The following is a 112818-nucleotide window of genomic DNA, read 5'->3' on the forward strand; positions in this document are numbered from 1 at the left end:
CCTACGCCACGCGTGTTGGCTCGGGTCCGTTCCCGACTGAACTCGACGACGACATCGGTGCGCATCTGGCCAAGGTCGGCAAGGAGTTCGGTTCGGTTACCGGTCGTCCGCGCCGTTGCGGCTGGTTCGACGGCGCCGCGCTGAAGCGTTCGATCCGCCTGAATGGCATTTCCGGCCTGTGCATCACCAAGCTCGACGTGCTGGATGGTCTCGAGACCATCAAGCTGGGCGTCGGCTACAAGGTGAATGGCGAGTTCCGCGACGTGCTGCCGTATGGCGCCGCCGCGGTGGCGAACAGTGAACCCGTATTGGAAGAAATGCCTGGCTGGACCGAGTCCACGGTGGGCGTGACGGAATACGACAAGCTGCCGGTCAATGCGCAGAACTACCTGAAACGTGTCAGCGAAGTCTGCGGCGTAAGCATCGACCTGGTGTCGACCGGGCCCGACCGCCTGGAAACCATTGTGCTGCGTCACCCGTTCAAGGCCTGAAGTCGCAGGTCTTGCCTGTGATGCACCATGCCCCGGGCGGGTTCCGGGGCTGTTTTTTTATCGATAAGCATCAATAACGACATGTCAGAAGATAATGACAAGCACCTGTGGGTCAGCTGGGACAAGTATCACCACCTGATCGAGCAATTGGCCCTGACGGTGCATCAGTCGGGTTGGAAGTTCGACCAGATCGTCTGTCTGGCGCGCGGCGGTGTGCGCGTCGGCGATGTCCTGTCGCGGATTTTCGATGTTCCCCTTGGCATTCTCGCTACGAGCAGCTATCGCGAGGCCGCAGGGACGGAGCAGGGCGCATTGGACATCGCCCAGTTCATCACGATCACGCGCGGCTCGCTGGGCGGCAACGTCCTGTTGGTCGACGACATGGTCGACACGGGCAACACGTTCGACAAGGTCCATCAACATCTGCTGTCGCAGTTCTCGGCCATTACCGAAATGCGCACGGCGGTGCTGTGGTTCAAGGGGCACTCGAAAGTCGTGCCCGATTACTACGTCGACAAGCTGCCTACCAATCCCTGGATCCATCAGCCGTTCGAGGACTACGACACGCTCCGTCCTTTCCAGCTGGAAGCCTGGATCCGCAAGGGCGAGGCCGGTTGACCGGTTCTCTTGCATGGGCCGGCGCGAAGGCGCCGGCACACCCCCGGGGGCATCGCACGGCGATTCCTGTCGTGTTGCCGCCCACGGCGCAGGCCCGGCTTGCCTGCGCAGCATGATACGAACGGTGTATTCTATTCAGGCCGGAAACAATGCCCGGTGGAACACCGCTCCAGGTGCGTCCCTGACGTCTTCCTTTGACTTTTTGTTCGAGCTGCCTCTGCCCCTGGCCTCTGCGTCGCTGAGCAACACGTTTGAAACTCGTGGCTTCGACACGACGTCGAATCGCTGCGGGATCACCGACACCCCGGCGATTGCAGTTGAGCTGCGTGCGGACCGCATGGGTGCGGACGCAATGCATGCGGATACCCTGCCTGCCAACGGCATGCAAGCAGACTCCACGCGTGCAGACACCACGCAAGCAGACATCATGCGCGCAGACGCAAAAAGCCCGTCATTGCGATGAACACATGTTCGTGGAACACGCGTTCAACCCAATGTACGGGCGACTTTGCCGCGCTGTCGGTCCCAAAACCACAGGGCACTGACAGTTTGCTTCATGCCGATCTGATCACTGACGATCAAACGACTGATATTCGTTGGTGCCCAGAAGAGGACTCGAACCTCCACACCTTTCGGCACACGGACCTGAACCGTGCGCGTCTACCAATTCCGCCATCTGGGCACTGTTGTGATGAACGTTCAACGCATTCGTTGGCGTCGCTCAACAACCTAGCCGCGCATTCTATAGAGATTTTTGACCTTTGACAAACCGATCGCATAACAATTCGCCCAGCGCACCTCAGGACTATGATCCAGAAGTGCCGACGCGCGAAAAGATCCTGGCCACACTGCGTGAAGCAGACGGCCCGCTGTCGCCGGATGAGCTGGCGACGACCCTGGGTGTCGACCCGCAAAGCATCGGCTTTCAACGCCGCCTGGGCGCCATGGAGCGCGACGGGCAACTGATGCCCAACCGCAAGGGCGTGCTGCTGCTGGCCGACAAACTCGACTTCATTGCCGGCCGCGTGCAAGGCCATCGGGACGGCTTCGGCTTCCTGATTCGCGACGATGGCAAGGCCGATATCTTCCTGACACCGAAGGAAATGCTGAAGGTCCTGCATGGGGACCGCGTCCTGGTGAAGCTGTCGGGCAATGATTATCGCGGCAAGCCTGACGGCATCATCGTCGAGGTCATCGAACGCCGCACCAATCGGCTGGTAGGCCGCTTCCTGAACGAACGCGGGTTGTACATCGTCGTGCCTGAAGACCAGCGTATCAAGCATGACGTGCTGATCCACGAAAGCGACATTGCCGATGCGCAACATGGCCAGGTGGTCATGGTGGAGATCGTCGAGCAGCCTACGCGTCACAGCCAGCCCATGGGCCGGGTGGTGGAAATCCTTGGCGAGATCGACGATCCGGGAATGGAAATCGAGATCGCCGTGCGCAAGTTCAACGTGCCGCATGAATTCTCGGAAGCCGCACTGGCCCAGGCCGCCAAGCTGCCGAACGAAGTGCGCCGCGGTGACCTGGCCGGTCGAATCGACCTGCGCGACGTGCCGCTGATCACGATCGACGGCGAAGACGCGCGCGACTTCGACGACGCGGTGTACTGCGAACCTGTCGAACTGGGCACCGGCACGCGCAAGCGCCCCGGCTGGCGTCTGATCGTGGCCATTGCCGACGTCGCCAACTACGTGGTGCCCGGCAACGCGCTGGACGTGGATGCGCTGGAGCGGTCGACCAGCGTGTACTTTCCGCGCCGCGTGATTCCGATGCTGCCCGAAAAGCTGTCGAACGGCCTGTGTTCCCTGAACGAGCATGTGGACCGTCTGGTGCTGGTGTGCGACATGGTCATTCCGGCCACGGGATCCAAGGCTGGCACGGTGCAGGCCTACCAGTTCTACAACGCCGTCATGCATTCCCATTCGCGCACGACCTACAACGAGGTCTGGAGCGCCTTGCAGATGCCGCATGGCCCGGCTGCGCGCAAACACGAACACGTGTTGCCGCAAATCGGCAACCTGTACCAGTTGTTCCTGGTATTCCAGGAAGCCCGCAAGGCCCGTGGCGCGATCGATTTCGACACCGTCGAAACCAAGATCGTCTGCAACGAGGTAGGCCGCATCGAAAGCATCGTTCCCTATGTGCGCAACGACGCGCACAAGGTGATCGAAGAATGCATGCTGGCCGCCAACACCTGCGCGGCCGACTTCATGGAACGCAGCAAGCATCCGGGCCTGTTCCGCATCCATGAAGGCCCGACGCCCGAAAAGCTGGCATCCCTGCGTCAGTTCCTGAAGACGCTGGGGCTGTCGCTGGGCGGCGGCGAAAAGCCGACTGCTGCCGACTATTCGGCGCTGCTGGCCAGCACCAAGGGCCGTCCCGACGCGCCGCTGCTGCAGACCATGTGCCTGCGGTCGATGCAGCAAGCCATGTACAGCCCTGACAACGCGGGCCACTTCGGCCTGTCGTATCCCGCCTACGCCCACTTCACGTCGCCGATCCGCCGCTACCCCGACCTGCTGACGCATCGCGTGATCAAGGCGCTGCTGCAGGCAAAGCGGTATGTGCCGCAGGCCCTGGACGGCGGCGCGCCGGTCGTCGCCGAAAGCATCAAGGAACACGAGCACGCCCTGTGGGAAAAGCTGGGTCTGTTCTGCTCGAGCAACGAGCGCCGCGCCGACGATGCGTCGCGCGATGTCGAAGCGTGGCTCAAGTGCTGGTTCGTCCGCGAAAAGGTGGGCGACGTCTTCAGCGGCACCGTCACCGGTGTGGCGACCTTTGGCGTGTTCGTCACCCTGGACGATCTGCATGTGGAAGGGCTGGTGCACGTGTCGGAGCTGGGCGCCGAGTACTTCCAGTTCAACGACTCGCTGCACGAGTTGCGCGGAGAACGCACCGGCATGCGCTATCGCCTGACCGACAAGGTGCAGGTCCAGGTGGCGCGTGTGGACCTGGAAGCGCGCCGCATCGAGTTCAAGCTTGTGAAGGGCGTGAGCTACGAAGGCATCCGCAAGGCGCTGGCCCGTGACGATAAGCCTGCCGAAGAGGACAGCCGTCCGCGCAAGGCGGCGGCTCCCAAGCCGGCCGGCCTGAAAGGCCAGACGCTGAAAGCGGCGCGGCGTCCTTCGGATGACGGACCCTCGTCCAAGCCCGGCAAGCGGGCGGCCGGTAACAAGCGGACGGCGCGCAAGCGGCATTGATCGCTTCGCCGGTCGGGGGTTTTTGGTTTAATAGCGGTGAACGGCGCTGCCTGAGCAGCGCCGCATGTTTTTCAGGAATCAAACTATGGCAGCCAGCCAGATACTGATCGGGTTCCATGCGGTGTCGGCGCGTTTGCGCTTTGCGCCCGAATCGATCAAGGAACTCTACGTCGAAGCCATGCGCCGGGACCGCCGCATGCTCGCCCTCATCGAACAGGCGCAGGCCGCCGGCAAGTCGGCGCGCGCCGTCGGCATGGAACGCCTCGAAGGCCTGGCCAAGGGCCAGCGCCACCAGGGCGTCGTGGCGCTGGCCGACTCGCTGGAACTGGCGATGGACATCGACGAAGTGCTCGATGACGCGACCGAACCCGCCTTCGTGCTCGTGCTGGACGGCGTGACCGACCCGCACAACCTGGGCGCCTGCCTGCGCACGGCCGACGGTGCCGGTGTGCAGGCGGTGATCGCGCCTCGCGATCGCGCCGTCGGCATCAACGCCACCGTGCAACGGGTGGCCTGCGGCGCTGCCGATACGGTGCCTTACCTGACGGTCACCAACCTGGCGCGCACGCTGCGTGCGTTGAAGGAGCGCGGTGTGTGGGTGGTCGGTACCGATGACGAGGCGGAAAAGTCGATGCATGACATCGACGCTACGCAGCCCATCGCCTGGGTGCTGGGCGCCGAAGGGGAGGGCATGCGCCGCCTGACCCGCGAAACGTGCGACGAACTCGTGAACATTCCCATGGCGGGATCCATCGAGAGTCTGAACGTCAGCGTGGCCTCGGCCGTATGCATGTATGAAACCGTGCGTCAGCGCGCGGCCAAGAAAGCGGCAAAGTAGGGTTGATGCAGTGACCCTGACACGGTGGGTCGGGGTGCTGCCGTTGGTATCGCTGCAACCGTCGCCATGTGCGGCAGGCTTCGACTGAAACGACCTCCATCCGCAGCACGGCTAATCTTCAGGAAGCGGAATATGCATTTCGGCAGCGACAACATGGCGGGGGCGTCGGCGCCCGTGCTGGAGGCCGTGATGGCCGCGAACGAAGGCGCCGTGTCGTCGTACGGGAACGACCCGTGGTGTGACGCCGCCCGTGCCCGGTTGGCCGACATCTTTGACCATGACGTCAAGGTGTTCTTTGCCAGCACCGGCACGGTGGCCAATTCGCTGGCGCTGGCGGCACTGGTGCCGCCGTGGGGCGCGGTGCTTTGCCATCGCCAGGCCCACGTCCTGATGGACGAATCCAGCGCGCCTGAATTGTTCACGGGCGGCGCCCGTCTGGTGACCTTGCCCGGTGATGCGCCCAAGGTCACCGCGGCGTCCTTGCGGCGCGGCTTGCGCGTTGCGCCGCATGCCCCGCACAACGTGGTGCCGCGCGCGCTGACGCTCACGCAGGCCAATGAAAACGGTCTGGTGTATACCCCCGACGAACTCATGGACATCGGGGCTGCCGCGCGTCAGCTTGGTTTGAAGATCCATATGGATGGCGCGCGTTTTGCGAATGCGCTGGTGGCGCTGGACTGTGCGCCTGCCGACATCACGTGGCGGGCGGGGGTTGACGTGCTGTGTCTCGGGGCATCAAAAAACGGCGCGCTGATGGCGGAAGCCATCGTGTTCTTCGATGACACGGCGGCTGTGGATTTCGACTTCCGCCTGAAGCGCGCCGGCCAGATGGCGGCCAAGGGGCGCTTCTTTGGCGCGCAATTTTCAGGATGGCTGGCCGATGACCACTGGCTGCATCTGGCCCGTCATGCCAACACCATGGCAAGGCAGCTGTCGGATGGCCTGGCTGGCGTGCCGGGCGTGGAACGGGTCTGGCCTACCGAAGCCAATGAAGTGTTCACCATCGTCCCGGCGCTGATGGCGGAACGGCTGCGGGCCGAAGGCGCCGTGTTCTATGACTGGACGCCCGACGCCTTGCCTGAAGGGCGGGAGATTGGCAGCGACGAGGCGTATGTCAGGTGGGTGTGTTCGTTCAACACGCGGCAGGAGGAAGTGGACGAACTGCTGGCCCGCGCGCGGGCGGTGTGATCCCGACCGCTGGGCCAACGTCACGCTGCACGCCGCTCTCCGAATTCGGAATGTCGAACTTCGAAGCCATACGGGTCCTGAATCGCGCGTATCGCAAGACAGGTTCGACGCATCGCCGCAGCTGGGCCGGGGAAGTCGTCAATGGGCGCTCATGCGACGAAACGCGTCATTCCCTTGGGCGGCCGGCAAAAGGAATACAGCGCCATGCCGGCCTGGGTCGCCAGTTCGATGGCCAACGCGCTGGGAGCCGAAATCGTCGTCAATGCCGGGTATCCCATTCGCGCGCACTTGCGCACCAGTTCGTAACTCGCCCGGCTGGACATGGCCACGAAGCCCTCAGGTACGGTGCCGCCATCCGCTTCCTGTGCGAGCCAGCCAATCAGTTTGTCCAGCGCGTTATGTCTACCGACATCTTCCATGACCTTATAGAGGGTGCCATCAGGCAGGGCCCAGGCCGCGGCATGCACGCCGCCGGTCAGTGCATTCAAGGGTTGTTGGTCGGGCAAGGCGGACATGGCGGACATGACCGTGTCCAGGGACAAGGCACGTGTCCAGGCCGGCCGAGCGACCGGACCGCTGTGCAAGTCCAGTGCCGCCAGGCTGTCGATGCCGCACAGGCCGCAGCCGGTGCGGCCGGCCAGCGAGCGGCGGCGGTCTTTGAGCCGGGCGAATTCGGCGGACCCGATGGTCAGGTGAACCTCGATACCCAGCGAGCTGCCGTGCAGTTCAATGTCGCGGCAGGCGTCGATGCCATCCAGAATGCCTTCCGACAAGGCAAAGCCCAATGCAAAGGCTTCCAGGTCAGCGGGGGTGGCCATCATCACGGCGTGCGAGATGCCGTTGAACACGAGTGCGATCGGCGTTTCTTCGGCAACGATGACGTCGATCGCCTTGTCGATCTCTGGCGTGGCACGCTGCGCAGCGACGGTGCGTGATGCCGGCACGGTCGTCAGGTCAGCGTAGCCATCCTCGCCCTTGGCGCTCCACCCGCAAGGGGCGGCAGTCCCGTCCCCCGCAGTAGCGCTGCTGCTACCGTTCGCGCGACCGAATGCCTGCGCGGCGCTTGAATGAGCCTGGTCGTCCGTCGTCATGGCTGCTGCAGGGCCTGACGGCCTGCCGGCGTGATCGTGATATTCCATACGCCGTCCGTCTGTTCGACGCGCACCCAGCCTGGTCCGCGTCGGTTGCCAAAGCCATCGCCCATCAAGGCCAGCGCGCGCAATACGACGCTGGCCCGTTCGCCCAGGCGTTTGGAGAGCTTGGGGAGCGACACGCCCGTGGGGTATTCCTGCAGGATGGCGAGTAAGGCTTCAGGCGAGGGTGTTTGCATCGGTGGTCGACGTCGAGTCGCTCCGGGCGTGGGCATGATGCGGCGTCAGCATGACCGGGATGGATTTCGAAGTTGGAGTGCGCGCCTGGTCCGCAAAGCTGGACAGGGGCACCAGGCCGTTCGTCTCGGGATAGTAGCTTGCGATACAGCCCCGCGGAATCGCGTATTCCACGAGGAGAAAACGGTCCGCCCGACGCTTCCTGCCCTCGGTGTCGATGCTGGTCAGGTCTACCCAGTCGCCCGCCTTCATGCCCAACGCCCGAATGTCGTCGCCGTGGATGAACACCACGCGGCGATGACCGTACACGCCGCGATAGCGGTCGTTCATGCCATAGATGGTGGTGTTGTACTGGTCGTGCGAGCGGACCGTGGCCAGGTTGAACACGAGGTCATCGGTGTGCTGGCGCGCCTGGTGGATGGGCAGGTCCCGCGGGATGGGCTGCGCGAAGAAATTCGCCTTGCCGGTAGGCGTGTTCCATACCCGTTCGGATGCCGTGTTGCGCAACCGAAAACCGCCAGGATGCCGCAGCTTGTCGTTGAAGCCGGCAAAGTCGTCGAACACCTGTTCGATGAGCCCACGAATTCGGTCATAGTCTTCGACGAGGCCCAGCCAGTCGATCCGGCTGTCGGGCAGCGTGGCCTTGGCCATGCGCGCGACGATGGCCGGTTCGGACAGCAGATGGTCCGATGCTGGCGGATTGATCCCCGAGGACAGGTGCACCATGCTCATGGAATCTTCCACGGTGACGCCCTGCGCGCCGCCGGCCTGCAGGTCGATCTCGGTGCGACCCAGGCAGGGCAGGATCAACGCGTCCTTGCCATGCACGAGGTGGCTGCGGTTGAGTTTGGTCGAAACGTGCACGGTCAATGCGCATCGACGCAGCGCGGCTTCGGTCACGGCGGTATCGGGCGTGGCGCTGGCAAAGTTGCCGCCCATGCCGATAAAGACACTGGCCTTGCCGTCACGCATTGCCTGGATGGCGGCGATCGTGTCGAAACCGGCGGTGCGCGGTGTCTGGATGCCGAACACGGCGTCAAGGCGATCCAGGAACGCCTGCGAGGGCTGTTCGTAGATCCCCATGGTACGGTCGCCTTGCACATTGCTGTGACCCCGCACAGGGCAGGCGCCCGCACCTGGCCGCCCGATGTGCCCGCGCAGCAGCAACAGGTTGGTGATCATCTGGATCGTGGCGACCGAATGTTTGTGCTGCGTAATGCCCATGCCCCAGCATGCAATCACGGCCTTGGCGGCAAGGTAGGTTTCGCCCGTGGCGCGCAGCTGGGCTTCGGGCAGTCCGGATTCGGCCTCGATCGCTTCCCAGCTTTCGGCACGGATGTCGGCCACGAAGATGTCGAAGCCATGCGTGTGTTCGGCAATGAACGCCGTATCGAGCACGCGCGGCTGACCGGCCGCCACGGCGGCGTCGTCGGCCTCGATCACATGCTTGATGATGCCCTTGATCGCCGCCAGGTCGCCGCCGATGCGCAACTGGTGATAGTCGGTGCTGATGAAGTTCGAGCCCAGGCCCAGCATGGCCATCGGGCTTTGCGGATTGGCAAACCGTTCGAGCCCGCGTTCACGCAGCGGATTGAAGGAAACGATGCGCGCGCCACGTTTGGCGGCGGCGCGCAGTTCACCCAGCATGCGCGGATGGTTGGTGCCGGGGTTCTGGCCGAAAATGAAGATGGTGTCGGCACGCTCGAAGTCGTCCAGCGTGACCGTACCTTTGCCCACGCCGATGCTGGACCGCAGGCCCGTCCCGCTCGGCTCGTGGCACATGTTCGAACAATCTGGAAAATTGTTGGTCCCGTACTCGCGCACGAACAGCTGGTACAGGAACGCAGCCTCGTTGCTGGTTCGGCCCGACGTGTAGAAGATCGCCTGATCCGGATCGGGCAGGGCGCGCAGGTGCCGGCCAATGGTGGCGAAAGCGTCGTCCCAGCTGATCGGGACATAGGTGTCCGTACCGGCGTCATAAGCCAGGGGCTCGGTCAGGCGGCCCTGGTCCTCCAGGAAGAAGTCGCTTTCCTTGAGCAAGGTCGAGACGGTGTGTGTCCTGAAGAAGTCGGCGGTCGCGCGGCGCGACGTGGCTTCGGCGGCAACCGCCTTGACACCGTTTTCACAGAATTCGAAGGTGGACGCGTGATCGCGGTCCGGCCATGCGCACCCAGGACAATCGAAACCGTCGGGCTGATTGGCCGACAGCATGGTCTTGGCGCCCTTGGCCGGAATGCCATGCCCCAGCAATTGGCTGGCGACGCTTTTGAGTGCGCCCCAGCCGCCGGCCGGGTGGCGATAGAACTCGATCTTCTGGGTTTTCATGAGAGTGCCTGTGGTTGCGCTGCGTGGCCGAGACGTCACGTACCCGGGAAGAGGCCCGGCGGCACGGCGTAGCCAGCAACCTCACATGTTAACGAATTGGCTGGCCGAACTGGCAAATACCCCTGCGGTCCTGTCATGCGGCGTCGAGCGAACGAAAAAAGCGACCCGCCGGGTCGCCCTGTACGACAGACTCGTTCAGTGGATATCAGTTCATCAAACGGCCGGCACCCGGCTTGCCTGGCACGACCGGCGTGTCGGGCGTACGGCGACGTTGCTTGAACGGCCACGGGCTGCGGGCAGGCGCGGTTGCTGAGCCGGCACCGGCGGCGTGCCCCAGGGGCTCGGCTGCGGCCAGCGAGGCCGTTGACGCGGCGGCGGCCGCAGCGGCTGACGCGGCGGATGCAGCGATATTGGCGGCGATGTGGATCAATGACGTACGCAGCGACGCGCGGGGTTCCGGTACCGGGCGGGCAGCCTTCTGGTTGGCAAGCAGGGCTTTGGCGACGCCGCTGGCTGGCGGCGTTTGCCGCGTGCGCAGGCGGACTTGCGGCACGGGCAGGCTCAGACTGATGACCGGATGGGCGTTTGGCCTGGCGTGGTCGATACGCTGCAGCTGCACCGTGTCACCAATGGGCGACCTGACCTGCAACTGCAGCGGCGCGGTCGACACCGACGAGGCGGGCAACTGGTCCTGGCTGTCGCCTGCGCTGAACAGGAAGACCGGGCAGCGGGACAGACGGCCGGCCAGTTGCAAGGTGCGAATGACGTTGGCGTCGGCCGCGGCCAAGGGGGCATCCAGACCACGACCGCGCCAAACATGGCGTCTTGCAGGTCAGCTTCGATCGACGCCATGCCTTCGAGCGGCGAGGCGCTGCGAACGATACGGACATGGTTCAGGTCGATGCCATACTGGATCAGCGTGGGGGCATAGGACAGATAGGCAGGTACGAGCAGGGCAACCGTACGCCCGGTTTGCGTCAGCTGCCGCAGGCATGGCGCCAGCAGGCGCAGTTCCCCGCGCCGTTGCGCGGGATCAGGATCTGCGTTACGCCGGCCGCGGGCCAGCCGCCGTCGGGGAGGGCGGCGTCGAGCGTTGCAAAGCCGCTGTGGATGCCAGGGCGAGTCACGGTCATGGTCAATCTCCGGTTAGTGGAGGATGCCGGCGCGGATGAGACCGACGGCAATGCCTTCCACAGCAAAGTCATCGCGGTCCCGGCTGACTTCGATAGGCTGGAAGTCGGGGTTTTCAGGCAGCAACTGCAGGCCCGCGGAGGTGTGTTTGAGGCGTTTGACGGTCACTTCGTCGCCCAGCCGGGCCACGATGATCTGGCCGTCGCGGGCCTCGGTCGTTTTCTTGACGGCGAGCAGATCGCCTTCCAGGATGCCGGCGTCACGCATGCTCAGCCCGCGCACTTTCAGGAGGTAATCCGGACGCATCGAAAAGAGGGCTTCGTCGACGCCTATGCTCTTGTCGATATGTTCGGCGGCAAGGATCGGGCTACCTGCCGCGACACGTCCCACCAGGGGCAACATCAGTTGGGCCAGCGCGGCTGGGAGCGCAAGCGGTTCCGCAACGGGTTCGTTTACCAGGCGGATGCCACGCGACGTGCCCGCAGCCAGTTCGATCACGCCTTTGCGCGCCAGGGCTTTCAGGTGTTCTTCGGCCGCGTTGGGCGAACGAAAGCCCAGCTGCTTGGCGATTTCGGCGCGGGTGGGGGAAACCGGTAAGGCGGATGGCCTGACGGATCAGGTCGAGGATTTCTTGCTGACGGGCAGTAAGCTTGGGCATGGTTGCTCCGCAAAAGCCGCTGTAGCGGTAGGGACTAGCGGTACTGATAGGCGGTACTGACTAGCGACGACGCTGGAAGACTGACGCTGCTCTGTACGTTTATCCAGTAGCTGTATTTTTATACAGTGCTCCGCTTTGCGCAAGCGAAAGCTGGACAGCGATGTCCATGGGCGTGTTGTTTGACCGTACTGCCACGCCGCTCTTGCTTTCTCCGCCCGGGTCAGCAATAATCATGGGCTAACTTTTTTGCGCGATGCTGCGCAAACGTCGGCGCCACGGTGCGCCGCTCCGATCCCGCAAAGTGTCTGCGTTATCGATGTGAAGCCAGGCGATTGAACGCCCGGCGGCCTTTTGGCCTGCTTTTTTACCGAAGCATGAAGATCGGTCAACCATGGATCGGATTTAACCCTTGTCCGCCTACAGACGCTGGCGGACTAACTCTCTTCGAAAGAAGGGCATCCACAAGGAGCTTCGATGCGTCACTACGAAGTGGTATTTATTGTTCACCCGGACCAGAGCGAACAGGTTCCGGCCATGGTCGAGCGTTACAAGACGCTGATTACCGGCCAAGAAGGCGTCATTCACCGCCTGGAAGATTGGGGCCGCCGCCAATTGGCATACCCGATCCAGAAGCTTGTGAAGGCGCACTACGTGTGCATGAACATCGAGTGCAATCAAGCCACGCTCGACGAACTTGAACACGCTTTCCGCTACAACGACGCCGTGCTGCGTCACCTGGTCGTGAAGCTGAAGAAGGCTGAAACCGCTCCGTCGCCGATGATGAAGATCGTCGAGCGCGAAGAGGCTCGCAAGGTTTCTTCCGAACCCGCCCAAGCCGAGGCTTGAGCGCAGGTTCCGCACCGGAACACAGGTCGATGTCGTATCCCTGCGCTTGGCACCAGCCTGACGTGATCGTCGGGCGCCGGGCGGCAGTGCGTTGAACCGGGTTCAACTGACGGCGGAAGTCGTCGAATGCAAGCCTCTCAGGTACACCCCCGCCGGGATTCCGGTGCTGGAACTGATGCTTGCGCATGAATCCGAAGTCATGGAAGGTGGCAGAGCACGCCGCGTGGACATGACGGTCAGCGCCCTGGCCATTGGTGATCTGGCTCGCTCGCTCGAACGCACGGCGCTCGGCAGGCGGATGCAGATCCAGGGATTTCTGGCAGCGACCCGGAAAGGGTCAAGCAGACTGAGGTTGCACATTCAGCAGGCGGTCACGGTCGCGCACGGCGCGTCGGATCCGGCTGCGGCAGCCCCGGTCTCTGGTAACGAAACGGATTGAATACCCAAGGGGTACATCATGGCCGCATTTGGCAAACGGAAAGAAAAGAAGAAGTTTGGTCAACAAAACCCGCTGTTCAAGCGTCGCAAGTTCTGCCGCTTCTCGGCAGCGGGTGTTGAACAGATCGATTACAAAGATGTCGACGTGCTGCGCGACTTCATCCAGGAAAACGGCAAGATCATTCCTGCTCGTTTGACCGGTACGAAGGCGCACTACCAGCGTCAGCTGGACACGGCCATCAAGCGTGCGCGTTTCCTTGCGCTGCTGGCCTACACCGACAACCACAACAGCTGATTGGCGGGAGCACATTATGCAAATCATCTTGCTTGAAAAAGTCATCAACCTCGGCGGTCTGGGCGATGTGGTCAAGGTCAAGAACGGCTATGCCCGTAACTTCCTGATCCCGCAAAAGAAAGCCAAGCGTGCCACGCAAGTTGCTCTGGCTGAATTCGAAGCCAAGCGCGCTGAACTGGAAAAGGCTCAGGCCGAAAAGCTGGCCGCGGCGCAGTCGGTTGGCAGCAACCTGGAAGGCCAGACCGTTCGTATCTCGCAGAAAGCCGGTGTTGACGGCCGTCTGTTCGGTTCGGTCACCAACGCTGACGTGGCGCAAGCCCTGCAGCAAAATGGCTTCCCAAGCGTGGAAAAGGGCATGGTTCGCCTGCCCAACGGCCCGCTGAAGACCATCGGCGAATTCCCGGTCGAGATCGCTCTGCACACCGACGTGGCGGCCAACGTCACTGTCATCGTGTCGGGTGAAGGCTGATCGGCCTGCCTGCTGAAGGGGGCGGCTGCGGCAGGGTCTGCTGACGTCGCCTCGCTTCATGCATTGAAAGATACCGGCTTCAGGGCCGGTATTTTTCGTCTCCCGTGTGGCCGCCCGCAACGCTGTCCACAAGGGCGTTTTCGGATTCCGGCACGGTCCAGGCCGACGCGTGCTGGCCGCCTTGCCATGCCGCCTCACGCGCATCGCATTGCTCACCCCATCAAATCAGCCAGTGTCAACGCCACCACGCAGGTCGCCTTGCGCAGATCTTCCAGGCGCAGATTCTCGTCGGTGTTGTGTCCGCGCGCCTCCATCAGCGTCCGGGGGCCGGCGCCGTACAGTACGGTCGGAATGCCCCGCGCGGCGTAATGGCGGGCATCGGTGTACAGCGGTGCGCCGTGCACGGGCACGGGCACGTTCATGATCTGCGCCGCCCGGGCCTGAAGTGCGGCGATCAGCGTTGCCGCGGCGGGCAGTTCGATCAAGGGCTCCGCCAGCAGGATGCGCGTGATCGTGACCTCGATGCCCGGCGCGGCTTCGACGGCATCCTGGATGATGCGGCGCAGTTCGCCCTCGGCATCGAACCCCGCTTCTTCGGGAATCATTCGGCGGTCGATCCGCATCGTGACGCGATCGGGCACGACGTTGGTGTTGATGCCGCCGTGGATCAGGCCCACGTTCAACGTGGCGCAGTCGATGCCGGGAACGCGCGACCGTTGCCCCGCCAGTTGGCGCCGATAGGCATACAGTGCCTGCAGCACGTGCGTTGCGCCTTCCAGCGCATCGATACCGGTGTGAGGCATGGCGGCATGCGCCTGCTTGCCGATCACGTCGACCTGCAGGTGCAGGCAGCCGTTGTGCGCGGAGGTGATCCCATAGGCGAATCCGGCTGCAATGGCGTAATCGGGCCGGGTCAGATGATGGTCCAGCAGCCACTTGGGGCCGACCTCACCCCCGGTTTCCTCGTCATACGTAAAGTGCAGTTCGATCGTGCCGTTCAGCGCCTGCCCCCGCGCTTCGGCGTCGATCAGGGCCAGCAGCGCCCAGGTGTAGGTGGCGAAGTCCGATTTGGACACCGCTACCCCGCGGCCGACCATGGCGGCGCCTTCGGGGGTGTGACGATGTCGCCACCGTAGGGGTCATGGGTCCATCCCTGGCCGGGCGGTACCACGTCGCCGTGGGCATTGAGCGCAATCGTCGGCCCGCCCTGGCCGAAGGTGCGGCGCACGATCAGGTTCACCGCCGACCGCATGCCGACCGCCTGCAGGGCATCGGCGGGCACCGGGTGGGTTTCGACCGGCAATCCAAGCGCTTCGAGCCGCGCCCGCGCTGCCTCGCCATGCGGCTGGCAATCGCCCGGTGGATTGTCGGACGGCACCTGGACAAGCGCCTTCAGAAACGCGATCTGTTCGGGATGATGGCGATCGATGAAGTCGATCAGGCCTGCGCACGTCGAATCCAGGGTAAGCGTCATGGTGAGGACCTCAGCAAGGTGAGTATTGCCGCGTTTGCCGCAAGGAAGCGCAGCGCAACGATACCCCTGCCTTTGCCCGCCGGCCTATCCGGCCTTGCCCTGCGCGGGTTTGTCCGGTCCGCCAGGGGGCGGGTACACTGTCGACCTTCAAGGCCGAATCGCAGGCCGAGTTCGATGTCAAGGTTGCGCCTCCTGAATGAACGCTCCAGATCCCCAGATTGAAAACCTTCGTATTCCCCCGCATTCCGTCGAGGCGGAACAGTCCGTCCTGGGCGGCCTGCTGCTGGACAATGCGGCGTGGGACCGTATTGCCGACGTGGTCAAAGAAGACGACTTCTATCGTTTCGACCACCGCATCATTTACCAGCACATTGCCCGGCTGATTGCGCTGGCCCGGCCGGCCGACGTGATTACCGTGTACGAATCGCTGCAGACGTCCGGCAAGGCTGAAGATGCCGGCGGCCTGGCCTACCTGAACTCCCTGGCGCAGAATACGCCGTCGGCTGCGAACATCCGCCGTTACGGCGAGATCGTTCGTGACCGGTCGGTGTTGCGCAAGCTCGTGACCGTGGCGGACGACATTTCGTCGGGCGCCTTCAACCCGCAGGGCAAAGATACCCGCCAGCTGCTGGACGAAGCCGAATCCAAGATTTTCCAGATCGCCGAAGAGGGCGCGCGCGGGGCAGGGGGCTGGCAGGAACTGCAGCCGCTGCTGACCAGGGTGGTCGAACGTATCGACGAGCTGTACCACCGCGACAGCACATCCGACGTGACTGGCGTGTCCACGGGCTTTTCGGACCTGGACAAGATGACGTCCGGCCTGCAGCCCGGCGACCTGATCATCGTGGCGGGCCGTCCTTCGATGGGCAAGACGGCGTTTTCGATCAACATCGGTGAAAACATTGCTGTCGACCAAGGCTTGCCTGTAGCCGTGTTCTCGATGGAAATGGGCGCGTCGCAGCTGGCGATGCGGGTGCTGGGGTCCATCGGGTACCTGGACCAGCACCGCCTGCGGACCGGCAAGCTGCTGGACGAGGACTGGCCGAACCTGACCCATGCCATCACCAAGATGCAGGACACCCAGCTCTACATCGACGAGACGCCCGCGCTGACGTCCATGGAAGTGCGGGCCCGGGCCCGCCGGCTGGCGCGCCAGTGCGGCACGCTGGGGCTGATCATTATCGATTACCTGCAGCTGATGTCGGGCAATACCGGTGGCGAGAACCGGGCAACCGAAATCTCGGAAATCAGCCGGTCCCTGAAGGGGCTGGCCAAGGAGCTGGGATGCCCGCTGATCGCGCTGTCCCAACTGAACCGAAGCCTGGAGCAGCGCCCCAACAAACGCCCGGTGATGAGTGACCTGCGGGAATCGGGCGCCATCGAGCAGGATGCCGACGTGATCCTGTTCATCTATCGCGACGAGGTCTACAACCCCGATACGCCGGACAAGGGCACGGCCGAGATCATCATTGGCAAGCAGCGGAACGGTCCGATCGGTACGGTGCGGCTGACCTGGCAGGGGCAGTACACCAAGTTCCAGAATTTCTCGGCCGCGCAATACTAGCCACGTCCGACGGGGACGTCCGGCCGCATTCCTTCGGCCTTGCGGGAAGAAACACGCATTTTGCTGCCAAGCCCGGCGTGAAGCTCTGCTAAACTGCGCCCGGTTTTAAACGCGTCACATATCTGTCATATGGCGCAATGAGAGGACGCGATGTTTGCACGCTTCATGCCTAAAGAGGCACGTTTTTTCGATATGTTCGTGGCCCACGCCGATCTGTGCAAACAGGGCAGCCGTGAACTCGTTGCGCTGTTGGCCAATCTGAAAGATGCCGACGTTCGCATCAAGAATATCGAAACGCTGGAAAAGAAAGCCGACAAGATCACGCATGACACGGTCGATCTGTTGCACAAGACCTTCATCACGCCGCTCGATCGTGATCAGATCCACACCCTCATCACCACCATGGACGACATCCTCGACCTGATGGAAGACGTGGGACAGTGCATCACCTTGTATGACGTTCGCAGCGTCACGCCAGACGCCTGCGCCCTTGCCGAAATCGGCGTGCAATGCTGCGACCGCATCTTCATGGTCGTGAGCCTGATGCATGACCTGACGGACACCGAAAGCATCATGAAGATCTGCGGCGAGATCGATCGCCTGGAATCGGACGCTGATCGGGTGATGCGCCGCGGCATGGGACGCCTGTTCCGCGACGAAGCCGATACCCGTCAGCTGATCAAGATGAAAGCGGTCTACGAGACGCTGGAAGAAATCACCGACCGCTGCGAAGACGTCGCGAACCTGATTGAGGGCATCGTCCTCGAGAACGCCTGAGGCGATCGAGACCATGGATACGCTCCACATCAGTCTCACCACGCTGGTATTGCTGGTCGGATTGGCGCTGATTTTCGACTTCATGAACGGGTTTCATGACGCCGCCAATTCGATCGCCACGGTGGTATCAACCGGCGTTCTGAAGCCGCACCACGCGGTGGCGTTCGCCGCGTTCTTCAACTTCCTGGCGCTGTTCATCTTTCATTTGAAGGTCGCGGCCACGGTCGGCAAGGGCATCATCGATCCTGGCCTGGTGGATCACTACGTCATCTTTGCCGCTTTGGTCGGCGCGATTGCGTGGAACGTGATCACCTGGTATTTCGGCATTCCGTCTTCGTCGTCGCATGCGCTGATCGGCGGTATCGTGGGCGCCGGCCTGGCCAGCGCCGGCCCGGCCGCGCTGGCGGGCTCGGAAATTCTGTACGTGATCGCGTTCATCGTGATCTCGCCCATGCTGGGTTTCTTCCTGGGCGGTCTGCTGATGCTGATCGTGTCGTGGATGATGGTGGGGGTCAAACCGCTGAAGGTAGACAAGTGGTTCCGCCGCCTGCAGCTCGTGTCGGCCGGGCTGTACAGCCTGGGCCACGGCGGCAACGATGCCCAGAAGACCATTGGCATCATCTGGCTGCTGCTGATCGCCGCCAACGTGCCGGGCGCGCGTGAGGAAGTACCGTCGTGGGTCGTCATCAGCTGTTATGTCGCCATCGCCCTTGGCACGATGTTTGGCGGCTGGCGTATCGTGAAGACCATGGGCCAGAAGATCACCAAGCTCAAGCCGGTGGGCGGGTTCTGCGCCGAGTCAGGCGGGGCGCTGACCCTGTTCCTGGCCGCGATCCTGGGGATCCCGGTGTCGACCACGCACACGATCACCGGCGCCATTGTCGGTGTGGGCACGACCCGCAAGTTCAGCGCCGTGCGCTGGGGTCTTGCCGGCAACATCGTGTGGGCCTGGATCCTGACGATTCCCGCATCGGCGCTGGTGGCCGCCGGGGCCTGGTGGGTCGGCAAGGCGCTGTTCTAGACGCTGGCGGGCCGCGTCCGGGGTTTGGGCGGCGCCAGGTACTGGCGCAGCAGCCCGGCGGCAACCCCGGCGTAGACCAGTACGGCTGCCGTGACCCATCCGGCGCGCAGCTGCACGCCATAGAACGCGCCAGTGATCAGCGCGCCCGCCAGCCATACGGCGCCCAGCAGCACGAAGGTGCCCATCCAGCGCCAGGCGACCCGATCGGCCGGCCGGTGGCGGCTGGCCCGGAACTGCAGCGCCGCCGCCGTCAGCAGGACCCCCATGATGGGCAAGGCCGGCACGCGGGGCACGACGCTGTCACCCGACGCCATGCCGGCCAGCCCAAGGGCCCACCATACCGCGAACGGCGCAATGATCGCCGCCAGGGTGCGCTGCCGGATCAGGGCGCCCGGGAACAGCAGCAGCACCGCCATCAGCGTGCAGCCAAAGACCGTGGTGGCGGTGTGGCTCAGGACCATGAGATGACGGAAGCTGTCGCCCGCAATGGCCAGGTCGCGCGTGCGATAGAGCGTGGCGGCCGACACCGACAGCAGGACCATGACCCCGCTCAGGCCGAACCAGCGTGCCGCCGCTGCGGCGGGCCGCACCAGCCAGACCATGACCGCCAGCATGAACGCCGCACTGGACAGACCCTGCCGCCACCACCAGGTCGAGGGCAGGGCGCTCACGGGGCGCGGGGCAGGCGTGATCACGGTTTGCGCCATGGCGCCGAAACGCGTCTTCCAACTGAGCAGCACCGGCTGTTGCAGCAGGCCGGCCAGATGAGACTGCCGGGCAAAGAAGCGCTGCTGATCTTCGACCGTGTCCAGGTGACTGGCCGTGGACGCCAGATCGTCGGCCCGGACCCGGATGGCGCCGCTGCCGGTGAATGTCGCCAGATCCAGCAGTTGGGCATCCTGCCCCAGCGCATGCGCCGGCCCATAGGGAACGGCATCCGCCAGCACGCCATGTTCCGATTCCCCAACGCGCAGTTCCAGACCCAGCCACGGTTGCTGCAAGGCGGCCCACAGGGCGATCGCGTTCACGGTCAGGCAAGCCAGCAGCGCCAGGAGGGCGATGCGGCCGGCATGCGGGTGCCTGACGACGAAGCGGGGAAAGGACATGAGCAACTGGGACATCCAGACAGGGTAGTGGGCGGATGATGCAGTAATCCTGGACGGTGTTCAATCGCGTGGGCGCACCGGTCCGTAAGGATGACGGCGGATGGCGGGAAAAGTGAGTAATCGCGTAATATCGCTGGCGTTGTGTAACGTGCAGTCGTCATCCACCCTTTGAGCGCCGCCACCATGACACCTACCCCGATCGCCCGCCTGCTCGACTCTCCTGCCGTGAACGTGTTTGCACGTGTGCTGCTGACCTTCATGTACTGGGGCAGCGGGCTGTCCAAATTGATCGATTTCCAGGGTGGCGTCGGCGAGATGGCGCACTTTGGCCTGGAGCCCGCCTGGCTGTTCAACGTGCTGACCCTGGTCGTGCAACTGGCCGGGTCGCTCATGATCATTTTCAACCGCTACGCCTGGCTCGGCGCAGGCGCACTGGCCGTGTTCACCATTGCGACCATTCCCGTTGCCCATGCCTTCTGGACCATGCCCCAGCCCGCGGCCACCCTGGAAATGTATGTGGTCATCGAACACATTACCGTGCTGGGGGGCCTGCTGATGGCGGCGATCCTGGCGCAGCGGTCGACGCGCGGCGGGGCACTGCCGGGCCGCACGGCGTAAGGCCGCCAACTTTCTTATTTCTTCAGGACCAGCATGATTCGCCATATTGTGATGTGGAAGCTCAAGGACCACGCCGAGGGCGCCAGCCGCGCCGACAATCTTGCGAAGGTGAAAGCCTCGCTCGAAAGCGTGAAGGATTGTGTGCCCGGCATCGTCGAGTTCGAAGTGGGCGTCGCGACGCCCGGCATGGAAGCGACGTTCGATGTGGTGCTCAATTCGCTGTTCGACAGCCAGGAAGCGCTCGACGCCTACCAGGGGCACCCGACCCACGTGGCGATCAAGCCTTTCATGTCGGCCATCCGCGCCGGACGGGAGTGCATGGATTACGTCGTGCCCGCGGCGCGCTGATCGATGACGCGTCCCGTAGAGGGTCCCCTGACGCCGCCGTCCATTCCCTTTCTTGACTGGCTTGGCGGCGAGTTCGTGATTGCCGAGGCCGGCCGCTGTGAAATCCGTCTGCCCATGCAGCCTCACCACCAGAACAGCTGGCATGTGGGGCATGGCGGCGTGATCATGACGCTGCTCGACGTGGCCATGGCAAACGCCGCCCGGTCCGACCACCCCGAGCGGCCCGGCGCGGCCACCGTGGAAATGAAGACCACCTTTGTGCGGCCCGGCAAGGGCGCGGTGCTGGTGGCGCATGGGCATTGTTATCACCGGTCCACCACCATGGCGTTCTGCGACGGCGAACTGCTGGATGAGGACGGCACCCTGGTTGCCAAAGGCACCGGCACGTTCAAATTCATTCGCAAGTCGCTGGCGACGCCTCAGCGATGAGCGGTGGTCACCCGATCTTGCGCGGCGCCATGAGCCCACGCGGCACTGATGCCGCGTTTCCGCCGCTGCAGCATCCGCGCCCTTTGGACCCGCAGGTGGCCGATCTGGTGTCGCGTATCCACCGCGCCAACCGGCCGCCGTATTGGCAGTACACGCCAGCCGGCGCTCGCGAGTTCCACGAGAAAGCCAGCAAAATCCTGGAAATCGCCGCCCAGCCCGTTGCCCAGGTGACCGACCTTGAGATTCCGGTGGCCAACGGGCGTATCGGAGCCCGGCTGTACACGGGACACCTGGCCGCCACCACCGCGCCGCTGGTGATCTTTACCCACGGCGGGGGCTTTACCCTCGGCAGCGTCGACAGCTACGACGCCGTGTGCCGGATGCTGGCCAATGGCGCCGCCTGCAAGGTGCTGTCGCTGGACTACCGGCTGGCGCCGGAACATCGCTTTCCCACCGCCGCGCAAGACGTGTTCGACGCGTGGGAGTGGGCATTCGGCGAGCACCGCGAACTGGGTATCGATCCCTACGCGGTGGTCGGCATGGGCGACAGCGCCGGCGGCACCCTGACGGCGCAGGCCACGTTGCGGGCGCGGGACGGCGGCCTGCCCCTGCGGGGGCAGATCCTGCTGTACCCGGGCACCTGCGCCTGGCAGGACACGCCCTCGCATGCCGCCTACGCCGAAGGCTATCTGCTGGATGCCCGGACCATCCAATGGTTCTTTGGCAATTATCTGCGCGATGACGCCGATCGCCTGGACTGGCGCTTCGCGGTGCTTGACGCCCCCGACTGGCGCGGCGTGGCGCCGACCTTCCTGCAACTGGCCGAGTGCGATCCGCTGGTGGACGAGGGGCTGGCGCTGGCCAACCGTCTGGCCGCGTCCAACTGTCATGTGACCTGCACCCTGTATCCAGGCGCCGTCCACGCCTTCTACAACATGGGCGGCGCGCTGCGCGTGGCCCGGCAAGCGCACCGGGACAGCATCGCTTACTTGCGGTCGGCCTTCGACATCACGAACGTGGCCTGACGCACCTGGGCGGGCGCCAGCGCGCCGCCTTGCTTGGCGTTGTCAAAACTGCGCTCGACCACGTCGGCCTGGTCGTCCTTGACCTGGATGACGGTCTGGGCGCGCGTGCCATACGTCGGACTGACGATGAAGGCGGCCGACAGCGTGCGTTCCCATTCTATGGGCACCCCGGTGCTTGGCAGGTCCAGGTCTTCCGCTTCGGCCGGATCGCTGAGCAGGGCCAGATAGGCCGGCACCTTCGCCTCGGTGGCCTTGAGCATGGCCAGGCTACCCGCCGTGCGGACGACTTTTGGCCAGGGCGTGTCGAGCACCGCGTTGGACAGCCCGTACACCCCGGCGTCCAGCGAGATCGGCGCCACGGCCGGATACCCGCCTGGACGATGCCCGAAATACCAGAGTGCAGGGTGATCCCCCGTCAGGATGCCGGTGACCAGATTGAATCCGTTGAACTGGCCGGCGCTGCGCGCCACCGTGTCGAGATAGGCGCCGGGCGACGCCGTGCCGGTCAGGAAGTCGGCCACCAGATGCCCTCGCGACAGCAGGTTGGCCCGGTAGGTATTGGCTTCACGGTAGTTGGTCAGCGCCGCAAAGCGGCCGGAACGCGTAATGCCCATCCAGGTGCCGCCGGCCATCAGGTCGCGGCCGGCCCACAGGTCCGGGGCATCTTCCCACCAATCGGCGGGGGCCGTGGGACGGGTATAGAACTCGTCCCGGTTGGCCACGACCACGAGGCGCTGGGGGCCGGTGGGATCCCAGGCAAAGGCAATCAGACACATGTTGCGGATTACTCGATGCTGCCGAAGTCGAGAGAAACGGGAATGTCCTCGAAGATCTCTGCGTGGCGCGGGCTGGCCAGGCGCGCACTCAGGCCGGAACTGATGGCGGCGGTGTTGATCGCCTGTTCGAGCGCGCCGATGTCCCACACGTTCTCGTAGGTTTCCATCCAGGTGCTGACGCCATCGCGCAGTTCCGGGCGGCGTTGCAGCGCGGTGCGGTCGCACCAGGGCTTTCCTGCGTCGAGCACCTGGAAGGCCAGCAGGCGAGCCGCGGCCTGGTCGGCATCGGCCAGCTTGTAATACACATAGAGATGAGAAGACACGGACATGGGACGACCCTTCAATAGAAAAAGCAGGCACCCCTGGCAAGCGGGGCGGCAGTGGGCCGGAGCGGCTGACGCGTTGTAAGGACGCCGTCAGGCGGCGTCGGGTTGTTCGGGGCAGGGCGTGGGGGTGACTTGACCGCAGGCGGCCAGGGTCAGGCGCCCTTGTCGGCCAGAGGGTAAGGAAGCGGAAGCACGTTCAGCACCGGGCCGTCGGCGGCGCCCAGGTGCACCGTGCCGCTTTCCATCGAGACGAAGGTGCTTTCGAACAGCACGGCCACCTGCGATGCGGCGGCATCGCCAGCCTGACCCGACCACGCAGCGTTGACCACCCGGCCGCAGGGTTGGGCGGGATCGGCGCTGTGAAAGATGTCGGTGCCGGGCAGGGCGCCGGGTTGCAGGTTTCCGGCCCGGACATCGCCCGCCTGAGCGGTGCCACGGAACATGCGGCGCTTGAGCTTGCCCAGGTAATGGCTGCGCGCGACCACTTCCTGGCCGGGGTAGCAGCCTTTGGTGAAGCTGACGCCGCCCACCAGTTCCAGATTCACGGTCTGCGGCACGAACACGTCTTGCGTGGCCGCGGTGATCCAGGGCAGGCCGGCAGCGATGTCATCGGCCTGCCAGGCAGACGTATCCGCCCGCAATGCGGCGGCACCGAGGGCCGCAATGGCGGCGCCCACGGCATCTTCGGTGCCCACCCACCACCAGCGCGCCTGCACACCGTCAGCCGCTTGGGCGGCGGCGGGCGCCGCGATCCAGGTGCCGCTGGGCAGGTCGACCCGATCCCACGCGCCGCGCGGCAGGTTGCCAAACACGGCGTTCAAAGCGGTAACGCCCCCAGGACCTGCCATGACGCCAATGACCTTGAGGGGAGCGGCGGCCAGCTTGACCTTGGCGCGCAGCACGAACATGGACAGGCGCTTCTGGAAAGCAGCGGCCAGATCGGACGACACCATCAGGTAGTATCCGCCGTCGGCCGCCTGGGGCTCGGTGCGTGCGTTATCCATCCACACCACGCCGCTGGCCAGGAGGCGGCCCTTGGCCGTGCAGTAGCCCGCCAGACGGGCCTGGTGGGCGTCCAGCGATTTCACGTCCTGGGTCAGTTGCCCTTGCAGGAAGGTGAGCGTGTCGGCGCCGGCGGCGTGCACGACCGACAGCATGTCGAGCGGCGTGAGGGCGACGGCGCCATCGGCCAGCCCGGCTGCGGGAACAGGGGATAATGCGTGGAGCGCATGCATAGTGGGTAAGCCCCGGAAGATGATCGAAGTATTATAGGCAGCCCATGCAAAAACCACATTTCTCCAAGAAACGACTGATCGCGATCGTGATCCTCGTGCCGCTGCTGCTGGCCGGTCTGGTCGCCGCGGGCGGACTGTACTGGCTGCGCGCGCCGCTGGCCCTGTCCGCCGACAAGGTCGATTTCGTGATCGACGAAGGATCCAGCCTGCGCAGCATCGCCCGCCAATTGCAGGAAGCCGGCATCCCGGTCTACCCCGACGCCCTGGTGGCCTTTGCCCGACTCACCGGCGCGGACCGCAAGGTCAAGGCGGGCGGGTACGAGATCGTTCGCGGTGATTCCCTGTGGACGGTGCTGAACCGGTTGACGCGCGGCGACGTGACCCAGCGCGACGTCACGTTTATCGAAGGCTGGAATTACCGGCAGATCCGCGCAGCGCTGCGGCGGCATCCGGACATCCGTCACACGCTGGACGGCGTGGACGACGCGGCCCTGCTTGCGCTGCTGGGCACCACCGCCAATCATCCGGAGGGCCTGTTCTTTCCGGACACCTACCTGTTTTCGGTGGGGTCCAGCGACATCGACATCCTGCGGCGCGCGTATCGGGCGCAGGCGCACGAGCTGGAAGAGGTATGGAACAAGCGCGCTGCCGACCTTCCGCTCAAGACGCCCTATGAGGCACTGATCCTGGCTTCCATCATCGAAAAGGAAACTGGCCATGAAGCCGAACGCGACCGCATTTCCGGCGTGTTCATCAACCGGTTGCGCATCGGCATGCCGCTGCAGACCGATCCCACGGTGATCTACGGCCTGGGCGAAAGCTTTGACGGCAACCTGCGCCGCCGTGACCTGCAGGCCGATACGGCGTGGAACACCTACACGCGCCGCGGCCTGCCGCCCACGCCGATCTCGAATCCGGGCCGGGCGTCGCTGCTGGCGGCCGTGCTGCCCGAGCCGCACAAATACCTGTACTTCGTATCGCGCGGCAACGGCACCAGTGCCTTTTCCTCGTCGCTGGATGAACACAATCGCGCCGTTGGCACCTATCAACTGGGCCGCGGGCAAAAGAAATGATGAGCACACCGACTTTGCGTAGGCCGCGAGGCCGATTCATCACCCTGGAAGGGGTGGACGGCGCCGGCAAGAGCACCCACGTGGACTGGCTGGTGGCGCAACTGCGTGAACGGGGCCTGTCCGTCATCCAGACACGGGAACCGGGCGGCACGCCGCTGGGAGAAAAGCTGCGCGACCTGCTGCTGAACGATCCGATGCGGCTGGACACCGAAACACTGCTGATGTTTGCCGGCCGATGCGAGCATCTGCACACGGTCATTCAGCCGGCGTTGGACGCAGGGCAGTGGGTCGTCTGCGACCGGTTTACCGACGCCAGTTATGCGTATCAGGGCGGAGGGCGGCAATTGGGCGCGGCACGCATTGCGGCGCTTGAGGCCTGGGTGCAGGGCGACCTGCAGCCGGACCGCACCTGGCTGTTCGACGTGCCCTTGGCCGTGGCGCGTGAGCGCCTGAACCGGTCGCGGGACCTGGACCGTTTCGAACGGGAAGGAGATGCCTTCTTCGAACGGACGCGGGCGGCTTACCATGCACGCGCGCAGACGTCGGGCGGGCGCATCCGCATTGTCGATTCCAGCCGCAGCATCGAGGCGATCCGGGAAGACCTGGCCGCCGACCTGGCCGCGCTGCTGAAAGGCGAAACGGCATGAGCGTGCCGCAGTTCTACCCGTGGCAGCTCGACACAGCGCGGGAATGGCTGGGCGCCCAGCAGCGTGAACGGTTTGCCCACGCCTGGCTGATCCACGGCCTGGCAGGCATCGGCAAGGTGGAATTTGCCCGGGCTGCGGCAGCGGCGCTGCTATGCGAGTCCCCGCAGGGTGGACTGGCCTGTGGCGTGTGCTCGGCATGTACCTGGTACGGTTCGGGCAATCACCCGGACTTCCGGCGCATCCGCCCCGAAGCCGTGGCCTTGGCCGAAGGCGTGCTGGAAGATGCACTGGATGGCGACATGGAAGAGCCGGCGGAAGCGGGCAAGGCTGCCAGCAAGCGCGCGCCATCAAAGGAAATACGGATCGAACAGATCCGGGCCATGGAATCCTGGGTCAATACCGGAACGCATCGGGGCGGGCTGCGGGTGGTCGTACTGTACCCGGCCGAAACGCTCAACACCATCTCGGCCAACGGCCTGCTGAAGGTGCTGGAGGAACCGCCGCCCCACACCGTTTTTCTGCTGGTGTCCGACGCGCCGGACCGTCTGCTGCCGACACTGGTGTCGCGGTGCCGGCGACTGCCGCTGGCGACGCCGCCCGCCGAGGTGGCCTTGCCGTGGCTGGAAGCACGCGGGGTCCAGGACGCGGCGGCGCAACTGGCGGCGGTGGGCGGCGCGCCTGTCGCGGCGGCCCGACGCATCGAGGCCGACCTACCGGTACGGGCCGACTGGCTGGAAACGCTGGCGCAAGCGCTGGCGCGCGGCCAGGCGCCGGATACCGGGGCGCTGGTCGACGCGCTGGACAAGGTGCCCGCTGCGGAGTGGATCGATGCGCTGCAGCGGTGGTGTACCGATCTGGCACTGCTGCAGGCGGGCGTGCCGGTACGCTACTTTCCGTCGTTGGCGGACCCGTTGGGCCGGGTGGCGGCTCGTGCCAGCCGCCATGGCGTAGCGGATATGGCGCGCTGGCTGACCCGCCAGCGCAGGATTGCCGCGCATCCGCTCAACGCCAAGCTGTTCGCTCATGACGCCATGCTGCGCGTGACGGCGGCTTGCCTGAAGGGCGCGTAAGGCGTCTGGACGTGCCTTACGACTGGTCAGCGCCAGGCGCCAGGCTCCAATGCATTTCCTCCTCTTTTAAGAATTCACCTTAGCCATGTTCGTCGATTCCCACTGTCACCTGAACTTCCCTGAACTGCGCAAGCAACTGCCCGAGATCCTTGAGGCCATGGACCGGAATCAGGTGGGGCACGCGCTGGTCGTAAGCGTGAACCTGCCCGACTGGCCTGAACTGATGGAAGTCGTGCATAGCCAGCCCCGTCTGTGGGCGTCCGTGGGTGTGCACCCCGACTATGAAGACACACCCGATCCGTCTGTGGACGAACTGGTGAAGCTGTCGGCTACCGACAAAGTGGTCGCGATCGGCGAGACAGGCCTGGACTACTACCGCCTGACCGGTGACCTGGAATGGCAGCGGGAGCGTTTCCGCCGGCATATCCGGGCGGCGCGCGAGGTGGCCAAGCCGCTGATCATCCATACCCGGTCGTCCTCCGAGGACACCCTGCGGCTGATGCGGGAAGAGGGCGCGGCGCAGGCAGGCGGTGTCATGCATTGTTTTACGGAGTCCCAGGCGGTCGCCGATGCGGCGATCGATATGAACTTCTACATTTCTTTTTCGGGCATCGTGACATTCAAGAACGCAAAGGAATTGCACGACGTCGCGCGGACGATTCCGCTGGACCGCCTGCTGATCGAAACCGACTCGCCCTATCTGGCCCCGGTGCCTCATCGCGGCAAGCTGAACGATCCGTCCAAGGTGATCCACGTGGCGGAACGGATAGCCGACCTGCGCGGCTTGACGGTGGCGGAAGTAGCGAGGGCGTCCACCGAGAATTTCTTCAGGCTTTTCAAAGGCATAGCGCATTGACTTGATGTTCCTGCACATTCTCAGCCTGGCAGATCGAAGTTCACACAATACCTTAAGTCAGTGTCTGCGAAGCAGCGAATAGATGCGTTAAATCAACGAGTTATGCCATCTATTGAAGGTGAATTATGTCCAGTCGTTTACCAAGTGTTGCCCGTCGCAGGGCGCTGTCTTGCGCCACGGTAGGAGCGCTTGCCCTGGGGATGCTGATGCCCATGACGGGCTATTCTCAGACTCAGCCCAACCCCCAAGCCGGCGCGACGGGCCAGCAGGGCCAGAGCACGAAGCCGGCCACTGCGCCAGTCGATTTCTGGATAGACATCGCCAACGACCGTGCGGCGAACGTCAAGAAATACTTGTCCAGGGGAGTCAGTCCGAATGCGGTCAACGGCAATTCCAACAGTTCACTCCTTGAGGCGATCAAGGTCGACGCCTGGGACACGTATGCCGTTCTGATGGCTGACAAGCGGATCGACCTGAACCAGCGAAACCTGCTGGGTGAATCGCCGCTGATGTACCTTGCGATCAAAAATGACCTGGCCCGGACCAAGGCCATGATCGACCGGGGGGCAGAGGTCAATCAACCTGGCTGGACCCCTCTGCACTATGCGGCCACGGTGGGCGCCGACGACATCGTGCGTCTGCTGATCGAGAAGTACGCGTATATCGATGCGGAATCGCCCGACAAGTCGACGCCGCTGATGATGGCGGTGCGGTATGGCCATGAGTCGACCGTCAAGTTGCTGCTGGACGAAAGCGCGGACGGGTATGCCCGCAATGAGGCCGGCAAGAACGCCGCCGACATTGGCAACGAAACTGGGAATCAGCGTATTGCGCAATACATTGTTGAGCGGCTGAACGAGGAAAAACGCCGCAAGGCCGCCTCTGGCCGATAGCGTGGAGCGCCACGACCGCGGTCTATGGTTCCATCCCACCCCCGGCGGGATGGAACCGATAGGATCAGTCACAACCGCATAAGTAGGCAGGACTCGCGCGTTGTACGGTGGCCTGTCGGTCTACCGACTATCCCTGAATGTCACCTGCCAACTATATCCATTAATCTGTGGACCGCTCATGCTGGCGCATGGCGGTGCCTGCCATTTTCCTGTCGTCCCGTGGATTGACACGGACCACCGGCCTAGCCGGCCGGCCGGGTCACCCGCCGTCCCCTGCAACATCCCCCTGTCCTGCGCGCCGATCAGAGGTTGCGCGCGTCCGATGCAAACGAGCCCCGTGGCACCTGCGGTTGCATCGCTGTACCCATGCGGCACGACGACCGCCCGTTGGCCGGCTGGAAACGCTTTGATTACAACGACTTGAGAAAGGAATGTCATGCGGATCATCACCTTTTCGCTGACGCCGGATGGTGGGCCGCGGCCGGGCTTGTGGCTGGACGACGGCGGCGTGCTGGACGTCCAACGCGCCTTCCACCTGGCTGTATCGTCAGGCACCTTGCACGCGCCGCCTGACATGGCGGATGCGTTCGCCTCGGTGCACGGCATCATCGCGCATGGGTACACCGCGCAGTGCGTGCTGTTCTGGATGGCGACCGCGGCGCGAAGCATTGCGATGGCGGCGGCACGTGTGGCGCGCGAAGACATCCGCCTGCTGGCCCCCATTCCGCGCCCGGCCAAGAACGTGTTCTGCGTCGGCCGCAATTACGTCGATCACGTCAAGGAAGGCTATGCGGCCCAGGGCCTGGCGGTGAAGCTGCCCGAACACATCCAGCTGTTCAGCAAGCCGCCGACCACCGTCATCGGGCCCGGGGCAGGCATTCCCTACGACGCCAGGGTCACCCGAAAGCTGGACTACGAGGTCGAACTGGCTGTGGTGATCGGCAAGACCGGGATCAACATTTCGGAAGCCGACGCCTACGACCATATCTTTGGCTACACGATCATCAACGATGTCAGCGCGCGCGACCTGCAGCGGCGGCATGACCAGTGGTTCAAGGGCAAAGGGCTGGACGGCACGTGTCCCATGGGGCCGTGGATCGTAACGGCGGATCAGATCCCCGATCCGCAGGATCTGGCGCTGTCCTTGTCGGTCAATGGCGAAATACGCCAGCAGGCGCGGACGTCCCAGATGATTTTCGACGTGCGGCGCATCATTGCCGACCTGTCGCGCGGCATGACGCTGGAGGCCGGAGACGTCATCGCGACCGGCACGCCGTCGGGCGTCGGCTACGCCATGGATCCGCCTGGGTTGCTGTCGCCCGGCGACATCGTCGAATGCGAGATCGAGCACATCGGTACGTTGGTCAACCCTGTCATCGCCGTCTAAGGAGTTCCCATGCCGTCTCCGCATCCTGAAGTGCCTGCTACCTGGCCCGCGCAACGCCCGCTGGCCGTTCCGATCAGCATCATGCTGGAAGGCTGGGCGGACGACACCGCGCCGGGCATTGGCCCCATGGGCAATCCGCTCAAACCCGGCGTGCTGGACCGGCAGGCAATGTCCTGGGCTGAGTATGGGGCCAAGGTAGGTGCCTGGCGCATTCTGGATCTGCTGGACCGGCACCAGGCCCGGGCCGTGTTCTACGTCAGCGGGATCGTCGCCGAACGCTATCCGGACCTGCTGTCGGCCATCGTGCAGCAGGGGCATGTGGTGGCCGGTCACAGCTGGAGCCAGCACATGATTCCGGCCTACCTGTCTGAGGCCGACGAGCGGCAGGACATCGCCCGCTGCACCGAGGTCCTCACTCAGGCCAGCGGAAGCCGGCCCACCGGGTGGATAAGCCCGCGCTGCACGCCCAGCCGGTCGACGGCGCAACTGCTGGCCGAGGCAGGCTATGCCTGGCATGCGGATACCTTCGATTCCGACGTGCCGTATGTGCTGGACACCGCGTCAGGCCCGATCACGGCCATGCCATTCACCATGGACATCAATGACATGCCACTGTCGGTGCGCTACGGCAACGAGCCGCAGGCGTATACCCGCGCGTTGGCCCGCGTGCTCGACAATTGGGGGTTGCTGGGGACACCCGCATGCCTGGACATGACGTTGCACGCCCATGTGTATGGCCGTCCGGCCGGCGCGATCGAGTTCATCCACGCCATCGATCTGGTGCGCCGCCACGAGCAGGTGGCGTGGCTGACGCACCATGCGGAACTGTCGGACATGATGGCGACCCAGGTGCGCTAGGGCTGCCAGATTTTCCGCAACGGGGCGAAAGTACGTAGAATCGATGAGCCGCCCTGCGCCACCGACGGTGCGCGGGGTGTCAAGCCGACTCACAGCCGCTGTACGCGCCCCCGCGGATCGCCTCGCGGGCCACCCTGACGGAGACGACGATCGCCATAGCCTCGCCTACGCCTGTTCCGCCCAGTGGCAGTCCGTCCGCCGGTCGCACCCCCGCGTCGTCGATCCGTAATCTGAAGCTGGTCCAAAGCCGCCATCGGCTCGCCATTCTGGTTACGCTGGCCTTGACCTTGGTCGTGCAGTGGTCGGCCACCTTGTATTGGATCGTTGCCGAGGGCAATGCCACGCGGTTGCGCGCGGAGGACGTGCTGCGGCAGATGACGATTGCGATGCGAGAGCAGTCCGAACGCCTGTTGCACGACGTCGATTCATCGGTCAAGACCGCGAAATTCTGGATGGATACCCATCCGGGGGACGATCCCCGCACCGATCCGGAATTCGGGCGCCTCGTTACCCTGCTGCGGGAGTCGTCGGGCGGACTGATCGACATCCATGTCGTGTCGACCGACGGGCTGTCGTACAGCCTGCCGGCACAGCGTGGCGTCAAGCCGCAAAGCGTGGCTGACCGGGATTTCTTCAAGGCCTACAGGCAGTCGCCGTCTTCGAACATGATGATCGGCGCGCCTGGACGCGTGCCAGGCACCGGCCAGCTGGCGGTGCCGGTCGCGTCCAAGCTGGACCGCCCGTTGCACGGCATTTCGATGGTCTACGCGTCGATCGAAATCACGCACCTGAGCGGCATGTACGAGGATATCCGCTTCAAGCCGAATGGCACGGTCGCGCTGCTGCGGGATGACGGGGTCGTGCTGGTGCGGGCGCCGTTTGTGGAACAGTACGTCGGCCGGTCGATCGCCGCGGGGTATGACTATCTGCGGCATATCCAGAATGGCCAGTCGGGCATGTATATGTCCGGGAATTCGGCGCTGGACGGGCTGGAACGCCTGGTCAGTTATATCCGGCTGACGGACTACCCGTTGACCGTGATCGTATCGGCGGGGGCGAGGACACGTTCCGCGCGTGGAAGGAGACGCGCCGCCTGACCGTCGTGACCGGATTGCTGATCTCCGCGCTGTTGATCGCGGGCGCATTGGGCGGCTTTTATGTCCTGGGGGTGGTGCAGCAGTCCGAAATCACTCTGCGACGGCTGGCCCTGTTCGACGCCCTGACGGGCTGGCTGAATCGCCACGCCTTCGACGACGCGGCCCAGCGGGAGTTCACGGTGGCAGGCCGGCAGTCGCGGCCTTTGACGGTCATGTCACTGGACATCGACCACTTCAAGCGGGTGAACGACACCTATGGGCACGCGGCGGGCGATGTGGTGCTGCGCAAGCTGAGCCGCCAGTGGGCCAAGAGCCTGCGCTCGTCCGACATCATGGGGCGCCTTGGCGGCGAGGAATTTGCGGTGATCATGCCGGACACCGGCGCGGAGCAGGCCGCCGACATTGCCCGGCGGTTGCTGGAGGAAACGCGGGCACTGGTGATTCAGGTCGACGAGGCCGTGATCCAGGTCACGCTGAGCATTGGCCTGGCGACCCTGTCACCCTTCGATTTCAGCTTTGACGACGTGCTGAGGCGATCCGACGAGGCGCTGTACAACGCCAAGCGCGAAGGGCGCGACCAGGTCGTGGTCGCGGCGTCGCAGCGCTGACTTACATCCAACCTGACTTACATCAATCGCATGCGGAAACGTTTGCCCTTGATGTTGCCCTGGCTGAGCGTGGCGCATGCCGCTTTCGCAATATGCCGGTCCAGCGCGACAAAGCTCGCGAATTCGGCGATATGGATCTTGCCGACCTGGTCCTTGGTCAGGCCGCCGTCGCCGGTCAGCGCGCCCAGGATGTCTCCCGGGCGCAATTTGTCTTTCTTACCGCCCTGAATGCATAACGTCACCATCGGTGCGCGCAGCGGGCCGCCGGGGGCGGGGGTCAGCTGCTTCAAGTCGGACCAACGGATCGGCTTACCCTGGTAATTCTCGATCAGGTTCGCCCACCGCATTTCGTAAGGCGCGACCAGATTCAGGGCCAGTCCTTTTTCCTGCCCGCGCCCGGTGCGGCCGATGCGGTGCACGTGCACTTCGGTGTCCTGCGTCACGTCCACGTTGATCACGGCGGCCAGCGATGCAATGTCCAGCCCACGCGCGGCCACGTCGGTCGCAACCAGCACCGAGCAGCTGCCGTTGGCGAACTGGATCAGCACATCGTCCCGCTCGCGCTGCTCCAGGTCCCCATGCAACGCCATGGCGCTGAAGCCCCGGGCCACCAGTTCTTCAGCCAGTTCACGCACCTGCACCTTGGTATTGCAGAAGGCAATGGTGGAGGCGGGCCGAAAGTGTTCCAGCAACTGGGCCACCGCGGCGTTGCGTTGATCCGGTTGGATTTCGAAGAAGTGCTGTTCGATCTGGCTGGCGTCCACCAGGGATTCGACCTTGACCTCGGCCGGGTTGCGCATGAAGCGCGCGCTGGCCTTGCGGATGTCGTCGGCATAGGTGGCCGAAAACAGCAGGGTCTGGCGTTTGGGCGGGCAGGCCGACACGACGCGGATCACGTCTTCCATGAAACCCATGTCGACCATGCGGTCCGCTTCGTCCAGGACCAGGGTCTGCAGCCGGGACAGGTCGATGCTGCCACGGTCGATGTGGTCGATCAGGCGGCCCGGCGTGCCCACGACGATATGCGCGCCGTGCTCCAGCGATTCCACCTGCGGTCGGATGGGCGATCCGCCGGTCAGCGTCAGGGTCTTGATGTTGCCGGCAAACCGGGCCAGGCGGCGCAGTTCCCCGGCTACCTGGTCGGCCAGCTCGCGCGTCGGGCACAGCACGAGGGCCTGCGTGCCGAAGTCGGCCGCGGCCAGTTTGTGCAGAATGCCCAGGCCAAAGGTGGCGGTCTTGCCGCTGCCGGTCTTGGCCTGGGCGATCAGGTCGCGCCCTTGCAGGATCAGCGGCAGGCTTTCGGCCTGAATCGGCGTCATGTCGGTGTATCCCAGGCTGTCAAGATTGGCCAGGATGGCGGGGGCCAGCGGCAGACTGGAAAACGAGGTGGTGGTCACGGTAGGCGCCAATAGGAGCGGAAAGGGGCAAAGTCTAGCAGGCAGCCTCGAACAGCGGGGAAAGGGAGGGGGCGACGGGAACGGATCCGCGCCGCCCGGTAGAATGAAGGTCTTCGTACCGCCGACCTGACCCTGATGACCGACTCCGTTCGCCTTGCCAAACATGTCGCCGAGATGGCAGGCTGCTCGCGCCGCGAGGCCGAACAGCTGATCGAAGGGGGCTGGGTCCGGGTAGACGGCAACGTGGTGGAAGAAGCCGGGTTTCGCCTGGCCGCCGGCCAGCAGACCGACATCGATCCCGCCGCCCGGCCCGTGCCGGTGGAGCCGGTCACCATCCTGTGGCACAAGCCGGCGGGCCTGCCCGTGAATGACCACGGCGATTCCGCGCTGCGTTCATTGACTGCCGACACACGGCTGCCGTCGGACCGGTCCAACCTGCGGTTCCTGAAAAAGCACCTGTCCAATCTCGACGTGGTCACGCCGATCGACGCGGCGGCCAGCGGGTTGGTCGTGCTGACGCAGGAATATCGCATCGCCCGAAAGTTGCGGGACGACGCGCCCCGCATCGAACATGAATATCTGGTGGAAGTGGCTGGCAATATTGTGCCGGACGGTCTGGCTCGCCTGAACGCGGGCGGCTTCTATCGAGGCAAGGCGATGCCTGCCGCCAAGATCAGCTGGCAGAACGAGACCCGGTTGCGGGTCGCCATCAAGACGCCGCCCGACGGGCTGATCGGCCACCTGTGCGCGCAGGTCGGCCTGGGGGTCAAAACGATCAAACGCCTGCGCATCGGCCGCCTTCCGCTGGCCGGGCTGGAGCCGGGCCAGTGGCGCTACCTGCTGGGCTATGAGCGGTTCTGACAAGGAGAGGTCGGGCATGAACACGTCGGGTGGTGGCGCTTCCTTGGCGCCGGGCTTCATGGTGGTCCACAGCAATCGCCTGGAAGACCTGCGCAGCCTGGCCGTGTCCTGGATGCAGCGCTATCCCCTTGCGCCGCTGGAAAACGAGGTGATCCTGGTCCAGAGCAACGGGATCGCACAGTGGCTCAAGCTGGCGCTGGCCGAGGACCCCGCGGCGGATGACGCGACGTCGGCGCCCGGCGCATCGTCGTCGTCCTTCAGCGGCGGTGGCCACGGCTGCGGCATCGCGGCAGCGATTGACGTGCAGTTGCCGGCCCGTTTCCTGTGGACGGCGTACCGCGCCGTGCTGGGTCGGGCGTCGATCCCGGAAAGCTCGCCCCTCGACAAGGCCAGTCTGACGTGGCGCCTGATGCGCCTGCTGCCTACGCTGATGGATAGGGAATCCTTTGGGCCGCTGCGCCGGTTCCTGCACGATGATGCGCAGATGCGCAAGCTGCATCAGCTGTCGGAGCGGCTGGCCGATCTGTTCGACCAGTATCAGGTGTACCGCGCCGATTGGCTGGACGACTGGGCCCATGGGCGCGACCAGGTGATCACGTCGCGCAACGGGGTGCGGGCGCTGCACGGGCAGGAATGCTGGCAGCCCGCGTTGTGGCGCGCGCTGCTGGAAGATGTCGGCGCCGAAAGCATGGCGCAGAGCCGCGCCGGGGTGCATCAACGTTTCATGTCCACCCTGCGCACGCTGACCAAGCGGCCGGCGGGGCTGCCGCGCCGGATCATGGTGTTCGGCATCTCGTCCATGCCGGCCCAGGCCCTGGAAGCGCTGGCTGCTCTGGGCAAGATGTGCCAGGTGCTGCTGTGCGTGCACAACCCGTCGCAGCATCATTGGACCGATATCGTTGCCGACCAGGATCTGCTGCGTCACCAATATCAGCGGCAACGCCGCAAGCCCGGCATGCCGGCCGTGATCGATGCGGCCGTGCTGCATCGGCATGGCCACCCGTTGCTGGCCGCGTGGGGCAAGCAGGGCCGCGACTACATCCACCTGCTCGACAGCTTCGATGCGCCCGACCAGTACCGTGAGGCCTTTGCGGACGTGAGCGATCGTCGCATCGACCTGTTTACGGAACAACCGGCCGACTCGCTGCTGACGCAGCTGCACGACGACGTGCTGCAGCTGCGCGCCATGGAAGAGACGCGCGAGACCTGGCCGCCGGTAGACCTGGAGACGGACACGTCGATCCGCTTTCATGTCGCGCATGGCCCGCAGCGTGAGGTCGAAATCCTGCATGATCAACTGCTGGCGCGGTTCAGTGCCGATCCGACCCTGCGGCCGCGTGACATCATCGTGATGGTGCCGGCGATCGACACCTACGCGCCGCACATTCAGGCCGTGTTCGGGCAGATCGACCACACCGACGACCGCTACATTCCCTTCACGCTGGCCGACCAGGGGCAGCGCGGCCGCGAGCCGCTCTTGATCGCCGTCGAGCATCTGCTGCGCCTGCCCGAAAGCCGCTTTGCCGTCAGCGACGTGCTGGACCTGCTGGACGTGCCCGCGCTGCGGCATCGTTTCGGCATCAACGAGTCGGACCTGCCCACCTTGCACCGCTGGATACAGGGCGCGGGCATCCGCTGGGGGCTGGACGCCGCGCAGCGTGCATCGCTGGACCTGCCGGGCGGCATGGAGCAGAACACCTGGCGATTCGGGCTGCGGCGGATGCTGCTGGGATACGCGGTGGGGCAGGGCGACAGTTTCGACGGCATCGAACCGTATGACGAGATCGGTGGACTGGACGCCGCGTTGATCGGGCCGCTGGTTGGGCTGCTCGACGCGCTGGATGCCACGCGCGACCAGTTGGCGGCCGATGCCGCCCCCGCCACCTGGGTCGCCCGGCTGCGCACGATGCTGGCCCGCTTCTTCCTGGCCGATGACGATCGCGACCTGGTGCAGTTGGGCCGGCTCGAACAGTTGCTGGAAGACTGGGAAACGACCTGCGAGAGCGTCGGCCTGACCGAACGGCTGCCGCTGACCGTGGTGCGCGAAGCATGGCTGCAGGCGCTGGACCAGGGGCGGCTGAACCAGCGTTTTCTGGCGGGCGCCGTCAATTTCTGCACCTTGATGCCCATGCGCGCCATTCCCTTCCGTGTGGTGTGCCTGCTCGGGATGAACGATGGCGATTACCCGCGCGCGCAGCCGCCGCTGGACTTCGACCTGATGGGCGGCGACTACCGGCCGGGCGACCGGTCGCGCCGTGAGGACGATCGCTATCTGCTGCTGGAAGCGGTGCTGTCGGCGCGCGAGCAGCTGTATGTCAGCTGGGTGGGCCGCAGCATTCGGGACAATAGCGAGCGGCCCCCGTCGGTGCTGGTGGGGCAGTTGCGGGATCACCTGGCGGCGGGTTGGCAGACCGTGGATGACAGCGACCTGCTGGACGCGCTGACGGTGGTGCATCCGCTGCAGCCGTTCAGCGCGCGTTATTTCTTGCCTGCGGCTGAAGCCACCGCCGCGGGGCTGGACGGCCGGCGTGCGGGCGCGGTGGCGTCGTCCGTGACGGGCCCCGCAGGATTGTTCAGTTATGCCCGCGAATGGGCAGTGCTGCATGGTGGGGGCGACGCTGATTCTGGATCGGCATCGGGATCCGCATCGGGATCGGCGTCGGATCCGGCGCTGACCAGCGCCAACGCGCCGGCCGCCTGGACGCCGCCCGATACCATCGACGTGGCGGAACTGCAGCAATTCCTGCGCGATCCGTTGCGGACCTTTTTCAATCAGCGCCTGAACGTGTTCTTTGATGATGACACGCCCGAGGCCATCGACGACGAACCTTTCGCCCTGGACCCGCTGCAGCGCTTTGCGCTGAGCGACAGCCTGCTGCAGGCCGGCATGGCGGCCACCTCGCACCAGGAAGCCGAAGACGCGTTGGCCCGACGGGCCACGCAACTGCGCCGCAGCGGCTTGTTGCCCATGGCCGGGTTCGGTGAAAAGCAGCAAGCCGGGTTGATGGTGCCGCTGCCCGATCTGCTGGCGCGCTATCGCGAGGCGCGCGATGCCTGGCCGGTGGAAGTCGCATCCCCTTGGCCAGTCGATTTCCATCACGCCGATCTGCGGGTGGAAGGTTGGCTGGGCGGCTTGCGCCAGGCGGACGGCGACACCGCGCGGCATGCCGTGCTGTCGGCCGTGCCCAATGGATTGCTGGCCTCGGCGCGCGCGCTCAAGTGGCATCGGCTGACGCGCCTGTGGGTGACGCACCTGGCCGGCAACGCCAGCGGGCTGGACCTGACCAGCATCGTGGTCGCGTCGGACGTGACCTTGACGTTCGAGCCTGTCCCGCCGGGGTATGCGGCCCAGGCGTTAAGCGAACTGGTGCACGGGTGGTGCGCAGGCATGGCCGAGCCCCTGCCGGTAGCGCTGCGCAGTGCGTTCGTGTGGTTGGCGAATGTCGAGACAGAACAGGCGCAGCCGGGGCAGACGGACGCCAAAGCTTTTGACGAAGCCCGCAAGGTCTATGAAGGCGGCTTAAACACCCCGGGCGAAGTGGCCCAGAACCCCTATCTGGCCCGCCACTACCCGAGCGCGGACGCGCTGTTTGCGGACGGCCGTTTTGCCCACTGGGCCGAGCGGCTGTACCGGCCATTATTCGAGGCCGGTACAGCCGCGCTGGAAACCGCCGTCAAGGCAAAGGCGCCGGCATGACGACACACACACGTAACGATGCCGACGACGAGCCGATGTTTCCGGATGACGATGCGCCCATGTTTCCCGATTCGCAGTTGGGGTCGGCAGCGGACGATGAACCGATGTTCCCGGATGACGTACCGATGTTTCCGGATGACGGCAGCGGCGGAGCGCGCGATGGCGATGACGAAGACGCGTTATGTTTCAATGAAGACGATGACCCGGACGTCGACGGTGCGGACCCTGACGACTTCGTGGAAGACGATCTGTCCGATGCCCCGCTGGCCCTGCGCTTTCCGCTGCGCGGCAGCCGGCTGATCGAAGCCAGCGCCGGGACCGGCAAGACCTTCACGATTTCGGCCCTGTATGTGCGGCTGGTGCTGGGCCACGGCGGTCCGGGCCTCGCGTTCCCCCGCGAAATGGCGCCGCCGGACATCCTGGTCATGACCTTTACCGATGCAGCCACGCAGGAACTGCGCGACCGGATTCGCGCGCGGCTGGCCCAGGCGGCACGGTTCTTTCGCGAAGACATTGCCGCGCCCGATCCGCTCATGGCGCGCCTGCGCGCGGGCTATCCGCGCTCGGCCTGGCCGGGCAACGCCACCAAGCTGGACATTGCAGCGCAGTGGATGGACGAAGCGGCCGTATCGACCATTCACGGCTGGTGCCAGCGCATGTTGCGCGAACACGCCTTCGACAGCGGCAGCCTGTTCACCCAGACCCTGGCCACCGACCACACCGATCTGCTGGCCGATGTGGTCCGCGATTACTGGCGGCAGCATTGCTATGGCCTGACAGGCGCCGCCCTGGACTGGGTCGAGGCCAACTGGAAAACGCCTGACGGGTTGCGCGCGAAGATCACCGGTCTGCTGGGCGCGACGGAGCCTTCGACCCAGTTGCCGCCTTTGGGCGATCTGATTGCCGGCACGCTGGCGGAACGGCGGCGGCAGCTGGCCGAGCTGAAGGCGCCGTGGGCCGCGTGGATGGCCGACCTGATGCCCCACATCGAGGCTGCCTGCGCGGCCAAGCAGGTGGATGGACGCAAGCTGCAAGTGGCGCGCACGCGGGGCTGGTGCGATCTGGTGACGGCCTGGGCCACGACGCCAGACATCGAGACGCTGGACATCAAGACCGGCTTTGAACGCCTGACGCCCCAAGGCATTGCCGAGGTCTGGAAAAGCGGCACGCCGCTGACCCATCCGGCGCTGGACGCCATGGCCGGACTGCAGCGCGCGCTGGCCTCGTTGCCGCAGCCCGACACGGCGCTGCTGCGGCATGCCGCGCAATGGGTGCGCCACCGCTTCGACCAGGAAAAGCGCCGTCGCGCCGAGATGGGATTCGACGACATGCTGCAACGACTGGACGACGCCCTGCACGGGGAGAACGGCGACCGGCTGGCCGACCTGATCCGGACCCAGTTTCCGGTAGCAATGGTGGACGAATTCCAGGACACCGACCCCGTGCAGTACCGGATCTTCGACAAGGTCTATCAGGTCGAGAAGAACCGCGACGATTGCGCGTTGCTGATGATCGGTGATCCCAAGCAGGCCATCTACGCCTTCCGGGGCGCCGACATCTACACCTACTTGCGCGCGCGGTCCGCCACGGAGGGCCGGCACGCGTCGCTCGATACCAACTTCCGGTCCAGCCAGGCGATGGTTGCAGCGGTCAACCGCGTGTTCGGCATGGCCGAAGACCGGCCGGCGGGACGGGGCGCTTTCCTGTTCCGGCGCGGCAGCGGCAATCCCGTGCCCTTTCTGCCGGTGGGCGCGGCAGGGCGCGGAGAACGCTTCGTGGAAGGCGCCGAGGCTTCGGCAACGCATTCCGGGGCGTCATTGACCGTCTGGCATCTGGCCAGCGACACACCGGTTGGCAGCGGGCCGTATCGTGAGCGCCTGGCGGGCGGCTGCGCAAGCGACATCGTGCGCCTGCTGAATCTGTCGTCACAAGGCGAAGCCGGCTTTGCCCGCGACAGTGCGCCACTGACACCGCTGCGTCCGGCCGACATCGCGATCCTGGTTCGTGATTTTGCCGAGGCCCGCGCCATTCGAAGCGCGTTGTCGCAGCGGGGAGTGCGCAGCGTGTACCTGTCGGACAAGGATTCCGTCTTTGACGGGCAGGAGGCCAGCGACGTGCTGGCGTGGCTCAAAGCATGTGCCGAGCCGGATCTGGACCGGCCGCTGCGCGCGGCGCTGGCCACCCGCACGCTGGCCTTGCCGCTGGCGGCGCTGGAACGCATCAACCAGGACGAACGCCATTGGGAAGACCGCGTCATGCAGTTCCGCCAGTACCGGGGATTGTGGCGCAAGCAGGGCGTGCTGCCGATGCTGCGGCGCCTGCTGCACGACTTCGGCCTGCCCCGAGCGCTGATGCAGCGGCCCGACGGCGAACGGGTGCTGACCAACCTGCTGCATCTGGCCGAACTGTTGCAGCAGGCCGCATCGGAACTGGATGGCGAGCAGGCGGTGATCCGGCATCTGGCCGAACACCTGGGCCAGCCCGGACAGACGGCCGAAGAGCAGGTGCTGCGCCTGGAAAGCGACGAACAACTGGTGCGCGTGGTGACGGTGCATAAGTCCAAGGGCCTGGAATATCCGCTGGTCTTTCTGCCCTTTGTGTGTGCCTTCAAACCCGTGGATCCGGCGCGGCCCCCGGTGCGGTTCCACGATGCGCAGGGCCGGTTGGTGGTGCGCACGGCGCCCGATGCGGACGACGTTGCGCGGGCCGATGATGAACGGCTGGCCGAAGACCTGCGGCTGTTGTACGTCGCCCTGACCCGCGCGCAGCATGCGTGCTGGATCGGCGTGGCAGATCTGAAGCGCCGTGGAGATGCGTCGGTGCTGCATCGGTCCGCCCTGGGCTATCTGTTGGGCGGAGGAGACCCGCTGCCGCATAGCGGCGCGTTGACGGAATGGTTGAATGATCTGACGAGAGACCATCCTGCCGTGCGCGTCGTGCCGGCGCCCGACGTGACACGAACCCCGGTGCATCAGCCCCCCGTGATCCAGCGTGCGCCGGACGTGCGGCGGCCGCAGCGCGGCAAGGCGGACCACTGGTGGATCGCGTCCTACAGCGCCCTGACGATCGCGGATCAGCGGGTGGGAAAACACGATGGGTGGGATGGCCTTGTGCCCGAGGTGAATGGCGACGACAGCTTTCCTGACGACAGCGTCGCCGGCGACCTATCCGCCAGCGACCTGGACACGCTCGCTTTCGGTGACCGCGATCCACACTTTGGCGATCCGCAATACGGCGATTTGAGCCCCGACACGCCCGAGGCGCAAAAGGCCTTTGACGACGACACTCCCGACACCGGCGACACGCTGGATTCCGCCTACGCTACCGGAACGCCGGGCGTGGGCCTGCACGGATTTCCCCGAGGACCCAATCCGGGGACCTTTCTGCACGGCTTGCTGGAGTGGGCCGGCGACGAAGGGTTCGGCACGGCCGCCGCCGACCGGGATGCCCTGCTCGACGCCGTGGCCCGCCGCTGCAACCGCCGCGGCTGGGAAGCGTGGATCCAGCCCCTGAGCGACTGGCTTGCTGCACTGCTGGTTTGCCCGCTGCCTGCTGGCGGCGGTGCGCCAGTGAAGCTGGCCGAACTGGCCGCCTACCAGGTCGAAATGGAATTCTGGTTCCAAAGCACCCGGGTCGACGTCACGCGCATGGATGCGCTGGTCCGACGCCATACCCTGGGTGGCGCGGCGCGTGCACCGGCCAATCCGGCGTTGCTCAATGGCATGTTCAAAGGATTCGTCGACCTGGTGTTCGAGCACGACGGCCGCTATTACGTGGCCGACTACAAGTCCAACTGGCTGGGCGATGACGACGCAGCCTATACGCAAGACACCATGCGCAAGGAAATGCTGAAGAAGCGCTACGACCTGCAATACGTGCTCTACCTGCTTGCGCTTCACCGGCAGTTGAAGGTGCGTCTGCCGGACTATGACTACGACCGTCATGTGGGCGGCGCCTTATACCTGTTCCTGCGCGGCAGCCGCGCGCCGTCCAAGGGGGCATTCCATACGCGTCCGCCGCGCGTGCTGATCGACGCGCTGGACGCGATGTTTGCCGGGCGTGGAGCGGCCGCAGACGCGCCAGGAGAGTCGGCATGACACACACGGCTCGCAGCGCACGGTCCGCACTTCCAAACAAAGGGCCGGCATGAAAAAGAAGCCTGTTGTGTCCGAGGGGCAGGGCGATCTGTTTGCGGGGATCCCCATGCCCGGCAGCGCCCCCGTTGCGCCGTCCGCGCACCTGAACGACAGCACATCGCTGCTGACCGTACTCGAGCAATGGACGCAGCGCGGCTGGCTGCGCGCGCTGGATCTGGCGTTCGTGGGCTTCCTGGACCGGCTGCGTCCAGGCGCGGATCCCCGCCTGCTGGTGGCGGCCGCGCTCGCCAGTCACCAGCTGGGCCATGGCCATGTGTGCCTGGACCTGGGCGCAACGCTGGATAGCCCGGACTTTGCGTTGTCCTTGCCGCCCGAAGGCGACACAGGACGGGGGCCGACACCTTTGCCGTCCGACGTGCTGTCCGGCCTGGATGTCGAAGGGTGGCGCGCAGCGTTGGCGACCAGCCCGCTGGTCGAGCAGGTCGATGCTACGCACCGCATCGCCAGCAACGATCCCGCCTTGGCCGACCGGCCCCTGGTGCTGCTGGGTCACCGGCTGTATCTGCGCCGGTATTGGCGCTACGAGCGGCGCGTGGGCGACGCCCTGCGCGCGCGGTTAAGTTTGCCACCGGCGCCGCCGCCTGACCTGGAAGCCAGCCTGGCCGCCTTGTTTCCGCGGCCAGCGGCGGCGGACGCGCCGTCGGGTGCGGGCTCCGGTTTCGACGCGACCCCGTCCGATGGCACGCCCTCGACCGCGGCTTCTGGTCAATCCCGTACCGACTGGCAGAAACTTGCCTGCGCGCTGGCCGCCCGGGGCGCCTTCAGCATCATCACCGGTGGCCCGGGTACCGGCAAGACCACCACCGTCATCCGCCTGCTGGCGCTGCTGCAGCGCCCGGCGGTCGAGGCCGGGCAGCCGCTGCGCATCCGCCTGGCGGCGCCTACCGGCAAGGCGGCTGCGCGCCTGTCAACGTCCATTGGCGAGCAGGTCAGCAGGCTGGACGTGGCTGACGGCGTGCGCGCGGCCATCCCCACGGACGTCACGACCTTGCATCGTTTGCTGGGCAATCGTCCCGACAGCCGCCATTTCCGCCACCACGCCGGACATCTGCTGCCCCTGGATGTGCTGGTGATCGACGAAGCGTCCATGGTCGATCTGGAAATGATGGCGGCCGTGCTCGATGCCTTGCCGCTGCATGCCCGCCTGGTGCTGCTGGGCGACAAGGATCAGCTGGCGTCGGTGGAAGCCGGCGCCGTCCTGGGCGACCTGTGCCGAGATGCCGAGGCGGGGCGCTATAGCGAGGCAACGCGTTTGTGGCTCGAGGCCGTGAGCGGCGACTTGGTGCAAGATCCGCAACTGCTGCCCGGTACCGATGACGACTACCCGCTCGCACAGCAGACGGTCATGCTTCGGCTGTCGCGTCGCTTCGGCGAAGGCAGCGGCATTGGCCGGCTGGCACGTGACGTCAACGCGGCCGATGCCGATGCGGCGCAGGCGACGCTCGAAGCCCTGTCACGCCAGCCGGGCAGCGACACGCGTTACATCGACCTGGAACGTGAAGGCGCCAAGGCGCTGGAAACGCTCGTGCTGGACGGCGACCCGACCCACCCGGCGGATCATGCCGACAGTGCGCCAATCGGCCAGGGCTACGGACATTACCTTGACGTGTTGCGCCGCGAACGTCCGCCGGCCGCCAGCGGGCCTGACGATCCGGCGTGGACGGACTGGGCCAGCGCGGTCCTTGCCGCCTTCGACGCATTTCAATTGCTATGCGCCGTGCGCAAAGGCGATTACGGCGTCGAACGCTTGAATGCCCGCATGGAAAGCGCGCTGACCGCACGCGGATGGATCGATGCCCGCCAAGCCTGGTACGAAGGGCGTCCCGTGCTGGTGACCCGCAATGACTATGGACTGGGGCTGATGAACGGCGACGTGGGCATTGCCCTGATGCTGCCCGAAGCGCCCACCCTGAACGGCGCCACGCGGGAAGCCCGGCTGCGCGTGGCGTTCCCGCGCAATGATGGCAGCGGCGGCCTGCGCTTCGTTCTGCCCAGCCGGCTGGGCGCCATCGAAACGGTGTATGCCATGACCGTGCACAAAGCGCAGGGCTCCGAATTTGCGCATACCGCACTGATCCTGCCGGAGGCGTTGAATCCGGTGTTGACGAAGGAATTGATCTACACCGGCATTACGCGGGCGAAGACGCGGTTCACGTTGATCGAGCCTCGCCGCGGCGTTTTCCGGGACGCGGTCGGCCGCCGGGTGAAGCGCCTGAGTGGCCTGGTCATGCACCTGTCGGCAACGCACGGGGCAGGGCGCTGATGACCGGCGACCTGTTCGACGCCTTGCCGGATGCACCGGGCGATCCTCAGCGCCTGGCCGACGGCGCCTGGCTGTTTCCCGGCCTTGCCCGGGACGACGCTCAAGCCTTGCTGGCCGCCATCCTGAGCGTGATCGATGCCGCACCCTTGCGCCACATGGTGACGCCGGGGGGCCATGAAATGTCGGTTGCCATGACCAACTGCGGGCCACTGGGCTGGGTGTCCGACGCCCGTGGCTACCGGTATTCCCCCACGGATCCGAACACGGGCCAGCCGTGGCCGGCCATGCCCGCGGTATTGCGCAAGCTGGCGATGCATGCAGCCGAGCGTGCCGGATATCCCGGCTATGCGCCCGATGCCTGCCTGATCAACCGCTATGTGCTGGGTGCACGCATGTCGCTGCACCAGGACAAGGACGAGCACGACGCGGCCGCGCCCATCGTCTCGCTATCATTGGGATTGCCGGCCACGTTTCTGTTCGGCGGAATGAAACGCGCCGACCGGCCGCAGCGTTATCGGCTGGCCCATGGCGACGTGGTGGTGTGGGGCGGACCATCGCGATTCGTGTTCCACGGTGTCGCGCCCCTGGCCAGGGAGATCACCGCGACGTGGGAGGTCACCGGTTCAACGTGACGTTCCGGAAGGTGACCTAAACCGGCGCCTGACTCCGCACCCATGCATCCACCGGCTCGCGCGATGCCTCGATAAAGTCAGCCGCCTCGGCCAGGAACGAGGATCCCTGGCGGAAATACTCGATCGATACCGCATGCAACGCGTTCTTGATATCGCTGGGCGACACGAAATCGGATGCCAGGAACTCCTGGTAGGCCGGCTGCGCATCCAGGCATAGCTCCACGGCCTGGCGATAGCTTTGCTGCGCGGTCGTGGCCTTGGCCTCCTGCAACATATCGTCGATCTCGGCCAGGTTCTCGCCCCGCGCGTTGTAGAACAGCTGCGCAAAGCCGCCCTGGTCCACGTTGTACTGGAAGAAACTTGCCAGATAGACCATGAACACCCGGCGGGGCGGACGCTGGGAACTGTCGGCATGCTGCAGCGTTTCCTGGATGACCCGGTTCAGCTGCGCCAACAGGTCGGTCGTATGGACAAGGGATTCGGGCGTCATGGCAATTCCGTAGGCAAAAGACTAGCCGTGACCTTACACGCTCCCGCCTTCAAGGCAGGCTACCAAGCGTGACGACACGCGGTGTCCTCCTCCTTTTGGCGCATGGCACCTCGTCCTTCCGGCAACTAGGATCACCCGGTGCGTCTGCGTCTTACTCCATCGCGTCGTACATCCCGGGGGGGACATTCACGATGCGGCAATGGGTGAAGCGTGGCGTGTGGGGCGCACTGGCGGTAACGGCGCAATTGCTGATCGTGCCGGCGGCCTGGGCGGGGAGGGCGACGTGATGGGGCCGGCGCCGAGCACCCGGGCCGCGCTGGACAGGTTCGACGATGCCGATGTCAATGCGCGCCGCGACACCATGGATGTTGCGGCGGTGACGTTCCCGCTGGAGATCCTTGAAACCCGCAGCGGGTATGTCCGGGTCAAGGATGCCGCGGGGGCCGACATGTGGCTGCGCAGCAGTCAGCTGCGGATCCGGCGCGACGCGCCAACCACCGTATGCGTCGCCAGCAACCGCCCTCAATATCAGGCGTCGACGCCGGGCATCGCCAGGAACTGCCCATGACCGCCGGCGGCGCTGCGTGTGCGGGCCTGGCGCTGACGTCGGCTTTGCTGTTGCTGACAGCGTGCGAAACCATGCCGAAGGCGATGTCCAACCTGCCGTTCGCCGACAAACTCGGGGCCGCGCCGGCCGTGCCTGCCGTGCAGGGTGCGCTGCCGCCGCCCGAAGCGCGTACCTGGCCCGATGATCAGGCCGATGTCCTCAACCAGCGGGCGCGGGGCTATGGGCTGGCGCGGATGCCGAATGCCGAAGCCTACCTGAACGCGCTGCACGCCCGCATCAAGGCCCAGGCGGGCGTGCCACAGTGGCCGGGCCGGGTGTACGTGCTGGGCAGTCCCACCCTGGACGCGTATGTCACGTCGGCCGGAAACATCTATGTTTCGCAGCTGTGGCTGGCGTCAGCCGAAAGCGAGGACGAGATCGTTGCGTTGCTCAGCCACGAATTCAGCCATGTCTATCTGCACTATCACCAGATCGACGCATCGGTCCAGGAAGGCGATCAAGCCGCCGGGCTGGCCGCCTTCACACTGGGTCTGATGGAAAAGCCGGTGCGCGGCTGGAGCCACACCGATACGCTGTCGACCAGCTACGCGCTGGGCCGCGACGTGATTGCATCGGCGTGGGGCCGGTCCCAGGAATCGGCGGCCGACCATCTGGGACTGAACGTGAGCCTGAAGCTGGGTTACGGGTACGAAGCCGGCTTCAAGACACTGCTGGAACGCATTGCAAGCTGGGAAGAACAGAACGCGGCCAGGCAGAAAACACTGAACTCCGAACTGCAGGATCCCACCGGCCAGGCAACGGCCGCACGCGTCATGCAGGATCAGGCTCGCAAGGTCGTGCCCAATGCCGGTGCACTCAACGAACCGATCAAAGAAGCATCAGCAAGCGTGGGTAGCTGGGTGGCCCAGAGCCGCGACCAGCTGAGCCAGTGGTGGAAGTCGGCCAACAGCAGTCATCCGGATATCGCGGTGCGAATGGATGCATTGGCCAAGGCGGTCGATGCCTTGCCATCGACGCGAGAGGATCCCGCCGCCCGCGTCGCGCCGTGGAAGCAGATGCAGTCCGATCCGCAGACCGCGACCATCCTGACCCACTACCGGCTGGCGGCCCAGGCCCTGGCCAACCTGGAAGATCCCAAGGCGCCCGCATTGGCGCAGCAAGCCGCAAGCGGACCGACCGCACGGCATGCCTTGCCCTTGCTCGCGCTTTACAAGGCGCGATTGGCCCAGCCCGCACGCGCGGGCGCAGCCGGCGCGAAGGATCCCGGGGCCGTGCTGGATGCCAACTTGCAGTCTGACGCGGACCGCAGTTGGGCGGTATATCTGGAACGGGCCATGCAGCTGCAGTCGTCAAGGCAGAGTCCGGCGGCCCGACGCGTCATGGATAGCGGCTTTGCCTACTTCGATGCGGCACGCGACGCCTGGCCCGAAGCGATCCGCTTTACCGGCCAGACGCAGGGGTGGCCGCAAGCAAAAACGCTGGCCGCAACCTGCGCCAAACGGTTCGCCGGCATGGCGGCTGCCTGCAACGACGCAGCCAGCAGCCCGGCCGAACAGACCGCGGCCAACGCGGACCGGCTGCGCAAGGAAAGGCAGGTCGTCGACCAGGTCATCAAGCCGCGATGAGCGCCCAGCATCCGGGGTACACGGTGCCGGGCAAGGCTGACGCCGTTCACGCGGACCCGCCGGGCGCGTCCAGTGCGCCAACGGCGGCGCGCGTGCCGGAGGGCTCAGCAACGGCAGCCGCCGACGATGTACACGCCACCTCGCACGGCATCTCTGCGGGGTCCGACCCGCCGGGCGCGCTTCCCCACGTCAGGGAAGACGGCCTTGTTTGCACGCATCTGGGACGCTGGCTGACCGCGTCGATCCCAGCGCCTAACGAACCGGCGTGCAATCTCACGCAAGCTGTGACGGCCTACGTCATGCTCGTGGTCATTTCGCTCTTGCTGCTAGCGCTGGGCAGTCAGATCAACGGCGGAAACCTGGCCGTTACGCGTTACTTTGCCCGGGCGCAAGCCCCGATCAGCGGGCTGGACTACGATCCGGCGGCACGCAGCCGTATCCTGGTGGTGCTGTACGACAGCCAGTTTCTGGCGGCCAACCGGTCGCCGTGGCCCTTGACCTATGGCGAGCACGCCGACTGGCTGGACCGCCTGGTGCCCGATGACAAGAACCTGCCCGCCGGCATCCTGGTCGACATCACCTTTGGCCAGGCAAGGGTGGACCGGACGCTGAACGAACTTGGGCAGACCTTATGCCGCATCAGGAATCAACATAAGGTGCCGATATTTCTGGCCGGCATCCCGTCCCCCACTACCGGGCAGTTGCAGGTTCGCGCGGATCTTCAGGCCATACGCGACAGGCAGGTGTCGCGTGACCGGCCGCGTGATCCGTGTTTCGAACTGGTGGGCGCGTCGATCAGTCTCGATCCGATCGACCGCCTGGTGTGGAGCTATCCGATCGCCACCTACCTGCACAATCAGGAATGGCAAGGCCAGCCCCCCAATGACCGTGCGCGGCCCGCCTTCCGCAGCGCGGCGCTGGCCCTGGCAACGGCGGTGACACGCGCGCCAGGCACCAATCCTCGCGACCCGACACGGGTGCCTGCCGTGGATGCCGACAAGCTAGGACCGGCGCCGCCCGCAATGGCGATGGTGTGGGGTTCAATGCCCGCCGAGCCCTTGACTGCCAATAATGCCTACATCGGATCCGGCGACGCCGGTCGGCATGTTCCGGACGGAGAGTGGCGCCATTGCACACTGACCCCCTCTGTCGTATCGATGTGGGTGCCGGGCTTTCTGCAGCGCCTGGCCGGACGCACGCCGCCACCGCGTCCGTGTCCCTATCATCAGACCCTGTCCATGGCAGACGTCGGCAGCATGGATCCGGCCCAGCTGGCGGCGATCGTCAGGGACCGTTATATCCTGGTTGGCGCGGCGATCCCCGGGTACAACGACCTGATCGAAACGCCGGTCCATGGCACGCTGCCCGGGATCTACCAGCATGCGATGGCGCTCGACAATCTGATGACCTACGGCGACCAGTACCGCCTGGACGAGTCCTGGAGCCTCCTGCCCTCGGCACACCTGTGGGTACCCGGTCTGGTGGTCATCTGCATCGTGTTCGCCATCCACCAGCTTTGGCGATGGGGACGCATCGGTCTGGCTGCGTGGGTCAAGAAGCGCGTCGGTGGCGCGCCCGCCAACGGTCATCACCTGACGGGGCGTCGTGTCTGGGCCTATCTGCTTACCGGCGACCCCGGCACGCTGCCAACGTCGGTCTGCGATCGGGTTGCGCATTCGCTAGTCAAGGTGCTGGGATGGGTCGTGCGCATCCTGCTGCAGGCGGCGATCGCGGCGGTCATGATCAGGATGCTGCAAGAGCACTACCGCATCGGCATGCTGCCCATCGCCGAACTGGTCGGCATGACCCTGGTGGCGGAAGGCCTGCAACATGTGCATCGGTTCGCCGGCATGCTGCGGGGCGATCCGGCGCCTGGGGGGAAACAGTGATGGGCGGGCTGGGGGACCGTCTGGCTGCGCGTCGCGCATGATACGGTCGGCCGCCTGTGTACGGCCCGCCTTATATGGTGCTCGCTGCCCGCAGCATTCACGATGGCACAGCCTGCACCGGCGGCATCGACACCTGCAAGACGGACGGCGTGTCGCCGCCGCAAGCGATCCCCAGGGTGATCACCTGCGCATCGATCGACGCCGCGCGGGTCGGATCCTCACCGGTGCCGGGGTTGACCGGATAGGCCGGAAAGGCCGATGCCGCGATCGACAGCCGCAGCGACTCGCCCGCGGCCACGGTCACGCAGGTCGACTGCATGGTGATGGTGACAACGGCGTCGGCGGGTCGCGTCCGGCAATGCCGATAGCCATCCGTCAGCGCAATCGCCTGTCCCGATGGCGTGACGCGCGACAGCACGCACGACACGTCGAACGATGGCCGGTCGCTGGTGACGGTCAGCCGTGCGACGACGTCGCCAGCAAGGGTTACAGGGGAGGGCAGGGGTGCGGTCGTAAACGTCAGCACGTCGCCGCGTGCATCGATGCCGGATCGGTCCGCCGGCCCGTTGGGCACGCCGAAGGCCCCGCCAAACGCGGGCACCGGCCGCCAGGGGTCGTGGGCGACGTAGGCGGTGATGGGTGCAGCGGCCGCGGCAGACGGGCCTGCCGCAACGACTGTTGTTACCGGCCAGTGCAGCCCGCCATCCGCCGCGTCGATCGACGCCTTGCCCGTCGTGGACAGCGTCACCTCCACCGGCGCCTCGGGCCAGGCACCGAACTCGCGCCACGACTTGCTGCCCAGGTCGAACAAATGTACGGGCGCCTCCTGATCCACGCCATTGTCCACGTCTTTCAGCCAGCGATCGAACCACCGCACCTGCAATTCATCCATGCCGCCGTCTGCGGCCGGACCGAAGTCCATGCCGCCCACCTTGCGCACCCACGGAAAATGCAGCCACGGTCCGACCACCAGCCGTGCCGGCACGCCGGCATCGGCCACGGCGCGAAAGCCTTCGATGGTGGGTTCCAGGAAGGTGTCGTACCACCCGCCGATGAACAGCATGGGCAGCTTGCGCGCAGCGATCTCCGGCAACCGGGCCGCGGCGGACAGACCGGTCCAGTACGGGTCATCGGCTGGCGTGTCGACCCACCGATGGTAATGGCTGATCTCCCGATGCCGCTCCATGTACGCCGGCCGGGCCTGCACCGTTTCGTACAGCGGCAGCCCACGCGATGCGGCCATCAATTCGGTAAAGGCCTGCGTCATCCCTTCATGCCGCGCCGTGTCGGCCGCCAATTGCGTCGCCCAGCCCAGGGATCCCTGCAGCCGCAATGCGCCATTCACATGGCTCCAGCCTTCGCGGCCCTGCCACGGCCCCATGGCCGGTGCGATGGCTTTCAACGCCGGGCAGTCATCGCCCGCCAGGATCAACTGGTTGAAGGCCTGGTACGAAAATCCATACATCCCGACGGTGCCCGTGGTCCCAGGCAGCTGCGCCGCCCAGGCAATGGTGTCGATGCCGTCTTCGCGCTCATGCTCGCCGATCCGGAAGAAGCCTTCCGACGTGCCCCGGCCACGAAAATCCTGGATCACCACGACATACCCGTGCGCGGCGTACCAGGCAGGATGGGCATAGCAGACGGTCGACGCCACGCCGCGTCCGTACGCCTGCCGCATCAACAGGACGGGATAGGGGCCCCCGGTGGCGGGCTGCCACACATCGGCGTCAAGGCGCACCCCGTCGCGGGTGGTCATGGACAGTGTGCGGGCGGGCAGAACGGGCAGCAGGGACATGGTTGGACGGTGCGATAGGTAAGTGATGAAAAAAAGGCGATCTGGACAAGCTGGGCCGCCCAATGGCAGTAGCGGGGCCTTTACAAGGTAGCCACCCATGGCTTGTGCCGGTCGCCAAGTCGCTGCCGTCGGCGGCTCGCCGACTCCATGACAGCCGCCAGGTGGCCGCTCGTCAGCACGCGCGCCGCGTCAGGCCAGCAATGTTGCCCGCTGTTCCCACGCCCGCAATTTGCCCGGGTTCAACAACCCCTGCGGATCGAAGTCGGCCTTCTTGGCGACTACGGCGGGATTCGGCTTGCCTTGCTTGCCGTCCTCTACCACATACACATGGGGATTGTTGATGTGCACCCCACGGTCGCGGTGCATCTGCATCAGCTCCTGCAGGCGTTCTTCGGTCGAAAAACGGATCAGTTGCAGCCCGCTGCAGTTGATCGCGCCTTCCTTGGTCCGCAGGAATTCCAGATGCATCAGCACTTCGCCGTCCAGTTCGCGGTGGATGTCCTTGATCTGCTGCACATACCGCGTGGGATCGAATGCGCTCTGGATGTAGGTCAGCGACTTGTCGATCTTCATGGCGTGCAGCGTGGTGTGATTCCATGTGAACTCGATCAGGGTCTTGCGCGACTCGATCACTTCGTCAGCCGACTTGCGATAGGTGATGCGGCCGCCGAATGCGTCGAGCAGGCCCAGCATGCCGGGCTCCGATGACTCGGCCAGCACCAGCAGGACGGCGTGGCAGCCATCGGGCAAGTGATCCGCCAGCGCCGTCATGTAGCCGGGAATCGGCGCGGCCAGCAGGCAGATTTCCTTCTTGACCAGCCCTGGCCCGGCCGCGACGGCGGCGGCAAAGTCCACGGCTTCATCAAAGCCGTCGAACACCGCCACGCATTCCATCCAGGACTGCACCGGGGCCAACGCGACTTCCACTTCCAGCACGATGCCATTGGTGCCATAAGCATGATGCAGCAGCATGGCGTCGGCGCCTCGCAGTTCCACAATGCGGGGTTCCGGTTCCACCGTCATCACCTTGATGCCCAGCACGTTCCCGGGCGCGGCCAGCGGGCCATAGGTAATGGACCCGGCGCCGCCGAATCCCCCGCCGAACAGACCGCCCAGCGTGGCGCTGCGAAACGTCGATGGCAGCCAGCGCAATTCCAGGCCTGCCTTGCGGGCGTAGTCGTCGAACTGGGCCAGGCGGATGCCGGCCTGGGCCCGGCCCACCCCATTGCGCGCCCAGCAAAAGCCGTTGTAGCCGCACATGTCCAGCACGACGCCGCCGTGCAGGGGAATGGCCTGGCCGTAGTTGCCCGTGCCGCTGCCACGAATCGTGATGGGGATATTGGCCGTTGCGCAGGCCGATACCAGCTTGCGCAACTCGTCTTCCGTCCTTGGCCGGACCGCAATGTCGGCGCTTTTGTCGGCAAGTTGGCGCTTCAGTACCGGGCTGAACCAGGCGAAGTCCTGCGACAGGCGAGCCACTCGAGAGGCGTCGGTCACCCAGTCCAGATCCGGAAGCAGGGCGGGCAGGGCGGCGGCGGACGCGGTAATCGATGACGGATCGAAAGCGGGCGTAGCGGAGGGCATGGCGGTTCCTGGACGGGCCGGTCATGCGTCCAACCTGGGTTGAGACGTACTGACCGATTGATTTGATCGTTCGGTCAAATTAAGCAATCGCCGTGCCACCCGACGTGACGGCGGTGCGCCCTGAAAAAGTCCCCTACGTCCCGCGCGTCGGTGTGCTACAGCGGTGCAAGGCCGCAACCCAGCAGCACCAGATCGGTGATTTCGCGCACGACCTTTTCACGCGGTAGCGGCAAATCATCGTGCGCCGCATCGGCTGCGGCGCCCTTGTCCGCACCCAGGATCACACGCACCTGCAGCGCGTAATCGGCGTAGTGCTGTGTCATGGCCCAGATATGCATCAGCAGCAGGCGCGCATCCACGGAGCGCAGCTTGCCCTCGGTCACCCAACGCTCGATCAGGTCAATCTTGGATTGCGTCGAGGCCAGCGCCACCGGCCAATAACTGCCAAGATTCGGACCGCCATCCAGCAATTCGCGGGTGAACAGCCGGGACAACATCGGATTGTCCAGTGAGTAGTCGACCTTTTCGCGGATATACCGGACCAGCACCGCGCGCGGGTCGTCCTCCTGGCCTTCCACCACGAACACGTTCGACCAGCCCGCCAGCACGTCCCGCAGCAGTTGCTGATAGAGCTCGTCCTTGCTGGCAATGTAGTAATGCAGTTGTGGCTTGGTCAGGCCGGCGCGCTGTGCGATGGCCTGGGTGGACGCGCCCTTGAACCCGTGCTGACTGAATTCGATGATGGCGGCATCGCGGATCGCGGCCAGGATGCGGGCGCGGCCCGGACGGTTCCGGGTGCGGGGTGTGACGGCGGCAGGCGATTCCATGGGCGGCGGAGTAGGGGGACGAGAGCAGGGGACGAGAGCGGGGTGCGCGGCAGGCATACCGGGAATCGCAGCAAGCGGACGGCCAGCGGCACGGTTCCAGGCACCAAATCGCCCGAAATTTAAGCATGGAAACACCGGCCGCGCGTATGCCACTCGCACACGCATCAGGCCCTATGATGTCGGACCGACGCTTACGTCCTATTCCCGCCAGGAGACCTGCCATGCCGCATTCATCCCTCGCCACCGTCCAGGCGCTCGTGTTCGACGTCTTTGGAACCGTGGTGGATTGGCGAAGCGGCGTGGCTGCCCAGGCGGCGGAGTTCCTGGCAGCCCAGGGCCAGGCATCCGCCGATCCGTACGCGTTCGCCGATGCCTGGCGCAAGCGCTACGCGCCCGCCATGGCCGACGTGCGTAACGGCAAGCGGCCCTTCGTGCGGCTGGACATCCTGCATCGCGAGAACCTGGAAGCCATCTTGCCGGACTTCGGGATCCGCCGCGACGACGTGGCGGAGGACGCGCTCGCCAAACTGAACCTGGCCTGGCATGCGCTGGCACCGTGGCCCGACTCCGTCGCTGGCCTGACTCGTCTGAAAACCCGTTTCATCATCGCACCCCTGTCCAACGGCAATATCCGGCTGATGCTGGACATGGCGAAACAGGGCGGTCTGCCGTGGGATGCCATCCTGGGCGCCGAAGTGGCCCAGGCCTACAAGCCGGCGCCCGAAGCCTACCTGCGCACGGCCGACGTGCTGGGGCTCGACCCCTCGCAAATGTGCCTGGTTGCCGCGCACAACGGCGACCTGGCCGCCGCCCGAGCCTGCGGTTATCGCACCGCCTTCGTCAAACGTCCGACCGAGCATGGCCCGAACCAGACCACAGACCTGGCGGCGACCCAGGACTGGGACGTCATCGTGGATGACTTTGGCGCACTCGCCACCGCGTTCGGGGCCTGACCATGTCCGCCGTCGTCCACGCCGTCCATCTCAGCCCGACCCACAGCTTCAGCAAAGCCACGCAATTCAGCATACGGGTGCTGGCCGGCCTTGGCGTGGAAGGGGATGCGCACATGGGCGTCACCGTCAAACACCGGTACCACGTCAAGCGGGATCCCAACGCGCCGAATCTATGCCAGGTCCACCTGATTCCGGACGAACTCCACGACACCTTGCAGGCCGCGGGCTTTCCTGTTTCCGCCGGGCAGTTGGGCGAAAACATCACCACTCGTGGCATGACCCTGGCGGATCTGCCAGTCGGCACGCAGCTCGCCATCGGCAAGGACGTCGTGCTGGAACTCACGGCCTTGCGCAACCCATGCGTGTGGATCGAGCGATTCATGCCGGGCTTGCTTGCGCAGGTGAAAACGGTGGATGACGATGGCAATGTGGTCCGCAAGGCGGGCGTCATGAGCATCGTGCTGCAAGGTGGCGAGGTCCATGCCGGTGATGCGATCGTCGTGACGCTGCCGCCGTTGCCGCACCGTGCGCTCAAGCCGATCTGAGGGCGCAAACAGATCTTCGCGAAACTCGCATAATGTATATTATGTCAACTCAACGTTATCCAGACACGCCCGATGGCCGCTATTTCGTTGTCCGCGGCCGCCTCTGGCGCAAGTCCAACGCTGCGCTACCTGAAAAAGACCGAGCCGCCCTGGTCAAGCAACTGATGGACGCCCGGCGGGCATTACGCGGCTCGCCCGCCCAGGCGCAAAGCGATGCCGCCCATGCTGCCGTGGACCAGGCCAAGACGGCGCTGGGCGAACGCGGTCCGGTCTGGTGGACGGACGGCGCGCCCGACTACAACCGGAAAATGGTCAAGAACACGCCTTACGCGGACTGGTTCGCAGGACTGACCGCCACGGCGGATTGACGCCCCGATCCGCATTTCTGCTTTGTCGTCCCGGTGCTGGGACCGCGTGCCCTGGCTTCCTATACTCGTGCCAACTCGAAAGGCGCCCTTGGCAGCCGACATAGCCGAGCACAGGAGACCGCATGACCCCACTTCGTTTCACGGCACTCGCCGTGGCCGCCACCGTCGCTACGACCGCACTTCCCGTACACACCGCCCAAGCCGCCGACACCTGGCCCAGCCGTCCGATCCGCCTGGTCGTGCCTTACGCGGCCGGTGGCCCGACCGACGTCATTGCCCGCCTGATCGCCCAGAAAATCGGCCCGTCGCTGGGCCAGGCCGTCGTGGTCGAGAACAAGCCCGGCGCAGGCGGCACGATCGGGGTCGACAACATGGTGCGCGCTGCGGGCGACGGCTACACCATTGCGCTTGCCGCCCCTGGCCCCCTGGCCGGTATGCAGACCTTGATGAAGGTGCCGTACTCCCTGGACGACATCCAGTACCTCACCCTGGTGGCGCGGATTCCGGCGGTGATCGCCGTCAACGGCAAGTCGCCCTATACGTCGTTGAACGATTTGGTGACCGCCGCCAAAGCCAAGCCCGACGCGCTCAACTACAGTTCGGCCGGTGCCGGCACCACGCCGCATATCGGCGCCGAACTCTTCAAGCAGGAAGCCGGCATCCGCATCACGCACGTGCCTTACAAAGGGGCCGCGCCCGCGGTGACCGCAGTACTGAGCAACGAAGTCCAGATGACGATGGTGGACCTGACGCCCGTGTTGCCGCAGGTCGCCACGGGCGGCATGCGGGTACTGGCCATCGCGGGCAAGCAGCGCGCAGCGCAGCTGCCGGATGTGCCGACGACGGCCGAAGCCGGTATGCCAAACGTGTTGATGGACACCAACTACGGCATCATCGCGCCGGTGTCGACGCCGCCTGAGGTGGCGACCAAGTTGCGCAATGCCATCGTGGCTGCCCTGCAGGACCCGGAACTCAAGCAAAGCTTTGCCAAGCAAGGCGCGGATGTGCAGACCTCGACTCCGGCCGAATACCGCGCGCTGATGAAGCAGGAAAACGCCAAGTGGCAAAAGGTGGTGACGCGAGGCAACATCACGCTGGAATGACAGTGCCGAGGGCCGGCTTGTACCTCGGCCCGCTCCCATTGCCCCGCCTGACCACCCAACGCCCTGCCCGCCTACACCCCCAGGATCGCCCATGCCCATCGTTTCGACCGCCATCACCCCGTGCACACAGGGTCTGCACGACGCTCAGTGGAAGTTCGCTCGCGCCAAGGTGCCTCAGCTGCAAGGCTGGATATTGAGCCTGACCGACGATGACGGCAATGTGGGACGCGCCTATGCGCATGCCATCCCGGCGATTTCGACGCATGGGGATGGCGCGCGATCGGCGCTTGAATTCATCACGCCGTCGCTGGTCGGCAGGGACGCCACGGACATCGCAAGCATCATGGAAACCGTTGACGTGCAGCTGGCTTTCCAGCCCAGCGTCAAGGCCGCCGTCGATATGGCCCTGCACGACCTCCTTGCACGCCGCCTGGGCGTGCCGATCTACGTGCTGCTGGGCGGCAAGCTGCGTGACAGCGTCCCGCAGTCACGGATTCTGCCGATCAAGACACCATCGGAAATGGCTGCCATCGCGGCGCGACTGGCCGAAGAAGGCTATGGCCAGCTGAAGTTGAAACTGGCCGGTGACACGTCACTGGATGTGCAGCGCATCGCCGCCGTGCGGGATGCCGTGGGCGATGGCGTCGTCCTGACCTTGGATCCGAATCAGTCGTATCACGCCAAGCAGATGATCAGCGCGTTCAGCAAAATGGAACGTTATGACATCGCGCTGATCGAGCAGCCCGTACCGCAACGGGATTGGGCTGGACTGAAGCTGGTGACCGACACCTTGCCGGTCGCCGTCGAGGCAGACGAAAGCGCCCAGACGCTGGACGATGTCTACCGCCTGGTCACCGACCGCGTGGCCGATGTGATCAATCTGAAAGTGACCAAGCTGGGCGGATTCCGCCGCTTCATGGACGCCGCGCGCATTTGCGATGCGGGCGGCGTCGGTTGCCGGATGGGCGCCGCTTTCGGGCCGGCGTTGATGCAGTCCGCCAGTCTTCAGGCAGCCGTGGCATTGCGCGCCCTGCCCTACGCCTGCGAACTGTCGGAGCATCAACATTTGAAAGACGATCCCTTCACGCCGTTGCCGGTCGTCAAGGGTGTGATTCACCTGCCCGACGGGCCGGGCTGCGGTGTGACCTTCGCCGGTCAGACTTCGTCGTAGTCGCCGCCTCCGTCGTCAAAGAAGCCCGACCCGAAGTCGTCATTGGACGTGTCGTCCGCCGCGACCTGGTCCTTGTTGCCGCCTCCCCAATCCCAGGTGTCGTTGCCATCGTTCGCGGTGGCATCGTTGCCGCCCGCCGCGTCGTTGCCTTGGCTGCTGTCCGCCAACGCGTCAGGCTTGGCGTGTTCCGCCGCGTTCGCGTTGGCCCCATGACTGCCGAACAACCCGCCCAGCAAGTTGCCGAGCATCATGCCGCCGGCTACACCCATGGCCGTTTGTGCGGCACCGGCCAGAAAGCCGCCTCCGCGACCTGAGGCGGGTGCGGCGGACTGCGCCGGCGCCATGCCGCTGCCCGTGGGCGGCGCGGCGCCCAACGGCTGGCCGCTGGGCGTCAGGGTCTGCGACGGTGAGCGTCCGTCGTTGAACGCACTGGCGCCGGCAGCCGATGTGGTCGTCCCGGCCGGCGGGGTGCGGCCAAAGTAGCCCCCGCTTTCTTCCAGGCGGCCGGGCGCCGCGTTAGGCGCCGCATTGGCGGCTCCCTGCCCAGGGCTGAAGCCGCCCGAACCCAGTCGTGCTTCGGCGGCCTTGAGCGCCTGTTCCTGCATCAGGACCGTCTGGGCCAGGTAGTACGCTGCACCCGGCTGCGCGTCGATACGCGCCTGGATATAGGCTTCGGCTTCGGGATCGCGCGCGGCGCCGTTGCGGGCAACGTCTTCCATGCGTGCAAACAACCCCTGGATGGCTTTACGGTCTTCAATGTTCATGACGAACACTCCTACGGTACGTCCCGTCATCCGGACGGGGCGGCATGGATGGGACCGGCCGACAAAGCGGCCGATCCGGCAAGTGATGGACGCAGGGCCAGCCCGGCGTCTCGTCGATATGACCGGCGCCGACGCGGCTTGCTCCAGCCATTTACCGCTGCTTACGCTTGACCCGAGCGACGCAGGCTGAAGGCAGGGCTGTCATCCTCGCCTTGCACCAGCAACACCGGCACGCGGCTGAGGCGCAGGACGCCTTCGGCCACGCTTCCCATCAGCAAGCGCCGGACGCCCCGGCGGCCGTGTGTCCCCATGACGATGATGTCCGCCGACGCCTCGCGCGCGGCCTGGTCGATGGTGACGGCAATGTCGGTCGGGGCGAAAGGCTCTTCGATCAGCCGTTCGCTGTGCGCGACGCCCGCCGTGGCGAGTTCTGCCGCCGCGCGCCGCAGATATTCGCGACCGGCATCCAGCAGCTTCTGGTTGACGGCGGCCGGCTCGAAGTAGCCGAGGTCATAGGCCGCGCCCGCGTCGTCCACGACGTGGACCAGATGCACTTCACACGCAAGCGCCTTGCCGAGCCGGATCGCTTCCTTCAGCGCTAGTGCGGCGGGTGTGCTGCCATCCACAGCAAGCATGATGCGTCGGTACATGGGGTTCTCCTTGCCGGAAACATCGATAGCCGGATTATGCGCGAGGCCGGCCCGGTGTGGCATCGCCATGCAGGACAGAAAGCGCCATGGGACAAACGTGTCCCAGCGCGAAAACGGATGGCTTCGGGTAAGCTCTCGCCACCCTGCTTCCTGGCACTGCCAATGACATCCCGCCCCGCCCTGCCCGCCCGATCGCCAACGTCTTCCGCGCCGCCGTCCGGCGTGACGGAACGCCTGTCGTGGTGGGATCACGCCAGACGGGAATGGCTGCTGTGTATCGCCATCATGCTCGCCCTGGTGCTGGCGGTGGCCGATCCGCAGCCCGGCGAACGGTACCTGGAATGGGTGGACGGTCCGACCCTGGCAGGCTTGTTTGCCCTGCTGGTGGCGACGCAGGCTGTCCGCCGCAGCGGGTATGTGCAGGCGGCCGCGTGGCATCTTACGGACCGGATGACGAGCGTACGCGGTCTTGCGTTGGCTTTGGCGGCGGGCGCTGCGGTGTCGTCGATGCTGCTGACCAACGATGTCAGCTTGTTCCTGCTGGTGCCGCTCACGCTGGCCATCGCCCGGACACTGGACCTGCCCGATCCGGTCCGCCGCCGGATGGTCATCGTGCTGGCATTCGGCGTAAATGCGGGTTCCATGCTGAGCCCGATCGGCAACCCGCAAAATCTCTTGATCTGGCAGTTGTCGGGGGTGGACGCCTGGCACTTCGTGCGGTGGATGCTCCCGGCCTGCGCGGTCAACCTGGCCGCCCTGGCGCTGTTCATCGTGCTGGCGTTTCCGTCAGCCGCCACGCACCAGGCCCCAACGCGTGCCGCGCGCGACGACTCGCCCCGCAAGCCCGGCCTGGCATTGACCGCCGCAGCCATGCTGCTCGCCACCATCGCCCTGCTGCAGGCCGGGCATGCCTATGTGGCCGGACTGGTGGCAGCGATTCTGTTTCTGGTCGTGGACAGGACGTCCGTCAGGCAGGTGGACTGGGCCTTGCTGGCCACCTTCGCCGCGCTGTTCATCGGCTTGGGGCACCTGGCGGATTGGGGGCCGGTCCAGGCCCTGGCACGGCAGGTGGATTGGGCGCATCGCCTCACGTTGTACGCCAGCGGCGCGGCCCTGTCTCAGGTCATCAGCAACGTGCCGGCTACGGTCTTCCTTTCACAGTTCACCAAGGAATGGCAGACCCTGCTGATCGCCGTGAACGTGGGCGGCTACGGCCTGGCCATCGGTTCCATGGCCAATCTGATCGCGCTGCGGCTTGAAGGGTCCAGGCGCATCTGGTGGGACTTCCACGTATACAGCGTGCCGTTTCTCGCGGTCGTAGCTGCCGCAACATATGGGATCGCCGCGGCGGCCTGACACCCGCTATCGCGACGTCGAGACCAGCAGCAGGATCACGCCCACCAGCACCAGGCCGACCCCCAGCCGTTCCCGCCCGGTCGCTGTCTGCGCGAACACCTTGCGCGACACCACCTGCGCGAACAGCACTTCGAGCAGTCCCAACGTGCGCACATTGACCGTGGCCGTCAGCGCAAACGCGATGTACCAGAACTGGGACGCCACCGCACCGACGCAACCTGCCAGCAGCGACGAGCGCCAGGACCGCAGGATGGCCAGCAGCACCTCGCGTTTGAAAATCAGCAGCCAGACGACGAGCATGACGGTTTGCAGGACAAGGCCCGCAACGAGTGTGGACGTGGCCCGAAGCACGAAGGATCCGCTGTCCAGCGCCAGCACCGCGCCGCGAAAACCGACTGAGGACAAAGCAAACCCCGCGCCCGAGGCCATGCCCAGCAATGCCGGCCGCCACCCCGAGCCCGCCAGGGCGGCGCCCTTGCCCTTCAAGGACATAAGCACCACGCCGGTCGTGGCCACGATCACCGCGCACGCGCCCCACACGGACAAGTGATCGCCCAGCACCATGACACCGAACACGGCCACCTGCAACGGTTCGGTCTTGATGTACACGGTCGACAGCGCAAACGAACGCAACTGCATCGTCGCCAGCATCAGCGCGGTAGCGGCAATCTGCGTGACCGCCGCGGCGGCCACGAAGGCAGCAAAGCGCCAGTTGAACGCGGGCAGGCTTTCGCCGCCCACCACCAGCACCAGCACGAGGAAGACCAGAGAAAACGGGAGGCCGTACAGAAAGCGGACCTGCGTGGCGCCAATCGTGCCGAGTGTGTCGGTCAGCCGGTGCTGCATGGTGTTGCGGGCGGTCTGCGCGGCAGCGGCAATGACCGTCGCAGGTATCCAGAGCAGGGTCAGGTCCACGGAACGACACCAGGAAAGCAGAAGGGGCCGATCATACGCGATGACCCTGAAGTCCCACCAGGGTCGGCCTGCCTTGGTACGTGCCGGATACCGTCGTCAACAAGGCGCCCAACCGACCTGCCCAGAATCAATCCTTTCCAGGCCCCGGGGGAGGCCGTTTGGGCACACCGAACAGGGTCAGGGTGTACTCGGTCAACTCGTACCCCAGTTCGGCCGCGATCGCAGCCAGCCGCTTTTCGATATCGGGATCGAAAAACTCCATGACCTCGCCCGTCGCCTGCGACACCAGATGGCCATGGTGCCGCTCGCCGTCATTCAGTTCGTACACCGCCTTGCCACTGCCCAGCTGACTGCGTTTGAGCAGCCCCGCCTGATCGAACTGGGTCAGCACGCGATAGACGGTGGCAAGCCCCAGATCGACGTGGTCCTGCGTCAGGATCCGGTAAACGTCCTCGGCGCTCAGGTGCCGGTGCGAACTGGTCCGGAACACGTCAAGGATCTTCATGCGGGGAAAGGTCACCTTCAGCCCACTGGACTGCAGGTCGATCGGATCGGTACTCATGGGCGCTCCAGACATGCAAGGAATGCTGAGAGAAAGCCAGTCATTGTGCACCCGCCGCGCGGCCCAGCGGACCGCCGTTACACCGCGTCTTTCATTTGGCGGATCCACGGCATTGCCGTTACGCCGGCAAAGACCATCAGGCCCATCACCACCGACCACAGCACCGCATCCAGCCCGCCCCCGACACTATGGACTGCCACGCTGCCGATGCCCGCCACCACGATGACGCGCAGGACGCCTGCCGCGACGGGCCAATGCATGCGGCGCGCACCCTGCGACGCGAAGTACAGCGACAGGCCAATGCCGATCAGACCGTAGAACGGCGCGACGGTTTGCAGGTAACGCACGCCGATCGCGATGGCGTCGGCATCCTGGGTGAAGAGACCTAGCCAGGCATGCGGAAACAGCGCCGCGCCCAGTCCCACGGCTTCCGTCGCGACGGCGGCCACCAGCGCGCCGGTCCACGCGACCTTGCGCGCCCGCTGCCACTGGCCCGCGCCAACGTTCATCCCGACCATCGCCACCAGACCGCTGCCCACGCCGAATACGATCGGGATCTGCAGATATTCCAGCCGGATGCCCAGCCCGAAGCCGGCAAGCGCATGCGTCCCAAGCGGACTGACCAGTGTCGTTGCCACCACTACGGCCAGGTTGGTCGTCAGGTTGTTGATCAGCGCCCAACCGCCGACGCCAAGGATGTCGGCAAAGCCGGCCCAGTGCAGGCGATGGTGCCAACCGAGCTTCAGGCCGCCGGTGCCGCGTACCAGCTTGAACAGCAGGATCGCCGTCGCCAGCACGTAGTACAGCACCAGGGCAAGACCGGCGCCGGCGATGCCCATGCCCGGGATCGGACCCACACCAAAGATCAGGACCGGCGACGTGACCAGCAACACCAGGGTGCCCAGGGTCAGCACCATGGCGGGCAACGCCATGTTGCCCGTACCCCGCAATACGCTGGCCATCAGGTTCGCCACCCACAAGAAAGTGGCGCCCAAAAAATCACGTTGGAATACGTCAGCGCCGCCTTCAGCGCCTCGCCCTGCACTCCCATTGCGGAATACAGCAATGGGCCGCCCACGATCGCCGCGATCGTGAACAGCAGGCCTGCGGCGATCGCCAGCACGAAGGCGTGCAGCGCCAGGGCCTCGGCCTGTTCGTGACGGCCCGCGCCCAATGCGCGCGCAATCGCGGAAGACACGCCACCGCCAATACCGCCCGCCGACATCATTTGCATCAGCATGACGACGGGAAACACCAAGGCCGCGCCCGCCAGGGCATCCACGCCCAGCAGGCCCACGTAATAGCTTTCAAGAAAATTGGCGGCCGCCTGCGCCAGCATCATCAACAGGTTGGGCGCGGCCAGCAGCAGGATGGTGGCGAGGACGGGCCCGTGCAGCAGGCGCTGGGCCCGCATCGCGGCTGCGCCAGGCGGCGTGCCGGTAGCGGGCGACGCACTACCCGGCGCCACCGCGCCCACGCCGGAGGACGACGTCGCCAGTGGACTACGCATGACTGTCGCCAATCAACGACCGCAATGACGCTGCCAGAATGTCGTCCGACAAGGGGCTGCCCCGCGTTGCGCGCGCAAGGGTCAAGGCGCCCACCAGGGTCGCCAGCTGCGCGAGCGCCACGTCGCGGTCGCCATGGGCCGACCGCTCGCCCGTGGCCGCCATCAGCCGCTCGATCATGCCTTCCAGACCCTTCAAGAAGGCGTCCCGCACCGGTTTGCCATCGGGTTCGCGCGCCACGTCGGCGGCCAAGGCGACAGCAGTGCACCCCTGCCCCGCCCGTTCACGGTGATCAGTCGACAAATAGGACGCTACATAACGCGCGAATTGGTCGGCTTCGGGTCCCCAATCCTGGAAGCGCGTCTGCCATTTCAACGCGGATTCTTCGAAAGCACGCTGGCAGGCGATCGTGGCCAGCTCGTCCTTGGACGCGAAGTGGCCATAAAAGCCACCGTGGGTCAGGCCCACCTCAGCCATCAGGTTCGACACGCTGATGCCATTAAGCCCACGTTCGCGGAACAGGCGGGCGGACGCGTCGGCGATGGCCTTGCGGTGGGCGGCGGCCTGTTCCCGGGACACTTTTGCCATGCGGTATCTCCAGCAAAACCCGAGTTTACATTACGACCATCATAAATGCCAGCATGCAACCGGTACAGACACTCACTCCTTCGCGAGGGACACGCGTGTAATATCCCGCCATCTCTGACCGCCCTGCCGCCCTTCCCCGGCGGCGACATTCAATGTCCATCAAAGACCAGCTTTTCGTCCTCAGCCAATATGCGGCGCCGCATGACCTGATCTCGAAAGCGTTTGGCGCCGCATCCGAATGCCGCACGCCCGCCATCAAGAACTGGATGATCACCACGTTCATCCGCAAATACGGCGTGGACATGAACGAGGCCTTTCTTCGGGATCCCCTGGCCTACGACACCTTCAACGCGTTCTTCACCCGCGCACTCAAACACGGCGCGCGGCCGCTTGATGCAACCGAAGGCGCGGTGCTGTGTCCTGCTGACGGCGCGGTCAGCCAGCTGGGCCGGATCGAACAGGGCAACATCTTTCAGGCCAAGGGCCACAGCTTTACCGCGCGCGACCTGCTGGGAGGCGATGCGGGCCGTGCCGCGCCGTTCATGAACGGCCAGTTCGCCACGGTGTATCTGTCGCCGCGGGACTATCACCGCGTGCACATGCCGCTGGCGGGCACCTTGCGCGAAACGATCTATGTGCCAGGGCGGCTGTTTTCGGTCAACCCGGTGACGGCCAGTCAGGTGCCGGGCCTGTTTGCCCGCAATGAACGCCTGGTTTGCATGTTCGACACGGACCTCGGCCCCATGGCCGTGGTGCTGGTGGGCGCGATGATCGTCGGGTCGATGGAAACGGTGTGGGGTGGACGGGTCGCTCCGCACAGCCCCGACGTGGTGGTCAAACGATATAACGTTGACGGCATGACGCCTGTCCGTCTGGACAAGGGCGCGGAGATGGGCCGCTTCCTGCTGGGGTCGACCGTGGTGCTGCTGTTCGGCGCGAACCGCGTCCGCTGGGATCCGAAATTCGCCGCGTTGGTGCCAACGCGCATGGGCGAACGGATGGCGATGCCGTATCCCTGACCGGCGGGCGTTCTGGCCCACCATCGACTCGGACTCAAGGCTTCGTTACCGCTGCCCGGGGCAGCTGCAGCAACAACAACGCCACCGTGCTTGCGCAGGGCGGCGTTGTTTTTTTCAGTGCGGCCATTCAGAACTCAACTGCTCAGGGGACGCCATGATATCCATGCAGACGGCACTGGCTCCCCCAATGATGCATTCGATTCCGCAGCTTAGTAGTACACGTGCTCGCCGCGATTGGCCTTCCATTCCTGTTCGATGAATGCGGCGTCTTCCGCATTCTTCGGACGCACGCCGATCAGGATGCCGCCCTTCTTCACGCCTTCTTCATAGTGGCGGACGCGCTCTTCCGGGATGCCCCAGCCTACCAGCGCGCCCACCAAGCCGCCTGCCGCCGCACCGGCGCCTGCGCCTGCGAATGCCGCCGCGAGCGGACCGGCAACCACGAGGCCCAGACCGGGCAGCACGAGCGATGTGCCAATCGCCGCAACGGCGGCAGCGATCGCACCAATGGTGCCGCCGATGGCGCCACCGACACCGGCGCCCTTGGCTGCCTTATTGCCCAATTCGGTCTCGGCCAGTTCGGTGTTGCCGAAATGCGTGGCGCGGGTGTCGTCGGACATCACGACGTTGATATCGTCGCTGCCGTAGCCGCGAGTGCTGACGGAGTTATAAGCGCGCTCGGCGGATTCGCGGTCGTTGAACAGACCAGTAACGGGACGGGTATCGCTAAACGTATCAGCCATGGTTTTGCCTCTTGTTGTGGGTGTTGGGTAACGGCTGAGTATCCGCAAACGTCGTTCCCGGCCTCGAGACCCCTTGCCAGCAAGCTTTTCCGGAGGACAGGCGGAAGTCCTCGGCAATAATCGCCCACCGGATTTGCAAATCTCTCCAATTCTGCCGATTCGAAGGTACGGACCGTCGCACTTCCGCACTTTGGACATTCCAGCTACAGGTAAACCCGGTATTTGAAGTAACCTCGCGGGCTGCCATCACCCCTCCCCTGCCTTTCATTAATGATCCGCTTCCAGCAAGTCACCCTCATTCGCGGTATCAAGCCGCTGCTCGACAAGGTCGACGTCCTCCTCAATCCGGGTGACAAAATCGGCCTGATCGGGGCCAATGGCGCGGGCAAGTCGAGCCTGTTCGCCCTGTTGCGAGGGGAACTGCATCCGGACCAGGGCGACCTGAGTTTTCCGCCCACCTGGCGCGTCGCCTACGTCGCGCAGGAAACGCCCGCACTGGACCGCTCCGCCATTGACTACGCCATCGACGGCGACGTTGGCCTGCGGGCCCTGGAAGCCCGTCTTGCCCAGCTGGAAAGTGAACCCGATACCGCCGAAAACGGCCTGATGATTGGGGAACTGTACGGCCTGCTGGCCGATGCCGACGCTTATACCGTGCGGTCTCGAGCGGAACAGCTGCTGCTTGGCCTGGGATTCTCGCTGGCGCAGATGGACGAGCCCCTGACGAGCTTTTCGGGCGGCTGGCGGATGCGCCTGAACCTGGCGCAGGCGCTGATGTGCCCATCCGACCTGCTGTTGCTGGACGAGCCGACCAATCACCTGGACCTGGACGCCATTATCTGGCTCGAAGACTGGCTCAAACGGTATCCGGGCACCATGCTGGTCATCTCGCATGACCGCGACTTTCTGGATGAAGTCGTGAATGTGATCGTCCACATCGACGATCGCAAGCTCAAGCGCTACTCGGGCAATTACAGTTCGTTCGAGCGCCAGCGCGCCGCGCAGCTGGTGCTGGCCCAGGGCATGATGGAAAAGCAGCAGCGCCAGCGCGCGCACCTGAAGTCCTTCATCGACCGCTTCTCGGCCCAGGCCAGCAAGGCGCGCCAGGCGCAAAGCCGAATCAAGGCGCTGGCCAAGCTCGAAGAAATTGCCCCGCTGCGACCTCCCGCGGAATTTTCGTTCACCTTTCGCGAGCCCCTGCGCGCGCCGGATCCCCTGTTGATCATGGACGGCGTGCAGGCAGGCTATCGGCTGGGCGAGCCCGACGACGACGCCGTGGCGCACAAGGTGATCATCGACGGCATCAATTTTTCGTTGCAGGGCGGCCAGCGTATCGGCCTTCTGGGCGTGAACGGTGCGGGCAAGTCCACCTTCATCAAGACGATTGCGGGCGAACTGCAGGCCTTGAGCGGCGACACCGTGTTCGGCAAGGGCCTGTCCATCGGCTACTTTGCCCAGCACCAGGTCGAGATGCTTCGCCATGACGAATCGCCGTTGTGGCACATGAACAAGATTGCCCCGACCACGCGCGAGCAGGAACTGCGCAACTTCCTGGGCAGCTTCAACTTTGCGGGCGACATGGCCACCACGTCCATCCGGCCGTTTTCAGGCGGTGAAAAGGCCCGGCTTGCGCTGGCGCTGATCGTGTGGCAGCGGCCAAACCTGTTGCTGCTGGACGAACCGACCAATCACCTGGACCTGGAAACGCGCGAAGCCTTGACGATGGCGCTGGCGCAGTTCGAAGGCACCTTGGTGCTGGTGTCGCACGATCGCCACCTGCTTCGGGCGACGACCGACCAGTTTGTGATCGTAGCCGACGGCGCCGTCAAGCCGTTCGACGGCGATCTGGACGACTACAAGAGCTGGTTGTTCAAGACCAAGCTCGCGGCCAAGGCATCGGCGGCGCTGCAGTAATCGGTCACCCGCCTTGCCTCGCGACCTGATGACGCCGATGGGATGACCTAGCGTTGCGTATTGAGCTGGCCGGCAGGCGTCGTTGAGGTGGATGCCGCGTCCCCGGCCGCCTCTCTGGCCAGGGCTTCCAGCACCAGGCGGTCTTCCTCGAAGGTCAACGCCATCCGGGCCCGTTCGTAGCTGCGCCAAGCCTGGCGGCGCGCCGCGTCGGCCAGCGCCCCCTTCGTTCCCAGGCTGATGGCGCCCAGCGCCTTCTGCAGGCGCACGCCGATCTCGATCAGGCTGGCCCCGTCGCGAGACAGGGGATCGAATGTATCGCGGATCAGGTCCGCTTCGTCCAGCTCCGCCAGCGTCAAGTGCGTAAAACGTCCAGGCTGCGGGGAAGCGTCCCCGTCGGGCGCCGCCGCCGTATCGATCAGAATCCTGGCCAACGCGCCGATCACGATGATCGCCGTTCCCGCATCGTTCGTGGCCGCCGACAAGGCCCGCTGCCCGATCTCCGCCATGACGATCACCCCGAAGCGCGGGTCCTGTTCGAAACTGCGCTCCGGGCCGACCACAAACGCGGCCTCCAGCTTGCGCTGTTCCTCCACCGACAGCGCCGGTGGCCTGGACCACACCGCTACCACACGGGCCGGGTGCAGCATCGCGCCGGGCCGCATGACAATATGCAAGGTTGCCTTGGCCTTCTTGGCCGCTTCGTTCAGGCGGCCCATGTCCAGATGCTGCAGGTAGCCTGTTTGCGACAGGTGCAAGGGCACGCCGTGCACCGGCTGCGCTGGCGCCGGCAATGCGCCCAGTAAAGGGTCGCGCCGATGGGCGCGCAGCGAAGTGGTGGCGGCGGATTCCACCGTGGCGATCGTGGTGCTCAAACGGCCGATGGATGACAAGGTCTGAATCCACCGCAGCAGCGACACAATGATGTAAATCAGCACGCATATCGTGCCGGCCAGCAGGACGAAGCGGCCGGCGGGCCCGTAATACCCGACGCCCAGTGCGCATAAGGCAATGATGGCGTAGATGAACGCCGCAATGAAACTGGCGATCGCCGACTGCGCGCGATCGTCGGCCATGACCAGACGCGTCGCGCGCGGCGTGGCCGACGTCGATGCCGACGTGAACGCGCCCACCAGGATGGACAAGGAAAAGGTGCTGACCGCCAACATGCTCGACGCGATGATCGTGAGCAGGCCCTGCAGGGTGCTGCGCTCGATATCCGGCACGGCGCTGTCGGGCACGTAGTAATTGGCGACCGCGGCGATCAACGCGGCAAAGACAGCAAACACGCTCCACAGCGTTGGCCGCCACCACATCTGGGCGCGAAGCCGGTGCCACAACAAGGTCAATCGAAACATAGGCGCCCGGGGTCGAATGGCAAGGATGAGCCTGCATCCTAACGGCAAGGCCGCGGCGCCGGGTAAGCCGCGGTAACCACGGCCGTCGATTCGTTACGTGAAAGCCATGGAGCAGATGATCAACTTCCCGGCCTGTTCGCGCTGGCGCGTTTCCGCCGCTTGCGTATGACGGGCTCGGGCAAGGCCGCGGCAGTCGTAGCAATCAACCCCGCGCTCCAGCGCCGGTCGTCCCACCGGTCACCGGGAATGGCGAACCACGGCTTGGCGCCTGGGAACGGAAAGCCTTCTTCCACCTCGACCAGGTACGCGCGACCCGCGTCGGTCGGCTTCAGGTAGACCTGATCGCCCACCACCAGGGCCACCACCTTGCCGTCGCAGTACACCGCGTACTCACCAAACATTTTGCGCGATGTCACGATGCCCGCGTCCGCTACCTGTTCCAGCAGGTAATCGATGGCGCTCTGGCGGGTGCCCATGGCGACGTCGCCCGCGCCTCAAGTCGCGCCGGCAGGGTTCGCAGGCGTCGTTGTCGCTGCGCCCGTCGTTGAGTGCGTGGCTGCGTCTGTCGATCCGGCAGGCCTCGTTCCCGCGGTCCTTGCGCCGGCCGCAGGCGCCGCGGCGTCGACGCGGATCGTGACCGACATGGATTCGGTCTTGCCTGGCGCCACGACCAGCACATCATCCCAGACACGCGCCGTCTCGATGCAGACCATGCGCTGCCACGCATCATCCGCGAACTGCGACAGCCGGGCGGCCTTTTCGACCCACGGGTTCCACACCACGGCCGACCGCGACTGCGACGCTTCGATACGGATGCGACGTTGCCAGCCCGGATCCACGATATCAATGGCGCGATCGATGCCCGTGTAGATCCGGTCGGTCTCGCCTTCGATGCGGATCGGCCCCGTCTGCGTCGCAGCTTCCCAATTCCGCATCGTGTCGATGTACGTCGTGTCTTCCAGGCCCTCGATCGTGATCTGGCGGCTGTCGCTGACAGCAAAGTACGTATGCAGCGCCTGGCTCACCGTGATCGGCGCGTCACCGAAATTATGGGTGCACAGTTCAATCTCCAGCGATTCGCCCATCCGGAAGCGGATCAGCAGGTCCGCAGGGTGCTTCCATTCGCCGGACCCATTGGGCATGTGGCAATGAAAGTCCATGACGACCCGGCCATATTCGGCGGTCGCGGCGCCGGCCTCCCAGTCCACCCCACGCACTACCCCATGGGCCGGCGCCGCGGCGTCGGGGGCGAACATATCGCGCACCGACTGCGGGTTCCGGGCCAGGTCGCCAAACCAAGGCCAACACACCGGCACGCCACCGCGCAGGGGCTGCCCGCGCAAGAACTTCGCGTCCTCGCTCAGCCAGACGATCGGTGGCTGCCCATGCGGCGTGTAGCTGAGCAACTGCGCGCCCTGCGTGGCAATCAGGGCTTCCGCCCATTGGGTGCGGACCCGCCAGCAGGCAAGTTCGCCCATCTGGACGGGTTCGATCGAGGCGGCATCGGGCGCGGCGGACATACGGGTGTTCCTTGGTGACGGCGGGGTGTTCGCGGACGTTGTGGTGTTCGCGGACGGCGGAGGTGGCGCGGCTGCCGGAAGGCCATCCCTGGCGGGCAACGCAGGCTGCGAAAGTATGGCGGCTTTTGCCCCCGGCTGCCACACCACCCGAATGGCTGGCACAACCGCTAACGCTTTGGTGGTACGGACGGGGTGATCTCGCTGCTGGCCATCAGGTCGATGCGCGCTGCGGGGCGCCCAGGACGCGCCACGTTCGCGTGCAGCACCTGGCTGGCGTAGCGGTAGTGGGTGGCGGCAAGCCAGAGGGGTTGAACCCCTGGACCTGGATCGGGCTGGACTTGCCGGGCGCGGGAATCGGCATGCGGGGGCGTTGGACTGGCGCGCGGCATCGTCGTACCGGTTTGCTGCGTCGTTGGGTCGGCGGCCATCGCCGAGAGCACGGTCCTTGCCGACGCTTCAACGGTCGCCAGCTGCTCGGGATCCGTCGCTTCGATCATATAGATCCACTCGTCGCCCTCGGGCGCGTCGTCCACGTTTCCCATCGCTTGCGGACCTGCCGGCTGGACGCGTCCCACGGTGACTCGGGTCACCACGTCCCGGGCACCCTGGGTCAGTACCTGGTGCGCGCTGCGCGCTGCGGCATCGCGACCGATCGGCCCAGCCCAAACCAGCCGCATGACCAGCAAGGCAGCGCCTTGCGTTGTCCCCACCAAGGCGACCCGCTGACAGGGTTTACGAAGCAAATTGGAAAACGCCGGCCGCATCGACGCGCTCCAGGGCGTCGGATGTTCGACCAGATCCTGATAGGCCGGCGTGGCGAGCGCAGATAAATCATTCAGGTCGTAGCGGGTGAAGTAGCGCGGCTGGCCGGACCGGGTTGCGACATAACGGGTGCCGGACAGGAACCCCGGCACCCAGACGCGCTCGGGGACGTGTTCCAGCGTGTGCCACCGCTCGTACTCCGTGATGCGGGGCGGATCGATGTCGTTCCACAGGGCGAGGAAGGCAGAAGTAGAAGTGTTGCCTGGGCTCATTGTCGTGACTTCTTGTGTGATGGTCGGCGAGCCTTGGCCATGGCTGCGGCGTCGGTCGTTGTCGCAGGTGAGGACGCGGCTGCCGCATCAGGTGCGGTCGCTGCATCAGGCGTAGCATCAGGCGTCATGTCGGTCTCCGCCTTGGCGGTGGGCTCCGGTGGCGCGCCAACCACGGGTTGAGTCGGTGCCTGAGCCGTGATATCGGTCGTTGCGCCCGCCCCAGCATTGGCCCTGGTTGCTTTAGCTCTGACCGAAGCGGCGTGTTGCTGCCTTGCCAATTCGAACTGCAGGCGTTCGCACGCGGCCTGCCAACGGCCGCTGTCTTCACGGGCTGCAGCCAGCCGGCCTTCCGACTCGCCCTGCCGCGCCTGCAGCGAACCGATCTGGTTCTGCAGAGTCGCTGTGGTCCGTGCCTGCTCGGACAGGGTGTCATTCAATCTCTGTTGCGCCTGCTCCAACTGCTTGGCGAGCCGGTTGCCGCGCTGGCGTTCCTGGTCCAGGTCCATCAAGGCACGGCGCTCGAGCGCGACATGGCGCGCCTCCGACGCTGCGCTGTCCTCCCGAAACTTGTCCAGTTGAGCATTGAAGGTCGCCAGGATCTTTTCGGTGTCCGCCTGGGCGGCCAACAGCTCCTTGCGGGCCACATCGCGCTCGCTGGTCGCGACAGCCTCCGCCTGCGCGGCGGCTGCCAACCGGCGGACGTGGGCCGCATGGTCGGAGGTTCGCTGATCCGCCAGCCGGGCATACGCTGCCTCGCGGTCGGCCAACCGCGCCGAGAGGTCGTCGGCACGCCGCCGCTCGGTCTCGACCAACGCGGTAAAGCGCGCCTCGGCCGCTTCAAACGCCGCCGCCTGGTCTCGCGCCGCCTGGTGCGCCGCCCTCACCTGCTCCGCCGCTTCGTCCCGCGACGCCGCCAGCCCTTCCATCGCGGCCTGCTGCGCCAGCCGCCACATCGTGGCCATCGACTCCGCCGCTGCGGTTTTCAAGGTGTCGGGCAAATCGGGATGATCGATGCGCACGCGGCTTTTTTCGCGTAGTTCCTGCCAGAACTGCCGCAAGGCGTCCGATGGAACCGACATGCTGCCCCGCCGGACCAGTTGGTACAGGCGGTTCACCGTAGGCGTGATGCCATAACGCAGGAACATCAACCCACAGACCTCCTTGTAGAGGGCTTGGGTGTTTGAAAACTGCTTTTTTAGCTCTTCGACATCGGCAGAGAGCTGGTTTTCGTCTATTTCGGGCATGTGTACGGGAACGCGCTCAGCATCATTCAATATTACTACGTAATACGTAATAATATCGGATTGAAGTTGGTCTTTTTTGACATTATTGTTCTACTGTCGAATAATCGTCGTTTGAGGGCTGCCGTTGGTTAGCTGTCATAGTGCCGAGCGTGACGAGAGTGGGCATGAGCAAAAACGGCGACCTGCCGGGCGCATTTGAGAAAATACGAGCATCTGAAAACACCCGATAAAGTCGATACGAACACGCGCCGTAGTCGTGCAGCACCGCGTGACTGCGGCCAATGAACGGGCCTTGGCGAAACGCTGCGGTTGCCCAGGTCCGAACGAGACAGGCGACCGAGACAGGCGACCGCTCCGTTCAGAGCAAACGCTTCTCACGATACGAGGGCGTCGTGCGCAACGCCTCATCAATGCCTGCAACCGTATGCCCACGCCAACCGCCCACGCCGAACGCCCGCTGCCATCGCAGAGCAACCGTCGGCAGTCCTGATGAAAAGCACTTATGACTACATGACGCACGCGCCACCCCGTCCCGTTCTTGTGGACACCCTCCCAACAACGGACATCCAGACTCTGTTGCGCGATATGTCGGCCGACCTTGACGGCACCCATGGGAGCAACCGCGCAACTGCCGCTCGCTCGCAGATTGCGGCCAACGCCGATGTCGATGCTCTGAAAGCGTGGCTCGCGCGGTTTTCGCAGACGAAGACGACGTTCGACAGCTATCGCAAGGAAGCCGAACGCCTGCTGTTCTGGTCGGTGATCGAACTGCGCAAGCCGCTGGCATCCCTGACGCATGAAGACCTGCTGGCGTACCAGCGATTCCTGGCCGACCCACAGCCCGTGGATCGTTGGGTCATGCCGGCCGGTCGAAAACGCGCGCGCGGGGACGCTGGGTGGCGGCCGTTCGCGGGCCCGCTCTCCCCGGCCAGTCAGCGCCAGGCGATCGTCATCCTCAACACTTTGTTCTCCTGGCTCGTGCATGCGGGCTATCTGGCGGGCAATCCACTTTCGCTGTTCAGGCAGCGGCAACGCCACGCCGCGCCCCGCGTGGTGCGGTATCTGGACGACGCGATGTGGCAAGAGGTCAAGGCGACGATCGCAGATCTGCCCCGCGGCAGTCGGCGCGACATCGAGCACTACCACCGCGTCCGTTGGTTATTCACGCTGCTTTACCTGAGCGGGATGCGCATCTCCGAAGTCGCCGGCAACAGCATGGGTGCCTTCTTTCCGCGACGGGACCGCTCAGGCACGACACGGTGGTGGCTGGAAATTCTGGGCAAGGGAGACAAGCTGCGCCTGGTGCCTGCCACTAAGGAACTGATGGACGAGTTGGCCGCCTACCGCCAGTCAACGGGACTTCCTTCAGAGCCGGCGCCTGGCGAAACACGCCCGCTGCTGGCACCGATCGGTGGCAAGCCGCGGCCCATGACGCGCAGCGCCATTCACCTGATCGCAAAACAGGTGTTCGTGCGCACCGCCGACCGCGTGCGTGCGCAGGGTCCGGAGCATGCCCACACCGCTGACATCCTGGCCGCCGCATCGGCCCACTGGCTGCGCCACACGGCAGGATCCGCCATGGCCACCGGCGACATGGACCTTCGCCACGTTCGCGACAACCTGGGCCACGCCTCGTTGACCACGACCAGCCGCTACCTGCACAGCGACGACGACGCGCGGCACCAGGCGACCGAAGACAGCCATCGTCTGGGATGGTGACGTTGGGATGGTGACGTAGGGATGGTGACGTTGGGGTGATGACACTGTGGATGGTGACGCTGTGGGTGGTGACGCCGAGGGGGTCACGCTGGGGTGGTGACGCTGAGGGTGATTACGCTGAGGGTGATTACGCTGAGGGTGATTACGCTGAGGGTGGCGACGCTGCAGGTGGTTACGCTAGGGTGGTTACGCTAGGGTGGTCACGCTAGGGTGGTCACGCTTGAAATGGTGACGCTTGAAATGGTGACGCTTGGGATGGTGGCGCTTGGGATGGTGGCGCCCGGGATGGCGACGTTGGGGGTAGGGACGCTGACGTGCTGACGTTCGGCTTGTGGATGCAAAGATCGGTGATTTAAGGGCGGCGTCGATGAAAGCCTTGAGGTCGCCCGGCCAGCACGGCCCTCCCCGTGGTTCATAATGTCCTTGGCGCTTTCCCGCATCTGCACCTGGCAGACACTTGCATCGTTGTCCCTACCATCGCATTCAGGCTTTACACGGCACTTGTCGACCATGCACTACCTTCGCTTTCCATTGCGTTCACTCGCGCGCCCCGCAACGGCCAAGCCCGCTCCGCACGCGCTGGTGAACCTGTACACGCTCTTCGTGCTTGCAACGGTGGGCCCCGCCATAATAAGTTCGGTAGAGGCCGCCGCACCTGCTGCTTTGACCGCAGCTCCAACCGCTGCACCCGCCCCGGCTCGATCCACCCAGCTCGGAGTGGCCCCCCACCCCGCTTCACCCGTCCAGCTCGTGGCCGCCGCCGGCAAGCCCGCCCGGTCTGGAGCCTCTGTCTACAGCGTCAGCTGCGCATCCTGTCACACCTATGGCATGCGCAATGCGCCGAGATTGACCGACAAAGCCGCCTGGGCGCCCCGTCTTGCCCAGCCCCCTGGCACACTCACTGCACACGTGATCAAAGGCCTGGGATGGATGCCGCCGCGCGGCACGTGCTCCGCCTGCTCTGACGAAGAGATCCAGGCCGCGGTCGACTACATGGTTTCGCGACTACCCAAATAAAACGCCGCCCCGCATCCCGGGCCACCTTCCAAGGACTTGCCGTGCCCTACCTTCAACTTGACGTCAACGCGCGATATCCCGTCGAAGTCAAACAGCGGCTGGCCGCAAAAATGTGCGCCACCTACGCGGAAATGATGTCGGTCGACATTCGCCGGATCAGCGTCGCCATTCGGGAGTTGGGCGAAGGCGGCGTGTGGCGAATCACTGAAGCAGGCAACGATCCCGTGCCAGTGTCAATGCTGATGCTGGACATCCGCCGAGGCCGGCCGGCCGAGCAGCGCATGCAGGTCGCCCGCGCCCTGTGCGCGCATTGCATCGATATTCTGGGTTTGGCGGAAGACCGCCTCAACGTCGAATTCACTCAGCACGACGGCGACGAGATGTACCACCCGGCCCTGGGCGGCTACAGCCCCGACTGGACGCCCGGCGAGGCCTGATCAGGAACGCACCTGACATGCCTGGTCCAACAAGACCTCCTAGACCAGCTCCAATTTCAGCTTTCGCCCAACCAACGTTGCTGCTCTTTCCAGGGTAGACAGCCTGACATCACAAGCGGGATCCAGCAGCCGATCCACTTGCGACCGGCTGGTTTTCAAAAGCGTTGCGAGTCGTGCTTTGCTAAGCGAACGCTTTTCCATCGCATCAGCGAGCTGCCAGGCAACCACTTCCTTGACGGCCAGCGACTGGGCTTCTTCATACATTCCTTGTTCGACCAGAAAGCTATCCAGGCTGGATCCGAGATGTTTATTCGTCATGAAGCAATTCCTTCTTTCGCCGTCGAGCCAGTTCCAACTCAGCGGTGGGAGTCGTTTGTGTCTTTTTGATGAACCCGGTCAATGCCACAAGGACGCCGCGGTGCGAGGTAAACACAACCCTCGCAATTCGATTTCCAGCCAGCGTCGACCTGGTCTCCCAAAGCCCATCGCCCAAGGATCTGCACAGCGGCATGCCAACCGGCCACCTCCATTGGGTCCGCATCAAGTCATAGCCCACCTGCAACCTGTCCTCCTGGCTTAACGTCAGGAGCCATTCCCTGACCGGCTCCTTTCCCGTGGCGGTTCGAAAGAACACCAGTGCGCGTTTTGCAGGTGGGGCGGTCATCACTAATCACCTTGAGCGTACTACAAAAAGTACATGTTGAGGCATCGGGGTGCAGGTTCATGCCCTGCACAATGCAGCGATCACCGCGCAACAACAGCTGTCAAATCCGCTTGGACGCAATCATCCACCCACGACTTGCCAAAGGAGAACGATCGTTCTACCATGCACACCATGCCGCAAAACGACACTACCCTGCCAATGACCCCCACCCCTGATCCCGTCAACCGCCTGCTTGCCACTACCGAATCGCTTGTCTATCGCGACGGAATCCATGGGACGGGCGTGGATGCGATCGTCAAGGCCTCGGGCGTGTCACGTAAGACCGTGTATGCCCATTTCGGGTCCAAGGACGTGCTTGTCGAAGCTGCCCTTCGTGCGCGCCACGATCGCTGGATGCACTGGTTCCGCACTCGCACCCTTGCTACCGGACAGGACGCTGCCGCCCGGCTGCTGGGCATGTTCGACGTGCTGACGACCTGGTTCATCGACCCTCGCTACCACGGCTGCGCGTTTCTTAACGCAGCGGGTGAGATTGGTGACCCCGAATCGGCCATCCGGATGCTGGCCAAGGAACACAAGGCAGATCTGCTGGTGTTCATACAAGAGACAGCGTCCGGGCTCGATCTGCCGCCCGCCGCCCGGGACGCCCTGGCTCGCCAATGGCTGATCCTGATCGACGGTGCGATCGCCGTCGCCATGGTCAGCGGCAATCCAAGCGCTGCGCGCGATGCGCAGGCGGCTGGCGCAGCCTTGCTTGCGGCAAGCGCGCCACTACCATTTCACCCCTTGTAAGGTCCACACCATGCTCGAAGCAGAACGTCCTCCGCTCCCGCCTTTCAATGAAACCACCGCAGCGCTCAAGGTGCGCCTTGCCGAAGATGGGTGGAACAGCCGCGATCCAGCCAAGGTAGCGCTGGCCTACACGCCCGACAGCCGGTGGCGGAACCGGGACGAGTTTGCCAGCGGCAGGCCGGAGATCATCGCGCTGCTGCAAAGAAAGTGGGCGCGGGAGCATGAATACCGGCTCATCAAGTCTTTATGGGCGTACGGCGGCAACCGGATTGCCGTGCGTTTCGCATACGAATGGCACGATGACGCAGGCAACTGGTTCCGTTCATATGGCAATGAAAATTGGGCGTTCGATGCGGCCGGCTACATGGCCGAGCGCCATGCCAGCATCAATGACCTGGCGATCGAGGAGTCGGACCGGGCCTTCTTCTGGCCACAGGGCCGTCGGCCCGATGGTCACCCGGGGCTTGAGCACTTCGGCTTCTGACTGACTCAGTCAGGCGGCCTCGTCATTCGGCGGAGTGGTCGGCCCAGAAGGCGTCCAGCTGCGCGATCCAGCGGGCTTTCTCCTGTTCTGTCGCGAATGCGGCTTCAAGGCTGTTGCGCGCGAGCTGGTACGCGGTGTCTTCGCCCAAGGGCAGTGCGTCGAATACCGCCAGGTAGTTGGCATTGAGATAGCCGCCAAAGTACGCCGGGTCGTCGGAATTGATCGTCACGGCCACCCCGGCGTCGAGTAACCGAGGCAGGCTGTGCGCCGTCATGTCGTCGAACACCTTGAGCTTGACGTTGGACAACGGGCACACCGTCAGCGCAATCTGTTGGGCAGCCAGGCGTTGCAGCAGCGCCGGATCTTCGATCGCCGTGACGCCGTGGTCGATCCGTTCGGCATGCAGCAGGTCAAGGGCATCACGAATGTTTTGCGCCGGACCTTCTTCGCCGGCATGGGCGACGCGGCGCAGGCCCAGGGCTTCGCATCGCGCAAAGACGCGGGCAAATTTTTCGGGCGGGTTGCCTTGCTCCGACGAGTCCAGGCCGACGCCGATCAGGCGCGGCACGGTCTTGAAACAGGGTTCGGCCGACGCCAGGGTGGCAAAGGCGTCCTCTTCGGGCAGATGCCGCAAAAAGCACAGGATCATGCGGCTCGACAGGCCATGCCGGGATTCGGCATCGTCAAGCGCACGGGCAATGCCGTTCACGACCACATCGACCGGCACGCCGCGCACGGTGTGGGTTTGCGGATCGAAAAAGATTTCGGTATGGACGATGTGGTCGGCCACGGCGCGTTCCACATAGGCCCAGGTCATGTCGTAGAAGTCTTGCTCGGTCAGCAGGACGCTCGCGCCAGCGTAGTAGATGTCCAGGAAAGATTGCAGATCGGTAAAGGCATACGCGTTCCGCAGTTCGTCGACTGAAGCGTAGGGCAAGGTAACGCCGTTGCGCTGGGCCAGCGCAAAGATCAGCTCGGGTTCAAGCGACCCTTCGATATGCATGTGCAATTCGGCCTTGGGCATGCCGCACAGCGTGCGGGCCAGAGGCGAATCGGCAAACGAGGCATTGGATGACGAGGTGGGGGCAAGAAAGGACATGCTCGGGCTCCGTGGCAACTCGACGCGCACGGGCGAACGAGGATCGATTGTCGCGCGGCCGCAAATCTGGGGGCGTCGGGCCGCGCGTTCAGCGTGTTTTACGAAGGAATGTGTTTCACTTGAAAGCACGTCCGGCAGCAAAAAGACGGGCCTGTCGCCCGGTGCGCCGGACCGTGTAGATTACCATTCGGGGCGGCCGCGGCCGGTGTGCTAACGTCACTGTCGCGTGCCCCCTTTCTCTTTTGCTGCACAACTTCGTATGCCGACCCCCTTGCTCCGTTCCGTTGACGACTCCACTCCCGTTCGTTCCGCTCCTCATGCCGCGCTGACATTTTCCGCGCCGCCCGAAGTGCGCGTGCTGAGCGACATCCTGCCCGACGACCCCCTGCTGATGATGGGCGCCGGGCCGGTGCCGATTCCCGAGGCGGTGGCGCGAGCGAATTCGGTGGTGATCAACCACCTGGGCGCCACGATGTCGACGATCATCTCGCAGGTCAAGGAGATGGGCCGTTATGTCTTCCAGACCAAGTCCGAATGGGTGATGGGCGTGGCCGGTCCGGGCTCGGCGGCCATGGAAATGGCGATCAGCAACCTGGTGCTGCCGGGTCACAAGGTGCTGTGCGTGGTGAACGGATTCTTCAGCGCGCGGATGGCCGAAATGTCGCGCCGGCTGGGCGCCGAAGTCATTACCTTCGATGTAGATGGCCACCACTATGCGCCCGCCGACGAAGTCGAAGCCCTGATTGCCAAGCATCGTCCGGAATGCCTGACCATCGTGCAAGGTGAAACGTCCAACACGGTGTTCAATCGCGAACTGCCCGCCATTGCCCGCGCCGCCAAGAAGTACGGCTGTCTCGTGATCGTGGACGCCGTCTGCACCTTGAGCACGATGCCGCTGCAAATGGACGACTGGCAGATCGATGCCGTGATCACCGGTGGCCAGAAGGGATTGTCTTCGATCCCCGGAGTCTCGCTGATCGCGTTTTCCAACGAAGCCTGGGATCGCATCAATACCCGCACCTCCAGCAATTCGCACTGGTGCCTGGATGCCAAGCTGGCCGAAAACTTCTGGCACAAGGGCGGCTATCACTACACGGCGCCGGTGTCCGGCGTCCTGGCCCTGCACGAAGCGCTGCGCCTGGTGTGCGCCGAAACGCTGGAAGAGCGCTTTGCGCGCCATTACCGTTGCTCGCAGGCCCTGCAGAACGGGATCGAGGCCATGGGTCTGCGCCTGTTCACGCCGCCCACGTCGCGCCTGAATTCGGTGGTCGGCATCGCCATTCCCGACGGCATGAACAACGCCGATATCTGCGCGCACATTTCGAATCGCTATCACGTCGAGATTTCGGGATCATTCGGCCTGCCCATGGTTCGGATTGGCCAGATGGGCGAGCAATGCCGCGCGCACAACCTGTTCCGAACGCTGCATGCGCTGGGATCGACCGTGCGGGACCTGGGCGGCAAGGTGGATCTGCCCGCCAGCATGGCCACGTTGGAATACAGCCTGCACAACGCCCTCGTTTGACGCCGCGCTGATACTTTCCTGACCTGCCGCCGCGCCGCTCGCCTAATGTTCTTCCGAGCCGGCCGCGGCGGCGTTTCCTGCTTGAATCGTGACGACCCCTTCCCTTCCTGCCGACGACCCGGCTCCCGAACCGCCTGAGCGCCCCGGCGACAACCAGTGCTGCCAAAGCGGCTGTGAACCGTGCATTTTCGATCTGTACGCCGAAGACATGCAGGCCTGGCGCGACGCCTACCGTGCGTGGGAAGTGCGTCAGGCCAGCCGCTGAATCAGGCCTGTCCAGCCACCACGTTCACGCTCATCGCGATGATGAACACGTTGATGAAAAACGCGATCACGCTGTGTACCAGCGCCATCCGGCGTAGATGGCGGCTGGTGATCTGCACGTCGGACACCTGGAACGTCATGCCGATCACGAAGGCAAAGTAGGCAAAATCCCAGTAATCCGGAGGCTCGTCGCCCGGAAACTCCAGCCCCTGGTGCGCAGCGCCGTAGTTGCCGTAGAAACCGTGGGCATAGTGCAGCGCGAACATGACGTTCATGTACTGCCAGGACAGCAGGATGCTGCCCACGGCAACCACCACGGGCCAGACGCCCCCGCTTTTTCCTAGCCGCAATTCCACACCGAGGGCCAACAGGACCACCGCGGACAGCAGCACGCTTGTCCACAGAATGCCCCATCGCCCTACGTCTTCTTCCTTGGCCCGATGACGCATGGTTTCAGGCGTGGACTTGGCGAACACATAGGCCGTGGACGAGAGGAAGACGACGGCGGCGGCATCGAACCCCAGCAACAGACACAGGGGCCACGGCGTATGGCCCATCCACAGGGCCGACGCGACGGCGATCAAGATCAGGGCCGCTGCAAAAAGCCTGGGATGGGCGCGGATAATCTGCAAACGGGTTCGGGACACAGGCACAGTCATGGGGACTCCGAGGCGTCACAACGGATGAGCAGACGGGCAATTGCCAGTGTGCAACGTCGTGACCTGTCAAAGATAACAGCATGCTCATCCGCTGCGATTTGTGACACTTGGACGCGAAAAGGGGGTATCCCAAGTCAATCAACTGCCGTTAACTAGGCCGTATCCCGTGTTGTATGCAACCACGAACTCCTTATGTCCTCCATCACGCCTATCCGATTCACCGGCACGTTTCGTTCCGCATTTCCCGTCAATGGGCCCGGTTGCGTCGGCTGCCGGGATGGCGAAGAACTGGGTTTCGACTTCAGCTATGCGTATCAGCCCATAGTTGACCTCGACAACAACACGATCTTTGCGCACGAAGCCCTGGTCCGCGGCCCGGAAGGTGAACCGGCGTCGTCCGTGCTGGAACGCGTGACCGACGACAACCGCTACCGCTTCGACCAGGCGTGCCGGCGCAAAGCCATTGAAGGCGCGGCCGACATCGGCCTACCCCAGCGTCTGTCGATCAATTTCCTGCCCAATGCCATTTATCAGCCCGAGGTGTGCATTCGCACGACGCTGGAAGCCGCGCATGAACACGACTTTCCGGTAGAGCGCATCATTTTCGAGGCCACGGAAGGCGATCGGATCGAAGACGCGGCCCGGCTGGCTGCCATTCTGCGTTATTACCAGCGCAGCGGCTTTCTGACCGCCATTGACGATTTTGGCGCCGGCTTTGCAGGCTTGACCCTGCTTGCCGAATTCCAGCCCGACATCATCAAGCTGGACATGGCACTGGTGCGCAATATCGATTCGAGCGTGCCGCGCCAAGCCATCGTGAAAGGCCTGATGCGCACGTGTTCGGATCTGGGCATCCAGGTAATTGCCGAAGGCATCGAGACCCTGGCCGAGCGCGACTTCTTCTATAACGAGGGCGTTCGCCTGATGCAGGGCTATCTCTTCAGCAAACCCGCTTTCGAATCGCCTGGCACCATCAACCCGTCGTCGTGGGTGTAACAAGGCTCGGCTGAGCAAAGCGCGGCAGGCGTGGGCTCAAGCTGGACACGCCCTACAAGGACTCTGCCCCCAACGGCAACGGCGCCGGATCGATCGGCGCCAGCGGCACCGCATCAGGCAATGACGCCGGCGCAACCGGCATCACGTCCACATCCTCGCAACCTGGCAACGGAACGCTTGCCAGCGCGCAGGCCGCGCTGGCGCTGCCGATGTCGTTGATCGCCAACGCCAGCGCGTCTCCCAAGCGGCGAAGATCATCCTGTGTCAGCCACCGGCCCAGGCCACCCTTGCCATAGGTCGTTTCGAACGTAATGGCGTTCACCCGGTCCTGCTGAGAACGCCACCACCAGCTTTCCGGAAAGAAGTGGTCCAGGAACGCCGCACCGCCATCCTCGTTTTCGGTGGTCACATGTCCGTCGTAATAGGAGGCGGTCAGCGCGACCAGGTGTTGTTGCTTGCGCCACAGGCGTTGTTCGGACAGACCAAACGCCTCCTCGCTTCCAAAATGCGGGATGAAAAACGCTGGCATGTCCGTCGCCGCGTTGGACGCATGCAGGTTCAACGCGATGTCGAAGCGCCCGCCTGCCTGCAGCACCGGCAGGATGCCGCCGCGCAGCACCACCTGGTTTTCGTAAGGTGGCGGGAGTTCGCCGGGCACGTCGGCGCCCGACGCGTCGAACCGCCAGCTGTCTTCCAGATTGACGCTGCCGGGCGTCGTGCGGTAGTTGCCGGCAATGACGCCGTCGGGATTATGCATGGGCACGATCTTGAAGATGTAGCGCGATCGCAAGGACCGCCCGACCGCGTCATCGGCAAGGACCCGCGGAATCAGCCCTTCCAGCACGAAGGACGGTCCGGTTTCGCCCGGATGCGTCCTGGCATGCAACCAGACATGGCGTTTGGGAACGCCCGGGATGGTCAGGCTGGGGTCATCGATGGTCAGCAGCGTGATGGGCTTGCCGTAGACCGGAGACGTGCCGAGGGTGTCGCGTCTGACCAGGGGCGAGACCGCGAGCCGGGCCAGGAAGGCGTCCAGGTCCGCGGTTGTGTACGGAAAGGTGCGCGCAATGGACACCGGACCCGCAAAAGCCTTGCGCAGGGTCGCGCGGCAGTTGACCAGCGCCTGGCCGCGGCAGCCTTGCCAGCTGATCTCGTCGTCCCGAAAATGCGACCACTGCACGCCATCGTACGAGTACACCGGCATGACGGGATAGCGCGATCCAAAGCCATCGAATTCAAGCGTCAAGGGCCGGTCGGAAGACACATTCGCGACCTTGACGTAGAACCACGTACGGAAACTCGCCGGCAGACTTGGGTCATTGTTATCGTTCCTGAGCGATAGTCTCCAGGTGGTTTCCTGTGGGTCCATCGCACGAATGGTGCCGATGCTCCCCGACTCGAAATCGCTCGTGAACACGGGGCGCAGGCGCGTCAGATCGGCCGGCTGCTCACCCGGACCGGTGGCGCAGGCTTGCAGGGCGAGCAGCAGGCTGACGGCAAGCGTGCGCCAGTAACGATGTCTCATGGTGCGATTCCGTGTTCCGCGATGCGATCGCCATTATCCCCGAACGTGTCATACCGGATGGCGACCCTGCCCAGGCGTCGTTGCGTCACGTTGCGAATCTTTCGGCAATCACACACCGCGGCCGGGGCTACACCGGGTGTGCCGGTCCCGCTGTGCTATATATCGTCGATATCCATCGTACCGACGGCCGTGGCTGCCGTCCCTTGCGAGCAATACACCATGACCGATCTTTCGACACCGCCGTCCCTACCCGATACCGCCCCGCAGGCGCGTCCGGAAGCCGTGCCATTGTGGCCGCTGGAGCAGATCGTGGCCGATCTGCGCGCCGAACGCATGAAGTGGCGGTCCGCCCAGCAGCGCCGTATCGAACCTGGTGCGCGCGAACTGCCCTCGACCGACGTGTTGCGCGAGATCGTTGCGGCGTTTCGCGGCGCCCTCTTTCCCTTGCGTCTGGGCCCGGCCGATCTGCGCCCAAGCAGCGAAGACTATTACGTGGGCCATACGCTTGATGCGGCCTTGCATCGCTTGCTTGAACAGGTGCGGCTGGCGCTGCGTTACGAACACCGCACGCTAGGTTCGCCGTCCCCCGACGTGGAACAGCAGGCGATTGCCATCGTCCATGATTTCGCGGCCAGCCTGCCGCGTGTGCGGGCCTTGCTGGACAGCGACGTCGAAGCCGCTTTCTATGGCGATCCGGCCGCGGGCAGCGTGGACGAAGTGCTGCTTTGCTATCCTGGCGTGGTGGCGCTGATCCATCATCGGCTGGCGCACGAACTGTATCGCCGCGGCGCGCGGTTGCTGGCGCGGATCGTGGCCGAAATTGCGCATTCGCAAACGGGCATCGATATCCACCCGGGCGCACAGATCGGCAGCGCTTTCTTCATTGACCACGGCACGGGGGTCGTGATCGGCGAAACGGCCGTGATCGGCAATCGGGTGCGGCTCTACCAGGCCGTGACGCTGGGCGCCAAGCGCTTTCCCACCGACGAGACGGGCGCGCTCCAGAAAGGGCTGCCCCGTCACCCCCATGTCGAAGACGACGTCGTGATCTACGCCGGCGCGACCATTCTGGGCAACATCACGATCGGCAAGGGATCGACGATCGGCGGGAATGTGTGGCTGACACGCAGCGTGCCGGCCGGCAGCCACGTGACCCAGGCCAGCAGCCACCAGGAATGCCCGGAAAGCTGAAACGCTTTGATGGCGGAACCGGGGCGAGCCGACGCCCCTGGCGATGCCTTCCTGGCCCGGCGCGGCCGGCTGACTTCAGCCGCAACGCGTGACGCATGCGTTGCCGCAGGTCTTGAGCGGGCCTGGATATCGGCCAGCCCACGCATGCCGAGCTAGCCGGCCTTCATGCACGCGCTGACGAAGTTTTTGTAGTCATCGCCCTTGCGACCCGCGCCCTGCTTGCTGCAGGACGCCATGCGTTCCTGAGACGTCATGGGCTTGGCTTTCAGGCACTCGCTCATGAAGCCCTTGTAGTCGTCACCCTTCTTGCCTTTGGCCTGCACATTGCATTCGGCCATTTTGGTCTGCTGCGCGGTCTTGGGCTTTGCAGCGGGGTCGGCCGCCCCGGCCGTCTGCGCGTGTAGAGGTCCGGCCAGCATCGCGCCGAACAGCGCCCCGGCCACCAGTCCTTGCTTTACGCCCATCGCAAGATATTGCTTCATTGCCTGCTCCAGAGACCGCGGCCCGCGCGGGATGGCTGACCGGATCGGGGCATTATGTGCCTCGGCTCCGTAAAGCTCAACCGTGCTGAAGGGGCAGGTCGCGTCGGTCTTTGCGTCTGGTGATGGTGACCGTGCCTGTCTCGCCGTCAACGCGTACCCAATCACCCGTTTCGATCACGGACAAGGGGTCCTGATCGAAGTCCGTGACCGACGGCGCGTGCGTGACCACGGCGCCCAGCGCCATCTTGGTGGTCATCTCGTTGAACAGCATGGCGGCGGGCGCCACACCGGCAATGCGCGCGATATGGAACTGGCCCGACCAGCCCGACGATCCCTTGGCGCCCGGAAAAACCAGCACCTTGCCCGCGAACGAGACGCCGCGCAGTTCATGGCGGGTTTCAATGACGGTGCCCGTGCGGGGGTCGATGCCGCCCCAGCCTGAAATCCGTTCGCGGGTGACCAGCGCTTCCCCTTCCGCAATGCCGCCAACGATGGGGCGGCCGCGCAGGGTCAGCGTCGGGGCTGCGTCTGGCCCGGCGTTCGAACCGCCGTGGCGGGTCAAGCCAGCGTCAGGCGAAGACGTCATGGCGGGTGGAAGATTCGAGTTCATCGCAGGCCTCCGTTCCATCGTCCGGTCACGGCCGCATCGATGCAGTCGGCGGTCGAACCGAACCATGCCTGGATGCCCATGATGGCGGGCAGATAATGGACTTGCTTGGCCGAATCCACCGCCGCCACCTTTACCCCCTTCGGCATGACCCGTCCCAGGGCCGAACAGGTGTCCGACATCAGAAAGCCGCCCGCCTCGGTAATGATGCGTGTATAGCCGTTCTGGTCGCAGATCTGCTTGGTGGCGCGCGGCGTGAAGATCCACAGGTTGGAATTGACGTGCACCTTGCGTCCTTCCAGGAGCTGGCACACTTCCCAGATCTGTTCGATGCTGTAGTGCGGGCAGCCCAGCATCACGAAATCCACCTCGGCGTCCGACGCCGTCGCATTCAGGTTTTCATACGTCTCGCGCAGTTCCTTGCGGCCAAACACGAAACGTTCAATGGGGCGGTTGCCTCCGAACGCGGCGTCCACCGTTGGCGCTTCGGGGGTGTATCCCGGAATGTGGTACATCTCCACCCCGCCTGACGACGCGGCCGCGGCGCCAAAGTGCTTGAGGCGGACCATGTTCGGTGCCTGGCCGATGCCGGTTATGACGGGAACACGATCCTGCACGCGATCGCCCACGAAGTAGCCCAGCATGCCCCAGTCCGACATGCTTTCGATAGGCACGTCCACCTCGACCGCATGCGTGCCGCGCCGGTTCTCGTCGATGTGGTAGCCCCAGTAGGGAATCTTGCCGGTCAGCATCGCCGCACCCGTGCTTTCGCGGCCTTCGGCATTGGATTTCGCGCCCAGCACCGCGTTGATGTAGATCACCGCGGACGATTCCATCCACGCGCAGTGTTCGCCGCGCGCCGGCAAGTTGCCGACCTGGTAAGGCGCGCAGGTATTGAGCAGTTGCACGCCCAAGCCCGCACTGTAGGCGTCCCCCTTGCGGAAGATGCGCACCACCTCTTCGCCGACGCCCTGCTCGGGCGCATGTTCCGGGTCGATGCCCTGCTGCAGGTGGCTGCTGTACACCGATACCTTCGGGATGCGGACGACCTCGCGCGAATCCAGGTTGAATTCCGAAAAGACGGCGTCCAGGCCACCGGCCTCGTCGGCGTATTTACGCATGAACGGCGTGGTCGCGCCGATCGTGCCGGCGACGTTGCGGGTATCGACCAGCCGTTCCGCCCCCAGGGCATTGCCATAGCGCACCAGCAAGTCCATGGCCTTCTGTTTGGCGATGCCGTGTTCGCCGTCGTACATGGCCTGCTCGTGATCGGTCAGTCTCATAACACCTCCTGAATGCGCGGCGCCACACCTCAGGCGGACGCCGCGTCTAGGCCGCGCTGGACGCGTGACCCGGGGTCGGCACGAAGCCCCCACTTCCCTGGCGATCGCGTTTGCGGTCGCCAGCAACATTGGCGCGACGTCCTGCCGAAGATGCGCTTCGGAAAACAGGAACGACGGGCCGCCACAATTGAGGGCCACGATTTCGCCGCCCGGTATGACCAGCGGCACGGCCACCGAATGGATGTCGCGATGGAATTCACCCAGCGACATGCAGTAGCCGTGCCTTTCGGCATCATCCCTGGCGCGGGTGTAGCCCGCGTTCAGACGCCGCCATTCGTCTTCACCCGCCGCGTCGCGCAACCGGGTTTCCAGCCGCTCGCGGTCGCGGATGTCGCTGACGGCGCTGACATACGCGCGGCCCAGCGCCGAACTCACCATCGGGAAACGCGATCCCACCCGCAGCCGCGCCAGCAACAGCGCGGCGCGAGGGGACGCGGTTTCAACCAAAACCATGTCCAGGCCGTCCCGAACGCCCAGGTACACCGCGCCATTGGCCTGATCCGCCAACGCGGCCATGTGCGGACGGGCAAACGCCCTCAGGTCAATGCCGCCCAGGAAGGCCTGCGCTAGCGACACGACGCCGGCGCTCAGTGAAAAACGCTCAGTCCCGGCGGCCTGCTTCATCAGGCCCAAGGCCACCAGGGTCGTGGCCAGGCGCGTCACGGTAGGCTTGGGGATGCCGGTCATCCGCGCCAGTTCCGCATTGCTCAGATCACGCACGTCTTCCCGGAAACACCGCAACACCGCAATGCCGCGCTCCAGTGCCGACACCGTGGCGCCCGAGGGGCTGTCGTCGGTATCGCCAGTTGGCGGGGCGCCGGGGGAAGTCTTGCCGCGTGATGCCATCATGGTCTCCATGGGCGGCGCGCCGGGGCGGACGTGCCGATCTACAAAAGGGAACGATGCGCACTTCTCATCGTGCCGACATTATAGAAAGGCGGTGTACCCTTGCGATCGGGGGCAGGACATTCCTGTCCTCCCAACCGGCGCGTGGCCCGGGTTGACGTCAGAGGTCCGGCCTGGCGGTGTCTTAGTCGGCCACGGCTCCCGTCGTCTTGACGACCTTGGCCCACTTGGCCATTTCCGTCTTGATATACGCATCGAACTGAGCGGGGGTATTGCCCACCGGCGTCATGCCAATGTCGTTCAGACGCTTCTTGAATTCCGGAGTGGCCAGCACGCTGGCAACGTCCTTGCTGATCTTGTCGACGATATCCGGCGGCGTCGCACGCGGCACGACCAGCCCGAACATGCTCTGGACATTGAAGCCCGGCAAGGCCTCGGCCACCGTGGGAATGTCGGGTGCGCTCGGATCCCGCTGCGCGCCCGCCACCGCCAGCGCTTTCAACTTGCCGGCCTTGATGTAAGGCATCGACGAAAACAGCGGGTCGATCAGCAAGGGCACGCGTCCCGCCATCACTTCCGTGTAGGCCGGCCCGCTTCCCTTGTACGGGATATGCAGCATGTCGATCGATGTCTCGGTCTTGAGCAGTTCGCCGGTCAGGTGCATGGAGCTGCCACTACCGGGCGATGCGTAGCTGAGCTTGCCGGGCGACTGCTTGGCCATGGCGATCACATCGGCGATCGAATTGGCCGGGAACGACGGCGTTGCGGTGATCACGATCTGCGAGGTGGCCATCAATGACACGCCGGCCAGGTCTTTGACCGTGTCAAACGGCATCTTGGGCCGCATTGCCGGATTGATGACGTGCGACGTCACTACCATGCCGATGGTCTGTCCGTCGGGTTCCGACCGGGCCACGAAGTCGGTGCCGACGACGGTATTGGCGCCGGGCTTGTACATGACCACGACCGGCTGGCCCCAGCTTTTCGTGAGTTGTTCGGAGACAAGGCGGCTAAGGATGTCGATCGCGCCGCCCGGCGCGTTCGGGACGATCAGCGTCACCGGACGCGACGGGAAATCCTTGGCGGCGGGCGTGGCGCCTACCGCGGGCGCGGTGCCCGCCGCCAGGGAGGTCAGGCCAAGCGACACACAGGCCAGGGCGCGCAGCATGCTTTTCATCGTGTCTCCTTCCAGGCAAGGCCCGGCCGGCGCTCAGCGCCTGTTATATCGACTGACTGGCCAGGGCCCCTGTGTCAGGTCCCTGCCAGCGAATGAACAGGATTTTGATCCTCCGCCTCAACGAAGTCAATTATTCTGGAACGTGATTTCATAATAATTTGAGATCACCAGGTAAGCCATTCGGAACGCATGGTTGGCCGAGTAACAAAGCTCGCTGGCAGGACGTTTTCGTCCTGTACCGGACTGCAGAGCGACGCACGACGCGGTACATTGGCAGCCTTGTTCCCCGCCTTGCCAGGACCTGCCCATGACCACGCCCACCCTCCCCTCACTTGCCACTCCGCTCACCCCTTCCGCCGTCCGCGTGATGCTTCTGGGATCGGGCGAACTCGGCAAGGAAGTGATCATCGCGCTGCAGCGCCTGGGCGTCGAAGTGATCGCCGTGGACCGGTACGCGAACGCGCCGGGACATCAGGTCGCGCATCGGGCCCACACGATTTCCATGACCGACAGGGATGCCTTGCGTGCCGTGATCGAACTGGAAAAGCCTCACGTCATCGTTCCTGAAATCGAGGCGATTGCCACCGATTTGCTGGTCGAACTGGAGTCGGCCGGTGTCGCGCGGGTGACCCCTACGGCACGCGCCGCGCAGCTGACCATGAATCGGGAAGGCATTCGCCGCCTGGCTGCGGAAACGCTGGGACTGCCTGCGTCGCCCTACCGTTTCGCCGCCACGCTGGACGAATTGCGGGACGCGCTGGATCACATCGGCTACCCATGCATCATCAAGCCGGTCATGTCGTCGTCAGGCAAAGGCCAGTCCCGGCTGGACGGCCCGCAAGACATTGAATCGGCCTGGCGGTATGCGCAGGAAGGCGGCCGGGTCGGTGCGGGCCGGGTCATTGTGGAAGGCTTTATCCGCTTCGACTACGAAATCACGCTGCTGACGGTGCGCGCGGTCGGGGCCGACGGGCAGGTGCACACCCATTTCTGCGATCCCATCGGGCATGTCCAGGTAGACGGCGATTACGTCGAAAGCTGGCAGCCGCAGCCCATGGCAGACAAGGCACTTGAGCGCGCCCGCGACATCGCCCTCAAGGTCACGGGCGAACTGGGCGGACTGGGACTTTTCGGGGTCGAGTTGTTCGTTGCGGGCGATGACGTGTGGTTCTCGGAAGTCAGCCCCCGTCCCCATGACACGGGCATGGTCACCATGATCACGCAGGCGCAGAACGAATTCGAATTGCATGCCCGCGCCCTGCTGGGGCTGCCCGTGTCCACCGCCTTGCGCCAGCCGGGCGCCAGCAGCGTCATCTACGGCGGCGTCGATGCCAAGGCGGTGCAATTCGATGGCGTGGCTGCCGCGCTGGCCGAGCCAGGCACCGACATCCGTCTGTTCGGCAAACCGGAATCGTTCGTCAAGCGCCGCATGGGGGTTGCGCTCGCCGTGGCGGACACGGCCGACGCGGCCCGTGCCAAGGCCAAGGCCGCATCGGCCAAGGTGACGCCCCGGGCGGCGCCCGAATCGGCGCAGGGCCAGGGCCAAGGCTGAGGATCGTCCCATGGCATCCTCGTCCCTGCTGGCGCTGTTCTGGTTCCGCCGCGACCTTCGTCTTGCCGACAACGTCGGCTTGTTTCGCGCCCTGACCGAAAACGATGCGGTGGTTCCCGTGTTCATTTTCGACAAAGACATCCTTGACGAACTGCCAGAACAGGATCGGCGGGTGGCTTTTCTTCACGGTGCCGTCGCCGATCTGAAAACCCGACTGCAAGCGGCCGGGTCGGACCTGGTGGTGCGGCACGCGCGGGGCCGCGAAGCGATCCCCGCCCTGGTCAAGGAATTCGGCGCGTCAGCGGTCTTCACGAACGAAGATTACGAACCCGACGCCCATGAACGCGACGCGGCCGTGATCCATGCACTGGATGCCATGGGCATTCCGCTGCGTCTGTTCAAAGACACCGTCATTTTCGGCAGCAGCGAGATCCTGACGAAGCAGGGCCGCCCCTACACTGTGTTCACGCCGTACAAGAACGCATGGCGCAAAGCGCTCAAGCCAGAGCACCATGCCGAGGCGCCCAGTACGGATCATTTGCAGTCGCTCAAGAAAGTGGACGGCGGCAAGCTGCCGACCCTGGAAGCACTGGGCTTTACGCCACTGTCCAGCACGGATCCGCATCCCGAACCCACGCCCGACGGCGCTCAAAAACGTCTGGACCGCTTTGTAGCCAAAGTCATTGGTGGCTACAGGCAGTCGCGCGACCTGCCAGCCGTGCCCGGCACGTCCTACCTGTCGGTGTACAACCGCTTCGGGCTGCTGTCCGTCAGACACCTGGTACGAGCGTCGCTGCAGGCCATCGAAGGCAGCAAGGGCGGAGCGCGGGAAGGCGCCGAAACCTGGTTGAGCGAGCTGATCTGGCGCGACTTCTATTTCCAGTTCCTGTACCACCACCCCACCGCCGTTGACGGTCCATATCGCGAAGAGTACACGGCGCTGGAATGGGAAAACGATGACGGCCTGTTCCAGGCCTGGTGCGACGGCAAAACCGGCTATCCGCTGGTAGACGCCGCCATGGCACAGATCAATGGCACCGGCTATATGCACAACCGGCTGCGCATGGTCACGGCCTCATTCCTGACCAAAGACCTGCTGGTTGACTACCGCAAGGGCGAGGCCTATTTCGCCTTGGCGCTGATTGATTACGACCAGGCAGCCAACAACGGGGGCTGGCAGTGGGCGGCGTCCACCGGCTGCGATCCCCAGCCCTACTTCCGGATCTTCAGCCCGTCGCGTCAAAGCGAGCGCTACGACCCCGACGGCGAATTCATCAAACGGTTCCTGCCTGTCTTCAAGGACGTACCCGGCAAGTATCTGCATGCGCCGTGGGAACACACGGCCAAACTGGCCGAGTACGGTATCGAGCTGGGCAAGCACTATCCCAAGCCGGTGGTGGACCACGACGAACGCCGCCAGAAGGCGCTGGCGATCTTCAAGGCGGCGCGCGCCAGCAAGGGCATGCCGGACGAGGCGGCGTCCGATTGAGGTAAGCGCCAGCGACATGATGGCGGGCGGATTGCGTCCTGTCGTGCCCGTCTGCTCTACGGTAAGCCCTGATCTACACTAGCCAACGGTCGGCGGTGGCTGTCACCCTGGGCGGCAAGTGGCCGTGACCGTGACCCAAGGCGGCGCTTGGCCGGTGCCTCGGGCGGCGGTTGGCCGGGGCCTTGGGCGGCGGTTGGCCGGGGCCGTGACCTTTGCAGCCTCAGCCTCTTTCCGTCGTCAGCCCCTTCCCTTCGTCAGCCCCCTTTCCTTCGTCAGCCCCCTTTCCTTCGCCAGCAACTTTCCGTCGTCAACCCACCGCTCCCGTGACCCAGACTCCCACCACCTCACGTCCGCTCGTCGTGGCAGCCATCATGGCGTCGATGAGCATGATCGCCATCGAGGCGACGATTGTCGCCACCGCCATGCCCCAGATCGCCGGCGACCTGGGCGAGCTGCGCTATTACAGCTGGGTGTTCGCGTCATTCCTGCTCACGCAGACCGCCATGACCGTGGTGTTCGGCAAGCTGTCCGACCAGTACGGCCGAAAGCCGATGGTGCTGTTCGGCATTGCCATCTTCCTGATTGGCTCCATCCTGGCCGGCTACGCATGGTCCATGGTCTCCATGATCGTGTTTCGCCTGATACAGGGGGTGGGCGCCGGGGCCGTGCAGCCGGTGGTCATGACCATCATCGCCGATCTGTTTCCTGGCCGGGAGCGCGGGAAGGTGCAGGGCTGGCTGGCCAGCGTGTGGGCGATCTCCGCGGTGTTGGGGCCGATGGTGGGTGCGCTGATCATCCACAAACTGTCGTGGGCCTGGATCTTCTGGATGAATATTCCGGTTGGCATCGCCGCGGCCTGGGGCTTCATCAGGTACTTGCACGAAACACCAAAACGCAAAGAAAGCTCGATCGACTTTTTGGGCGCCGCGCTGTTCACCGCTACCGTGGCGGCGGCCATGATCGCGCTGACGGATGCTGGCACCACTGAACACGTTCGCGCCTGGGCTGCCGCCGGAGCGTTCGTCGTGTTGCTGGTGCTGTTCGTGCTGCAGGAGCGCCGGGCGGCGGACCCGATGATTTCGTTCGCGCTGTGGGGCCGCCGTCCAATTGCCGCCGTCAACGGCGCGATGGTTTTTGGAAGCATGTGCATCATGGGGCTAACGACCTTCCTGCCCATGTATGTGCAAGGTGTCATGCACCGGACGCCAGTGGTAGCGGGGCTGGCCCTGACCATGGTGATGCTGGGCTGGCCGGTTGGCTCGACCATTGCGGCTCGCCTCTTCCCGCGCTATGGCCTGCGCCGCATGCTGATCATCGGCAGTCTGCTGGTGCCAATGGGGGTGTTCGTCTTCATCTTCCTTCAGCCCGACAGCAGTCCGCTGCTGGCCGGATTCGGCTCATTGGTGATTGGCTTCGGCATGGGTTTCATGGGCGTCTGTTCGCTGGTGCTGGTCCAGGAAATCGTCGAGCCGAATGAGCGCGGCGCAGCCACCGGCTCCAATCTGTTCGCCCGCAATCTTGGCAGCACGATGGGGGCGACCTTGCTGGGCGCGGTGTTCAATTACGGCCTGGCCCACACGTCGGGCATCGCAGCCGTCACCTCTGAACAGCTCAAGCAGGTGCTGGAGAACGCCGCAGGCGCGGCCGCCATCAGCGGACCCGTTCAGCAGGCCATGCACCAATCCCTGCACATCACGTTCTACGCCATGCTGGTGGTGTCGGTTCTGGTAGTGGTGGTGATGCTGATGATCCCGCCGGTGCCGCTGGCGGAATCCCGGGCGCGGGCCAAGGCGCCGGCCGACGCGGCGTCGGGCGCCGCGCATTAAAGGGCGACGCGCAGCCAGATCAGCGATAACAGTCCGATCAGCTATGGCAACCGGACCAGCCTTGGCGCCCCGAGCACCGATGGCAACCCCCGCAGCGATAGCAGCCCGACCAGCCTTGGCAGCCAGATCAGCGATGGCAACTTGACCAGCTAGCGCAGTCCCACCAGCGCCGCCACGATCGCAACCAGGGCCAGCACCAGCGTGGGGTAGAAGGTAAGCGCGAAGCCTAGCGCGCGTGACGGCGCGCCGCCCGAATACCCTCGCCAGAACAATATCCGCCCCACAACGAACAGAATGGCTGCCGCGGGCACTGCCGCCTGCCATTCGCGCGGCAGCGTGACTGCCCAGATCAGATAGGTAGGAATCGCCAAAACGACCTGCTCAAGGGTGTTCTGCAGAATGGCCTGGTAGATGCGGGCGGTCCAGCTCCCACCCGTCATGCCGCGACTGGCTGTCATGCCGCCGCCGGGCAGTCCACTGCCGGCCAGCCCGCTCCCGTCGATGTCTTCCGCATGCAAGAAGCGGTGCCGCGCCATCACACCGATTGCAATCGCCAGACACCACACCGGCAGCAGCGCCCAGTGCAAGGCGGCAACCAGCGACGCCGTCGGCCCGATCAGCGGCAGCAAGGCCCTGGGCGCCAGCGCGATCATCAGCACCAGCAGCAGCAACGTGATTGCCATCCCGATGCCCATCCCGCGCAACACCCCTCGCTGGACCGCCCGGTGCGTGACGGCCGTCGTGTGACGGTCTGGCGGCGGGCGCATCGTGGAGGTCCGGCGCGGGGGCGTGGCGGTCGTTCTCAAAGCGGCGACTCCAGTGCGCGGCGGATGTAGCAGGTGCGGGTGATGCGCCCGGCGCACCGCCACGTCATGAATAGGAGCTGTCTCGGGTCGCGCCGGGGGTCGTCAGGTGCGGAACATGCCGTACGGGGGCCGACCATGGGATGCGCGACGTCGGACTGCGTTTCGCAGTTGACAGCCCGGCCAGTAGACCGCAAATCGCGCATGCATCGGATCGGCCAGATGGCGCAGTCGGGTGACCCGCGCGGATGAGGATGAGGCTTCCGGGCGTTCGCGCGCTCGGCTCAAGTCTGCCAGATTGCCCTTGCACCTCCCGACGATCGGTCCAGCGCTGCGATGCGGCTGCCAGGCATTCGCACGATCAGAAGGCTGCGAAGAGCAGCTGTCAGTAATGCGGCGGCAATTCTTCGCGCAGGCTGCGGAACGGCGCGGCGCCTTCCGGCACCTGCTGCCGCAGGTCGGCCACTTCGCGAGCCAGTTGCTCGATCAACTTTTGCTGGCGCACGATCGTTTCGTTGAGCTGATCGAGCAAATCTTCGGTAAAACTCGCCTTGATCTCGAGCTCGTTCAGCCGATGTTCCAACGCTTGCGTGTCGGTCACGCGGGCTCCATGCCGTTATCGTGCTTGATCCCTGCCGTGTCAGCAGACACCATGTACGCCAGCAAGGCCTTGGCGGCGTCAGGTTGCGTGCTCGACGCCGCAAGGCCCCCGAAAACGTCGTCATCAGCTGAATGGCGGGCGGCATGGGACCGAGGATGGTGATGCCTTCGATCGGCATCAGTTCGCTGAGTTGCTGGAAGCCCAGGTCGACTTCGCCCTTGGCCATGAAGGCGCCTACCGGCACGCCTGGGGGCGCCAATACGATGCGGTCCTTGATCTGGTCGGTGATGCCCCAGCGGTCGAACAGCTTGGCCAGGTAGACGCCGCTCGGGCCGGTGGAATAGCCGATCGAACGAGCGGCCAGAATCGCTGCCTTGACCGACGCTTCGGAGCTGATGTCGACGGCCGGTTCGCCTGCACGGACCGCGATCGCCACGCCGGACTTGACGATGTCCGTACGGCTGCCCGCCACGATGTGTCCCTTCGCCGTCAATTGATCGATGACATTGGCGGCCAGCACGACGATGTCCATCGCGTCGCCCGCCTCGACCCGCCGAGCGGCTTCGACGCCCCCGACCGAGACCAGCTCGACATCGACCTCGGCGGCGGCCGGGTACCGTGCCACCAGGTCGGCCAGCAGCGCTTTGGTTGCCATGGAAGAAAGGATGCGGATGGGAGTCGCCATGAAGTCACCTTCTGTGATCAATTGAGCGCTTGCGCGGAGGATGGTTGGGCGCCTTGCGTCAGTCGGACAGCACGGCGCCAGCAAGGCTTCGCATTACACCATAGGCCGGCAAGCCGGCTGCGACGTGCGTGCCCCCGAAGCGCGCATGCGCGCGCTGATGTCGATCCAGTGCGAGCAAGGGCCATCCGAAGAAGCCATAACGTAAAACGCCCGACCGTCTCTCGTACGGCCAGGCGTTACATGCGTCGCTGCAAGGTCTTGCGTTCGTTGAGGGTGCCGCCGGCCGATCTGGCCGACACCCTTAACCCCCGCGGCTTCACGCAGGCATCATTCTTCGATGCCGCGCTCCGCCAGGTATTCCTCGTACGGACCGTGGTAATCGACGATCTCGCCCGACGGCAGGATTTCGATCACCCGGGTCGCCAGGCCAGACACGAATTCGCGGTCATGGGACACGAACAGCAGCGTGCCCTGGAATTTTTCCAGCGCGAACTGCAGCGATTCGATCGATTCCATGTCCAGGTGGTTGGTCGGCTCGTCCATCAGCAGCACGTTGTTCTTGGTCAGCATCAGCTTGCCGAACATCATGCGGTTCTTTTCGCCGCCCGACAGCACCGGCACGGTCTTGACGATGTCGTCGCTTGAAAACAGCAGGCGGCCCAGGATGGAGCGGAGGGTCTGGTCGTCTTCGCCGCCCAGGCGCCAGCGGCCCATCCAGTCGAACAGGTTGTCGTCGGTCTGGAACTGGTCGGACACGTCCTGGGCCATGTAGCCCAGGTTGGCGTTGTCGGACCACTTCAGGCGGCCGCCGCTGGGTTCCAGGTCGCCGGCCAGCATGCGCAGCAGGGTGGTCTTACCCACGCCGTTCGCCCCGATGATGGCGATCTTCTCACCCGCTTCGACCATGGCCGAGAAGGGTTTGATCACGACCTTGTCGTCATACGACTTGCGCAGGTTTTCGATTTCGACGGCCTGGCGGTGCATGACCTTGAGCGGCTCGAACCGGATGAATGGGTTCTGCCGCGACGACGGCTTGACCTCGATCGCCTCGGACTTGATCTTGTCGATCATCTTCAGGCGCGACGTGGCCTGGCGGGCCTTGGACTTGTTGGCCGAGAAGCGGCGCACGAAGTCCTGCAGGTCGGAAATGCGTTCCTTAGCCTTGTTGTTGCTGGCGCTGATGCGCTCGCGCGCCTGGGTCGACGCCAGCATGTAGTCGTCGTAGTTGCCGGGATAGATGCGGACTTCGCGATAGTCCAGGTCGGCCATGTGGGTGCAGACCTGGTTCAGGAAGTGGCGATCGTGACTGATGACGATCATCGTCGACTGATAGCCATTCAGCACGTTTTCGACCCAGCGGATCGTGTTGATGTCCAGGTTGTTGGTCGGCTCGTCCAGCAGCAGCACGTCGGGGCTCGAAAACAGCGCCTGCGCAAGCAGGATCCGCAGTTTCCAGCCCGGCGCGATCTCGCGCATCGGCAACTGATGCTGTTCCACCGGGATTTCCAGGCCCAGCAGCAACTCGCCTGCCCGCGCCTCGGCCGTGTAGCCGTCATATTCGGCAAACTTGGCTTCGAGTTCGGCCGCATGCATGTAGTCGTCGTCGGTCGCGTCCGGATTGGCGTAGATCGCGTCCCGCTCGGTCATGGCCTGCCACATTTCTTCGTGGCCCATCAACACCACGTCCAGCACCCGCACGTCTTCGAACGCGAACTGGTCCTGGCGCAGCTTGCCCAGACGCGTGTTCGGTTCCAGCGCCACATTGCCCGCGGTCGGCTCCAGGTCGCCGCCAATGATTTTCATCAGCGTCGACTTGCCACTGCCGTTTGCGCCGATCAGGCCGTATCGGTTGCCTTCGCCGAATTTGACCGAGACGTTTTCGAACAGGGGTTTGGGACCGAACTGGATGGTTAGGTTAGCGGTAGAAATCACGGCTGGTATGGACTCGCTGGAAGACGGTGTGATCAGGACAGGGGCCGCGTAAGTGGCGCGGAGCGCAGCCTGCGGCGATCGATCAACCCGGTAGTGTATCAAGGCTTGGCACCGGCGGAAAGGCAAGGCTTGGGGAAGCCAGGACCAACGTGCGCCAACGAAGCGTTTTCGCGACAACTTGTCAGAAGATTGCATCAGCTAGGCGCCAATCCATGCGTGTTGCATGCAGATCGCCAGGCTGTTTTTGTCACATTTTCTTGCGTGGCCCCGGAAGATCGCCGGATGGGTTTGTTACCATTGGGCAGTGGCAGTTCGCCGGGGGCCGCGCCCCGCACGCTGTCACAATCGGTCGTGTCGTGCGCGCCTTCGTGTCCGCCCATCCATTCCGCCGCCGCTTCCATGCGCGACGCGAGCGGTGCTGCGCTGGGCCCGTGTGCGGGCGACGCAGGGCGCGTTCGCCGGACTTCCATCCATTCACAATTACAAAGAGCGAAGCACGCTACATGTCGCTATTGACCCTTGTCATCCTTCCCTTCATCGGCAGTGTTCTGGCGGGCCTTCTGCCCGCTAACGCCCGCAATCGGGAAGCCTGGCTTGCCGGCTTGATTGCTTTGATCGGCACCATCCAGGTGGCGATGTTCTACCCCGATGTCTCTTACGGCGGCATTGTCCGTTACGAGGCCGAATGGCTTCCCACCCTCGGCCTCAACTTTTCGCTGCGCATGGACGGACTTGCCTGGGTCTTCTGTCTGATGGTGCTGGCGATCGGTCTGCTGGTGGTGCTATACGCCCGCTACTACATGTCACCGGAAGACCCGGTGCCTCGCTTCTTCTCTTTCTTTCTGGCTTTCATGGGCTCGATGCTCGGCATCGTGCTGTCGGGCAACCTGATCCAGCTGGCGCTGTTCTGGGAACTGACCAGTCTGGTGTCCTTCCTGCTGATCGGCTATTGGCACCACCGGGCTGACGCCAGACGCGGCGCGCGCATGGCGCTGACGGTCACCGCAGCGGGCGGGCTGTGCCTGTTCGCGGGCATCCTGGTACTGGGGCATGTGGTCGGCAGCTACGACCTGGACGTGGTGCTGGCATCGGGCGACCTGATCCGCTCGCATCCCTCGTATACCGCTGCGCTGGCGCTGATCGCCGTGGGCGCGCTGACCAAAAGCGCGCAGTTCCCGTTCCACTTCTGGCTGCCCCACGCCATGGCCGCGCCCACGCCGGTCTCGGCCTATCTGCACTCCGCCACGATGGTGAAGGCCGGGGTCTTCATCCTCGTGCGGCTGTGGCCGGTGCTGGCCGGCACCGATGAATGGTTCTGGGTCATCGGCGGCGCGGGCCTGTGCACGTTGCTGCTGGGCGCCTACGCCGCCATCTTCCAGCAGGATCTGAAAGGCCTGCTGGCGTATTCGACGATCAGCCACTTGGGCCTGATCACTTTGCTCCTTGGACTGGGCAGTCCGCTGGCTACCGTGGCCGCCATCTTCCACATCATGAACCATGCGACCTTCAAGGCGTCGCTGTTCATGGCGGCAGGGATCATCGACCACGAAAGCGGCACGCGCGACATACGCAAGCTCAGCGGTCTGTATCGCCTGATGCCGGTCACGGCCACCTTGGCCATGGTGGCCAGCGCGGCCATGGCGGGCGTGCCGCTGCTGAACGGCTTCATTTCGAAAGAAATGTTCTTTACCGAAGCCGTGGTGGTTGGCGATGCCATCGGCATGAAGTACGCGCTGCCGATCGCGGCCACGGTCGCCGGCGCCTTCAGCGTGGCCTATTCGCTGCGCTTCATGCATGACGTCTTTTTCGGCCCGCCCCCCAAGGACCTGCCCCGGACGCCGCACGAGCCGCCGCGGTGGATGCGGTTCCCGGCCGAACTGCTGGCCTTTGCCTGCCTGCTGGTCGGCATTATCCCGAGCTACACGATCGCGCCTTTCCTGGCGACCGCCGCGCGCGCCGTCCTGGGCGATGACGTGCCGCACTACAGCCTGGCGATCTGGCACGGGTTCAACCTTCCGCTGGTCATGAGCTTCGTCGCGCTGGGCGGCGGCGCCCTGCTCTACATGACACTGCAAAAGACACTGCGGCTCAGCACCGTGGAACGCCTGCCCCTGCTGTATCGCCTGAGCGGCAAACGCAGTTTCGACCGCGTCATGGCGTTGTCCACGGCCTTTGCGGAACGGCTGACCGGCGGCCCGGGCACGCGCGGGCTGCAGACGCAGCTGCTGTGCATCGTGTTGATGGCCCTGCTGGTGGGCACCGTGGCGCTTTACGGCACCGGCGACGTGCGCGGCAGCGTCGCGCCGTCGGCCATCGACCCCGTGTTTGCGCTGATGTGGATCATCGGCATCGTGTGCGCGGTGGGCGCGGCCTACCAGGCCAAGTACCACCGGCTGGCGGCACTGACGCTGCTGAGCGGCGCCGGGCTGGTCACGTGCGTGACGTTCGCGTGGCTGTCCGCGCCTGACCTGGCCTTGACCCAGCTGGCGGTCGAGGTCGTCACGACAATCCTGATCCTCCTGGGGCTGCGCTGGCTGCCCCGCCGCAAGGAACCCAAGGAACTGGGCATTCGCACTCCTATGGGCGCCTGGTTCCACCGCGTGCGCGACTTCGCGATCGCCGTGGCGGCGGGAGGCGGTATGGCGCTGCTGGCCTACGCGATGCTCACGCGCCCCTACCCCGATTCGATCGCCAAGTTCTTCCTGGACAATTCCTTGCCTGGCGGGGGCGGCGGCAACGTCGTCAACGTGCTGCTGGTGGATTTCCGCGGCTTCGACACCCTGGGCGAGATCACGGTGCTGGGCATCGTGGCCCTGACGGTGTACGCGCTGCTGCGGCGCTTCCGGCCGGCGCCCGAGAGCATTGCACTGCCCCATCAGCAGGTCGATCAGGGCAAACGGTCGCCGACGGCGGGACCGGGCCATGACGCCGCGTCCGCCTACCTGGTGGTGCCGGGCGTCATGGTGCGCGCGCTGCTGCCGGTGATCGCCATGTTTGCAATCTACCTGTTCAACCGCGGCCACAACCTGCCGGGCGGCGGCTTCGTGGCGGGTCTGGTGATGTCGGTCGGCTTGATCCTGCAGTACATGATGGGTGGCACGACCTGGGTCGAAGCCCACCTGAAGCTCAATCCGCAGCGCTGGATCGGCCTGGGCCTGCTGTTTGCCGTGATGACGGGCGCCGGCGCGTGGTTGTTCGGCTACCCCTTCCTGACCTCGCATTCGGCGCACCCCATCCTGCCTTGGGTCGGCGAAGTCCCCTTGCCAAGTGCTTTCCTGTTCGACCTGGGCGTGTTCACGCTCGTGGTCGGCGCCACGCTGCTGATCCTGACCGCGCTGGCCCACCAATCGATCCGTAGCCATCGCGCGATCCAGCACACGGCAGCCGCCGAAGGGAGCCGTTGATGGAACTCATCATCAGTATCGCCATCGGGGTTCTGGGCGCATCGGGGGTGTGGCTGCTGCTGCGGCCCCGTACCTTCCAGGTCATCATGGGCCTGTCGCTCATTTCCTATGCCGTCAACCTGTTCATCTTTTCGATGGGCCGGCTGTCGATCAACCAACTGCCCATCGTCGGAGGGGATCGGCCCTTGTCCCTGGAGCACTACGCGGATCCCCTGCCCCAGGCGCTGGTGCTGACCGCGATTGTCATCGGTTTTGCCATGACGGCCCTGTTCCTGGTCGTCCTGCTGGCGTCGCGCGGCCTGACCGGCACGGACCACGTCGATGGCCGGGAGGTCGAATGATGGACGTTCTGAAGGATCATCTGATCGTCCTGCCCATCGTCCTGCCGATGGCAGTGGGTGCGTTCATGCTGCTGCTGGGCGAACGGCGGACCTGGTTCAAGGCATCGCTCAACGGCCTGTCGACGCTTGCCATGCTGGCGGTGGCAATCGCCCTGCTCCGCCAGGCCGACAGCGGCGTGCCGGTGTCGGTCGCGGTCTACCTGCCCGCCAACTGGCAGGCACCGTTCGGCATTGCGCTGGCGGCGGACCGGCTGTCGGCGCTCATGCTGCTGATCACGTCGGTGCTGGGCCTGGCGTCGCTGATGTTCTCGGTGGCGCGCTGGCAGCGGGCCGGGGTGCATTTCCATTCGCTGTTCCAGTTTCAGCTGATGGGTCTGAACGGCGCCTTCCTGACGGCCGACCTCTTCAACCTGTTCGTGTTCTTTGAAGTGCTGCTGGCGGCGTCGTATGGCCTGCTGCTGCATGGTTCGGGACCGGATCGCGTCAAGGCGGGTCTGCATTACATCGCCATCAACCTGACCGGGTCGATGCTGTTCCTGATCGGCGTCAGCATCATCTATGGCATTACCGGGTCGCTCAACATGGCTGACGTCGCCTTGCGCATCGGCCAGGTGGCCGCGACCGATCGCAGCATGCTCGAGGCAGGCGCCGCCATTCTGGGGGTGGCCTTCCTGATCAAGGGCGGCGCCTGGCCCATGAACTTCTGGCTGCCGCCGTCCTACGCTGCCGCCAGCCCGCCGGTCGCGGCGGTGTTCTCCATCATGACCAAGGTCGGCATCTACGTGCTGCTGCGCCTGTCGCTGCTGCTGTTCGGCGACCATGCCGGCGATTCGGCGGGCTTCGGGCATGACTGGCTGCTGTATACCGGTCTGGTCACGCTGGGGTTTGGCGGGATCGGCATGCTGGCGGCGCAGAACCTGGGCCGGGTGGCGGGGTATAGCGTGATCATCTCGTCGGGTACGCTCCTGGCCGCCATCGGTTTCGGCGGCGTCGGGGTCACGGGCAGCGCATTGTTCTACCTGCTCAGCTCGACGCTGGCGCTCGGCGCCTTCTTCCTGCTGCTGGAATTGGTCGAACGCAGCCGCACCTTCAGTTCGGACCTGCTGGCGATCACCCGCGAAGCCTTCGGCCTGGACCTGCCCACGGACAATGACGACAACGACCACACCAACGTCGGCGTGGCCATTCCGGCGGCCATGGCCTTTCTGGGCCTCAGCTTCATTGCCTGCACGCTGCTGCTGACCGGCATGCCGCCGCTGTCGGGCTTCATTGCCAAGTTTTCGTTGTTGACCGACGTGCTGAATCCGACCGGCCTCACGCCGGATTCCACCGTCCAGATCACCACGACGGCCTGGGTAATGCTGGCCTTGCTAATCGCCACCGGGCTGACCGGGGTGATCGCACTGACCCGTACCGGCATTCGCGTTTTCTGGGCGCCGTCGGGGCGGGCCGTGCCCAGGCTGCGGGTGATCGAGACGTTTCCGATCGCCGCGCTGCTGGTGCTCTGCGTGATCATCACACTGCGCGCGGAACCCGTCATGCGGTACATGGATGCGACAGCCGCTGCCCTGCACGCCCCCGACGACTATATCCGCAGCGTGCTGTCGGCCCGGCAACTGACCGAGTCGGCCACGCAGGCCGGCAGTCAGGTCACCCTGGAGGCCCGTCCATGATCGCGCGCATTCTTCCCTGGCCATTCATGTCGGCATTGTTGCTGATCATGTGGCTGCTGCTGAACCAGACCATCGCGCTGGGGCACATCGTGCTGGGCGGCGTTCTGGCCATTGCGCTGCCGCTGCTGACGTCATCGCTGCGTCCCACCAAGGCGCGGGTAAAGCGGCCGGGCCTTATCATCAAGCTGTTCCTGATCGTGACCTGGGACAGCATCCTGTCCAACATTGCCGTGGCGCGTATCGTCCTGGGCAGCAAGCAGGCCCGCGACAATTCGGGTTTCATCAAGGTGCCCCTGGACCTGCGGGACCCCTACGGACTTTCCACGCTGGCCGTCATCCTGACCGCTGTGCCCGGCACGGTATGGAGCGAGTTCTCGGAAGACGGCGACATTTTGACCGTGCACGTGCTGGACCTGACCGACGAAGCGACGTCGATCCGGTCCATCAAGGACCGCTACGAAAAACCGCTGATGGAGATCTTTGAATGACGTCGCTTCTTTCCATCGCGACCCTGTTCGCGTCGGCCTGCTTTTGCATTGCGATGCTGCTGGCCATGCTGCGCGTGTTGCGCGGCCCGGCGGCGCAGGACCGCGTGCTGGCGCTCGACACGTTGTACATCAACGCCATGCTGCTGCTGCTGGTGCTGAGCATCCGCTTTGCCAATACGCTGTACTTCGAAGCCGCCCTGTTCATCGCGCTGCTGGGCTTTGTCAGTTCCGTGGCCATGGCCAAGTTCCTGCTGCGCGGAGAGGTGATCGAATGACCGTGGCGCATCAACTCCCGTTGTGGGCGGAAATCATCGTGTCGCTGCTGCTGGTGGTTTCAGGGTTGGTCACGCTGATTGGAACGCTCGGCCTCTGGCGCTTTCGCAACTTCTATCAGCGCATGCACGGTCCGACCATGGGCAGTTCGCTGGGGCTGGGCACCATTCTGCTGGCGTCGATCATCGCCTTCAGCCTGCAGGAAGAGCGACCCGTCATTCACGAAGTGCTGGCATGGGTGTTCCTGACGCTGACAATCCCCGTGACCACCATGATGCTGGCGCGCGCCGCGTTGTATCGGCACCGACGCGAAGGCAAGAACGTGCCGACCCGTCACAAGCATGACGATGACGACGCCAATGAGATCCGGCCCACGCACGACGAAGAAAGCTGACGTACGGCGCCGTACGCAGCACATCGCCTGATGAAGCGGGGTCCCTTTGGGACCCCGCACACTTTCCAGTTTGGATTTGCTTACAAAGCGGCTGAGCCACGGATAACCGCGGGTTAAACACTGCGGCGACAATACGGACGACTCAGCAGGCAGATAGGTTTAGGTGATAATCGGCCTGTCGCCATCCACAACAACAACAGTCTGGCCACATGATCTCCATCTATCAGCTCAAGCCGCGCTTCCAGGCTCTGCTCCGGCCGCGTGTCGTTCAATTGCATGCCAAAGGCGTGACCGCCAACCAGGTCACCGTGTTCGCCGCGGTGGTGTCCGTGTTGCTGGGACTGTTCCTCGCGTTCCAGGCGAATCACCCCTGGCTGTTCATTCTGGTTCCCCTGTGGATGTTTGCCCGCATGGCGCTGAACGCCATCGACGGGATGCTGGCGCGGGAATTCGGCCAGCAGTCGCGCCTGGGCGCGTATCTGAACGAGCTGTGCGACGTGGTGGCGGACGCCGCCCTGTACCTGCCCTTTGCTGCGCTGTTCGGGGTGGCGACCGGCTGGGTGATCCTGGTGGTGTTGCTGGCCACGATCAGCGAATACGCTGGCGTGCTGGGCCTGATGGTCGGGGCGACGCGGCGTTACGACGGCCCCATGGGCAAGAGCGACCGTGCGTTTTGCTTCGGGGTACTGGGACTGGCGGCGGCGATCGGCGTGCCGGCTTTTCTGCTGAATCTGCTGCTGATCGTCGTGGCTGTCCTGCTGGTCGTCACGATCTACAACCGGGTGCACCGCGGACTTGTCGAAGCGGCGGCCCTTGCTCCCACCGAATAGGAACGTCGCATGCGTGCCGGCCAGTCCCATACCTTTACGACCCACGACCAGCAGACCCTGTTCTATCGCCATTGGCCCGCCCAGGTCGAAACCGCCGGCGTGCCGCGCCGCGCCCTGATCCTGTTCCATCGCGGCCACGAACATTCGGGCCGCATCGGACATATTGCCGATGAGATCGACCTGCCCGGTTTCGACGTGTTTGCGTGGGACGCTCGCGGGCACGGCGAGTCACCCGGCGAACGCGGCGACAGCCCCAGCGTCGGCACCAGCGTGCGCGACATCAACACGTTCGTGCAGCATCTGTGCCGCACGCATGACATCGCGATCGGCAATATGGCCGTGATCGCGCAAAGCGTAGGCGCCGTCCTGGCCGCTGCCTGGGTGCATGACTATGCGCCCAAGATCCGGTCGCTGGTGCTCGCGTCCCCGGCGTTCAAGGTCAAGCTGTACGTGCCCTTCGCGCTGCCCGGACTGCGGCTGATGCGCCGCTTTCGCGGCAATTTCTTCGTAAACAGCTACGTCAAGGCCAGGTTCCTGACGCATGACCCGGCGCGCATTGCGTCCTACGACAGCGACCCGCTGATTACCAAAGCGATTTCGGTCAACGTGCTGCTGGGACTGTACGAGACCGCGGAGCGCATCGTGGCCGACGCGCAGGCAATCCAGGTGCCGACGCAGGTGCTGGTGTCGGGGTCGGACTTCGTGGTGCATCGCGGGCCGCAGCAACGCTTTTTGATCGCCTGAGCCACCCCCGCAAGGAACTGCATATCCTGCCCGGGTTCTTTCACGACACGCTGGGCGAGAAAGATCGCGCGGTTCCGATCGGCCGCGCACGGCGGTTCATCCAGCAGCAATTCGACCAGCCTTTGCAGCGATTGAGCTTGCTCAACGCGGACCGGGTCGGCCCGTCCTGCGCCGAGGCGGAAGCCCTGGCGACCCCGCTTCCCCCGAATTCGCTGCGTGGCCTGTACTGGCGTTTCACTCGGGCCAGCCTGGGCTTTGGACGGCATTGGTCGACCGGCATCAAGCTGGGGCACGATACCGGCTTCGATTCGGGCAGCACCCTGGATTATGTTTATCGCAACCAGCCCACCGGCAAGACGCCGATTGGCCGGATGATGGACAAGAACTACCTGGAATCGATAGGCTGGCGCGGAATCCGCCAACGCAAGCTGCACGTGGAAGAACTGCTGCGGCTGGCCATGGCGCGGCTGCGCGCGCAAGACCGTCCGGTTCGCATCGTGGACATCGCCGCGGGGCATGGCCGATACGTGCTGGACGCCTTGACCGCCCGCGGACCCTTGCCCGAGTCCATTCTTTTGCGGGACTACAGCGACATCAATGTGCGCGATGGCCGAGCCGTGATCGACCAACGGGACCTGTCCGACATTGCACGCTTCGAGCGCGCCGATGCCTTCGATCGTGCCAGCCTCGCCGCCATCGACCCTCGCCCCACGGTCGGTGTCGTGTCGGGCCTGTACGAACTGTTCGGCGACAACCGCATGGTGTCGCAATCCCTGGCTGGCCTGGCCGATGCCATCGAGCCTGGCGGTTATCTGGTGTATACCGGGCAACCGTGGCATCCCCAGCTGGAACTGATCGCGCGCGCGCTGACCAGCCACCGTGACGGCACGGCGTGGGTGATGCGCCGGCGCAGCCAGGACGAAATGGATCAGCTGGTCGAAGCCGCGGGGTTCCGAAAGGTGGAACAGCGCATCGACGAATGGGGCATCTTTACCGTGTGCCTGGCGCAGCGCGTGGGCGGATGACAACCGCCCTGCCCGCAGACGTGGCCGCGCCCGACGATCTGTCGGTGCGGCCGCCTGGGCTCTGGAAACGAGCGGTGCTGTGGCTGTTGCTGCTTGCACCGCTTTTTTGGCACCTACGGCTTTGCGACCTGGGCGACGGCGCAACGCGCGCAGGTGGGCAGCGTGGTGTTTGGCTGGGAACATCTGATTCCCTTGTGGCCGTGGACGATCGTGCCGTATTGGTCGATCGACCTGTTGTACGGGCTGTCATTGCTTCTTTGCGCAACGAAGCGCGAACTGGATACGCATGGCCGCCGGCTGCTGACCGCGCAGGCGATTGCCGTGACGTGCTTCCTGCTGTTCCCGCTGCGCTTCAGTGTGGACCGCCCCGCGCAAGACGGGGTGTTCGGCTGGATGTTCGACGTCCTGATGGGCTTTGACAAGCCGTTCAATCAGGCGCCGTCCTTGCACATCACGCTCCTGGTCGTGCTGTGGGTGTGCTACGCGGCGCATTCGCGCGGCATCTGGAAGCTGCTGGTGCATGGGTGGTTTGCCCTGATCGGGCTGTCGGTGTTGACGACCTGGCAGCACCATTTCATTGATCTGCCAACAGGCGTTCTGGCCGGATGGCTGTGTGTGTGGCTGTGGCCGGATCACCGGCGGGCACCCACGCTGAAGGCCACGTTCACCACGGACGCGGCGCGCCGCAGGCTGGCGTGGCGCTACCTGGCCGGCGCCGGGGTGTTCGCGCTGCTGGCCTGCCGGGGTGGCGCAGCGCTGTGGCTGGCATGGCCTGCGCTGTCGCTGGGTCTGGTAGCCCTGAACTATGCGTGGCTGGGGCCGGAAGGTTTCCAGAAGCGGCCCGATGGCACGTTGAGCCTGGCCGCACGCTGGTTGTTCGCGCCCTATCTGGTGGCGGCGCGGATCAATGCGGCATGGTGGACGCGACGGCATCATCACGCGGATGCGGTGGTCGATGGGGTGTGGCTGGGGCCGTTACGGGCGTGGAAGCCTTCGCAGGCGCCGGGCATCCATGGCTGGGTGGGCGTGAGCTCGAATGGCATGAGCTTCAATGACATGGGCTCGAACGGCATGGGCTTCAAAGACATGTGCTCGAATGGCAGGAGCTTGAATGGCATGAGCTCGAATGACAGGAAGCTGCATGACATAAGCTTGATCGACATGACCGCGGAAATCGGCGTCGATCCCGCTGGATGTGCGTATGCCACTTTTCCTGTTCTGGACCTGACTGTCCCCAATGTTTCAACCTGCCTGGCGGCGGCCGACGCCATCGAACAGATGCGGCAGCGCGGCCCCGTGCTGGTTGCCTGCGCGCTGGGGTATTCACGCAGCGCCACCGCCGTCGCGGCGTGGCTGTTGTGCAGCGGACGCGCAGCCTCGGTGGACGATGCCGTGGCGCTGCTGCAGCGCGCCCGTCCGCAGGTCGTGTTGACGGCCCGGCACCGCGCGGTGCTGAGTGCAGTCCACCATGCGGTGATTGACACCCCACGCCTTCTACCGGAAACGCCCCATGCCGCCTGACCTCGGCCTGCTCACCCTTGCCAGCGTGCTGCGGCGCGGGCGGCAGCTGGATCACCTGTCGTCGTCCATTACGATCATCGCGTTGGCCTGGGGGCTGCTGCAGTGGCCGATGGGTTTTGGCACCCGGATCGGTAGCGCACTGGCGACCTTGCTGGTGCTGGTAGGCGTGTTGCAGAAGGTCTGGGCAATGCGCGTCGCGCTGGATGCCGATCTGTTCGAGGCGCTGGGCCATGGCGATGCGCTGAGTAGCGATGATGGGCTGGATAGAGATAACGGGCCGGAGCGTGGCGAGGCGCCGGGAGGTGGCGATGCGCCAGGCGCCGGGGAGCACGTCACGGATAGGCTGACCTCGCGCCTGGCTGCCATGGACGCGATGCTGGTCGGCACGGGCCTGATGCCCGCGCGCCTGGCGGGCCGGCCGCTTGCGCCGCGCACACGCGGGGCCTTGAGGCTGCTGGTCGTCCAGGCCGCGATCGTGGGCTTTCAGGTGGCGTTGACGGTCAGCAGCCTGCTTGCCATGCCCTGGCTGTTTCCCGCATACGGGTGACGGCGCCACCAAGGATGCCTGCACCAAGAACCCAGAACCCCGAACCCGGAACCCCGCCGATCGATGCCGCCATGCACCACGCCGATGCGACGCCATTCGATGCGGCCAAGCATAAAGACAAAGCGGAGCCCGACGATGAGACTCTCTTCAACGATGCCGCCAGGTCCAACGACCGCGCCACGCCAACAATGACGCCACCGCCAATACACACGTCAGGTCCGGCGACGCCGTCCGACACGACGCCTTCCGCCCCTCAGCCAATGTATCCGGATCCCCGCATTCCCCCTGGCCCGCCGGAGGGGCCCAGCATGCTTGCGCCCGTTGCAGCGCTCGCCATCACCGCCGGCGCGCGCGCGTTGACGGGTGCGCGTGCCTTGTGGCTGGGTTGCGCGCCGCAGCCGGTGCAGCGCATCTACTTTGCCAACCACAGCAGCCACGCCGACTTCGTGCTGCTGTGGTCGTCACTGCCGCCGGCGTTACGGGCACGCACACGGCCGGTAGCGGGCGCGGATTATTGGCACACCAGCGCCACGCGGCGTTACCTGATCCACAAGGTTTTCAATGGCGTGCTGGTTGAACGCCAACGCAGCGACCCGTCTGCCAATCCGCTGCAGCCAATGCTGGACGCGCTGGACGCGGGCGATTCGCTGATCCTGTTTCCGGAAGGCACGCGCAACATGGAAGAAGGCCTGCTGCCTTTCAAGAGCGGTATCTACCGGTTGGGGCTGGAGCGCCCCGCCGTGGAGCTGATACCGGTATGGATTTCGAACCTGAAGCGGGTCATGCCCAAGGGCAGCGTGATTCCCCTGCCCCTTCTGTGCACGTTGAGCTTCGGCGCGCCGCTGCACGTGGCCGAGGGTGAGGCCAAAGAGGAATTTCTGGAACGCGCCCGACGTGCCTTGATGTCCCTGTCGACGGAGCACGGGTGATGAGCGGGCAGCCTTGCAGCACGATCCACCTGGATCCCCCCTTCGCGCGGCTACCCCATGGGCGATCTGATGCACGACCACACGTTCGTACTTTTCGTTGGCATTGGTGCGGTGCTGGCCTTTGCCTCTCTGGTTGGCTTTCTGCTGAAATGGCGCGCGGGCCCGGGACCGCATTCGGTCATCGACAACCTGAATTCGCGCATCAATGCCTGGTGGGTGATGGTGCTGGTGATCGGCCTGGCGTTCCTGCTGGGGCGCTGGGCCGTCATCCTCCTGTTCTACGCAGTGTCTTTCTACGCGCTGCGCGAATTCATCACCCTGGCCCCGACACGCCGGGGCGACTACCCGGCGCTCGTGGCGGCGTTCTATCTTGCCCTGCCCCTGCAGTACATCCTGATCGGCATGAACTGGTACGGCATGTTCGCCATCTTCATTCCGGTCTACACGTTTCTGCTGTTGCCTATCCTGTCGACCCTGCATGGCGACGCCACGCGGTTTCTGGAACGCGCGTCCACGGTGCAGTGGGGCTTGATGATCGCAGTCTTCTGCATTTCGCATGTGCCCGCGCTGCTGACACTGGACATTCCGGGCTATGCCGATCGCAATCTGCTGCTGATTGCCTACCTCGTGATCGTGGTGCAGTCGTCTGACGTGCTGCAGTATGTGTGCGGCAAGCTGTTCGGCAAGCGCAAGATCGCGCCGCACCTGTCGCCGTCCAAAACGCTGGAGGGCTTCGTGGGTGGGCTGGCGCTGGCGTCCTTGCTCGGGGCCGCGCTGTACTGGATCACGCCCTTCAATCCCTGGCAGTCGGGCTTGAT

Annotated in this window: 103 protein-coding genes, 1 tRNA gene and 5 pseudogenes (2 of these 109 only partly in view); 66 read left to right on the forward strand and 43 right to left on the reverse strand. The window is 64.8% G+C overall.

Features of this window, described 5'->3' with window-relative positions:
- The 3 genes from ACNANG_RS24720 to ACNANG_RS24730 all read left to right on the forward strand — a co-directional run.
- Positions 1-491: the 3' end of an adenylosuccinate synthase gene (locus ACNANG_RS24720; RefSeq protein WP_420225250.1), read on the forward strand. Its footprint begins 805 nt before the window's first position; the window shows 491 of its 1296 coding nt (coding positions 806-1296); its start codon lies beyond the left edge, outside the window; the stop codon is at positions 489-491.
- A gap of 81 nt (positions 492-572) precedes the next feature.
- Entirely contained in the window at positions 573-1109 is a 537-nt protein-coding gene (locus tag ACNANG_RS24725) for a phosphoribosyltransferase (protein ID WP_179587597.1), read from the forward strand.
- A gap of 124 nt (positions 1110-1233) precedes the next feature.
- A complete protein-coding gene (locus ACNANG_RS24730; protein WP_420225251.1) occupies positions 1234-1572 on the forward strand; it encodes a hypothetical protein in 339 nt (112 codons plus the stop codon).
- Positions 1573-1706: 134 nt separating this feature from the next.
- On the opposite strand, the gene ACNANG_RS24735 is transcribed toward ACNANG_RS24730, so the two are convergent.
- Positions 1707-1791 (reverse strand) — tRNA-Leu (locus ACNANG_RS24735).
- 79 nt (positions 1792-1870) lie between these two features.
- Here ACNANG_RS24735 and rnr point away from each other — a divergent pair.
- The 3 genes from rnr to ACNANG_RS24750 all read left to right on the forward strand — a co-directional run bounded on the left by rnr (position 1871) and on the right by ACNANG_RS24750 (position 6341).
- Complete coding sequence (rnr, locus tag ACNANG_RS24740) at positions 1871-4315, forward strand: ribonuclease R (RefSeq protein ID WP_420225253.1); 2445 nt, start codon at positions 1871-1873, stop codon at positions 4313-4315.
- 85 nt (positions 4316-4400) lie between these two features.
- Positions 4401-5153 (forward strand): 23S rRNA (guanosine(2251)-2'-O)-methyltransferase RlmB, encoded by a 753-nt coding sequence (gene rlmB / locus ACNANG_RS24745; protein ID WP_420225255.1) that lies wholly within the window; start codon positions 4401-4403, stop codon positions 5151-5153.
- A 132-nt stretch (positions 5154-5285) separates the two neighbouring features.
- On the forward strand, positions 5286-6341 hold the full coding sequence (locus tag ACNANG_RS24750) for a threonine aldolase family protein (protein ID WP_420225256.1): 1056 nt from the start codon (positions 5286-5288) through the stop codon (positions 6339-6341).
- A gap of 149 nt (positions 6342-6490) precedes the next feature.
- Here ACNANG_RS24750 and fdhD read toward each other — a convergent pair whose 3' ends face one another.
- The 6 genes and pseudogenes from fdhD to lexA form a co-directional block, all read right to left on the reverse strand.
- Complete coding sequence (fdhD, locus tag ACNANG_RS24755; protein WP_420225257.1) at positions 6491-7432, reverse strand: formate dehydrogenase accessory sulfurtransferase FdhD; 942 nt, start codon at positions 7430-7432, stop codon at positions 6491-6493.
- Entirely contained in the window at positions 7429-7671 is a 243-nt protein-coding gene (locus ACNANG_RS24760) for a hypothetical protein (RefSeq protein WP_420225259.1), read from the reverse strand. Before ACNANG_RS24760 ends, fdhD begins: the two co-directional genes overlap by 4 nt.
- Positions 7652-9994, reverse strand: coding sequence for an FdhF/YdeP family oxidoreductase (locus ACNANG_RS24765; protein WP_420225260.1), 2343 nt, complete (start codon positions 9992-9994; stop codon positions 7652-7654). Before ACNANG_RS24765 ends, ACNANG_RS24760 begins: the two co-directional genes overlap by 20 nt.
- Before the next feature lie 205 nt (positions 9995-10199).
- Entirely contained in the window at positions 10200-10781 is a 582-nt protein-coding gene (locus ACNANG_RS24770) for a hypothetical protein (protein ID WP_420225261.1), read from the reverse strand.
- Positions 10782-10971: 190 nt separating this feature from the next.
- The gene (locus ACNANG_RS24775; protein WP_420225262.1) at positions 10972-11127 is read right to left on the reverse strand and encodes a hypothetical protein; all 156 of its coding nucleotides are present in this window, start codon (positions 11125-11127) and stop codon (positions 10972-10974) included.
- A 13-nt stretch (positions 11128-11140) separates the two neighbouring features.
- Positions 11141-11783, reverse strand: a pseudogene (gene lexA / locus ACNANG_RS24780) (transcriptional repressor LexA).
- Positions 11784-12257: 474 nt separating this feature from the next.
- On the opposite strand from lexA, the gene rpsF reads away from it, so the two are divergent.
- The 4 genes from rpsF (at position 12258) to rplI (ending at position 13831) form a co-directional block, all read left to right on the forward strand.
- The gene (rpsF, locus tag ACNANG_RS24785) at positions 12258-12629 is read left to right on the forward strand and encodes a 30S ribosomal protein S6 (RefSeq protein WP_179587606.1); all 372 of its coding nucleotides are present in this window, start codon (positions 12258-12260) and stop codon (positions 12627-12629) included.
- A 91-nt stretch (positions 12630-12720) separates the two neighbouring features.
- Complete coding sequence (gene priB / locus ACNANG_RS24790; RefSeq protein WP_420225263.1) at positions 12721-13068, forward strand: primosomal replication protein N; 348 nt, start codon at positions 12721-12723, stop codon at positions 13066-13068.
- 18 nt (positions 13069-13086) lie between these two features.
- Positions 13087-13362: a 30S ribosomal protein S18 gene (rpsR, locus tag ACNANG_RS24795; RefSeq protein ID WP_420225264.1), complete on the forward strand. Its 276-nt coding sequence runs from the start codon at positions 13087-13089 to the stop codon at positions 13360-13362.
- A gap of 16 nt (positions 13363-13378) precedes the next feature.
- Positions 13379-13831, forward strand: coding sequence for a 50S ribosomal protein L9 (gene rplI / locus ACNANG_RS24800; protein ID WP_420225265.1), 453 nt, complete (start codon positions 13379-13381; stop codon positions 13829-13831).
- A gap of 212 nt (positions 13832-14043) precedes the next feature.
- On the opposite strand, the pseudogene ACNANG_RS24805 reads toward rplI, so the two are convergent.
- Positions 14044-15305 (reverse strand): annotated as a pseudogene (locus ACNANG_RS24805) (M20/M25/M40 family metallo-hydrolase).
- A 196-nt stretch (positions 15306-15501) separates the two neighbouring features.
- On the opposite strand from ACNANG_RS24805, the gene ACNANG_RS24810 reads away from it, so the two are divergent.
- The 3 genes from ACNANG_RS24810 (at position 15502) to ACNANG_RS24820 (ending at position 18667) form a co-directional block, all read left to right on the forward strand.
- On the forward strand, positions 15502-16869 hold the full coding sequence (locus tag ACNANG_RS24810; protein ID WP_420225266.1) for a replicative DNA helicase: 1368 nt from the start codon (positions 15502-15504) through the stop codon (positions 16867-16869).
- Positions 16870-17019: 150 nt separating this feature from the next.
- Positions 17020-17646, forward strand: coding sequence for a DUF47 domain-containing protein (locus ACNANG_RS24815; protein WP_420225268.1), 627 nt, complete (start codon positions 17020-17022; stop codon positions 17644-17646).
- Between the two features lie 13 nt (positions 17647-17659).
- On the forward strand, positions 17660-18667 hold the full coding sequence (locus tag ACNANG_RS24820) for an inorganic phosphate transporter (RefSeq protein ID WP_420225270.1): 1008 nt from the start codon (positions 17660-17662) through the stop codon (positions 18665-18667).
- On the opposite strand, the gene ACNANG_RS24825 is transcribed toward ACNANG_RS24820, so the two are convergent.
- Positions 18664-19773, reverse strand: coding sequence for a hypothetical protein (locus tag ACNANG_RS24825; protein ID WP_420225271.1), 1110 nt, complete (start codon positions 19771-19773; stop codon positions 18664-18666). The two genes, ACNANG_RS24820 and ACNANG_RS24825, sit on opposite strands and share 4 nt — an antisense overlap.
- Before the next feature lie 183 nt (positions 19774-19956).
- Between ACNANG_RS24825 and ACNANG_RS24830 the strand changes: the two genes are divergently transcribed.
- Genes ACNANG_RS24830 through ACNANG_RS24845 form a run of 4 tightly spaced genes read left to right on the forward strand, consistent with a single transcriptional unit; the run spans position 19957 to position 22193 of the window.
- Positions 19957-20391, forward strand: a complete 435-nt coding sequence (locus ACNANG_RS24830) for a DoxX family protein (RefSeq protein WP_420225272.1) — start codon at positions 19957-19959, stop codon at positions 20389-20391.
- 33 nt (positions 20392-20424) lie between these two features.
- Entirely contained in the window at positions 20425-20739 is a 315-nt protein-coding gene (locus ACNANG_RS24835; RefSeq protein WP_420225273.1) for a Dabb family protein, read from the forward strand.
- Positions 20740-20742: 3 nt separating this feature from the next.
- Entirely contained in the window at positions 20743-21168 is a 426-nt protein-coding gene (locus ACNANG_RS24840; protein WP_420225274.1) for a PaaI family thioesterase, read from the forward strand.
- A gap of 29 nt (positions 21169-21197) precedes the next feature.
- Positions 21198-22193 (forward strand): alpha/beta hydrolase, encoded by a 996-nt coding sequence (locus ACNANG_RS24845; RefSeq protein ID WP_420225275.1) that lies wholly within the window; start codon positions 21198-21200, stop codon positions 22191-22193.
- Here ACNANG_RS24845 and ACNANG_RS24850 read toward each other — a convergent pair.
- The 3 genes from ACNANG_RS24850 to ACNANG_RS24860 all read right to left on the reverse strand — a co-directional run bounded on the left by ACNANG_RS24850 (position 22154) and on the right by ACNANG_RS24860 (position 24530).
- Positions 22154-22969: an NRDE family protein gene (locus ACNANG_RS24850; protein WP_420225276.1), complete on the reverse strand. Its 816-nt coding sequence runs from the start codon at positions 22967-22969 to the stop codon at positions 22154-22156. The genes ACNANG_RS24845 and ACNANG_RS24850 overlap by 40 nt on opposite strands.
- Positions 22970-22977: 8 nt before the next feature.
- Positions 22978-23298, reverse strand: a complete 321-nt coding sequence (locus tag ACNANG_RS24855) for a DUF4936 family protein (protein ID WP_420225278.1) — start codon at positions 23296-23298, stop codon at positions 22978-22980.
- Between the two features lie 149 nt (positions 23299-23447).
- Entirely contained in the window at positions 23448-24530 is a 1083-nt protein-coding gene (locus tag ACNANG_RS24860) for a YgfZ/GcvT domain-containing protein (protein WP_420225280.1), read from the reverse strand.
- 44 nt (positions 24531-24574) lie between these two features.
- Between ACNANG_RS24860 and mltG the strand changes: the two genes are divergently transcribed.
- The 9 genes from mltG to ACNANG_RS24905 all read left to right on the forward strand — a co-directional run bounded on the left by mltG (position 24575) and on the right by ACNANG_RS24905 (position 33019).
- Positions 24575-25603, forward strand: a complete 1029-nt coding sequence (mltG, locus tag ACNANG_RS24865) for an endolytic transglycosylase MltG (RefSeq protein WP_420225281.1) — start codon at positions 24575-24577, stop codon at positions 25601-25603.
- Positions 25600-26250: a dTMP kinase gene (tmk, locus tag ACNANG_RS24870; protein ID WP_420225283.1), complete on the forward strand. Its 651-nt coding sequence runs from the start codon at positions 25600-25602 to the stop codon at positions 26248-26250. The genes mltG and tmk overlap by 4 nt, the downstream gene beginning before the upstream one ends.
- Entirely contained in the window at positions 26247-27320 is a 1074-nt protein-coding gene (gene holB / locus ACNANG_RS24875; protein WP_420225285.1) for a DNA polymerase III subunit delta', read from the forward strand. The genes tmk and holB overlap by 4 nt, the downstream gene beginning before the upstream one ends.
- A gap of 85 nt (positions 27321-27405) precedes the next feature.
- On the forward strand, positions 27406-28176 hold the full coding sequence (locus tag ACNANG_RS24880) for a TatD family hydrolase (RefSeq protein ID WP_420225287.1): 771 nt from the start codon (positions 27406-27408) through the stop codon (positions 28174-28176).
- Positions 28177-28388: 212 nt separating this feature from the next.
- Positions 28389-29069, forward strand: coding sequence for an ankyrin repeat domain-containing protein (locus ACNANG_RS24885; RefSeq protein WP_420225288.1), 681 nt, complete (start codon positions 28389-28391; stop codon positions 29067-29069).
- 436 nt (positions 29070-29505) lie between these two features.
- Positions 29506-30456 carry a fumarylacetoacetate hydrolase family protein gene (locus tag ACNANG_RS24890; protein WP_420225290.1) on the forward strand — a complete coding sequence of 317 codons (951 nt, stop codon included), beginning with the start codon at positions 29506-29508 and terminating at the stop codon, positions 30454-30456.
- A gap of 9 nt (positions 30457-30465) precedes the next feature.
- Positions 30466-31314: a polysaccharide deacetylase family protein gene (locus tag ACNANG_RS24895; RefSeq protein WP_420225291.1), complete on the forward strand. Its 849-nt coding sequence runs from the start codon at positions 30466-30468 to the stop codon at positions 31312-31314.
- Positions 31315-31595: 281 nt separating this feature from the next.
- Entirely contained in the window at positions 31596-32411 is an 816-nt protein-coding gene (locus ACNANG_RS24900) for a hypothetical protein (protein WP_420225292.1), read from the forward strand.
- Positions 32412-32416: 5 nt separating this feature from the next.
- Entirely contained in the window at positions 32417-33019 is a 603-nt protein-coding gene (locus ACNANG_RS24905) for a GGDEF domain-containing protein (RefSeq protein WP_420225293.1), read from the forward strand.
- A 17-nt stretch (positions 33020-33036) separates the two neighbouring features.
- On the opposite strand, the gene dbpA is transcribed toward ACNANG_RS24905, so the two are convergent.
- Complete coding sequence (gene dbpA, locus ACNANG_RS24910) at positions 33037-34416, reverse strand: ATP-dependent RNA helicase DbpA (protein ID WP_420225295.1); 1380 nt, start codon at positions 34414-34416, stop codon at positions 33037-33039.
- A 135-nt stretch (positions 34417-34551) separates the two neighbouring features.
- On the opposite strand from dbpA, the gene ACNANG_RS24915 reads away from it, so the two are divergent.
- The 5 genes and pseudogenes from ACNANG_RS24915 to alkB all read left to right on the forward strand — a co-directional run bounded on the left by ACNANG_RS24915 (position 34552) and on the right by alkB (position 46046).
- Entirely contained in the window at positions 34552-35277 is a 726-nt protein-coding gene (locus ACNANG_RS24915; RefSeq protein WP_420225296.1) for an RNA pseudouridine synthase, read from the forward strand.
- Between the two features lie 16 nt (positions 35278-35293).
- On the forward strand, positions 35294-38974 hold the full coding sequence (recC, locus tag ACNANG_RS24920) for an exodeoxyribonuclease V subunit gamma (protein WP_420225297.1): 3681 nt from the start codon (positions 35294-35296) through the stop codon (positions 38972-38974).
- Positions 38971-43071 (forward strand): exodeoxyribonuclease V subunit beta, encoded by a 4101-nt coding sequence (recB, locus tag ACNANG_RS24925; protein WP_420225298.1) that lies wholly within the window; start codon positions 38971-38973, stop codon positions 43069-43071. Before recC ends, recB begins: the two co-directional genes overlap by 4 nt.
- A 49-nt stretch (positions 43072-43120) precedes the next feature.
- Positions 43121-45394, forward strand: coding sequence for an exodeoxyribonuclease V subunit alpha (gene recD, locus ACNANG_RS24930; RefSeq protein ID WP_420225300.1), 2274 nt, complete (start codon positions 43121-43123; stop codon positions 45392-45394).
- Positions 45394-46046 (forward strand): annotated as a pseudogene (gene alkB, locus ACNANG_RS24935) (DNA oxidative demethylase AlkB). The gene recD and the pseudogene alkB overlap by 1 nt, the downstream one beginning before the upstream one ends.
- On the opposite strand, the gene ACNANG_RS24940 reads toward alkB, so the two are convergent.
- Positions 46043-46516, reverse strand: a complete 474-nt coding sequence (locus tag ACNANG_RS24940; RefSeq protein WP_420225302.1) for a DMP19 family protein — start codon at positions 46514-46516, stop codon at positions 46043-46045. The pseudogene alkB and the gene ACNANG_RS24940 sit on opposite strands and share 4 nt — an antisense overlap.
- Before the next feature lie 199 nt (positions 46517-46715).
- Here ACNANG_RS24940 and ACNANG_RS24945 point away from each other — a divergent pair, with 199 nt between their 5' ends.
- Genes ACNANG_RS24945 through ACNANG_RS24955 form a run of 3 tightly spaced genes read left to right on the forward strand, consistent with a single transcriptional unit; the run spans position 46716 to position 50598 of the window.
- Positions 46716-47084, forward strand: a complete 369-nt coding sequence (locus tag ACNANG_RS24945; protein WP_420225304.1) for a hypothetical protein — start codon at positions 46716-46718, stop codon at positions 47082-47084.
- Positions 47081-48709 (forward strand): M48 family metalloprotease, encoded by a 1629-nt coding sequence (locus ACNANG_RS24950; protein ID WP_420225306.1) that lies wholly within the window; start codon positions 47081-47083, stop codon positions 48707-48709. Before ACNANG_RS24945 ends, ACNANG_RS24950 begins: the two co-directional genes overlap by 4 nt.
- A complete protein-coding gene (locus ACNANG_RS24955) occupies positions 48706-50598 on the forward strand; it encodes a CHASE2 domain-containing protein (protein WP_420225307.1) in 1893 nt (630 codons plus the stop codon). Before ACNANG_RS24950 ends, ACNANG_RS24955 begins: the two co-directional genes overlap by 4 nt.
- A 97-nt stretch (positions 50599-50695) precedes the next feature.
- Here the strand turns inward: ACNANG_RS24955 and ACNANG_RS24960 are convergent, their stop codons facing one another.
- From ACNANG_RS24960 to ACNANG_RS24970, 3 genes are all read right to left on the reverse strand, one after another.
- A complete protein-coding gene (locus ACNANG_RS24960) occupies positions 50696-52393 on the reverse strand; it encodes a CocE/NonD family hydrolase (RefSeq protein ID WP_420225309.1) in 1698 nt (565 codons plus the stop codon).
- Positions 52394-52582: 189 nt separating this feature from the next.
- A complete protein-coding gene (locus ACNANG_RS24965; protein WP_420225310.1) occupies positions 52583-53977 on the reverse strand; it encodes an FAD-binding oxidoreductase in 1395 nt (464 codons plus the stop codon).
- Between the two features lie 155 nt (positions 53978-54132).
- Positions 54133-54804: a TetR family transcriptional regulator C-terminal domain-containing protein gene (locus tag ACNANG_RS24970; RefSeq protein ID WP_420225311.1), complete on the reverse strand. Its 672-nt coding sequence runs from the start codon at positions 54802-54804 to the stop codon at positions 54133-54135.
- Between the two features lie 125 nt (positions 54805-54929).
- Between ACNANG_RS24970 and ACNANG_RS24975 the strand changes: the two genes are divergently transcribed.
- The 5 genes from ACNANG_RS24975 (at position 54930) to ACNANG_RS24995 (ending at position 58944) form a co-directional block, all read left to right on the forward strand.
- Positions 54930-55757 carry a haloacid dehalogenase type II gene (locus ACNANG_RS24975; RefSeq protein WP_420225312.1) on the forward strand — a complete coding sequence of 276 codons (828 nt, stop codon included), beginning with the start codon at positions 54930-54932 and terminating at the stop codon, positions 55755-55757.
- Positions 55758-55759: 2 nt separating this feature from the next.
- The gene (locus ACNANG_RS24980; RefSeq protein WP_420225313.1) at positions 55760-56302 is read left to right on the forward strand and encodes an MOSC domain-containing protein; all 543 of its coding nucleotides are present in this window, start codon (positions 55760-55762) and stop codon (positions 56300-56302) included.
- A 41-nt stretch (positions 56303-56343) separates the two neighbouring features.
- Entirely contained in the window at positions 56344-56670 is a 327-nt protein-coding gene (locus ACNANG_RS24985) for a hypothetical protein (RefSeq protein WP_420225314.1), read from the forward strand.
- Positions 56671-56792: 122 nt separating this feature from the next.
- The gene (locus tag ACNANG_RS24990) at positions 56793-57773 is read left to right on the forward strand and encodes a Bug family tripartite tricarboxylate transporter substrate binding protein (protein WP_420225315.1); all 981 of its coding nucleotides are present in this window, start codon (positions 56793-56795) and stop codon (positions 57771-57773) included.
- Positions 57774-57864: 91 nt separating this feature from the next.
- Positions 57865-58944, forward strand: coding sequence for a mandelate racemase/muconate lactonizing enzyme family protein (locus ACNANG_RS24995; RefSeq protein WP_420225316.1), 1080 nt, complete (start codon positions 57865-57867; stop codon positions 58942-58944).
- On the opposite strand, the gene ACNANG_RS25000 is transcribed toward ACNANG_RS24995, so the two are convergent.
- Both ACNANG_RS25000 and ACNANG_RS25005 read right to left on the reverse strand, forming a co-directional pair.
- Positions 58929-59708, reverse strand: coding sequence for a DUF2076 domain-containing protein (locus ACNANG_RS25000; protein WP_420225317.1), 780 nt, complete (start codon positions 59706-59708; stop codon positions 58929-58931). The two genes, ACNANG_RS24995 and ACNANG_RS25000, sit on opposite strands and share 16 nt — an antisense overlap.
- A gap of 161 nt (positions 59709-59869) precedes the next feature.
- A complete protein-coding gene (locus ACNANG_RS25005; RefSeq protein ID WP_420225318.1) occupies positions 59870-60427 on the reverse strand; it encodes a universal stress protein in 558 nt (185 codons plus the stop codon).
- Between the two features lie 93 nt (positions 60428-60520).
- Here ACNANG_RS25005 and ACNANG_RS25010 point away from each other — a divergent pair, with 93 nt between their 5' ends.
- Entirely contained in the window at positions 60521-61714 is a 1194-nt protein-coding gene (locus ACNANG_RS25010) for an SLC13 family permease (protein WP_420225319.1), read from the forward strand.
- Positions 61715-61720: 6 nt separating this feature from the next.
- Here the strand turns inward: ACNANG_RS25010 and ACNANG_RS25015 are convergent, their stop codons facing one another.
- The 5 genes from ACNANG_RS25015 to ACNANG_RS25035 all read right to left on the reverse strand — a co-directional run bounded on the left by ACNANG_RS25015 (position 61721) and on the right by ACNANG_RS25035 (position 65287).
- Entirely contained in the window at positions 61721-62629 is a 909-nt protein-coding gene (locus ACNANG_RS25015) for an EamA/RhaT family transporter (RefSeq protein WP_420225320.1), read from the reverse strand.
- A gap of 127 nt (positions 62630-62756) precedes the next feature.
- On the reverse strand, positions 62757-63191 hold the full coding sequence (locus ACNANG_RS25020) for a transcriptional repressor (protein ID WP_420225321.1): 435 nt from the start codon (positions 63189-63191) through the stop codon (positions 62757-62759).
- 77 nt (positions 63192-63268) lie between these two features.
- On the reverse strand, positions 63269-64153 hold the full coding sequence (locus tag ACNANG_RS25025) for an MATE family efflux transporter (RefSeq protein ID WP_420225322.1): 885 nt from the start codon (positions 64151-64153) through the stop codon (positions 63269-63271).
- Positions 64153-64701 (reverse strand): MATE family efflux transporter, encoded by a 549-nt coding sequence (locus tag ACNANG_RS25030; RefSeq protein WP_420225323.1) that lies wholly within the window; start codon positions 64699-64701, stop codon positions 64153-64155. The genes ACNANG_RS25025 and ACNANG_RS25030 overlap by 1 nt, the downstream gene beginning before the upstream one ends.
- Entirely contained in the window at positions 64694-65287 is a 594-nt protein-coding gene (locus ACNANG_RS25035) for a TetR/AcrR family transcriptional regulator (RefSeq protein WP_420225325.1), read from the reverse strand. Before ACNANG_RS25035 ends, ACNANG_RS25030 begins: the two co-directional genes overlap by 8 nt.
- A gap of 152 nt (positions 65288-65439) precedes the next feature.
- On the opposite strand from ACNANG_RS25035, the gene asd reads away from it, so the two are divergent.
- On the forward strand, positions 65440-66306 hold the full coding sequence (gene asd, locus ACNANG_RS25040; protein ID WP_420225327.1) for an archaetidylserine decarboxylase: 867 nt from the start codon (positions 65440-65442) through the stop codon (positions 66304-66306).
- Positions 66307-66515: 209 nt separating this feature from the next.
- Here the strand turns inward: asd and ACNANG_RS25045 are convergent, their stop codons facing one another.
- On the reverse strand, positions 66516-67049 hold the full coding sequence (locus ACNANG_RS25045) for a hypothetical protein (RefSeq protein ID WP_420225328.1): 534 nt from the start codon (positions 67047-67049) through the stop codon (positions 66516-66518).
- A 270-nt stretch (positions 67050-67319) separates the two neighbouring features.
- On the opposite strand from ACNANG_RS25045, the gene ACNANG_RS25050 reads away from it, so the two are divergent.
- Complete coding sequence (locus tag ACNANG_RS25050; RefSeq protein WP_420225329.1) at positions 67320-68963, forward strand: ABC-F family ATP-binding cassette domain-containing protein; 1644 nt, start codon at positions 67320-67322, stop codon at positions 68961-68963.
- 47 nt (positions 68964-69010) lie between these two features.
- Here the strand turns inward: ACNANG_RS25050 and ACNANG_RS25055 are convergent, their stop codons facing one another.
- The 5 genes from ACNANG_RS25055 to ACNANG_RS25075 all read right to left on the reverse strand — a co-directional run bounded on the left by ACNANG_RS25055 (position 69011) and on the right by ACNANG_RS25075 (position 74116).
- A complete protein-coding gene (locus tag ACNANG_RS25055) occupies positions 69011-70318 on the reverse strand; it encodes a DUF2254 domain-containing protein (protein WP_420225330.1) in 1308 nt (435 codons plus the stop codon).
- 119 nt (positions 70319-70437) lie between these two features.
- Positions 70438-70794, reverse strand: a complete 357-nt coding sequence (locus ACNANG_RS25060; protein WP_420225332.1) for a TfoX/Sxy family protein — start codon at positions 70792-70794, stop codon at positions 70438-70440.
- An 18-nt stretch (positions 70795-70812) separates the two neighbouring features.
- The gene (locus tag ACNANG_RS25065; RefSeq protein ID WP_420225333.1) at positions 70813-71838 is read right to left on the reverse strand and encodes a D-hexose-6-phosphate mutarotase; all 1026 of its coding nucleotides are present in this window, start codon (positions 71836-71838) and stop codon (positions 70813-70815) included.
- Between the two features lie 167 nt (positions 71839-72005).
- Entirely contained in the window at positions 72006-72872 is an 867-nt protein-coding gene (locus tag ACNANG_RS25070) for a hypothetical protein (protein WP_420225334.1), read from the reverse strand.
- On the reverse strand, positions 72869-74116 hold the full coding sequence (locus ACNANG_RS25075) for a DNA-binding protein (RefSeq protein ID WP_420225335.1): 1248 nt from the start codon (positions 74114-74116) through the stop codon (positions 72869-72871). Before ACNANG_RS25075 ends, ACNANG_RS25070 begins: the two co-directional genes overlap by 4 nt.
- A gap of 489 nt (positions 74117-74605) precedes the next feature.
- On the opposite strand from ACNANG_RS25075, the gene ACNANG_RS25080 reads away from it, so the two are divergent.
- The 3 genes from ACNANG_RS25080 (at position 74606) to ACNANG_RS25090 (ending at position 77289) form a co-directional block, all read left to right on the forward strand.
- Positions 74606-75835: a tyrosine-type recombinase/integrase gene (locus ACNANG_RS25080; RefSeq protein ID WP_420225336.1), complete on the forward strand. Its 1230-nt coding sequence runs from the start codon at positions 74606-74608 to the stop codon at positions 75833-75835.
- Between the two features lie 828 nt (positions 75836-76663).
- Complete coding sequence (locus tag ACNANG_RS25085) at positions 76664-76852, forward strand: c-type cytochrome (protein WP_420227657.1); 189 nt, start codon at positions 76664-76666, stop codon at positions 76850-76852.
- A gap of 41 nt (positions 76853-76893) precedes the next feature.
- Positions 76894-77289 carry a tautomerase family protein gene (locus ACNANG_RS25090; RefSeq protein ID WP_420225337.1) on the forward strand — a complete coding sequence of 132 codons (396 nt, stop codon included), beginning with the start codon at positions 76894-76896 and terminating at the stop codon, positions 77287-77289.
- Between the two features lie 39 nt (positions 77290-77328).
- Here the strand turns inward: ACNANG_RS25090 and ACNANG_RS25095 are convergent, their stop codons facing one another.
- Positions 77329-77607 (reverse strand): Fis family transcriptional regulator, encoded by a 279-nt coding sequence (locus ACNANG_RS25095; protein WP_420225339.1) that lies wholly within the window; start codon positions 77605-77607, stop codon positions 77329-77331.
- Entirely contained in the window at positions 77597-77953 is a 357-nt protein-coding gene (locus ACNANG_RS25100; RefSeq protein ID WP_420225340.1) for a type II toxin-antitoxin system RelE/ParE family toxin, read from the reverse strand. The genes ACNANG_RS25095 and ACNANG_RS25100 overlap by 11 nt, the downstream gene beginning before the upstream one ends.
- Before the next feature lie 198 nt (positions 77954-78151).
- Between ACNANG_RS25100 and ACNANG_RS25105 the strand changes: the two genes are divergently transcribed.
- Both ACNANG_RS25105 and ACNANG_RS25110 read left to right on the forward strand, forming a co-directional pair.
- Complete coding sequence (locus ACNANG_RS25105) at positions 78152-78745, forward strand: TetR/AcrR family transcriptional regulator (RefSeq protein WP_420225341.1); 594 nt, start codon at positions 78152-78154, stop codon at positions 78743-78745.
- 10 nt (positions 78746-78755) lie between these two features.
- Positions 78756-79229: a DUF1348 family protein gene (locus ACNANG_RS25110; RefSeq protein WP_420227658.1), complete on the forward strand. Its 474-nt coding sequence runs from the start codon at positions 78756-78758 to the stop codon at positions 79227-79229.
- Between the two features lie 22 nt (positions 79230-79251).
- Here the strand turns inward: ACNANG_RS25110 and ACNANG_RS25115 are convergent, their stop codons facing one another.
- Complete coding sequence (locus ACNANG_RS25115) at positions 79252-80253, reverse strand: adenosine deaminase (protein ID WP_420227659.1); 1002 nt, start codon at positions 80251-80253, stop codon at positions 79252-79254.
- Between the two features lie 466 nt (positions 80254-80719).
- Here ACNANG_RS25115 and ACNANG_RS25120 point away from each other — a divergent pair, with 466 nt between their 5' ends.
- Positions 80720-81853 carry a pyridoxal-phosphate-dependent aminotransferase family protein gene (locus ACNANG_RS25120; protein WP_420227660.1) on the forward strand — a complete coding sequence of 378 codons (1134 nt, stop codon included), beginning with the start codon at positions 80720-80722 and terminating at the stop codon, positions 81851-81853.
- Between the two features lie 88 nt (positions 81854-81941).
- Positions 81942-82118, forward strand: a complete 177-nt coding sequence (locus ACNANG_RS25125; protein ID WP_420225342.1) for an oxidoreductase-like domain-containing protein — start codon at positions 81942-81944, stop codon at positions 82116-82118.
- Position 82119: 1 nt separating this feature from the next.
- Here ACNANG_RS25125 and ACNANG_RS25130 read toward each other — a convergent pair whose 3' ends face one another.
- Positions 82120-82701: a DUF1345 domain-containing protein gene (locus ACNANG_RS25130; RefSeq protein ID WP_420225343.1), complete on the reverse strand. Its 582-nt coding sequence runs from the start codon at positions 82699-82701 to the stop codon at positions 82120-82122.
- Positions 82702-82968: 267 nt separating this feature from the next.
- On the opposite strand from ACNANG_RS25130, the gene ACNANG_RS25135 reads away from it, so the two are divergent.
- Positions 82969-83772 carry an EAL domain-containing protein gene (locus tag ACNANG_RS25135; protein ID WP_420225344.1) on the forward strand — a complete coding sequence of 268 codons (804 nt, stop codon included), beginning with the start codon at positions 82969-82971 and terminating at the stop codon, positions 83770-83772.
- A gap of 52 nt (positions 83773-83824) precedes the next feature.
- Here ACNANG_RS25135 and ACNANG_RS25140 read toward each other — a convergent pair whose 3' ends face one another.
- Entirely contained in the window at positions 83825-85297 is a 1473-nt protein-coding gene (locus ACNANG_RS25140; RefSeq protein WP_420225345.1) for a M14-type cytosolic carboxypeptidase, read from the reverse strand.
- A 333-nt stretch (positions 85298-85630) separates the two neighbouring features.
- On the opposite strand from ACNANG_RS25140, the gene epsC reads away from it, so the two are divergent.
- A complete protein-coding gene (gene epsC / locus ACNANG_RS25145) occupies positions 85631-86488 on the forward strand; it encodes a serine O-acetyltransferase EpsC (protein ID WP_257022399.1) in 858 nt (285 codons plus the stop codon).
- 152 nt (positions 86489-86640) lie between these two features.
- On the opposite strand, the gene ACNANG_RS25150 is transcribed toward epsC, so the two are convergent.
- From ACNANG_RS25150 to ACNANG_RS25165, 4 genes are all read right to left on the reverse strand, one after another.
- Entirely contained in the window at positions 86641-86970 is a 330-nt protein-coding gene (locus ACNANG_RS25150; RefSeq protein ID WP_420225346.1) for a PsiF family protein, read from the reverse strand.
- Positions 86971-87046: 76 nt separating this feature from the next.
- Positions 87047-87580, reverse strand: coding sequence for an aconitase X swivel domain-containing protein (locus tag ACNANG_RS25155; protein WP_420225347.1), 534 nt, complete (start codon positions 87578-87580; stop codon positions 87047-87049).
- Entirely contained in the window at positions 87577-89769 is a 2193-nt protein-coding gene (locus tag ACNANG_RS25160; RefSeq protein WP_420225348.1) for an aconitase X, read from the reverse strand. The genes ACNANG_RS25155 and ACNANG_RS25160 overlap by 4 nt, the downstream gene beginning before the upstream one ends.
- A gap of 181 nt (positions 89770-89950) precedes the next feature.
- Complete coding sequence (locus ACNANG_RS25165) at positions 89951-90943, reverse strand: tripartite tricarboxylate transporter substrate binding protein (protein WP_420225349.1); 993 nt, start codon at positions 90941-90943, stop codon at positions 89951-89953.
- A gap of 307 nt (positions 90944-91250) precedes the next feature.
- Here ACNANG_RS25165 and purT point away from each other — a divergent pair, with 307 nt between their 5' ends.
- The 3 genes from purT to ACNANG_RS25180 all read left to right on the forward strand — a co-directional run bounded on the left by purT (position 91251) and on the right by ACNANG_RS25180 (position 95810).
- Positions 91251-92495, forward strand: a complete 1245-nt coding sequence (gene purT / locus ACNANG_RS25170) for a formate-dependent phosphoribosylglycinamide formyltransferase (RefSeq protein ID WP_420225350.1) — start codon at positions 91251-91253, stop codon at positions 92493-92495.
- Positions 92496-92505: 10 nt separating this feature from the next.
- Positions 92506-93984 (forward strand): cryptochrome/photolyase family protein, encoded by a 1479-nt coding sequence (locus tag ACNANG_RS25175; protein WP_420225351.1) that lies wholly within the window; start codon positions 92506-92508, stop codon positions 93982-93984.
- 323 nt (positions 93985-94307) lie between these two features.
- Positions 94308-95810 (forward strand): MDR family MFS transporter, encoded by a 1503-nt coding sequence (locus ACNANG_RS25180; protein WP_420225352.1) that lies wholly within the window; start codon positions 94308-94310, stop codon positions 95808-95810.
- Between the two features lie 149 nt (positions 95811-95959).
- Here the strand turns inward: ACNANG_RS25180 and ACNANG_RS25185 are convergent, their stop codons facing one another.
- The 4 genes and pseudogenes from ACNANG_RS25185 to ACNANG_RS25200 form a co-directional block, all read right to left on the reverse strand.
- A complete protein-coding gene (locus ACNANG_RS25185; RefSeq protein ID WP_420225353.1) occupies positions 95960-96577 on the reverse strand; it encodes an MAPEG family protein in 618 nt (205 codons plus the stop codon).
- 421 nt (positions 96578-96998) lie between these two features.
- The gene (locus tag ACNANG_RS25190) at positions 96999-97214 is read right to left on the reverse strand and encodes a SlyX family protein (RefSeq protein WP_420227661.1); all 216 of its coding nucleotides are present in this window, start codon (positions 97212-97214) and stop codon (positions 96999-97001) included.
- 145 nt (positions 97215-97359) lie between these two features.
- Positions 97360-97899: pseudogene (locus ACNANG_RS25195) on the reverse strand (substrate-binding domain-containing protein); the annotation flags it as partial.
- A gap of 327 nt (positions 97900-98226) precedes the next feature.
- Positions 98227-99831, reverse strand: a complete 1605-nt coding sequence (locus ACNANG_RS25200) for an ABC-F family ATPase (RefSeq protein WP_420225354.1) — start codon at positions 99829-99831, stop codon at positions 98227-98229.
- Between the two features lie 503 nt (positions 99832-100334).
- On the opposite strand from ACNANG_RS25200, the gene ACNANG_RS25205 reads away from it, so the two are divergent.
- The 12 genes and pseudogenes from ACNANG_RS25205 to ACNANG_RS25260 form a co-directional block, all read left to right on the forward strand.
- Complete coding sequence (locus tag ACNANG_RS25205; RefSeq protein ID WP_420225355.1) at positions 100335-103235, forward strand: monovalent cation/H+ antiporter subunit A; 2901 nt, start codon at positions 100335-100337, stop codon at positions 103233-103235.
- Complete coding sequence (locus ACNANG_RS25210; protein WP_420225356.1) at positions 103235-103576, forward strand: Na+/H+ antiporter subunit C; 342 nt, start codon at positions 103235-103237, stop codon at positions 103574-103576. Before ACNANG_RS25205 ends, ACNANG_RS25210 begins: the two co-directional genes overlap by 1 nt.
- Positions 103573-105249 carry a monovalent cation/H+ antiporter subunit D gene (locus ACNANG_RS25215; protein WP_420225357.1) on the forward strand — a complete coding sequence of 559 codons (1677 nt, stop codon included), beginning with the start codon at positions 103573-103575 and terminating at the stop codon, positions 105247-105249. The genes ACNANG_RS25210 and ACNANG_RS25215 overlap by 4 nt, the downstream gene beginning before the upstream one ends.
- Positions 105246-105737 carry a Na+/H+ antiporter subunit E gene (locus tag ACNANG_RS25220; RefSeq protein ID WP_420225358.1) on the forward strand — a complete coding sequence of 164 codons (492 nt, stop codon included), beginning with the start codon at positions 105246-105248 and terminating at the stop codon, positions 105735-105737. Before ACNANG_RS25215 ends, ACNANG_RS25220 begins: the two co-directional genes overlap by 4 nt.
- Positions 105734-106012 (forward strand): K+/H+ antiporter subunit F, encoded by a 279-nt coding sequence (locus tag ACNANG_RS25225; RefSeq protein WP_420225359.1) that lies wholly within the window; start codon positions 105734-105736, stop codon positions 106010-106012. Before ACNANG_RS25220 ends, ACNANG_RS25225 begins: the two co-directional genes overlap by 4 nt.
- On the forward strand, positions 106009-106404 hold the full coding sequence (gene mnhG / locus ACNANG_RS25230) for a monovalent cation/H(+) antiporter subunit G (protein ID WP_420225360.1): 396 nt from the start codon (positions 106009-106011) through the stop codon (positions 106402-106404). The genes ACNANG_RS25225 and mnhG overlap by 4 nt, the downstream gene beginning before the upstream one ends.
- Before the next feature lie 209 nt (positions 106405-106613).
- The gene (locus ACNANG_RS25235; RefSeq protein WP_420225361.1) at positions 106614-107234 is read left to right on the forward strand and encodes a CDP-alcohol phosphatidyltransferase family protein; all 621 of its coding nucleotides are present in this window, start codon (positions 106614-106616) and stop codon (positions 107232-107234) included.
- Positions 107235-107243: 9 nt separating this feature from the next.
- Positions 107244-109003, forward strand: a pseudogene (locus ACNANG_RS25240) (bifunctional alpha/beta hydrolase/class I SAM-dependent methyltransferase).
- Between the two features lie 93 nt (positions 109004-109096).
- A complete protein-coding gene (locus tag ACNANG_RS25245; RefSeq protein WP_420225362.1) occupies positions 109097-110524 on the forward strand; it encodes a dual specificity protein phosphatase family protein in 1428 nt (475 codons plus the stop codon).
- Positions 110514-111071, forward strand: a complete 558-nt coding sequence (locus tag ACNANG_RS25250; protein ID WP_420225363.1) for a hypothetical protein — start codon at positions 110514-110516, stop codon at positions 111069-111071. The genes ACNANG_RS25245 and ACNANG_RS25250 overlap by 11 nt, the downstream gene beginning before the upstream one ends.
- A 308-nt stretch (positions 111072-111379) precedes the next feature.
- Complete coding sequence (locus tag ACNANG_RS25255; RefSeq protein WP_420225364.1) at positions 111380-112000, forward strand: lysophospholipid acyltransferase family protein; 621 nt, start codon at positions 111380-111382, stop codon at positions 111998-112000.
- A 57-nt stretch (positions 112001-112057) separates the two neighbouring features.
- A protein-coding gene (locus ACNANG_RS25260; protein ID WP_420225365.1) for a phosphatidate cytidylyltransferase crosses the window boundary here: on the forward strand, positions 112058-112818 show its 5' portion. 184 nt of this gene lie beyond the right edge of the window; 761 of the gene's 945 nt are visible here — the first part of the coding sequence; its start codon is at positions 112058-112060; its stop codon lies beyond the right edge, outside the window.

Source organism: Pigmentiphaga litoralis (assembly GCF_048632615.1).
In the GTDB taxonomy this organism is placed as follows: Bacteria; Pseudomonadota; Gammaproteobacteria; order Burkholderiales; family Burkholderiaceae_B; genus Pigmentiphaga; species Pigmentiphaga litoralis_B.

What these genes read in the sequence shown, in the direction of transcription:
- ACNANG_RS24725 (WP_179587597.1), top strand. Translation starts at nt 573, where the DNA reads ATGTCAGAAGATAATGACAAGCACCTGTGGGTCAGCTGGGACAAGTAT.
- rlmB (WP_420225255.1), top strand. Translation starts at nt 4,401, where the DNA reads ATGGCAGCCAGCCAGATACTGATCGGGTTCCATGCGGTGTCGGCGCGT.
- ACNANG_RS24750 (WP_420225256.1), top strand. Translation starts at nt 5,286, where the DNA reads ATGCATTTCGGCAGCGACAACATGGCGGGGGCGTCGGCGCCCGTGCTG.
- fdhD (WP_420225257.1), bottom strand. Translation starts at nt 7,432, where the DNA reads ATGACGACGGACGACCAGGCTCATTCAAGCGCCGCGCAGGCATTCGGT.
- ACNANG_RS24760 (WP_420225259.1), bottom strand. Translation starts at nt 7,671, where the DNA reads ATGCAAACACCCTCGCCTGAAGCCTTACTCGCCATCCTGCAGGAATAC.
- ACNANG_RS24765 (WP_420225260.1), bottom strand. Translation starts at nt 9,994, where the DNA reads ATGAAAACCCAGAAGATCGAGTTCTATCGCCACCCGGCCGGCGGCTGG.
- ACNANG_RS24775 (WP_420225262.1), bottom strand. Translation starts at nt 11,127, where the DNA reads ATGACCGTGACTCGCCCTGGCATCCACAGCGGCTTTGCAACGCTCGAC.
- rpsF (WP_179587606.1), top strand. Translation starts at nt 12,258, where the DNA reads ATGCGTCACTACGAAGTGGTATTTATTGTTCACCCGGACCAGAGCGAA.
- rpsR (WP_420225264.1), top strand. Translation starts at nt 13,087, where the DNA reads ATGGCCGCATTTGGCAAACGGAAAGAAAAGAAGAAGTTTGGTCAACAA.
- rplI (WP_420225265.1), top strand. Translation starts at nt 13,379, where the DNA reads ATGCAAATCATCTTGCTTGAAAAAGTCATCAACCTCGGCGGTCTGGGC.
- ACNANG_RS24810 (WP_420225266.1), top strand. Translation starts at nt 15,502, where the DNA reads ATGAACGCTCCAGATCCCCAGATTGAAAACCTTCGTATTCCCCCGCAT.
- ACNANG_RS24815 (WP_420225268.1), top strand. Translation starts at nt 17,020, where the DNA reads ATGTTTGCACGCTTCATGCCTAAAGAGGCACGTTTTTTCGATATGTTC.
- ACNANG_RS24820 (WP_420225270.1), top strand. Translation starts at nt 17,660, where the DNA reads ATGGATACGCTCCACATCAGTCTCACCACGCTGGTATTGCTGGTCGGA.
- ACNANG_RS24825 (WP_420225271.1), bottom strand. Translation starts at nt 19,773, where the DNA reads ATGTCCTTTCCCCGCTTCGTCGTCAGGCACCCGCATGCCGGCCGCATC.
- ACNANG_RS24830 (WP_420225272.1), top strand. Translation starts at nt 19,957, where the DNA reads ATGACACCTACCCCGATCGCCCGCCTGCTCGACTCTCCTGCCGTGAAC.
- ACNANG_RS24835 (WP_420225273.1), top strand. Translation starts at nt 20,425, where the DNA reads ATGATTCGCCATATTGTGATGTGGAAGCTCAAGGACCACGCCGAGGGC.
- ACNANG_RS24840 (WP_420225274.1), top strand. Translation starts at nt 20,743, where the DNA reads ATGACGCGTCCCGTAGAGGGTCCCCTGACGCCGCCGTCCATTCCCTTT.
- ACNANG_RS24845 (WP_420225275.1), top strand. Translation starts at nt 21,198, where the DNA reads ATGAGCCCACGCGGCACTGATGCCGCGTTTCCGCCGCTGCAGCATCCG.
- ACNANG_RS24850 (WP_420225276.1), bottom strand. Translation starts at nt 22,969, where the DNA reads ATGTGTCTGATTGCCTTTGCCTGGGATCCCACCGGCCCCCAGCGCCTC.
- ACNANG_RS24855 (WP_420225278.1), bottom strand. Translation starts at nt 23,298, where the DNA reads ATGTCCGTGTCTTCTCATCTCTATGTGTATTACAAGCTGGCCGATGCC.
- ACNANG_RS24860 (WP_420225280.1), bottom strand. Translation starts at nt 24,530, where the DNA reads ATGCATGCGCTCCACGCATTATCCCCTGTTCCCGCAGCCGGGCTGGCC.
- mltG (WP_420225281.1), top strand. Translation starts at nt 24,575, where the DNA reads ATGCAAAAACCACATTTCTCCAAGAAACGACTGATCGCGATCGTGATC.
- tmk (WP_420225283.1), top strand. Translation starts at nt 25,600, where the DNA reads ATGATGAGCACACCGACTTTGCGTAGGCCGCGAGGCCGATTCATCACC.
- holB (WP_420225285.1), top strand. Translation starts at nt 26,247, where the DNA reads ATGAGCGTGCCGCAGTTCTACCCGTGGCAGCTCGACACAGCGCGGGAA.
- ACNANG_RS24880 (WP_420225287.1), top strand. Translation starts at nt 27,406, where the DNA reads ATGTTCGTCGATTCCCACTGTCACCTGAACTTCCCTGAACTGCGCAAG.
- ACNANG_RS24885 (WP_420225288.1), top strand. Translation starts at nt 28,389, where the DNA reads ATGACGGGCTATTCTCAGACTCAGCCCAACCCCCAAGCCGGCGCGACG.
- ACNANG_RS24890 (WP_420225290.1), top strand. Translation starts at nt 29,506, where the DNA reads ATGCGGATCATCACCTTTTCGCTGACGCCGGATGGTGGGCCGCGGCCG.
- ACNANG_RS24895 (WP_420225291.1), top strand. Translation starts at nt 30,466, where the DNA reads ATGCCGTCTCCGCATCCTGAAGTGCCTGCTACCTGGCCCGCGCAACGC.
- ACNANG_RS24915 (WP_420225296.1), top strand. Translation starts at nt 34,552, where the DNA reads ATGACCGACTCCGTTCGCCTTGCCAAACATGTCGCCGAGATGGCAGGC.
- recC (WP_420225297.1), top strand. Translation starts at nt 35,294, where the DNA reads ATGAACACGTCGGGTGGTGGCGCTTCCTTGGCGCCGGGCTTCATGGTG.
- recB (WP_420225298.1), top strand. Translation starts at nt 38,971, where the DNA reads ATGACGACACACACACGTAACGATGCCGACGACGAGCCGATGTTTCCG.
- recD (WP_420225300.1), top strand. Translation starts at nt 43,121, where the DNA reads ATGAAAAAGAAGCCTGTTGTGTCCGAGGGGCAGGGCGATCTGTTTGCG.
- ACNANG_RS24940 (WP_420225302.1), bottom strand. Translation starts at nt 46,516, where the DNA reads ATGACGCCCGAATCCCTTGTCCATACGACCGACCTGTTGGCGCAGCTG.
- ACNANG_RS24945 (WP_420225304.1), top strand. Translation starts at nt 46,716, where the DNA reads ATGGGTGAAGCGTGGCGTGTGGGGCGCACTGGCGGTAACGGCGCAATT.
- ACNANG_RS24950 (WP_420225306.1), top strand. Translation starts at nt 47,081, where the DNA reads ATGACCGCCGGCGGCGCTGCGTGTGCGGGCCTGGCGCTGACGTCGGCT.
- ACNANG_RS24955 (WP_420225307.1), top strand. Translation starts at nt 48,706, where the DNA reads ATGAGCGCCCAGCATCCGGGGTACACGGTGCCGGGCAAGGCTGACGCC.
- ACNANG_RS24960 (WP_420225309.1), bottom strand. Translation starts at nt 52,393, where the DNA reads ATGTCCCTGCTGCCCGTTCTGCCCGCCCGCACACTGTCCATGACCACC.
- ACNANG_RS24965 (WP_420225310.1), bottom strand. Translation starts at nt 53,977, where the DNA reads ATGCCCTCCGCTACGCCCGCTTTCGATCCGTCATCGATTACCGCGTCC.
- ACNANG_RS24970 (WP_420225311.1), bottom strand. Translation starts at nt 54,804, where the DNA reads ATGGAATCGCCTGCCGCCGTCACACCCCGCACCCGGAACCGTCCGGGC.
- ACNANG_RS24975 (WP_420225312.1), top strand. Translation starts at nt 54,930, where the DNA reads ATGGAAACACCGGCCGCGCGTATGCCACTCGCACACGCATCAGGCCCT.
- ACNANG_RS24980 (WP_420225313.1), top strand. Translation starts at nt 55,760, where the DNA reads ATGTCCGCCGTCGTCCACGCCGTCCATCTCAGCCCGACCCACAGCTTC.
- ACNANG_RS24985 (WP_420225314.1), top strand. Translation starts at nt 56,344, where the DNA reads ATGTCAACTCAACGTTATCCAGACACGCCCGATGGCCGCTATTTCGTT.
- ACNANG_RS24990 (WP_420225315.1), top strand. Translation starts at nt 56,793, where the DNA reads ATGACCCCACTTCGTTTCACGGCACTCGCCGTGGCCGCCACCGTCGCT.
- ACNANG_RS24995 (WP_420225316.1), top strand. Translation starts at nt 57,865, where the DNA reads ATGCCCATCGTTTCGACCGCCATCACCCCGTGCACACAGGGTCTGCAC.
- ACNANG_RS25000 (WP_420225317.1), bottom strand. Translation starts at nt 59,708, where the DNA reads ATGAACATTGAAGACCGTAAAGCCATCCAGGGGTTGTTTGCACGCATG.
- ACNANG_RS25005 (WP_420225318.1), bottom strand. Translation starts at nt 60,427, where the DNA reads ATGGCGATGCCACACCGGGCCGGCCTCGCGCATAATCCGGCTATCGAT.
- ACNANG_RS25010 (WP_420225319.1), top strand. Translation starts at nt 60,521, where the DNA reads ATGACATCCCGCCCCGCCCTGCCCGCCCGATCGCCAACGTCTTCCGCG.
- ACNANG_RS25020 (WP_420225321.1), bottom strand. Translation starts at nt 63,191, where the DNA reads ATGAGTACCGATCCGATCGACCTGCAGTCCAGTGGGCTGAAGGTGACC.
- ACNANG_RS25025 (WP_420225322.1), bottom strand. Translation starts at nt 64,153, where the DNA reads ATGGCCAGCGTATTGCGGGGTACGGGCAACATGGCGTTGCCCGCCATG.
- ACNANG_RS25030 (WP_420225323.1), bottom strand. Translation starts at nt 64,701, where the DNA reads ATGCGTAGTCCACTGGCGACGTCGTCCTCCGGCGTGGGCGCGGTGGCG.
- ACNANG_RS25035 (WP_420225325.1), bottom strand. Translation starts at nt 65,287, where the DNA reads ATGGCAAAAGTGTCCCGGGAACAGGCCGCCGCCCACCGCAAGGCCATC.
- asd (WP_420225327.1), top strand. Translation starts at nt 65,440, where the DNA reads ATGTCCATCAAAGACCAGCTTTTCGTCCTCAGCCAATATGCGGCGCCG.
- ACNANG_RS25045 (WP_420225328.1), bottom strand. Translation starts at nt 67,049, where the DNA reads ATGGCTGATACGTTTAGCGATACCCGTCCCGTTACTGGTCTGTTCAAC.
- ACNANG_RS25050 (WP_420225329.1), top strand. Translation starts at nt 67,320, where the DNA reads ATGATCCGCTTCCAGCAAGTCACCCTCATTCGCGGTATCAAGCCGCTG.
- ACNANG_RS25055 (WP_420225330.1), bottom strand. Translation starts at nt 70,318, where the DNA reads ATGTTTCGATTGACCTTGTTGTGGCACCGGCTTCGCGCCCAGATGTGG.
- ACNANG_RS25060 (WP_420225332.1), bottom strand. Translation starts at nt 70,794, where the DNA reads ATGGGCACCCGCCAGAGCGCCATCGATTACCTGCTGGAACAGGTAGCG.
- ACNANG_RS25065 (WP_420225333.1), bottom strand. Translation starts at nt 71,838, where the DNA reads ATGTCCGCCGCGCCCGATGCCGCCTCGATCGAACCCGTCCAGATGGGC.
- ACNANG_RS25070 (WP_420225334.1), bottom strand. Translation starts at nt 72,872, where the DNA reads ATGAGCCCAGGCAACACTTCTACTTCTGCCTTCCTCGCCCTGTGGAAC.
- ACNANG_RS25075 (WP_420225335.1), bottom strand. Translation starts at nt 74,116, where the DNA reads ATGCCCGAAATAGACGAAAACCAGCTCTCTGCCGATGTCGAAGAGCTA.
- ACNANG_RS25080 (WP_420225336.1), top strand. Translation starts at nt 74,606, where the DNA reads ATGAAAAGCACTTATGACTACATGACGCACGCGCCACCCCGTCCCGTT.
- ACNANG_RS25085 (WP_420227657.1), top strand. Translation starts at nt 76,664, where the DNA reads ATGCGCAATGCGCCGAGATTGACCGACAAAGCCGCCTGGGCGCCCCGT.
- ACNANG_RS25095 (WP_420225339.1), bottom strand. Translation starts at nt 77,607, where the DNA reads ATGACGAATAAACATCTCGGATCCAGCCTGGATAGCTTTCTGGTCGAA.
- ACNANG_RS25100 (WP_420225340.1), bottom strand. Translation starts at nt 77,953, where the DNA reads ATGACCGCCCCACCTGCAAAACGCGCACTGGTGTTCTTTCGAACCGCC.
- ACNANG_RS25105 (WP_420225341.1), top strand. Translation starts at nt 78,152, where the DNA reads ATGACCCCCACCCCTGATCCCGTCAACCGCCTGCTTGCCACTACCGAA.
- ACNANG_RS25110 (WP_420227658.1), top strand. Translation starts at nt 78,756, where the DNA reads ATGCTCGAAGCAGAACGTCCTCCGCTCCCGCCTTTCAATGAAACCACC.
- ACNANG_RS25115 (WP_420227659.1), bottom strand. Translation starts at nt 80,253, where the DNA reads ATGCCCAAGGCCGAATTGCACATGCATATCGAAGGGTCGCTTGAACCC.
- ACNANG_RS25120 (WP_420227660.1), top strand. Translation starts at nt 80,720, where the DNA reads ATGATGGGCGCCGGGCCGGTGCCGATTCCCGAGGCGGTGGCGCGAGCG.
- ACNANG_RS25135 (WP_420225344.1), top strand. Translation starts at nt 82,969, where the DNA reads ATGTCCTCCATCACGCCTATCCGATTCACCGGCACGTTTCGTTCCGCA.
- ACNANG_RS25140 (WP_420225345.1), bottom strand. Translation starts at nt 85,297, where the DNA reads ATGAGACATCGTTACTGGCGCACGCTTGCCGTCAGCCTGCTGCTCGCC.
- epsC (WP_257022399.1), top strand. Translation starts at nt 85,631, where the DNA reads ATGAAGTGGCGGTCCGCCCAGCAGCGCCGTATCGAACCTGGTGCGCGC.
- ACNANG_RS25150 (WP_420225346.1), bottom strand. Translation starts at nt 86,970, where the DNA reads ATGAAGCAATATCTTGCGATGGGCGTAAAGCAAGGACTGGTGGCCGGG.
- ACNANG_RS25155 (WP_420225347.1), bottom strand. Translation starts at nt 87,580, where the DNA reads ATGAACTCGAATCTTCCACCCGCCATGACGTCTTCGCCTGACGCTGGC.
- ACNANG_RS25160 (WP_420225348.1), bottom strand. Translation starts at nt 89,769, where the DNA reads ATGATGGCATCACGCGGCAAGACTTCCCCCGGCGCCCCGCCAACTGGC.
- ACNANG_RS25165 (WP_420225349.1), bottom strand. Translation starts at nt 90,943, where the DNA reads ATGAAAAGCATGCTGCGCGCCCTGGCCTGTGTGTCGCTTGGCCTGACC.
- purT (WP_420225350.1), top strand. Translation starts at nt 91,251, where the DNA reads ATGACCACGCCCACCCTCCCCTCACTTGCCACTCCGCTCACCCCTTCC.
- ACNANG_RS25175 (WP_420225351.1), top strand. Translation starts at nt 92,506, where the DNA reads ATGGCATCCTCGTCCCTGCTGGCGCTGTTCTGGTTCCGCCGCGACCTT.
- ACNANG_RS25185 (WP_420225353.1), bottom strand. Translation starts at nt 96,577, where the DNA reads ATGCGCCCGCCGCCAGACCGTCACACGACGGCCGTCACGCACCGGGCG.
- ACNANG_RS25205 (WP_420225355.1), top strand. Translation starts at nt 100,335, where the DNA reads ATGTCGCTATTGACCCTTGTCATCCTTCCCTTCATCGGCAGTGTTCTG.
- ACNANG_RS25210 (WP_420225356.1), top strand. Translation starts at nt 103,235, where the DNA reads ATGGAACTCATCATCAGTATCGCCATCGGGGTTCTGGGCGCATCGGGG.
- ACNANG_RS25215 (WP_420225357.1), top strand. Translation starts at nt 103,573, where the DNA reads ATGATGGACGTTCTGAAGGATCATCTGATCGTCCTGCCCATCGTCCTG.
- ACNANG_RS25220 (WP_420225358.1), top strand. Translation starts at nt 105,246, where the DNA reads ATGATCGCGCGCATTCTTCCCTGGCCATTCATGTCGGCATTGTTGCTG.
- ACNANG_RS25225 (WP_420225359.1), top strand. Translation starts at nt 105,734, where the DNA reads ATGACGTCGCTTCTTTCCATCGCGACCCTGTTCGCGTCGGCCTGCTTT.
- mnhG (WP_420225360.1), top strand. Translation starts at nt 106,009, where the DNA reads ATGACCGTGGCGCATCAACTCCCGTTGTGGGCGGAAATCATCGTGTCG.
- ACNANG_RS25235 (WP_420225361.1), top strand. Translation starts at nt 106,614, where the DNA reads ATGATCTCCATCTATCAGCTCAAGCCGCGCTTCCAGGCTCTGCTCCGG.
- ACNANG_RS25250 (WP_420225363.1), top strand. Translation starts at nt 110,514, where the DNA reads ATGCCGCCTGACCTCGGCCTGCTCACCCTTGCCAGCGTGCTGCGGCGC.
- ACNANG_RS25255 (WP_420225364.1), top strand. Translation starts at nt 111,380, where the DNA reads ATGCTTGCGCCCGTTGCAGCGCTCGCCATCACCGCCGGCGCGCGCGCG.